The following is a 115343-nucleotide window of genomic DNA, read 5'->3' on the forward strand; positions in this document are numbered from 1 at the left end:
TCGACGATGATCTCCTTGTCCATGGACGCGGAGTGCACGTACAGGCGAAGATTGCGATCGTCCTTGTACTCGGCCTTGACGATCCGCGACCCGTTGGGCGAGGTGGGGTCGGCGAGCAGAGTCTTGGACTCGATGATCGGATCGGCCGCTGCCGCGGTACCGCCACCGAGCCCTGTCATCACGCCCGCGAACACCGCTGTGGCCGCGACCATCGCCGCAGCGCGTCTGCCGCCACGCCGGCTGAGTCGACGTATCAATTTCGCACCTTCGCTTCGTATCGAATGTTCATTCGGGCTCACTCCACACACCGGCACCGGCCGGGTCCCGGACCCGAACGCCTCACAGTAACCGGGCACGAGTCTGCCGCCCCGGAGTTTCCGCCTGTGTAGTCGGTCGGTGTGGACATATCGTTACCGTAGCGTTGTCCGAATGTCTCGATTCGGTCGCGCATACTGTGCCGATTCAGCACGGCGGGCCCCGGCCGTACCCACCGGGCACCAGCGCCCCGCGCTGACGCTGCAGGCACCGACACGCCCCGGCCGCGACAACACGCTGCGCCGATCGCGCTAATCATGCCCGCCGCGCCGCGAACCGACCGGCAACGACCCACCGTTTCGCTCCACCCGGCCAAGATATTCCAGCACACCGTCGCGCCGCCGCACGATATCGCCGGTGCGGTACAGCCGGCCACCGCCGGCCGCCGCGACGAACCGCACGGCGGTCTCGCCGGGAACTGCGTAGAACCCGCGCGCCAACTGCGGCCCGCCGATGTACATCTCCCCGGCGGTGCCCGGCGGCACCGGACGCATCCGGTCGTCCAGCAGATACACCCGGTCGTTGGTGACCGGCCGCCCGCCGACCGACCCGACGGTGATCACACCCGTCTCGTCGTGCCCGTACCAGATGACCAGCTCGGCACCGGGTAGCAGGTTCATGAACCGTTCCACCCCGCCCGACGGCAAGGCGGCACCGTCCACGACCAGCCGCCGCAGACTCGGATGCGTGGCCCGGCCACCGCCGTCGGTGACCGAATCGAGGAACCGGTCCAGCAAGGCGGGCACGACATGCACGATCGTCACCCGGTTGGCGGCGATCGACCGCGACAGATCGGCGGCCCGGCCGGGATGATCGGGCATCAGGATCTGCGCGCCGCTGTGCAGCGGCCGGAACAGCTCCCAGAGGGTGATATCGCCGACCGTGGGCGCCGCATGCAGAACCAGATCCGCCGAATCGTAGGGATGGCTACGCTGCGCCCGGCGCAACCGTTCGACCATCTGCCGGTGCGTGCCCGCGACCCCGATCGCCGTATCCGGCCGGTAGCGGATATCGGCGATATCGTCCGCGGCCACCACCGGGTCCGCGGCGGGATCCGTCGGCAGGTCCAGGTAGAGCAGATCGATCGCGACGACCGGAATACCGGTACCGGTGGTCACACCGTCGTCGGAAATACTCAGCACGCAGATCGGCTCCGCAGCAGCCAGCACCCGGTCGAGGCCGTCGGCGGAACCACCCGGATCCACCGGCACATAGGCGCCACCGGCACGCAACACCGCGCAGACCGCGACCACCAGATCGATTCCCGGGCGCATGGCCACCGCGACCGGAGTCTGCGCACCGACACCGAACCGGATCAGCTCCACCGACAGAGCCCGCGATTTACGGTCCAGTTCGGCATAGCTGAGCAACCGCGCCCCCTGCCGGACCGCCGGGTCGGCGGGCGTGCGCGCCACCTGCTCGTCGAACAGCGACAGCAGCGTGTTGTCGTCGTCGCGGGAACCGAGATCGCGGATCGGCGACAGGTACGCGGTGGTCTCCACATCGGCGACCGGCCGCAGGAATGTCGTCGGCTCCGGGTCGGCCGTGGATTCCCCGCCGACATCCCCGGGCGCCGGGTCACCGCCCTCCCCCGCAGGTTCGTCCGCCACCGCGGCGCGTCCCCGCTCCGGCAGCGACGCGGAGTTTTCGGCATACGACTCGCGAGAGACGGGTCGTCGCTGCGGTAGGCCGGAGCCGGTCGGCGGCTCCGAGGCAAGCGAGTCGTCCGGTGACCGGCGCTGCGGCAAACCCGGTTGCGCGGCCGGCTCCGGCCCGATCCCGGCATCCTGGGCCAGCGGCTGCTGCCGCGCCAGGCCCCTCGAACCCGGCAGGGCCGAGTTCTCCGCGCGGTCATCGAGGCCCGCGGGCGTAGGCGACCGCTGCGGAAGTGCCTCGCCGGCGGGTTCGGCGGCTACGTCGGTAAACCGTGGCCGCTCGGGCGGCAGACCGTTCGGGCTCGGCCGGGAGACGTCCCCGTCCTGATTCGCGAAGTCTCCGGCTGTTTCGTCGAGCGGGGGTCGCCCGGTCGGATCGAGTGAGGAGGCTCCCGCGCCTTGCCCTTCTCTCCCCTGGGCCTGACCACCACCTCGGGGCCGGCGCTGCGGCAGACCCGAGCCCCCGGTCGGCTCCGACTGGGTCAGAGCATCCTGCGACATCGGACGCTGCGGCGATCCGTTCGACCCCGACCGGGTCACGTTCCCCACGTGGTCATCGACGTCGCCGGGCGCGGGCTGCCGCTGCGGAAGCGCAGCGGCGGCAGATTCGGCAACTGCACCGGTGGACAGTGGCCGCCGCTGCGGCAAGCCGCTCGAGTCCGAACCGGCGGTGCCATCGAGATCAACGGGCGCCGGGTGCCGCTGCGGAAGCACCCCGGCAGCAGACTCGGCAGCTGCACCGGTGGACCGTGGCCGCCGCTGCGGCAGACCGCTCGGGCTCGGCCCGGCTGGGCTCCCGGCCGGGCCGCCGTCGACGTCTGCCAGCGCGGGTGGGCGCTGTGGGAGTTCCTCCGCGGCGGGGCCGGGAGTGTCTGGAGCCGAGTCGGTGCTCCGTGCCCGGCGCTGCGGCACACCCGGTCCGGCGGCGAGGGGCTGCGGTCCGGTGATCGGGCGCAGGAGGGAGGTGATCTCCGCATCCGGGACCGGCTGGGATCGCGGTGTGTGTGGATCGTGGTCCGGGAGCGGATCCCGGTCTGCCGGTACCTGCGACGATATCTCGCCGTACTGCCCCGCTCGGTCCCGCGAAAGCTCCTCGCCGACGGGAGGAACGAGATCGGAAGACGGCTGACCATGCGACGGTATGCCCGGACCGGCCGCAGAATCGGCGGTCTCGGAGTCGGCCGGTGCGGACGAATCCGGACCAGCCGCCGAGTATGGAGCGGCCGCCGACGACGCAAACGGGTCCGAACCCGCCACAGCATCAGAAACCGCCGCACCGGGCCCGAACGAATCCGAACCGGACGCTCCGTAAGAACCGGCCGCCGACGACGCAAGCGAGTCCGAACCCGCCACAGCATCAGAAACGGGTGCCGGCGGCTCGTACGGCTCCGGGGCGGGCGGCACCTGAGGTGCGGGGGCGGGGGCCGTCGGGCGGAGACCGTGTTCGGCGAGCCCGCCCAGGGCACGCACCCAGTGCTCGGCAAAAGTTTTCACGTCTTCGCCGACGAAAACCTCGGTGGCGTAATCGAAGCGGCACAGCAGGCCCTCGTCGGTGACGTCGACCGTCAGCACCAGCGGTACACCGTCCGCCGGGCCGTCGGTGTGCACGCGGGCGGGCCGCAGGTCGCGGTAGCGCAGTGTGAACCGCCCCGAATCGGCGGCGGCGAATTCGGCGGTGGTCTCGGCGTTCAGATAGCGCAGCAGTGCGTATCCGGCACCGCCGCCGGGTACCGAGCGGACGAGGTCGCGGATCTGGGTGAGGGCGGCGCCCGCGGCGGGGCCACCGACCAGAGCGTCGGCGGTATCGATATCGGCCACCTGCACCGACAGCGGGAATTCGGTGGCGAACCCGCCGACCAGGTCCGCACTGCGGCTCACCAGTGAGCGGGCATCGGCGTCGCAGCGCACCAGTGAACCCAGTGTCCGGACCACCGCTCCCTGTTCACCGGTGCGTAGCGCGATCGCGACCGCGGTCAGCAGTACCTCGGGCACGGTGGCCTGATAGGCGTCGGCGGCGGCGGTTACGGCGGCGGTGCCTTCAGCGGTGATGGCCAGCGATACTCGGCGCCGGGCCCGGAGATCGACGGTCCCCAAAGGTGCCGCGGTCCGGGCGCCCGCCAGATTCCGGCGCCACCAACCGGCCTCGTCGAGGAGATCGATCGACCGGGCGCGCTGATCGAGAGCCTGTACGAGTTGCGGCAGCCGTGATTCCGCGATCGCGGGCGCAGTCTCGCCGGCGATCAGTTCATCGACGATCACCCGCCAGGACCGGTCGTCGACAACGAGACCGTTGGCCACGACCACCAGTCGCCGCGCCGATTCGGCGCCGGTGACCACGAAATGGATATTGCGGCCGGTTGCCGGATCGAGGGCGTCCGCGGCCGCTTGCACGACATCGTCGGTTGCGACCGTGTTCTCGCCGGATTCGGGATCGAGCCACCAGTACGGCCGGTCGCCACGCTGGTCACGCGGGGGAATCCACAGGGCCGGTGTCCGATCGTTGCTGTCGAGCCGGGCCGACAGCATCGGATGACGGGTTACCAGCGCGCGAACCACTGCTTCGGTGTGGTCGAGTGACCGGCCGGCGGGCAGGTCCAGCACGATCGACCGGACTTCGACCCCCGGTAGTGGATTGCCGAGCAGGCGGAGCGCCGTGGGAGTCACGGGCAGTTCACCGGAAACGTGGAGGCCGCCGGAATGCTCGCCTTCGTCCTCGGGACCACGCTGGGGTTCGGGAACCGTGGCGGTGGCCGCGCCAGGCGTGTTCGAGGTTCCCGCGGCGATCCGGTTCGCGCTGTCTGCGCCGCCGGAACGCGCACCCGCACCGCCGACGCCCCCGGTCTCCGCGGCCTCGAACTCGGCGCCGGTACCGGCTTCCGGCGGAATATCCGCACCGCCGGCCGCCGCGGTATCCGTACCGCCGGCCGGTCCGGTGTTGCGGCGACCGGCCGCCCCGATCCCCGAGGCCGCGGCGCGTGCACCGCCTACCTCCGCCGGAGCCTCGAAGTCGCCCGCAGAGCCGCCGGCTACGTCTCCCACTGCAGAACGGCGACCCGCCCCGCGGACGAGTTCGGCATCTGCAGGGTTCGCGACCCCACCGACGACATCGGCAGCCGCTGCCCCGCCGTGAGCGGGATCGGCCAGATCCGAGTACGCGGCATCCGCACCCACATCGCCGGCGACGTCGGCAGCCGACGTCCCAACACCTGCACCACCGACGACATCGGCATCGGTGCCCGCCGCCCCTGTATCACCGGCCACACCGGATTCCGCCGCCCCGCGATCACCGCGACCGGTCATATCCGAATGCGCGGTACCGGCACCTCCATCGCGAACGAGGTCGGCGGCCGGTATCCGAACACCCGGACCACCGAGCACACCGGCATCCGCGGCACCTGGATCCGCACCGCCGGTCAGATCCGCAGTAGCACGAGTTTCCGCACCACCGATCGCAGCGGCATCCGCAGTTCCGGCTCCTACACCACCGGGTATGGCCGCGAGACCGGCATCACTGGGGTCTTCCACGGCGGTAGCCCGGGTATCGGCACCACCGGACAGACGTGTGTTCACGGTTCCCGGACCCGCATCACCAGGCGTGGCCGAGGCACCGGAATCTCCGGCTGGGTCCGCGGACCCGACCACGGAACCGGCATCGGGCAGGTAGGGGGCGGTATCGCGAACGACGTGCGCGGCTCCGGTGCGGGCACCTGCCGGACTCGCAGGTCCTGTGGGCGCGTCAGCGGCGCGGTAAGTGTCGGCGGGCCGGGCCTCCGCGATTGCGGCAACACGGTCCGCTGCGCGACCGTCCGGCTGCGCGACGGGGTCTGCCGGGGCCGGCTCGAGGGCGCTGGGGAGCATCGGCACGTCGTCGGGGTTCGGCAGCCGGTCGGTGTCGGGTTCGCCGGCGGGGTTCAGCGCAATCCGCTCGACCGTCTGGAACGCCACGGGCAGCAGCGCGGCCGGTAGCAGCCGGGCGAGCCCGGCCCGGACCTGTTCGAGGTCCGCGCCGGCGCCGTGTTCGGACACCACATAGGCGGCCAACCGGCTGCCCGGGGCGGTCGGGTCGCTACCCGCGGCGGCGGTGCGCGCCAGGACCGCGGCGTCGGCGATCCCGGGCAGTGTGCGGAGGGCGTCCGCGATAACGTGCGGGCGGATGCGGTGGCCACGGAACCGGATCTGATGGTCGGTGCGGCCGAGCAGGTCCAGGCGCTGCGGTGTGGTGTGGGTGGCGTCACGCCACAGCACCAGATCGCCCGTGCGGTACATCCGCTGGCCGTATCCGAACGGGTTGGCCACGAAGCGGGCTGCGGTGAGGCCCGCCCGGTCCGCGTAGCCGCGGGCCAGCTGGTCACCGGCGAGATACAGTTCGCCGGGCACTCCCGGCGGTACCGGGCGCAATCGCGAATCCAGGACGTACACCCGGGTGTTCCATTGCGGCAGGCCGATGGGCACCGACCGTTCGATCGATCCGGCGGCCGGCCAGGAAGTGGCCGATACCGCCGTTTCGCAGGTTCCGTACAGGTTGTGCACCTGTGCGGCGGAGCGGGCGCGCAGCGCCGAGACGATCTCCGGTGACAACGGTTCGCCGGTCACGAAGACCTCGCGCAGGCTGCCCACTCGATCGGGGTCGATGAGTCCGGCGAATTCGGCGAGTTCGGCCGGTCCGAAATCGGTGACCGTCACCCCGTAGGCGGTAATGGTTTCGGCGATCCGGCGGGCATCCGCGGGCCGGGTCAGCACCAGTTCGGCACCGGCGCGCAGCGGCAGGAAGAAACCCCACAGGGAGGTGGCCGCCGTGGCCGCATTGCGCTGCAGGTAGACGTCGGTGAAACCCAGCGGGGTCTGGGCGAGGCGCAAAGTGATCTGGTTGTTGAGAGCGGTATGCGTGAGGACCGCGAGTTCTGGACCGTCCGCAGCGGTCGATACGCACATCACGCAGGCCGCGTTACCGGGCCGCGCCGGCCGGGTCAGTTCCGCGGGGCGCAGCGGTTCGGTGGCGTACTGCCCGAGTTCGCCGGAATCGACGAGCAGGACCGGCGCGGATCGCCGGCTCGCGTGCAGGGCTTGCGCGACCCGGGATTCGCTCGCACGGTCGGCCAGGACGAGAGCCGGTGTGGCGGCATCGATGACCTGCGCGGTCCAGCGCGCCGGATCGCGCGGATCCAGGGGCAGGTAGGCGCCGCCTGCGGTGAGCACGGCGTAGATGGCGACCACGAGATCGGGGGTGTACCGGGTGGCGATACCCACCACGGTTTCCGCGCCGACCCCGGCCTCGATCAACCGGCGCGCCAGCCGGTTGACCCGTCCGTCGAATTCCTGGTAGCTCAGCTCGGTTTCCGCATCGGCGACGGCCACCGTATCGGGCCGGATGGCGACGGTGCGGCGGTAGCCGTCGAGCAGGAGTTCCGGTGCGACCGGATAGCGGGTGTCGTTCCATACCACGAGCAGCCGGTCGAGGTCGGCACGCGAAAGCAGATCGATATCGCCGACCGGGCCGTCCGGGTCGCCGCCGGCGACGGTGAGTACCCGCTGGAAACGCCGCGCGACCTCGGCGACGGCGGTGTGCCCGATCCGGTCCGCCGCGAAGCGGAATGCGGCCGCGATACCGTCCGGGGAGCCGTCGGGTGCTCGGTGCGGGTCGATGACCAGCCGTAATGCCGCGCCGACCGAGGTAGCAGGCACCTCGACGGGTTCGGTGGCCAGGCTCGGCATTTCCAGCCGTGGAATATCGTTGTGCCGCAGGGAGATCGCCACATCGAACAGGGGACCGTCCAGGCCCAGTGCCGCGGTGAGCAGTTCGAACGGCAGATCCGCGTTCGCGAAGGTCCGGCGATCCGATTCCGCGATCCGTTGGACCAGGTCGAGGAAGGATTCGGCGGGGTCGATACGGGTGCGCAGCACGACGGTGTTGGCGTAGGGGCCGATCGCGTCGTCGAGTTCGCGTTCGTCACTTCCGCGCACGGAACTGCCCAGCACGATATCGGCGACCGCCGCCGACCGGGCCAGCAGCACGGTGAACGCCGCGCGCAGCACGATGAATTCGGAGGTGCCGGCCCGCTGGGCGATATCGGCGATGCGGCGATGGGTGCGGGTGCCGATATCGAAGGCGTGCACGCCTTCACCGGTGGCGCCGGCTGCGGTGCCGGCCGGGAATTCGAGCCGTGCAGGCAGTTCGGCCAGGTACTCGCGCCAGTACGCGAGCCGGCGGGCGGCGAGTGAATCCCGGTTGTCGATATCGCCGAGTTCGGCCCGGCGGCCGAGGAAGTAGTCGAGATATTGGATCGACAGCGGCTGCCACAGCGGCCGAGACCGGTTGCGCCGGCCGAGGAACGCCCGCAGCAGGTCTCGTAGCAGCAGTCCGGCCGAAACGTCGTCGGCGAGGATCCGGTGCACCACCACTGCGACCACGTGTTCCCGCGGGCCCAGTTCGGCCAGCGCGAACCGGACCGGGACCTGCTCGGCGTCGGCGGCGTCGAAATCCGTATGCGCCAGCACGTCCAGCCATTCGGCCAGCTCGGCGGCGGGTACCGGTTCGGCGACCACTTCGGGGACGGCCTGTTCGCGCGGCAGAACGACCTGCTGCGGCTCCCCGCCGACCTCCGGGTAGACGGTGCGCAGGGTTTCGTGCCGGTCGACCACATCGGCGACCGCGGCCTGCATCGCCGTGGCGTCCAGGTTGCCGGTCAAGCGCATCGCCGCGGTGATCGTTTCGACGGCGGTATCGGGCGCGGTCCGGTTGCGGTCCCACCACTGCCGCTGCCCGGGTGAGAGCGGAATGATCGCGGGACGTTCCACCACGCTCGGCGGGCCGGCCGGGCGGGTGTCGTCCGTGGCGGTATCCGGGTCGGACGGAGCCGCCGGTCCGGCACCGGAGTTGTCCGGCAGCTCCGATTCCGCGGACCAGGCCGGGGGAACTGCCCAGTCCGGCCGGCTCGACAGTGGCTGCGCTGGACGGGCGGCCGCGGTATCCCGCTCGGCCGGGTGGTCCGCCTCGTGTACGGCGGACAGCGGGTTCTCGTAGAACGCGGTGGCGTCAGTGGGTATCGGCGCATAACCTCCCCGGCCGTCCGGAGGTCCGGGGAGCTGCCGACCGCTACGCAGCCAATCGTCGGTCGAGGCCCCGAGCGGGTGCCGGCGGTCGGGTATCTCCAGGTAGCCGCGCCCCCGTAACTCCATATCCCGTTGTTCGGACGCCAGCCGACTGCCCGTCTCGGGTAACGACTCCGGGGAATGGCGGTCGAGGTTACCGCCGGAGCTGCGATCCGGCGACACCGGCTCCGGCGAACTGCCCGGCGCGAGGTCCGAAACCGCCGGCTCGGACGTACCGGGGCTGCCGGAACCCGGATCGGAAGGCCCGGATCCATACGCCACCGAATCGGCACCGATTACTCGCCCGCCCGGGCTTGCGGCGTCCCGGATCGGCAGACTCTGTGCGTAATCGGGTAGTTCGTCGGCGGGCAACGCAGCCGGCTCGGCCGTGACTTCCCGCGGCCCCGCCGGATCGGCGGCCGTTTCCGCGCGACCCGGCCGCGATATCGCGGCGGATCCGTCGTGGGCCGGTAACTCGATCCGTCCCACATATTCCATGGCGCCGCCCGGTCCGCGACGCACCAGGTCACCGGTGCGGTAGAGCCGGGAGCCGTCCCCGGCGAACGGGTCGGCCACCAGCAGTTGCGCCGTCTGTCCCGGCCGGCGGTGGTAGCCGCGCGCCAATTGCGGGCCACCCAGGTACAACTCACCTACCGCGCCATCGGGAACCGCGGCGAGCCGCTCGTCCAGGATATGCGCCGCGACCCCGCGGATCGGGGTGCCGAGGGTGCGTGGGCCGCCCGGAGTCAGCGGTGAGCTGATACTGGTCATAATGGTGGCCTCGGCCGGCCCGTACCCCTGGTAGAGGGCCCGGGGCGAACCGCCGGTGACCGGAATCGCCCAGCGCTGCACCGTCTCGGGCGGGCACGGCCGCCGGCCCGTGATCACCACGCCCAGTTCGTCCAGTCCGGTGGGGTCGATCAGTTCCAGCGCGTCCGCGGGCAGGTAGGCGTGGGTCACGCCGGTGCGCTGTAGCAGGGCCGCCAGTTCATCGGCCCGCGATACCAGCGGGGACACCACGACCATGGTCGCCGCGCCGCCCAGTGCCAGCAGTAGTTCCAGGACCGAGGAATCGGAGGGCAGCGGCGCGAAGTTCAGGGTGCGGTCCTCGGGTTCCACCCGGTAGCGGCCCTGCTGTTCGCTGCAGAGACCGGATAATCCGGCCTGGGTCACCACGATCCCGTCCGGCAAAGTCTCGCCGTCGGCGGCATAGGTTACGTACGCGGGATGTTCGGCGCGCAGCGGGCGGATCCGGTCGGCGTAGGTGACCGCTTCGGCGGAGAACTGTTCCAGCGAACGGGCCGTATCGACCGTGTCGACCTGCAACCATTCGATTTCTTCCGGCAGTTCGGTGCGCACCCAGGACACCGCCAGGCCGTAGACGGCACCGGCGTCGACGAGCAGGTGCGCGACCCAGCCCGGCGGATAGGCCGGATCGATCGGGACGAATCCGGCGCCGGTTTTGGCCACGGCCCATATCGCGAGAACCGCGTCCAGCGAACGCGGAATGGCCACGGCAACCAGATCCTCCGGCCCGATACCGCGGGCTATCAGTGCCCGGGCCAGCCGGCTGGACCAGGCGTCCAGATCGGCGTAGGTGACCTGTTCCAGCGGCCCGGTACCGTCGGCGAGGACGAGGGCGACACCATCGGGATCGGTTTCGACGGCGTTGGCGATCAGTTGCGGCAGTGTGATCACGCGGGGCCGCCGGGTTCGCTGCGGTCTGGCCCGGACCGGCCGCGTCATGCTGCGCTCCGGAGGAAGTCATACCGCTGACCGACTACCGCATCCATCTGTCCGCCTCGCCTGCCTATCGCACTTCACCGCCGCGCCGACCGTGGCCGCGGCATGGTGGCAGCCTGCCACAACGCGCCGATCCCCGGTATGGCACCCGGCAGGTTACCGCCCCGGCCACGGTTCGACCATCCGGTGACCGTATCCGGATCGGGAGTCTGTCAGCCGAACAGATCCGGTAGGTCCAGCACGCACGGGACCCCGGCCCAGGCTGGTCCGGGCCGGTCCTCGGCTGCCAGGATCACAGCGGTGAGTCCGGGCAGCGATCCTGGATCGAGGACCGTGAGTCCTTCGGCGTCGGACCACAGGTGGGTGATCCATTCCGCGGTGGGAGCCGGTCCCCGGTCGTGGTCCGGGAGCAGTGCCACCGCCGCACCCGCGGCGCCCGCCGCCACGATCTCGGTCACCGCCGCGAGGCCGTCGCCACGCCCGTACCCGAACGTCGCGGCCTCGTAGGACAGTGCGGTGCCGGTGTGCAGCCGCGCCACCGCCGCCGCCATCCGGTCGTAGGTCACCTGCCGGCCGGCGGCGTCCACCGTCACGAGATCACCGCCGCGCAGCGGCCGGACCCGGTGCACGTGGGTGACCGGCCGCGGCGACTGCCGGCCGATCTCGGACTGTACTGCCGGATCGTCCAGCAACAGCCACACCACCTCCGGCTGCCGTGGGGCCGTGGCAACCGCCAGCCCGAACTCCACCGTCAGTCCCGCGGCCGCGGCCACCGCTACGGCGTCGGCGGGTACGAGTGCCGCCCCGGCCGCGAGTACGGCCCAGGTGGCGACCACCGCGTCCATACCTCGCGGCAGGGCGGTCACCACCCCGGACCCCGGTCCGCAACCCCGCGCGATCAGCAGCCGAGCCAACCGAGACGATCGGGTATCCAGTTCCTGGTAGGTCATGATCTCGTCCCCGCGGATCACCGCGGGCCCGGCCGGGTCGTCTTCCACCGAGACAGCGAGGGCCCGGGCAAGCGCGACTCCGGCGGTCGCCACCGAGACGACCGGTCCGGCGGCGAATACAGCGCCGGTCGTATCCGGCGGACCGAAACCACCGTGGGTGGGCACGTTTTCCGGTGACCACGCCGGAGCACCCCGGCCCGCGGAAACTGCTGGGCCGACCGCACTCATCGAACCGGCCCGGCCGGGGGTGTGCACCACATCTCCCATCCCCGCCGCAATATCCGTTCCGGCGGCTGCCGCCGTCCGCGGCGGGTCCGTTTCACGCGCCGATCCGACGGCGGTGGCAGTGTCGACCGCGCGTTTCGAACCGACAGCGGCCACAGCAACCCCTGTCCCCGCAGCACCGACGTCGGACGCGGCTCCCGCAGAACCCGAATCGACAACGCGCTCGGCGGCGGAACCGGCCTTCCCGATCGGGTCGATCCCATCGGCAGCGAAGCCGGTCGCTCTCACTCCGACCCCATCGGCAACAACGCCGGTCGGGCCCATCAGCTCGACCCTATCGGCAACAAGGCCGGTCGGCCCCCTCAGATCGGCCCTATCAGCGACAAAGCCCGACGGCTCCATCAGTTCGACCCCATCGGCAACAAAGCCCGACGGCTCCATCAGTTCGACCCCATCGGCAACCAAACCCGACGGCTCCCTCAGCTCGACCCCATCGCCAACAAAGCCCGACGGCTCCATCGGTACGGACCCGTCGGCGGCAGGCAGGACGCTGCCCGTATCCGCGGCGTCGTCCGTGTCGATCGACGCGCTGGTACTCGGAACCGACGGATCAGCTGTCCCACTACCGGGCGTACCGACCGGCATACCCGCCGGAGTATTCGATTCGGTGCCGAGAGCTACGTGCGCTGTTTCGACCGGTTCGAGAGGCGCATGTTCGGAATCGCCGGTGAGATCGAATTCCCCCACCCGCGTCCGCGGTTCGGCAGCGACGGTGGTGAGGATTCGGACCAGCTGATCGCCGAAGGACAGCACTGTCTGCTCGTCGAACAGATCGGTGCGGTATGCCATTCCTAGCCGCAGCTCGCCGGGGGCCCCGCCGCTGTCGTGGCGCGCAGCCAGAGCTATTCGCAGATCGGCTTCCGCGTCCGAGATGCCATGGTCCGTTCCGCGGACCGCGAGTCCGGGCAGGTTCACGGCCGCCGGCTCGGCGAACGGCGACAGCAATACGCCGAACAGCGGTTCCTGTCCGGGTGATACGGCGTCCACGACGTGGTCGAAGGGAATATCGGCGTTGGCGGCAGCGGCCAGATTCGTTTCCCGGGTGCGATCCAGGAGTTCGATGAAGGTCTGCGTGGCCCGGACCCGCGTCCGCACGGTGACGGTATTCGCGAACCGGCCGACCAGATCGGCCAGCGCCGGTTCGTCGCGACCGGTGAGCCGGCGGCCGACCGCGATATCGCCGGCCCCGGTCAGCCGGTGCAGCAGCATGGTCACCGCCGCGTGCACGACCAGGAAAACAGTGGCACCGCGGTTGTCGGCGAGTTCGTCCAGCGACCGATGCACCTGCGGGGGCAGGACGAAATCGGTTGCGGCGTCGGGTAGCGATATCCGCTCCGGACGGGGCCGGTCCGCGGGCAGTCGGCCGCCCACCGAAACCCGCAACTGTTGGCGCCAATAGTCCAGTTGTTGTGCCGCGACCGATGTCTCGTCGCTCTCGTCACCGAGTAGGGTGCGCTGCCATATCGCGTAATCCGCGTACTGCACCGGCAGCGGCGACCAGCGCGGCGATTCCCCGCTCACCCGCGCCAGGTACGCGGTCATCAGGTCCCGCATCATCGGCGCCGGCGACGCACCGTCCGCAGCGATCCGGTGCGCCACCAGTGCGAGGACGTGTTCGTCGCTGTCGGTGGCGAGCAGAAGTCCACGGATCGGCGCCGCCGCGGTGATATCGAATGCGGTGGCCTGTAGTTCGGCGATCCGGCCGGTTATATCGTCGGTGTCCTCGATCTCCAAGCCGCCGCGCAGTACCTGCGCCACCGGCAGAATCTCCTGATAGGGCAGCCCGTCCGGGCCCGCGGGATAGCGGGTGCGCAACGGTTCGTGTCGTTCCAGGACATCGGAGAGCGCGTGTCGCAGCGCCGAGGTGTCGAGGGCACCGGTGAGCTCTACGGCCAGCACGATATTGTGCGCGGCCGGATCCGACCGGTCCCGCAGCCATATACGGTATTGGCTGGGCGCGAGCGGAATCCGCTCCGGCCACTCGGCCCGGTCCAGGGCCGGCCGTTGAGCCGCCCGGCCCGCGCCGGGCACCACGCGGGCAGCCAGCGCGGCGACCACGGGCGCCTCGAACATCGTGCGCAGGCCGAGATCGGCACCGAGTATCTCGTTGATCCGCGCCACTGCCCGGCTGGCCAGCAGCGAATTACCGCCGAGGGCGAAGAAATCGTCGTCCGCGCCGATCCGGTCGTCGCCGAGCAGGTCGGCGAATACCGCGGCGACAACGGTTTCGGTACGGCCGGCCGGTTCCGTATAGGGCGCACGATCCCCGGCCGGCTCAGGGCGCACCGTATCGACCGCCTCGGGTTCGGTCCGCGACGGGCGCGTCGGCCGCCTACCTGTGTACTCGAGATTCGCACGGCCGGCGAACCCGGCCCACCGTCCGAAATCCCCGGACCGGTACATCCGCGACCCCGGCGCGCCGAAGGGGTCGGCCACGAATCGGCTCGCGGTGAGTCCGGGCCGGTCCAGGTACCCGCGGGCCAATTGGGCGCCCGCCACGTAGATTTCGCCGGGTACGCCCACCGGTACGGGCTGTAACCGATCGTCCAGGACGAACGCGTCCAGGCCCGGCAGTGCCCGGCCGATCACACTGGCGGAGTTGTCCACCAGGTGTTGGTCCAATGGCAGGAAGGAGGCGTGCACGGTGGTTTCGGTGGTGCCGTACATGTTCACCACCCACGGCGCATTCCCTTCGCCGCCCGCGGACGCACCGTGCCGCTCGTACCAGGCGCGCAGCCGGCGCAGATCGAGCGCTTCACCGCCCAGCACCACATACCGCAAGGCGGATGGCGCGCTGTCCCCGGCGGCGTACGCGTCCCGGTCGGCCTCGGCGAACCGGTAGAACGCCGACGGCGTCTGGCCGATCACCGTGACCCGCTCGCGTACCAGAAGTTCACGGAAACGTTGCGGCGAATCAGCGGTCTCCGCGTCGACCACCACCACGCAACCACCACCGGCAAGGGCGCACCACAGCTCCCATATCGAGAAGCCGGAGGTGAGGGGATGGAACAGCGCCCACACATCCGCGTCGTCGAAATCGAACAGCAACTGGGTATTGGCGAACAACTCCACCACATTGCGGTGCGTTACGCCGGCGCTGCCGGTAGGTCCGGAAGTGGGTGCGGTACACATCAGGTTGCCGGGCCGCAGTGGCGCACGGCGGTCGGCGTCGGTGATCGGATCCGGGGCGTGGTGGGCGGTTTCCTCCAGAGTCACGATCGGCAGGTCCGCGGGCACCGCGGACTGCGTCGCCGCGGTGGTGAGTACAGCGACCGGCGGCGTTGCGGCCGGGACGAGTTGCGGCCAGGGTCGCACCGTGTCGATCGGCAGGTACGCAGCACCGGCCAGCAGGACGCCCAGCAGCGCGACCGGCAGTTCCTCGGTACGCGGTACGGCCACCGCCACCAGCGTTTCCGGACCGGCCCCCGCATCGATCAGACCGCGCGCCACCCGGTGGGCGCGGCCGAGCAGTTCGCCGAAACTCAGGACCGATTCCCCGCACCGCACTGCCGGGGCCGACTGGTTCAGGCGGCCGCGGGCTTCGATCAGGTCGACCAGCGTCACCGGGGGCACCGCGGCGCCGGCACTGTTCCATTCCCGCAGTACCAGCTCACGTTCCCCGGGAAAGAGCAGATCGATATCGCCCACGACCACGCCGGGATCGGCGGCCACGGCGGTCAGGATGCGAAGCAGCCGGTCGGCGTGATCTTCGACGGTCGGCGCGTCGAACAGGTCGCGGGCGTAGGTGAAGGTGAGGGTGGCGCCGGCGCCGTCGGCCACCAGGTCGACCCGCAGGTCGAGTTTCCCCGGTAGTTCGGCGGGTTCGTTGTGGGGCGAGAGCAATACGCGAAACGGTGGGCGCCCGCCTACTGTGCGGAGGGTGTCGATCAGATGGCCGAGACGTTCGCTGCCCCGGACCGCCGTGCCCAGGGCCGCGGCACCGGCTTCCCGGGCCTCGGCCAGTAACGCATCGAAACCGCTCGCCGGATTCACGTCGGTGTGCAGGACCGACAGGCCCGCCGCCGAGCCCTTGGTCACGAACGCGCCCACCGCGGTTTCCCGCTGTCCCGACAGCCTCGCCAGCAGTACGGCCAGGGCGGCCTGTACCACGGTGAAATCGTTCGTATCGTATTGCTCGGCGGCGCTGTTCAGTGCGTCGTGTAACCCGCCGTCCAATTCCCGGCGCAGCATTGCGCTGCGCCGGGACGGGGTGGCGGGTCGCGGCCGGTCGGCCGGTAGCTCACCGTGGGCAACGAGCGTGGCGGGCGGGCGCCACCAGCCCGCAGCGGGTGTCGCGGCCTCTGCGGGTACGGCCAGCAGTTGTCCCACGAGCGCCCGCAGCACGCCCGAAAGCGCCTGTGCGACCGGTTCGGCGACACGGTCGCGGCGATAGCACAACCGCAGCAGCAGCCGGTCGGCCGATTCCACCACCAGCATCACCGGGTGGTGGCTCCCGATCCGGGTGGTGAGATCCACGATCTCCAAACCGTCGAGCGCACCGGCCGCGGCGCATAACCCGGCCGCGTCCACGGGGTCGGGATCGAAGGCCAGCACGGTATCGAAGAGGTCGGCGGTTCCGGGGGCGATACCGGCCGGCGCCAGATAGTGGTGTTCGAGCAGGGTGGCTTGTTCGGACTCGATCCGGGTGAGCAGTTCCCGTACGGGCCGTCCGGGTTCCAGCTGTACCCGCACCGGAATCGTATCGGCCAGCAGACCGGCCATCTGGTCCGCGCCGCTCAGCTCCGGCGGCCGGCCCGGTACAACGGCGCCGAAGACGATATCCGTGCGGCCGGTCAGACTCGTCAGGACCAGCGCCCACAGCGCCCGCACCACGGTTTCGACCGTGACACCGCAGGCCACCGCGTAGGCGGCCATCGCGTCGGTCTCCGCTTCGCCGAGCGTGTGCACCGATTCCCCGTACCCGCTGTCCGGCTCCGCGGGCACGGCGAGTACCGCGGCGAGTTCGGTCGGCCGGGCCCCGTGCAAGACCTGCGACCACCGGACCCCGGCGGCCGCGGCATCGCCGTGCGCGCGCCAGCGGAGGTATTCGCGGTAAGCCGGTGGCCCGGGTAACGCCGCCCCGTCACCGTGCCGCGCATACAGAGTCAGCAGATCCCGCAGCAGAATCGCCGCCGATCCGCTGTCGAACAGCAGCGGGTGCGCGACCAGGACGCAATGCGTACGCCCGGAAACGGTGCGATAAACCGTGAACCGCAGGGGTGGCGCGCTGTCCACCGCGAACCCGGTGCGCTGCTCGGTGGCCAGCAACTCGGCCATCTCGTAGTCGCCGACATCCTCGACCACCCGCCACCCCACCTCGGCGGTCTCGACGACCAACTGCACGGGGATACCGTCTGCGCCGGTGGTGAAAACCGAACGCAACGCCGGGTACCGGTCGACGAGCGCCTGGGCGGCACTGTGCAAGCGGTCGAGATCGATAACGCCGCCCAGTTCCAGCGCGAACAGCATCGCGTCGGCGTCCGAACCGTCCGCGGTGAGCTGGGAACGGAAGAACAGTCCGGTGCCCTGCGGCCCCAGCGGCAATACCTCCACCAGGCGCGGATGAACTGCCCGCCAGGCTGCCAGTTCCGCATCCGCCGCCTGGACGGACGGCGAATCGAAACCGTTCGCGGCGGGGTCCCCGGCGTGCCGGGCCAGTGCGCGCAGGACCGCCAGCCAGTCACCGGCCAGCTCACGGGCCGCGGATTCGTCGAGGATATCCGCGAGATAACCGAATACCACGGTCATCGCGCCGTCGGCCCGCACGACGGCGTCGATATCGACGACCAGGTCCACCGGCATACCGGGATCCGGATCGGCTGTGAAATCGCCCAGTTCATCGGTCGGTGACCAGGCCGGGTCCGCTCGCTCGGCCATTCCTCCGGCGCGGCAGACGAAGCCGATCTGGGCGGGTGCCGCACCGGGTCGGCCGGGCGTCGTCGGGTGCAGCAACCCGTACCCGATTCCCGCGTCCGCGACCGCGCCGAGCTGCTCGGATACGGCCTGCACCAGCGCGGCCGTTTCGGCGCCACCACGCAATGCCGCGTCGACGGCGATCCCCGACAGGTCCAGCGCCACCGGGTATTCGGTGCTGAATCGTCCGACGGTCCGAGCGGTGTCGGCGTCGCGCAGAACGGACGACGAGCGGGCATCCCCGATCAGCCGCATCCGCGTGACCGCACAGTCCACACCGCGCCGCAACCGCCAATTCCGCACCGCCAGCGCGAGCGCGGCGACCAGTGGATCGTCGGCACCGGTGCCGTACCGGTCCGGTAGGTCGGTGCGTACCTTACCGGCGATCTCGGCCGGCACCTCGACCGCGAACCGGCACACCGCCGCTTGGATATCGGTGGCCGAGTCCACTGGGCGAGAACCGAGAAGCGGGTCCGGGGTGGCCAGAACGCCGCGCCAGTAGGGTCGTTCGCGTTCCCGGTCCGCCGTGATCAGCGTCTGCGCGCAGTTCCGGAACGGTAGCCCGACGGGCGGTAGTTCGATATCGCGCCCGGAAGCTATTCGCGCCCACGCCCGGGCCAGATCGCCGACGACGATATGCCAGGACGCCGCGTCCACGACATAGCGGTGCACAGCCAGCAGCAGCGCGTCCCGCGCATCGGGCCGGCGCAGCCAGGTGGCGGCGACCATCCGACCACCCAGCGGGTCCAGTTGCGCCACAGTCGAATTGATTGCCGCCCGGACGATGCCGGCGGGCCCGGCACCGCCGCTGCCCGCGCACACCTCGACCTCGGAGATCAGCACCCCCGCCCCCGGCGGGTGGTCCGGCACCTCGAAACGGTACCGGTCGTCTTCGGCGACCACCCGGGCGCGCAACATATCGTGCCGGGCCAGTACCGCCCCGACGGTCGCGGCCAGGCCGGCACGATCGATACCCGCCGGCAGCGACAGCACCACGGTCTGCGCGAACCCCGGGAACACGCCGCCGGCCAGATACCGCTCGAGCAGCGGGGTCGACGGAACCTCGTTCGTGCCGTCCAGGCCGATATCCGGACCGCCCGAGGGCAGTTCGCTCTCCCCCGGCACTGCGGTGTGGCGGGCGAGCGCGTCGTCCATCTCCCGGGAATCGGGTTCGTGCGGCCGCACCTGGGAATCGGCGGGGTCCAGGAACTCTATTTCCGGACCGTACGGTGTTTCGATGTGCCGGGCCAGGTCACCGGTGCGGTACATCCGGGCGCCCGGCCGGCCGTTGCCGTCGGGTACGGCGACGAAACGGGCGGCGGTGAGCGCGGGCCGATTCGCGTAGCCCTGCGCCAGAACCGGTCCCGCCAGATAGAGTTCGCCTGTTTCGCCCGGGGAGACCGGCCGTAACCGGGCGTCGAGCACCAGCATCCCGGCCCCGTTCGCCACGGTGCCGAGGGTGCGCGGCCCGCGCGGAACCGCCGGCCGGGTATTCGTGGCGACGATCCCGGCTTCGGAACACCCGTAGGAACTGACCACACGACATTCGCCCGCCCAGCGCTCGGCCTGTGCGACTCCCCTTCGGTCGCCCACGACGGCGATGAAATCGAGTTCGCCGAACCCGGCCGGGTCCACCGATCCCGCGACGGCCGCGGTGGCGACCAGGTGGGTCGCCCCCTCCCGGCGGATCAGATCACCCAGTTCGCGCCCGCCGGACACCCCGGCCGGGGCGATCACCAGGGTCGCGCCCGCGGTGCAGGCGAGCAGCAATTCGAGGACCGCGATATCGACGGTCGGGGGGCAGCTGTGCACGACGCGGGAATCGCTGGATATCCCGTAGCTGTCGCCGACCGCCGCGACCACCGCGCCGAGCCCGGCATGCGGCACCACAATGCCTACGGGTTCGCCGGTGGAACCGCAGGTGTAGGTGATGTATGCCGGATGCCGCTCGTCGAGCGCCCGGATCCGGTCGGCGTAGGAGAGAGGATGCCGCGGTCGCCGGGCGATACGGTCGGCCTGGACCGGATCGTCGAGTTCGATCCAATACAGGGCACGGCCCAGGCGCCACCGGTATTTCGAGGTGGTCAGGCCGAAGGCAGTCCCGGAATCGGCGGCGATATACGCGATCCGGTCGGCCGGGTCGGTTGGGTCGATGACGACATGGGCCGCGCCGGTTTTGGCGACGGCCCATACCGCCAACACCGATTCCGGGCTGCGCGCTATTCCGATCGCCACCACATCGCCCGGCCCGATTCCGCGTTCGATCAGTTCCCGCGCGACCTGCGAGGACCGCTCATCGAGTTGCCGGTAGGTCAGTTCGCACTGATCGGCGGGTGCACCCGTCGGGTTGTAGCGCAGCGCCACTTCGTCCGCGGCGGATTCCACCGCCGCCGTCAGCAACTGACCGAGAGGAGGGGTGCCCGCACGACGCCGGCGACTGCCACGAGAAGAACGACGGGCAGTTTCCATTCGAGTGCATTCACCCTCTCGCATCGAACCAGGATCCGGCCCCCGCGTGCCCGTACGGCGGCGAACCGGTATACCCGGGGCGAGCGCGGTCCGGCCATCATATCGGCCGAACGCGTCTTGCGATCAGTTCACAGCCAGCCGCGGCGAATGGCCTGTACACCGGCCTGGAACCGGGTGCTCGCACCGAGCCGTTCGAGCAGCCGGGCCGTCCGCCGGACCACCGTGCGCCGCGACATCCCGAGCCGGCGCGCGATCGTATCGTCGGTGGCGCCCATGCTCATCATCGTGAGAATGGCCCGGTCGCGTTCGTCGAGTTCATCGGCGGCCGGCTGCACCGAGATGGGTGCGGACAGCGTCCACAGCACATCGAAACTGCGGACCAGCAGATCCAGCAGCGGTGACCCACTGATCCGCAACGCCATCGGATCGGGCCGCCGTTCGTCGGCGTGCAAGACGAGGCTGGCGCGCTCGTCGTCGGCGACGATGAGCTTGAACGGCGGATCGGGCAGGGTGCGGGCCTGCGCTCCGCGGGCGTTGGTGGTCAGCGTATGCCGCAACCGGTCCGCGTCCTGATAGATCGTGTCCTGGTAGAGGATGCGATAGCGGACGCCTTCGGCCATCCGGGACTGTTTGAGATCGGTGATCCGGCTGTCGCGTTCCGCATCGCTGAGATGCGGGCTGCGCTCCACCATTTTCACGCTGTATGCCGCGTTCGCGTGCAGGGCCTCGAAATCGGCCAGTAGTTCGGCCCGTTCGAATACCGGCACCACCGCACCGTTCCAGCCCTGGGCGCGACGCACCGACCGGAAGGTTTCGCTGAGCCGGGCCGCGGCGGCGTGCATGGTGCTGATCTGCTGCCGGCGCCGCCGGGCTTCGGCCTCCGAGAGAGATTCCGGGGCATGCGCGTCCCAGCGCGGCGTGCCGTCGGTATCGACCACCCGGAGCACCGCGCGCAGCTCGGTCAATTCGTCCAGGGCCGTTTCGACGGCGGAGTCGGACAGGCCGGTATGCCGCGCGATATCGGCGATACCGGACCGAGGACGCTGCACCAGGGTCGCGTAGACGCGCCCGTGGATCGAGTCGGGTTCGAAGATTTCCGCCAGTTCGGTCACGCCGGAGGTTCGCAGGTCTGCTTGCAGCCCCGTAGGACCGGTAAGAATCGGACGGTCGAGAGAGCTCGAAGTACTCAGTGCGAGGGTCCCCACTCCAGCGGCACCCCCTTGGCAGCCATCCAGCTCATCGGATCGATTTTGCTCCCACCCTGGTCCCAGATCTCGAGGTGCAGATGCGGGCCGGTGGATTGGCCGCGGTTGCCGACGGTGGCGATCACATCGCCCGCCCGCACCCGCTGCCCCTGTGCGACATAGATATCGTTCACGTGCCCGTATACGCCGGTGGTGCCGTCGTCGTGCAGTACCCGGACCCACATACCGAAGCCGGAGGCCGGCCCGGCCTCGATCACCGTGCCGTCGGCGACCGATTTGATCGGTGCGCCCAGCGCATCGGCGAAATCGATGCCGTAGTGCATGGTGCCCCAGCGGCTGCCGTAACTGGAACTCACCATCCCGGCCACCGGCCGGACGACCTGCGCGGGGGCGAACTGCTGGTGCAGCTGTTTGAGAGTCTGCTCGGCATGGGCCAGCGGCGCGGCGACCTCGGGCGGCAGGTTGCTCAACCCGAAGGGCGCGGCGACCGGCGCGGGTGCCGCGATCTCGGCGGCCTGAACGGGCGCGGGCGCCGGGGCCGGCGAAGCCACCGGGGCCGCCGCGGCCTGCTGCTCGGCCGGTTGCGCGATCTCCTCGGCGACCGGGGGCGCGGGTTCGGCCTCGGCGGCCTCCCGTTCACCGCCCCCCGGAAGCAGCGGAGCGGCGTAGGCCAGAGCCGGTGCGACCTGCGAGGCGGTACCGATGATCGCACCCGCCGCGACGGCGGCGCCGGCAACCGCCCGGACCTTTTCCACGGCGGAGGCTTCGGCCCGGTGACGATGCGGCCGTACACGGACCTCGTCGCCGATGAGGCTCATAACGGTGATGGAACCGGTGCCCGTTCGATGATGCGCCAATGTCCGTCCTCGCTATCCGGTCAACACGTTCACGAATGCGGCACGTACGAATCCAGACCCGAGCCCGGTAAACGTAACGTTTAGGCATCCGTTGTGACGGTAACTCTACCGCCCCGTGACCATATCGCAACCTTTCGAACAAATGGCCTGCTCAGACGCCTGATCGAGTGGTGTGAAACGGTTACGATCGCACGCGATCTCCGTGACATTACCGGCCGAGAACACTGAACCCCACGAGACCCACACCGGATCCCAACACCCGGCGGACCCATTGCCGATCACCCGCCCCGCCGACCAGCACCTCCGCCCAAAACAATCGCACCAGAACGGCTTTCATTCCGGATCCATTGTTATTGACAACGGATTTCGATTAGACTCGGCCCGGCAGATCTGCCGCGGGTTTCCGCATCACCTGTCACAGACCAGTTGACCTCAGGAGGTCGCCGTGTCCTTAGATGTCCCCACCGCCCTACTGGAACGCGCCGAAAGCGGCGAGATCACCGACGCCGAGTTCGTCGAATGCGTCCGCACCTCGCTGCCCTACGCCTGGGAGGTCGTCAGCCGCGTCGCCGGTGAACTGCAGACCGGCACCATGGAATTCGCCGACAACGAGGTCGCCCCGCCGGACGAGGCAGCCCGCGGCCAGTTGCTGCGCGCCCTGGCCTCCGATGCCATCCGGGGCGGGCTGGAACGGCATTTCGGTGTGAAACTGGCATTCCAGAACTGCCACCGCGTCGCGGCGTTCCCGCTCGCGTCTGTCGGCGGCGAGACATACAACCGGTTCATCAGCCCGCGCAACCAGTTGCTCAACCAGAGCCCCGAGCTGCGTAACTGCTGAAAACACCGGTCCCCGGCGCGGTTTCGCGCCGGGGACCGCGTTTCCGGTGCTCAGCGCACCGTGGTCACTTCCAGTTCGCCATCGGCGTGCCGCGCCCGCAGCCGCTTCTTGTCGAATTTGCCGACGCTGGTCTTGGGCACCTCCTCGATGAAGGTCCAGTACTCGGGCAGCTGCCATTTCGCGAACCGCGACGACAGGAATTCACGCAATTCCGCCGGCTCCACCGAGGCCCCCTCGGCCACCACGATCGCCGCCAGCGGCCGCTCGTCCCATTTCTCGTCCGGAATTCCGATAACGGCCGCCTCGGCCACGGCCGGATGGCCCATCACCGCGTTCTCCAAGTCCACCGAGGAGATCCATTCGCCACCGGACTTGATCACATCCTTGGACCGATCCACCAGCGTCAGATAGCCGTTCGGGGTGATCTTGCCGACATCACCCGTACGCAGCCAGCCGTCGTCGAATTTGCCCGGATCCACCGCCGTCCCGTCCGGTGAGTAGTAGGAGCCGGTGATCCATGGTCCCCGAACCTCGAGCTCCCCCAGCGATTTCCCGTCGTTGGGTACCACCGACCCGTCGTCTCCGACCAACCGCGCCTGCACGGCCGCCGGGAAACGCCCCTGGGTGACCCGGTAGGTCCAGGCCTCCTCCTCACTCACCCCGTGCGGCGGATGAGCCAAGCTGCCCAGCGGCGAGGTTTCGGTCATCCCCCAGGCGTGCACCACCCGCACCCCGTGCTTCTCCTCGAACGCCTTCATCATCGACGGCGGTGCGGCCGAACCGCCCACCACCACCGCACGCAGATGAGTGATGTCCTGCGGTTGCGCCGCCAGTGCGGCGAGTACCCCGCCCCAGATGGTCGGCACCGCCGCGGCGAAGGTCGGCTTCACCGCCGCCATCATCTCCAGCAGCGGGCCCGGCTGGAGGAAGCGGTCGGGCATCAATACGTTCGCGCCGGTCATCAGCGCCGCGTAGGGCAGTCCCCAGGCGTTGGCGTGGAACATCGGCACGATGCCGAGCACGGTGTCGTCGATCCGCAACCCCATAGCCGAGGGGGTAGTGGCCTGCATGGAGTGCAGCCAGTTGGAGCGATGCGAATACACCACGCCTTTGGGGTCGCCGGTGGTGCCGGAGGTGTAGCACATCGCCGCCGCCGAACGTTCGTCGACGACCGGGAAATCGAAGGTGTCGGGGTATTTCGCGAGGAGTTCGGCGTAGTCGTGCACGGTGACCCCGTCGACCGCGGGAACGGCCGCGACATCCCCGTTCACCACGATCACGTGCCGGACGGTTTTCAGCTGCGGCAGGTACTGCCCGAACATCGGCACCAGGCTGCCGTCGACCAGGACCACCTGATCTTCGGCATGGTTGGCGACATAGATCAGCTGTTCGGGCGAGAGCCGGATGTTGAGGGCGTGCAGTACCGACCCCATCGCGGGGATGGCGATATAGGCGACCAGGTGTTCGTTGTTGTTCCACATGAAGGTGCCGACCCGGTCGCCCCGCCCGATACCGAGATCGGTGAGCGCGTTGGCCAGCCGAGCCGAATCCGCGCCGACCTCGCGGTAGGTCATGGTGCGCACTCCGTCTCCGGTCCAGGTGGAAACCGTGGAATCGCCGACGAAGGTGGACGCGTAGCGCAGCAGCGTCGCCAGCGAGAGCTGGTCGTCCATCATGGTGCTCAACATCGGAAATACCCCTTACTGATCTGGGTGGCTGACGGCTGGTGACGCGCTCCGAACCCACTCGGTGAGACACAGAAGTAGGCATGACTCACATCACACCGCCGGACACTACCGTGGAGTAGCCACGCGTGGGGAGGCTAGAGCGAAACCGGCAGAAATAGACGACGCCGCTGGTCAACGCGACGGTAAGCTCCGGCGTGAGAGGCGGAGGCCGGACGGGATGAGACGCAGCGCCCGCGACGCCCCCTGCGGGCCACCGGCACTGCGCCATCGCCGCCGAGCACCCATTTGTGATAGCCGGGTTTTCGGTCCGCTGCCAAGCCGGATAACGAAACGACATCCAAACGAGACACGCCCCGCACCCGTGTACCGACTGGTGGGATGAATCCGCACAACACTCGACCGCACGACCACCGCTTATGGACGACGTGAGCCAGCGCGGCGTCGAAATCGAGAATCACTTACAGATGCACGCGCAGTACTGACCGACACCCGATCTCTGGCCGAAAATATCGATTCACTGACCTTCGTTCCGTTCCGGAGCGGGCGGTCCCCGGCATACCCTCGAACCATGACAACGCCGTCGATCATCATCATCGGGGCCGGGTTCGGTGGGCTCGGTATGGGACTCGAACTCCTGCGGGCCGGAATAGACGATTTCGCCATCGTCGAACGCGCCCAGGATCTCGGCGGCGTATGGCGGGAGAACACCTACCCCGGCGCGGCCTGCGACGTACCCAGCCCCCTGTACTCGTGGTCCTTCGAACCCCGCTCCGATTGGCCCCGGCGTTTCTCCGAACAGGCCGATATCCACGAATACATGCGCCGCGTCGTCGGCAAATACGATCTCGAACGCCATATCCGCTTCGGCACCGAGATCAGCGACGCCGAATACGACGAATCCACCGCGAAATGGCATATCCGCACCCGCGACGGCGATCCGCTCACCGCCGATGTGCTGATCTCCGCCGTCGGCCAGCTCTCCCGCCCGGCCATGCCGAACATCCCCGGAATCGACACCTTCACCGGACCCGCCTTCCATTCCGCCGAATGGGACCATTCCGTCGACCTCTCCGGCAAGCGGATCGCCTGTATCGGCACCGGCGCCAGCGCGATCCAGTACATCCCCCGCCTGCAGCCGATCGCCGAACATCTCACGCTGTTCCAGCGTTCCGCCGCCTGGGTCCTGCCCAAGGCCGACGCCGCATACGCGGCCCGCCACCACGCCGTCTTCAAATACCTTCCTCCGGTCCGGTGGGCCGAACGCTTCGGCTGGTGGATGTTCTTCGAAGTGATGGCATTGGCCCTCACCGATCTGCAGGGCATCCAGGCCCCGGTCCTGAAAGTGGCCGAAGCCCACCGCGCCAGGCAGATTCCCGACCCGATCCTGCGCGAAAAACTCACTCCCGACTACGCCGCCGGCTGTAAACGCGCCCTGTTCTCCAACGACTACTTCCCCGCCCTCGGCCGGCCCAACGTCACCGTGGAGACCAACGCCATCACCGAGATCACCTCCACGGGCGTGCGCACCGCCGACGGGATCGACCACGAAGTCGACGTCATCATCTACGGCACCGGTTTCAAGGGCACCGAATTCCTCGCCCCCATGAACATCTACGGCACCGACGGCCGCAAACTCGCCGACACCTGGGCCGCCGAAGGCGCCCGCGCCTACCTCGGCATCTCGGTCCCGAAATTCCCCAACCTGTTCATGATGTACGGCCCGAACACGAACGTCGGCTCGGGCTCCATCGTCTACATGCTCGAATCCCAGGCCCGCTACATCCGCCAAGCCGTCGAATACCTCCGCCACCACCCCCGCCGCGGCCTGGCCGCCCGCGTAGAAACAGAACAGCGCTGGGACGCCTGGCTCCAGAAACGCCTGAAGGACACCCCCTGGAACTTCTGCTCCAGCTGGTACCGCAACGCCTCGGGCCGCATCACCAACAACTGGCCCGGAGCCACGGTCCTCTACCGCTGGAAAACCCGCCGCTTCGACCCCGCCGACTACGAAACCACGGTCGCATCCTGATATCCCCGGGCCGCCGGACCTACGATGCGGCCCCACCGGGGGTCACCCGGTAGACTCTCGCCCACCGGCCCCCGGCCCGGCCCTCGTAGCTCAGGGGATAGAGCACCGCTCTCCTAAAGCGGGTGTCGCAGGTTCGAATCCTGCCGAGGGCACAAACCTGCCCAGCATTTGCGCAGTTCAGCGCATTTTCTTAGTTGAGCCCAAGCCCCCTGTTCGCGAAAACCCAGGCAGGCACTCTTTCCCCTACGTGCCCTACAGGGCACATCGAACATGGGAACGGACACTGACCGATGCTTCCGGCCCCGTCAGCCAGTTGGAACCCGCATGCTCGTCCAGCCGCTCGATAAGGATTACTCGTCGCGTAGCGCGGGCAGCACAGTGGCAGCCGAAAACCTGATCAGTCGGCTGCACCCCGATACCGGGTCGAGTAGCTAATCCTCGGCGTATGTCCCGGAAGTCGGAGGTTCGTGCAACGGCGGGCGGCTGGTCCCTGAACTGCTCCGCGCCGGGCACCGGGCGCGGGTGGTGGCTCGGACCCCGGCGAAGCTGGCCGAGGTCCCGTAGCGCGAACGGGTGGAGGTGGTGCGCGCAGACCTCACCATCGACGACGACGTGCGTGCGGCGGTCGCCGGCCAGGGGGTCCTCTACTACCTGGTGCATTAGCTGACCCGCCACGACTTCACCGATATCGATTAGCGCGCCGCACGTACCGTCGCCGCCGCGCAGACTGCCGGCGACGCCGGGGGCCACGGGCGGGGCTCGATATCGACCGGCCTGCGCTCGGAATCGGGCCCGTCGAACGACGGTGGCCCAGCAGAAACAGGCGGTCCTGCGGTTGGTCGAGCAGTTCGTACTGTTGCTCGCGGACTCGGGCACACCGCGGTGACCCGGGCCGTCGTCTACGTCCTGGCAGACGATGCTCTGAGTGCGGTGCGACCGGATTGCCGCGGCCCGTGCGTAGGGTCGTGGGATGAGCATCGAGTGTTCGGCCGTTGTCGCGGTTCCTCGATCCGAAGTGTTCGCGTGGTTCGCGCGTCCGGGGGCATTCGCGCGGCTCGCACCACCGTGGCAGCCGGTGTCGTTGCTCGAGGAAGCCGATTCGCTCGCCGATGGGCGCGCGGTGCTCGGTTTGCCGGCGCGCTTGCGCTGGTGGCCCGGCACGAGGCCGGTGAATACGACCCGCCGCACCGGTTCGTCGACCGGATCACCACTCGAGGCCTGGCGTCCGTGCCCGCGTCCGCTGTGCTGTCGTGGCGGCATATTCATGAATTCGAGGAGGTGGACTCCGCTCACACTCGGATCGTGGACCGGGTTCAGACCTGGGTGCCTGCCGCAATGCTGCGTCCGATGTTCACCTATCGGCACCGGCAACTTGCAGCGGATCTGGGGGACCGGGTTCCTGGCCGATGTCGTCTCCGACTGGGAGGACGCGGCCGCTGCCGCCACCTCCGGCGCCACCCCGGGTCGTGTCGGTCCGCACCGGGATCGTGCAATCGCCGCGAGGCGGGACACTGCGGTTACTGCGCCCACTGGTCGGTGCCGGAATCGGTGGCCGCATCGGTTCCGGGCACCAGTGGATGTCCTGGATAGGCATCGACGATCTTCGTCGATATTTATCATCGGACGCTGTGGGACGCCGGGTTGCGTGGTCCGATCAACGCTGTGGCACCGCATCCGGTGCGCAATATCGAGTACACGCGCACATTGGGGCAAGTCATGCGTCGGCCCACGATCGTTGCCGTGCCAGAGCTCGGCCCCGCCGTGCTGCTCGGTCGTTCGGGTGCCCGCGAACTTGCCACCGCCAGTCAGCGGGTGGTGCCGGATCGGCTTGTCGGCGCCGGCCACGAATTCCGCGCCCCTGAGCTGGAATCCGCGCTGCGACATGTCCTGGGCCGCATCGCAGAATCGTAACGACTGCGAAGAGTGCTGGTCGATGTCGATAGCGGCATTGCGGCGAGCCCGTGGCTGTCGGAGCGATCTCGTGGTGTCCGACTCGCCATGGAACCTCGAATTCGTAGAACGGCTGCACCCCGATCCACATCCGCCGCTAGCGCATCATTATTGCGTCGCTTACCGGGACGGATTCCGGCCGCTCTCGATAGAGAAAGCCCTCGTCAGTTGGGCCTGGTAATTCGATCGATCGTTTCGCCGAGTCCGTCGAGGCGGTGCGCGAACTCCGGCAGGATCACCGAATCCCAGCCCGGCCCGCCGACCAGAACTCGGGAGCCAACGGCGTGGCAGGCGCGTATTGCAGACGTCAGCGCGGTGGACTCCTGCTGTGACCAGAGCACAGCATCAGGTCGGCGATCGTCGCGGGTGAGCGCGGCCGCGACGGCGTCGGTGGGTACGTCGGCGCCCAGCATCAACGCGCCGACGCCACGCTCGGCGAGGCCGGCACGCAGGGCTTCCAAGGGTAGCGTGTGGGTTTCGCCGCTGGTGCACGCCAATACGACTGCGCGGTCGGTCGCGGAAACAGGTGCAGGCGTGTGGCGATGTAGCGCAACGGTGATCGACCAGGACAACAAGTGCTCCACATCGATGCAGCTTTCGCCGCCGAGCTGCCGGGCGACGACCGCCGCGAAGGCAGGGCGGCACAGGAGATCCCACGTATCGACCACCCCGTATGCCTGCAGATGCGCGGCGAGCAGCGCGGAGGTCGTTCGCATGTCCAGAGCGAACGCGGCGTCCAGCAGCGGCTCCCACTCCCCGAGTGCGGGGGTCGGCAATGCGCCGGACACCGCAGCAGCTGCCCCGGCCGGACTCGAACCCGCGCGGATCAGGGTGAGCATCTGTTCGAGCACTGCAATATCGGCTGCACTGTAGAGGCGGTGCCGGCCCGGTCGGTGCTGGGTCGGGCCGATGGAGTAGCGGCGATTCCAGCTGCGCAACGTCGCGGTCGGAATACCGAGTCGGTCAGCTACCGCGCGAACCGTATATCCGGCCGGGTCCGGGAGGGGGGCTGGACCGGCGGGCATGAGCCTATTGTGCCCTCTGAAGGCGCCGACATCCCAAGCGCCCCGGGCCTCCGCCGGTTTGTTGTCGGTCGGTCCGCGTGTGAGGCGACAAAGACACATCTCGGGACACTGGCGCGAATGTGGGTCAGCCTTCCCGCCACGCGACCAAGAGAATTTATGCGTCGGTTGTGCATCGTTTTTCTGTTAGGGTGACTTCCCGACAGAGGTAGCCGAGATTCGAGGAGCGCCGGATGTTCTCGCGTACAAGATCTGCCGTCGACACCCCGAGCCGCCGATGGGGGCTGCGGTTGGCCGCGTTCGGTGCGGCCTCGGCCGCTGTCGCGGTCACTGTCGGGACAGCTGGGAATGCGGGCGCGGTACCCGATCGCGTTTCCGTCGCTAGTCCGGCCCCGGTGGAGAAATTGGAGTTGACCCGCTATCTGGGGACCTGGCAGCAACTCGCCGCCGTCCCACAGCCGTTCAATTTGCCCTGCGCCCGCGACACCCGAGCGGATTACCAACTCGATGAGCAAGGCGATATCGCAGTGCGAAACACGTGCGTCACCTGGACCGGATCGCTGAACCAGATCGAGGGGACGGCTACGGTCAACGACCTGGTCACCGGCGCGCAGCTGCACGTCAGCTTCCCCAGCGTGCCCGGCCAGGACCAGCGCACCGGGCCGACCAATTACATCGTCACCGCACTCGGACCCGACTACTCCTGGGCCCTGGTGACCGACCCCAGCCGCTTGTCCGGGTTCGTCCTGTCCCGAACACCGGCATTGGATGCCCCGACCTGGGATCGAGTGAAGGCGGCGATCGAGGGCACGGGCCAGAGCCCGTGCATGTATCTGACATCGCCCACAACGGGCGGAATGACCGATATCGCACCCCTGTGCACCCGTTGAGCATGACAAACTATGCCCGCGCCCTCCGGCATCGTCCGGTCCCGCTGCTGTGATCAGGCAGGCATCGCGGTGACGGCGAGCATCGCCCTGTTCACGCGCGATCTACGGGTACACGACAATCCGGTGTTGACCGCCGCACATCAGGCGGGCAAACCCGTCATCCCGCTGTTCGTGCTCGACGACGGCATCCTGGCCGGGTTCGCTACACCGAACCGCGTTCGGTTCCTGCTCGCGGCGCTCGCCGAGCTGGACGCCGACCTACGCACCCTCGGGAGTCACCTGGTTGTCCGGCGTGGCGACACGGTGACCGAGACCGCTCGGATCGCCGAGGAGACCGGTGCCCGCGATGTTCATATAGCCGCGGATGTCAGCGGCTATAGCATCCGCCGCGCTGATCGTCTGCATGCGAGGCTTTCCGAGCTCGATTGCGCGCTGCTGATTCACGGCGGCTCGGTGACCGCCATCGAACCGGGGGCCCTGCGGCCATCCAGCGGTGGCGATCATTTCGCCGTTTTCACCCCCTATTTCCGCCGGTGGGCCGAGGCGAACCAGCGCACGCCCCTCAGTGCCCCGCGGCGACTGACCACGCCGCCGGTGACCGGTACCCCGCTACCGGAACCGGCCGATCTATGCCCGGGGCCGAGTTCGCCGCAGCTGGTTGTCGGGGGTTCGACTTCCGGTCGGAAGGTGCTGCACGAGTGGATTTCCGGGCCAATCAACGACTATGCCGAACGCGCGGACCGGCTGGATTTCGACGCCACCTCGCACCTGTCTCCGTACCTGCATTTCGGTTGCCTTTCCACTGTGCAGATACTCGCGGCTGCCGAATCCGCAAGCGAAGGCGGACAAGCATTCGTGCGCCAGCTGGCGTGGCGCGATTTCCATCACCAAGTGCTGGCCGCACGACCGGATGCGGCCCGGTCGGACTACCGCAGCCGGCCGAACAACACCTGGCGTGACGACCCGCAGGCCGTGCGGGCCTGGCAGGCGGGTGAAACCGGATTCCCGGTGGTCGACGCCGGGATGCGGCAACTGCGTGCCCAAGGCTGGATGCCCGGACGTGCCCGGTTGATCGTTGCCGGTTTTCTCACCAAATCCCTGGGTGTGGACTGGCGTATCGGTGCGCGGCACTTCCTGGATTGGCTGGTCGACGCCGACCTGGCCAACAATCAGCTCAACTGGCAGTGGGCAGCGGGCACCGGCACCGACACCCGGCCGACCCGGAAACTCAACCCCCTACGCCAAGCCGACCGCTTCGACCCGGACGGCACCTACGTGCGCCGGTGGCTACCCGAACTGGCCGATCTTCCGGGCAGCGGTATTCACCGGCCGTGGCGCGAGAACATCGACCACGCCACCTACCCGGCACCGATTGTCGAGTGCGCGGGCATGTGACGGTGGCCGACAGCGTTCGCTAGCTGGTGGGCGGCGTCAGAACGCCGTCGATCAGGTAAACGGTGGCATTCGCGGTTTCGACACCGCCACAGACCACAGCCGCCTCGTTGACGGTGAGCTGGTCACCGGATCCGGTCACCGTAACCTCGGATCCTTCGACGGTCGGGTGTGTGCCGACGACGGCGTCAGGTGCCATCCGCCCCTCCACGACGTGGTAGGTAAGGATACTGGTCAGCATCGCCGAATCCGTTTTCAACGTTTCGAGTGTGGCGGGGTCGAGCGCGGCGAAAGCATCGTCCACCGGCGCGAAAACGGTGAATTCACCACTGTTGAGGGTATCGACGAGATTCACCTGCGGGTTGAGCTGACCGGATACCGCAGAGGTGAGTGTGGTCAACAGCGGATTGTTCGACGCGGCTGTCGCCACGGGTTCCTGCGCCATCGAATCGATCGAGCCGGGCCCACTCGGTACTTGCTCCGCGTAATCTGCGCACCCAGCGCCGACCGGCCCGGCCATAGCGCCGTCATCCTGCGCCGGCATCGTGGGCGCGGACGTGGTCATCGCGGGTGAGGGCTCGGCATTGTCCGATTCTTCGGTGTCGGTACATGCCGATCCGGCGATCGCAATCGCCGACAGTGCGGCGATCAGTGCCGCGGGGTGCTTCCGGATCTTCATATCGTGCCTTCCTGTCCAGGGGCTAGATGCCCGTACTTGCCGTCGGCGCATGATCTGGTGCTGCAGGAATGCGGTCAGAGCCCGTAGCTCCGCCATACGTCGTGGGCCACGCAAGAAATTTTCCTGATGCGTCGATTCTGCATCATTTGGCGCGTAGTGTGAAGCCTCACAGAAAGATATTTCAATCGGCCGACGGCGCTGCAGGCGTCGCAATGGCCATGGACAAAATCGGAAACGAGGAGGAGATCGTCATGTTTCATTTCACTGCTGCGCGCTCGCTCGGGTTGCTCGTGAGTGTGGGAACGGCGTCACTGTTTGCGTTGGCCGCCGGCCCGACCGCCAACGCTGCACCGACTGCGTCATGTCCGGCGCCCGGTGCTGCGTCCGTGCAGGCCGGGACCGGTGATGCGTCTTGCTCGGCGACCAGCACCTCCGGCGGTGCGGCGGCCGCCTATGGGATCGATGGCACCGCGGCTGCCGATGCGGCCGCGACGAGCCTGTCGCTGGCCATCGGGCAGAACGGCGGCACGGCGACATCGAGCTCGGAGTTCTTGTCGGGTCCGGCCGCTATCGCGCTGGGGCCGGGCGCGCAAGCAACTACGGTCGGTGTGCGCCCCGGGCTGTCCATCGGCATCGCCGGCCCCGGAGCTGTAGTGACCGTAACCGGGGTATCGACCCCCACCTGCACCGGCGGTCCCGGATTCGCCGGGGACTTCCAAACTTTGCAGGGCTGCGTGTCGCTGCACTGAGAATCATGCTCGGGTAGGAAGCCGACTGCTTGTCGACACCAGGACGGCGAGCGATAGGCACATCGTCCTCTCTGCCAGGGATTTGCGGCCGTTCGCAGTGGTGCGGCTTCAGCAGGTTCGTCGAAAGGTGGTCGAGCGTGGTCGAGGGTGGTGCAGGAGGTGACTCGGTAACCGGGTACACGGTCGGAGCCGTCGCGGCAATGTTGAATATTCCCGTCGCGACACTGCGCAGCTGGAACCAGCGCTACGGCCTGGGCCCCGCACACCACCGCCCAGGCAGGCACCGGCACTACACGCCCGGTGACGTGGCGATCCTGAGTCGGATGGCCGATCTGGTCCGCGCCGGGGCGAGCCCGGCCAAAGCGGCCGAAGCCGCCCGCCTCCAGACGGATTCGCCACCCACGCTGGGAGATGTGGCGCCGGTATCGGCCGCGGCCGAGCAGCTTCGAGTCGCCGAGCTTTTGACCGAGATCACCGCACATCTCACGCATTTCGGTGTGATAACAACATGGCAGCGGTTGTGCAGGCCTGCCTTCGCCGACATCGTGAGCCGCCAGGATCGAGGCATCGACTTGATCGACGTGGAGCATGTTCTGTCCTGGGCGATCACCATCGGCTTGCATCGTGCGGTACCGCCGGTACGCAACGTGGCGGGGCTTACTCCAGTACTGCTGGCTTGCACCGAGGACGAGGGGCACGTACTTCCCCTGGAGGTCCTGCGCGCCGCGCTGGCCGAAGCCGGGATACCGGCCTTGCTACTCGGCGCCGTACCCGATAACGCACTCGCCGATGCGGTAGCCAAACAGCCGCGCAGCCCCGTGGTCGTGCTGTGGTCCCAAACGGATCGGACAGCGATCGCGGACGCAGTTGACACCGGACGCGTACGTGCCCGGCTACTTCTGGCCGGGCCTGGCTGGTCCGCATCCCATACGCTGCCCACCGGCGGGCAGCGTATCGGCACGCTCGAGGAGGCGGTCACCGAGATCGGCCGGCTGGCGCGGACCGATGAGTAGCCATCTCTTCATATAACGATGCGTAAACGATGCAATTTTGGTGGAAAGGTGCCACAATCGGTGAGGTGAACGCACGACAAGCGGCACCCCTATTCCGCACGTCGGACATCGACGGTGACGGTTCCGCATGGATCGAGTCGTGGACTGCGCGAGTCCGGGCGGTGGTGCGCTCCCACGTCGAGAATTTCGTCCGCGCGCGGTGTGCAGAAGAGTTGCAGGCAAACGGGTTCGAATTTCCGAGCCGGGTACTTCTCGATTTCTTATCGGGTGGCAAGTCTGTGCGTCCGACATTCATGTACCTCGGCTGGTTGTGCGGTGCCGACGAATCCGAAGCCGCATTGCGAGCCGCGGCCAGCATCGAGCTGCTCCACGGGTTCGCCTTGCTGCAGGACGACGTGATGGACGAATCCGGCGCGCGCCGGGGACGTCCGACCGCGCACGTGCGGCTGGCACGCTGGCACGAGGAACAGGGTCTGTCCGGATCGCCGGCCCGATTCGGTGAATCCGCGGCAGTGCTGCTGGGTGATCTGTGCCTGGTATGGGCTGAACGCATGCTGCGTGAAAGCGGTGTCGAGGCGGCTGCATTGAGCCGGGTATGGCCGCGTTACGACGCGATGCGCGCCGAACTGGCAGTGGGTCAGCTCGCCGATCTGATCAACGACGCCGCGGGGATGCCGACGCTGGAACAGGTTCTCGATATCGCACGACGCAAATCCGGCAACTATACGGTGCGCAGACCACTGGAGCTCGGCGCCGCGATGGCGGGCTGCGCGGAACCGACCATGGAAGTACTGGGTGAATACGGCGTGCTGATCGGCGAGGCATTCCAGCTGCGCGATGATCTGCTGGGTATCTTCGGTGAGCCCTCGGTCACCGGCAAGCCGGCGAACGCGGACCTGCGGGAACGCAAAGCCACCACGGTCGTCGCATTGGCCGAACATCTGGCCGGGCCGCCCGGCCGCACTCGGCTGCACGACCTGTGGCGGCGCAACACCTTCGATAACAATGCGGTGGAGACGGCCCGGGAGTTGATCGTGGACAGCGGTGCACCTCAGCGCGCCGAGCAGATGATCGCCGAGCGTGTCGAGGGCGCCCGAATACTGCTTTCGCACAGTGTTCTCGACCCGACGGTGACCACTGCGTTGCAGCAGATGGCGATGCTGTGCACCCGACGTAGCACCTGAATCCGCATCATCACGCGAAACAGTCAGACGGCCGAGCACAGGGAGAGAAGGATCCATGCGGACCGTAACCGGGAGTACCGACCATGTCGTCGTGGTAGGCGCCGGTCTTGCCGGGCTCGCCACCGCGCTGCACTTGGCCGGCCGAGGTCGCGCTGTCACGGTGGTCGAACGCGAGCATGTTCCGGGTGGACGGGCAGGGCGGCTCGATGTCGGTGGGTATCGCCTCGATACCGGCCCGTCGGTGCTCACCATGCCCGGGATCGTTGCGGATACGCTCGCGGCGGTAGGGGAGGACCTCGGAGCCCGGCTCGATCTGCAACCCGTGGTTCCGGCCTACCGGGCATGTTTCGCCGACGGCAGCGCACTGGACGTACACAGCGACCGCGACGCCATGGAGCACTCGATCGCCGAATTCGCCGGACCGGGTGAGGTCGCCGGCTATCGAAAACTGCGGGATTGGCTGAGCGCGCTGTATCACGTCGAGTTCGACCGGTTCGTCGCCGCCAATTTCGACTCACCGTTGTCGCTGGTCACCCCAGCGCTGGCCCGGCTGATCGCGTTGGGCGGTTTCCGCCGGCTGGACCGGGTCATCGGCGGGTTTCTGACCGATGCGCGATTGCGCCGGGTATTCACTTTTCAATCCCTGTACGCGGGCGTCTCACCGCAACGGGCCCTGGCCCTGTACGCGGTGATCGCCTATATGGACACCATCGGCGGCGTGTACTTCCCGCGCGGCGGGATGCGCGCCCTGCCCACTGCGCTGGCAGCAGCCGCCACCGACGCCGGCGTGCAGTTCCACTACAGCGAAGCGGTGACCGCCCTGGAACGACGCGGCACCCGCATCAGCGCCGTACACACCGACAAACAGCAGCGCATCACCTGCGACGCGGTGGTACTGGCCACCGAACTGCACACCGCCTACCAGCTGCTACACCGATCACCGCGGCGGCCCGTGCGGGTGCGGCCCGCGCCGTCGGCGGTCGTCGCACATATCGGTGTACCGGCAGGTGCGCCGACCGCGCATCACACACTGCTTTTCGGTGACGCTTGGGAGCAGACGTTCGATGAGCTGATCGGCCAGGGTGTGCCGATGAGTGACCCCTCGCTGCTGGTCACCCGCCCCACCGCGACCGATTCGACCCTCGCCCCGCCAGGTCACGACCTGTTCTCGGTGTTGGCGCCGGTGCCGAACCTCGACCGCGGTGCACACCTGGAGTGGGGGCTCCGCGCCCATGATTACGGTGCGGACCTGGCCGAGGTTGTCGAACGGCGACTGCTGCCGGGATTCTCCGCGGACGCCGAGATCGTGCATCTGGACAGCCCCGAGGACTGGGCTCGCCGAGGCATGCTGGCGGGAACGCCGTTCTCGCTGGCGCACACCTTCAGCCAGACCGGGCCGTTCCGGCCGGCGAACCTCCCGCGCGGCGTACCGAATGCGGTGCTCGCCGGCTGCGGCACGGTACCCGGCGTCGGAGTGCCGACGGCGCTGTTATCGGGACGGCTCGCGGCCGACCGCATCACCGGTGCCGCGGCGGGCCGCGACCACGGGGCGCCGATCGCCGATATCAGTGGGGTGCGGCCGTGATTCGTTCCGAACTCGACGCCGCCGGCATCGGTGAACCGCGACTACGCGACGCCTACCGGCAATGCCGCGACCTCAACTCCACCCATGGGCGCACATTCTTCCTCGCCACCCAACTGCTCGCGCCGGCGCAACGCCCGCCGATCCACGCCCTCTACGGATTCGCCCGGTGGGCCGACGATATCGTCGACCTCCCCGACGGGCACACCACCACACCCGCGGCCCGCTTGGAGGCTCTGGCGCAGCGTCTGTTCGACGGTATCGACAACAGTGTGAGCGCGGATCCGATCGTGGCCGCGGTCGGTGACACCGTCGCACGCTTCGATATCGACCGCGCCTTGTTCGAGGACTTCCTGGCCTCGATGCGGATGGACCTGACGGTGACCGACTACCCGGACCGGGCCGCGCTGGATCGCTACATGCGCGGTTCCGCCGAAGTGATCGGCCTGCAAGTGCTACCGGTGCTCGGCACCATCGGCCCCGCCGAGAACGCGGCACCCTACGCAGCCGCGCTCGGCAAGGCATTTCAGCTCACCAATTTTCTGCGGGACATCGCCGAGGATCTCGACCGCGGCCGGGTATATCTTCCGGCCGACGAATTGGCCGCTTTCGGCGTAGACCGTGACCGGCTGCAATGGTGCCGCGACCAACGGCGCACCGACATCCGGGTGCGCTCGGCGCTGGCGGCCCAACACGCGATCACCCGCGACTGGTACCGAACCGCCCGCACCGGAATCGACCTACTGCATCCGGTGTCACGGCCCTGCGTCACGACAGCGGCCAGGTTGTACGGAGAGATACTGGACCGCATCGAGGCAACCGATTTCGCGGTGTTCTCCCAGCGAGCAACCGTCAGCCGCGCCCGCCGCGCCGCCGTCGCAGGGCCCGCGCTGGCCCGCGCCTTGTGGGCCCGTCGTGGCGGCCGGGCCGACACTCTCACCACGACGATGCCGTCATGAACGGGCGACGCGAGGAGCACGTGGTGCTGCTCGACGACGGCGGCAAACCCGCCGGATCGATGCCGAAAACACTCTTACACCATGCGAATACGCCACTACATCTCGGGTTCTCCTGCTACCTGTTCGATAGGACCGGTCGCCTGCTGGTCACGCGCCGGGCAATGAGCAAACGGACGTGGCCGGGAGTGTGGACGAACTCATGCTGCGGGCATCCGGCACCCGACGAATCAGCAGGCGGCGCCGTACGGCGCCGGGTGCGCGAAGAACTGGCGCTGGGCATCGACACACCGACATGCCTATTGCCGCGGTTCCGGTATGCGGCCACCGCACCTGACGGGACCATGGAGAACGAACTCTGCCCGGTATTCTGCGCCCGCGCCGATGGACCGGCGCAGGCCGACGCCACCGAGGTCATGGACTGGTGCTGGGTGCCGTGGTCCGACTTCGTCGCCGCCGCCGCATTGCGCTGGCCGATCAGCCCGTGGGCAGCCGACCAGGTACCGCAGCTGGCCGCGGCGCCCGGGTTCAGCCGGTGGACGGAAGGAGGCTGAGTGTGGACCGCTGGCAGTACTTGATCGTGATGGGGTTGTGTCTCGCGGTGACCGCACCGCTGGAATTCTTCGGAGACGGGGTCTACCGACGCCCGGCGCGTGTTGCCCGCAGTGTGCTTCCGGTCGCAGGCATACTGCTGGTGTGGGATGCGATCGCGATCGCCGCCGATGTGTGGAGCTACAGTCCGCGTTATCTCACCGGGTGGCTTCTGCCGGGGAATATACCGGTCGAGGAGCTGGTGTTCTTTCTGGTTATCCCGCTGTGCGCGTTGCTCACCTACGGCGCGGTCGAGGCGATCCTGGACCGTGTGCGGCGCCGCCGCGTGAGCTCGAACGCCCAGCAGGAGTCGACATGATAACCGGTATCGGATACACCCTCCCCGCGGTCGTCGCCGCGGCGGCGGTATGCGGGTGGGAACTGGCAGTTCTGCACACCGGCCTGTTCCGGCGGCTCGAATACTGGCTGACCATGACGATCGTGCTGGGCTTCCAGATTCCGGTTGACGGCTGGCTCACCAAACTCGACGCGCCGCTGGTGCTCTACAACGACGCACATTTCACCGGGATCCGGTTTCCGTGGGATATCCCGGTCGAAGACTTCCTGTTCGGTTTCGCGATGGTGACCGCGGTGCTGTTGTGCTGGGAGCGCCGCCGCCGAATAGAACACCGCACCGGCCGGAAGGTAGCGCCGTGAGCGGCGGACGACTCGGCCCGAACGGGCTCCCACGCGATGAGGTGCCGACTACCTTTGATCACGGTGCCGCCGAATACGACCGGCTCGTCGGATTCAACCCCGGCTATCACAAGCACTTACGTCTGTCGGCACAGCGTATGCAGCTACCCGCCGGCGGCGCGGGGCTGCGGCTGCTCGACGCGGGCTGCGGTACCGGCGCCTCTACCGCGGCACTGCTGTCGGTCGCCCCGGACGCCGAGATCGTCGCGGTCGATGCATCGGAACAGATGCTTGCCCGCGCCCGCGCGAAGTCCTGGCCCTCGACAGTGCGGTTCCACCACACCCGCATCGAAGACCTGGACACGACGGGCTCCGGCGGCCGTTTCGACGGGATCTTCGCCGCGTATCTGCTGCGCAACCTCGCCGACCCCGACGCTCAGCTGCGCGCGTTCGCGGCGCTGCTGCGTCCTGGTGCCCCGCTCGCATTGCACGAGTATTCGGTGCGCGGATCACTGCCGGCCCGCCTGGTCTGGAATATCGTGTGCGGCGCAGTGATCATTCCATTGGGCGCGCTGCTCACCGGCGACGCCACCCTGTATCGGCACCTGCGTCGCAGCGTGACCGCGTTCGACAGCGTGCCCCAGCTCCGGGCACGGCTGCATGTAAACGGCTTCACCGGGATCCGGGCGGCCACCGTGCCCGGTTGGCAGCACGGCATCGTGCACACCCTCACCGCGACCGTGCCGCGGCCCGGCTCCGAATCAGGAAGGACACCGTAATGCGTGCCGACTTCGGCCGCGACCGCCGCGTCGTACACCATCGCGCCCCACAGGCCCGCAAGAGCAGACGCCTCGACCACCGCCCACGCGTCGTGATCGTCGGCGCCGGTATCGCCGGGCTCACCGCGGCCACAGGACTCGCCGAACGAGGCATCGCGGTGGAAATCATCGAACGCCGAGCGCACCTCGGCGGCCGGGTCGGCGGCTGGACCGACAACCTGCCCGACGGCACACCCATCACGGTCAACCGTGGATTTCACGCCTTCTTCCGCCAGTACTACAACCTGCGCGCACTGCTACGCCGCACCGATCCACGACTGCACCGACTGCGGGCGATCGACGACTACCCCCTCGTCGACGGGCACGGACGGCACGACACCTTCCGACGCCTGCCCCACACTCCACCATGGAACGCCCTCGCATTCGCCGCCCGCAGCCCCACCTTCCCGCTACACGACCTGCGCCGCATCGACGCGCGCGCCGCGGCGCCGCTGGCGGCGGTGTCCGTGCCGGGCATCTACGACCAGCTCGACCACCTCGATGCCGAAACCTTTCTGCAGCAAATCAACTTCCCCGCGACCGCGCGCCATCTCGCCTTCGATGTGTTCTCCCGCAGCTTCTTCGCCCCACCCACCCAGCTCTCGGCTGCCGAGCTGGCGACCATGTTCCACATCTACTTCCTCGGCTCCAGCGAAGGCCTGCTGTTCGACGTCCCCACCTCGAACTACGACACCGCCCTGTGGTCGCCGCTGCACGACTACCTCAGCTCACACGACGTCCGGATTCGCACCCGCGCCACGGTCACCACCGTAGAAACCGGTGGCGACCGCGCCTTCCGGGTGCGCGAGCAAGACGGCCGCGCCAGCGCCGCGGACGCCGTCGTACTCGCCACCGACGTCACCGGACTCCGGGCCATCGTCGAACAATCACCCCAACTCGGCGACCGCGCATGGCGGGAATCGATCGGGCAGTTACGCAGCGCGCCACCGTTTCTGGTGTACCGGATCTGGCTGAACAAGCCGGTCGCACCGTATCGCCCGGCCTTCCTGGCCACCGGCGGCCTCGCCCCGCTCGACAACGTCAGCGTGGTCAACCACTACGAACACCAAGCCCGCACATGGGCCGACCGCCACGGCGGCGCCGTACTGGAACTCCACGCCTACGCCCTACCCCAGCTGCGCACACCGGACCAAGAACACGATATCCGCGCTCGGCTACGCGCCCGGTTGCACGACCTGTACCCGGAAACCGCCGACGCCCAGATCCTCGGCGAACACCTGCAATGGAACCAGGACTGTCCACTGTTCGGCGTGGGCGACCACGCGCACCGTCCCACTGTCTGCACACCACACGACGGGCTCGTGCTGGCCGGCGACGGCATCCGCATCGACCTTCCCGTAGCGTTGATGGAACGCGCAGCCACCACGGGATGGGCGGCGGCGAATGCTTTGCTCACCGAATGGGGGCTACCCGGCCACGACCTGTATACCGTGCCGACCAGCGGTCGCAACGCCCTGCTGCGCCGACTCGCTACCCGCTACGCAGCGGCAACCAACCCTGCCGAGGACCTGCGATGAACAACCTCCTGTTTCGGCGATGGCCCGATCGATGGCCACTGCAACCCCTCGACCCCGGGGAGTGGATCGACCAGCAACCCACCTATCACGCCGCGAAACCCGTCCTCATCGCCGCCATACTCCGACGCGCACAGCAACGCCCGTCCGGGAACTGGTACGTCTTCGCCGCCAGCCGAGACATTCGTACCGACCGCCCGTTCGGATTCACCGTCGCCGGGGTCGAACTCGTGGCATGGCGCGACCGACGCCAACGACTCGCCGTAGGTCCGGGAGCGTGCCCGCACATGGGCGCACCGATGGCGCAGGCACACATCGACTGCGGTGCCCTCGTATGCCGATGGCACGGGCTGCGGCTGGACAGCAGCGGGGTGCCCGGCTGGACACCACTACCGTGCCACGATGATGGCGTCCTGGTGTGGGTCCGCCTCGACCATATCGGCGGTGTCAGCCCGCTCGGGACACCTGTTCTCGGCGCCCGCCCGCCCGCGCATCGCGCCATCGCCGCAGTCGCGACCCTCAGCGGAGTGTGCGAACCGGCCGATGTCGTCGCCAACCGACTCGACCCCTGGCACGGCGCCTGGTTCCATCCGTACTCGTTCACTCACCTCGAAGTACTCGAATCTCCGCCGCTTCACCGTGACTCAACCGGTTTCGACGACCGGTTTCTGGTGGCGGTCACTTTCCGGGTCGGCCGCCGGCTCGGCGTTCCCGTCACCGCCGAGTTCACCAGTCCGGAACCCCGGACCGTCACGATGCGTATCATCGACGGCGAAGGAGTGGGCAGCGTTGTCGAAACCCACGCCACACCACTCGGTCCCGGTCCCGACGGACTGCCACGCACTGCTGTGATCGAAGCAGTCATCGCCGACTCCACCCGCCCCGGCTTCGCCCGCGCCCGCCGCCTCACCCGCCTTCTACGTCCGATAATGGCGCACACCGCGGCCCGGCTCTGGGACGACGACCTCGCCTACGCCGAACGCCGCTACCACCAGCGCACACAAGAACCGCGACCGCTCGACCGCACCAAACGGCCAACCGCAGCGCTCAGCAAGGACCGGTCGCACAAGGCCGAATAGTAATGCCCTCTGCGGTAAGGAGAGCCGACTATGAGCACCGTGATCGAAACCGTGGACGTGGATGTTCCTGTCGACGACAGCATCCCGAGGAGCGGATTGCCTGAAAGTCCGATGAGGGGCCGCAGCACGCCGGAGTAATCACCTTCCACCGGCTCGACAATTCGTGCGTGGTTCAGCTCGCTCACGGGTTCACGATCCATTCACCAAATTGTGCGGCAGCCCCGCGTCGATATTGTCTATGGCCACGATGGGAATCCTTGTTATTCGGCATCGGCCAGTGGGATGGGGTTGGCGGTGAGGTCAGCGAGTGCCTCGGCGATTGTGTCCAGTGGTGTTGCAGCGACGAGGTCGCGGCGTAGCCGGTGCGCTGCGGTGCGATAACTCGGGTCGGCCAGGATCCGATCGACCGCGCAGTGAATGGCCGCGGGTGTCGGATAGGTTGTGCCGAGGTCGATCCCGGTGTGGGTGTAGGCGACCCGAGCTGCGACTTCGGCCTTATCCGCGGTCTCTCCGGCGACGATGAGAGGTATGCCGTAGCGCAGGGCGTGTTGCACGCCGCCGTATCCACCGTTGGTGATCATGAGGTCCACGGTGGGTAGCAGTTGCTCGTAGGGCACATAGTCGGTGAGGTACACGTTGTCCGGGATCGGGAGGCTCAGTGTGTGGGTCGGGCCGCCGCCGGTGGTGGCGATGACAAGACAGTCGTTGCGATCGGACAACGCGCGCAGGGTGGGTCCGATCAGCTGGCCGAGATCGGTGTTGTCCCAGGTTCCTTGGGTGACATGGATGATCGTTCGAGCGCTGCGCAGCTGATCCGACCAGGGTGCGGCAACGGGTTCGTCGGGTGCGTCCGGGAAGACCGGGCCGGTGAATGTGACGGTCTCGGGCAGGTCGCCGCGGGGGTATTCGAAGGCGGGCACGGTCAGCTGCAGTACTCGGTCGGCCAGTCGCGGCCAGTCGGTGAGGAACACCGGCGATCGGCGGACGCCGACCTGGCGCAGGGCGCGATTGAGTCGCCGTTGTGTGGCGGCGAACAGAATGTGATGCACGACCCAGTTCATGGTGGTGTGGTCCCTCGATGGCCGCGGTGGCCATCCCATTCCGAACGGTGGGGTCTCGGTACTCGATAAGGTCAGCGGGCCGACGCCACACACCAGGATCGGGGGGCGGGAGGGCCCCGCGAGCAGGTGTGCGAGTGTGCCGGTCAAGGCTATATCGACCAGGACAGCGTCTGCCTGCTCGCGGCGCAGGGCTGTATGCAGTGCCTCGGTTTGCGCCGCCAGTGGTGCGATGAATATCGACCGCAGTTCGGCGCGTCCACGCAGGTAGCGGCGGATGAGAGGCGGAAGCCTGCTCGGGTGCGCCGAGGGTGGCGGTTGGATGTGCGCGTCGGGTGGCAGCAGCGCGAACTGCATTCCGGCCCGGCGGACCTGATCGCGGTAGCCGCAACCGGTCATTATGCACACATCGTGGCCACGGCGATGTAGGTCGGCGCCGATACGGAGCATCGGCATGACATGTCCGGCGATCGTGCTGGCGGCCAGCATATAGCGAGCCAAAGCTCCTCCAAATAGTTGAACGCTCAACTAGGCGATGACGGGGTGTCGGAAAGGCCGCGTTCGGCAGTTCCGGTGATGTTGCGGACCATGCCGCCGAACACCGCATTGTGAAACGGTGTGATCGCCTTCCAATAGAGGTGCCCGGCAAGCCCGTGCGGTTGAAAGATGGCGCGTTGGCGGTAACAGGAGCCCCCGTCGGGACCGGGTTCGACGCCCAGCTCCAGCCATGCCAGTCCGGGCAGCTGCATCTCGGCGCGAAGCCGCAGCAACCGAGGCCGGTCGATGTGTTCGACCCGCCACCAGTCCAACGCTTCACCGGCGTGTAGACGATGCGGATGTTTACGGCCCCGACGCAACCCGACCCCGCCGGCGACCCGGTCGACCCACCCACGTGCTGACCAGGCGAGCGGAAACGAGTACCAGCCATTTTCGCCACCGATGGATTCGACCACCGCCCACAAAGTGTCGGGATCGGCGTCGGTGTGGAGTTCGCGCAGGTCCTCATAGAGGGAACCGCCCGACCAGGCCGGATCGGTGGGCAGCGGATCAGAAGGCGCGCCGTAGGTGCTCGCGTCGGACCAGCGGGTCGGCACCTCGGCGTGCCGAATCCGGGTCAACGCCAGTTCCACGGCACGCTCGTAACGGGTCAGGCCCTCGGTGGGTTCGGGGATGTGAGAGGAGATGTCGTGTTCGCCGCAGACGACTTCGTGGACGAGCGATTCGATGAGAGGCACTGCCAAGGCGCGCGGAACCGGGGTCACCAGGTTGACCCATTGCGCCGATAGCCATGGGGTGAGGACCGGGACCGGCAGGACCACGCGACGAGTCAATCCGGCAACAGCGGCGTATTTGCGCATCATGGTCAAATAGGTCAGGACGTCGGGACCGCCGATATCGAACGCGCGATTGACCTCCACGGGTAACGCGGCAGCACGCACCAGGTAGTACAGGACATCTCGGATGGCGATCGGCTGGATCCGGTTGTGCACCCATCGGGGGGTGACCATGGCGGGAAGACGTTCGGACAGGTAGCGCAGCATCTCGAAACTGGCCGAGCCGGATCCGATGATCACCGCCGCCCGCAACTCCACCGTGGGGACACCGGATTGTCTAAGGATCTCTCCTACCTCGGCGCGGGAGGCGAGGTGCCGCGAGAGGGTGGTGTGTTGCGGAACGATGCCGCCGAGATAGACGATGCGCCGAACTCCGGCTGAGCTCGCCGCGGCGGCCACGACGCGCGCGGCCTCCCGGTCGACATCGGAAAAGTCGCTACGAGTCAGCGAATGCACCAGGTAGTAGACGACCTCTTGGTCGGCGACCGACGCACGCACCTCGTCGTCCACGGTGACATCGCCACGGACCACCTCGACCCGATCCCGCCAGGGGACCTCCGCCAATTTGGCCGGCGTCCGGGCCACCACCCGGACCTGATGACCTGCCTCGATCAGCTCGGGCACCACACGGCCACCGATATACCCGGTCGCCCCGAATACCACACAACGCATCCGCAATCAGCCCCTTTCCCTCGCGTGGACGCCGAGATCGGTCAGCACAGCAGTCGCCGCCCGGCGCCCGACACCAACACCCCTGAATCGAGCTGGTATCGCGGTGATCGCCACACACATAACGCCCGGAACCCAGCCGGACAGCCCGACACAGTCGATGACCCGGTCGCATCACCGGCAATGCCCGAGTAATCGTATAGCTGGCAAGCAATCGCCAACCAGCTGTGTCGATGCCGTAGAGCTGGGCGAGCCGACGCCGCACGACCGGTTCGAGTGCGTCATCGGCGCGCCCGGGAACCGATGCGGCGATCGAGCCCTGTCCGGGGGGCGCGTACTGCTCCGCGACAACGCTGAGGTCGACGGTGTTGAGCAAGAGGTCGCTGTGTCCATCAACAAGCAGCGTGGGCGAGCGCAGAGGTGAGCGCGGCGCAGCGTAGCAGAAGGTGGTGACAGCGTGCCAGCTCGGTGAGTCGACCTCGGGCAACAGTCGCGCGGCCGTGCTGCCGTCGGTGGCGACGACCCCCGCGCGTGCGGAGATCATTTCACCTCCGAGTAGACGAACCCGGGTACCCTCGATTGCGCACGCCTCGGCGGCCGTACGGATCGTTGCATCGGCGAGGTTGCCGGCCAGCTGCTGCGGCGGAGCCTGCATACCCTCGGCAACAGAGCGCGTGGGTATTTGCGTGCCAGGGCGACCGGGCCCAGCCCGACCCTCAACGCAAGCGCTGCCAGCGCCGCGACGGCGACAAGGCGGTGCCCGAACAGGTCCGCTGCTCCGGCGAACGCGGCCCGACCGTGCCAGGGACCGCACACCACCACATCCAAACCGTGACGATGCAGATGTATCGCAGCGGCCAGACCCGCCAGCCCCGCACCCACCACCACAATATCGATCGGCATCTCCGCATCCCTCTGACTCGAAGCGCTCACACGCGTACCGTGCCTGGCCATGCTCGATGCATAAATGATTCACTATTTCGCTCGATTGTGCAGCCCAGGGCATCGAATCGCGCCTCGGGGCGGCGTTTGCATGGTTCAGCGGCCCGGCAGGACGGAACTTGCCGTAAAATCACCGTGGACGACTGATCCCGGCACGATCGCGTGAGCATTACCTCGGGAATCGAAGCACTGACTACACTGGCCTGAACCCGCCATGATTTAGGCGACACTCGGTGCGGCTGGTCTCAGCGCTCAACGATCCTTGTCAGCGGTCAGGTGGAAATCCCACTGCGGCCACCTGAAAAGGAGCTATCACCGTTGCGGCGCGACCGTACACCACGAGCGTGGCACGTCGAGCGCGCCGCGCCGACCAACCCCGCCAACGCGGGGGCGCAGTCCCCCCGACTGACATATACGGTCGCCATCCACCGACACAGATTGTCGTATTGCCGTATTGTTCACTGACATTCCCGTGTCGCCTCGCACCCCGGACCGGAAATCTCCGCCTCCATTTCTATGTCGATCAAGCACTCGGTCGGACATCCAATAATCGGCATTACCGAGAGTTCGAGCGTGTCCTTCCTCGCAAACCAACTGAGACGAGATACTCCCCCGCATGCCGCCCCGTGCAACCGAACCCGTCGAGCCACACCTCGCCGACCGCCGGCCTCGACGGACAAACGGACCAGAAGCAGACTTCGAAATCATCCTTGCCGAGGGAGCCGAGTCAGAGACACTCACACGACTTCAGGCCAACACCTTCCGCACGATCGCACGATGGCAAGCGGTACAGCAAGACAGCAGCACCACCCACCTATAACTCATAATCAGCTTCGACCACCAACCGCCCACCAGAAAACCGCAGGTCGTCCCCGTTCCCATGTTCGACGTGCCCCGCCGAGGGCACCACCGGAAAAAGCAGCTTGACCGCTGCTCATAGCCGTTGAACATCACAGCAAGCAGCGGTCTAGCTTGCTTCAGTGACACTCGTTGACACAACTTCCCCCAAAGTCTTCGCGGCCTCCCGCAACGCTTCCGCCTGCGAATGGGTGTAGATCCTCGCTGTAACGCTGACATCGGCATGCCCCAGCCATGCAGCGATCACCGCGAGCGGCACGTTCCGAAGGTGCATCGTGGTCCCGCAGGTGTGACGAGCATCATGCAGTCGAATGTGCCGAACGCCAGCCTTCTTGACCGCCTTCGCCCACTTGTGGGTCAGCATGTCCGGGTGGTACGGCGTACCGTCTTTTTTGCAGGCGACATACCCGCCATCCTGATACGCCTTGCCGAGCTGAATCTTGTCCGCAGCCTGACGCCGCCGGGCGCGACGCAGAACCTCCACCATCTCGTCATCCATCGGAAGTTCCCGAGTACCAGCTTCCGTCTTCGGATCATCTTCGACCGCCTCCCCTCCGGCCGACGACCTACTGATGTGCACGACAGCGATCGATCCGGGACGATTCCCCGTTCCGGCGCGGTCCGCTGGACCGGCTCGCCGACGTCGAACTCCTCACCGCCGACTGGACCGGCTGGTACAACCAGTCCCGGATCATGCACCGACTCGGCCGCCGACCACCGACCGAACACGAAGCCGACTACTATGCACTCCACGCCGAGCAACCGGCTGGAGACAGATAAACCGGTGCGCATCAAACCCGGGGTGGTTCATCTTGTGCGAAATCGCCCGATGACACGCGGCCCACCAAGACGGCGGCACCACCCACGCATAGCCCAGATCCAGTCACCAGCCGACCAATCGTCGCGACCGAAGCCCGCGGCATGCGATCTACGCACCCTGGCCGCCGCCGATGACTGTAGGACCTCGCCGGGGTGCGACGGGACCACAAGCTCGTGCAGAGCGCCCCAGCGTCCGTATTTTACGGCCTCATCAGCGGCTTCGCCGGTGCCGGCCTCGGAGCCACGCGCCGATTTCGGTTCCCGCCCTGTCATCTCGGATCGAGCGGTGCCGTGCCGTATTCGTTGCGGCGCCGGCCACCGGGGTGATGAGCCGGAGGGTCAGAGTCGCGCCGACACCGATGACATCGACAGTACGCGCGGGCATATGCCGGTATCCCTCGAGCCGAGTCCGCAGCCCGCCGCTGATCATGCCCCGCGGTGCGGTGGTCCACTCGTCCCGGCGAAAGGCCACGCGACGAACCGGGCCGAACCCGGGTCGCAGAACCGGCAACAGACCCGCGAGTTCCGTGACGAGGTCACGACTGTGCGGCCACCAGAAGCCATCGGCATTTCCGATGCCGGCGGGATCCACTTCGAGCCGCACCTGCCAGGCGGGCCAGTCCTGCCGATAAGTCTTGATCTGGTTCGATCGTGACGTCATTTCTGTACTCCTGTTCGTCCGCGGTCAGGCCGACTGCGGTGATTAGGTTCGGGAACCGATGGTTGTCCGAGCGTCGAATCGACCGACTGAAGTGAGTGCCGAGTCGCCTTTTTCCTACAACGGTTCCCGCGTCAGGCGCCGGGCCTGTTGCTGAGTGGAGATCAGTGCCAGCGTCGACTCCGCGCCCTGGTTTTCATTGCGGCCGGTGGCTTCCAGCCCGTTGGAACAGCCGAAGCTGTCCGGATCGAGCAGGGGGACGCCGATATCGTTGCTGCCGCGGAACCAGGCTTCGCACAGCATGACCGCATCCTTCCAGTGCCGGTCGCCGGTCGCGTCGTAGGCGCAGGCGTCGGCCAGGCACGCGACTTCGACAGGCTGCTGATCGAAACCCGGCCGGGGTTCCCCGATCGCCCAGCCGTCGACCGGGGGCACGGAAAGGCGATCACCGGCTGTCTCGGTCGCGAGCAGCCAGCGCAGCATCGCCAATCCATTGGCCAGGATGCGTTCCTTGCCGGGTATCGAGCCGACAGCGAGCAACGCCTCGGCCAGCACGGCGTTGGCGTAGGAGATGGTTTGCGTACTCATGGGCAGGTACTCACCTCGCTTTTCGCTGACGGTGATCTGCCGCCACGGGGCTTCGACGCGGTAATCGGCCGGCTGCGGGCTCGAACCTGCACATTATTTACCTTTCTTCGTAGTCCGATATAGACCACCGAGATCGTCAGCGCTGCAGGGCCGTTCGGCCCCGTCGAGGTGCCGGGGCTCACGGTGACGAGTTCCGGGAGTCGCCGGCACAGCTGTTGGGCGCGGCGCCATCGCGTGCAGTGTCGAGCGCAAGCTTCGTCGGCGGACCGATCCCGCGGGTGCGCTGCACTGAGCGTCATCGGGCCCGGATTCATGGCATCCGTTGAACTTTCGCTCCAAGGCCGTTTCGGGTGCGCGTCGGCGGGGGTCAGCGGTCGGCGGCGGCGCCCATCGCTGCGTGGTTGGTGACGGGTCGGGGTTGGTGATTCTGGTTCGCCGTTTGCGGTGCTGGAATTCGGGTGGGTGCACCGGTCGCTGTGGGCGCCGGGTCGGTCTCGGTGCTCGGGTGGACGACCTGCAGCACGATCACGCTGCTGGTTCCGTACACGTACATCGTGTCGAACAGCTCGAATGGGTACGGGTCGAGTTGTATGGCGCGGTCGACCATGAGTAGGTGCCGGCCGGTGGCGTCCCAAGCGGTTGGGTCGTAGACCACACGCGATATCGGCCCTGTCCGTAGCTGGAGTGCGGTGATCAGGTCGGGGAGCTCGGTGGCGAGGTTGCTCGTTCGTGGCCGCCAGGTGGCGTCGATGTAGTCGCCGGGGTTCGAATGGAGATGCAATCGAGGGTTCGGGGCCGCCCGCGGTGGTGTGGAAGGTGTGGATATCGGTAACGGCGTCATGAGACGCTCCCGTCATGGCCGGGTGGGAGGCCGGATTGCCGGATCCGGTGACGACGCAACCTCGGCTGGTCAGCGCACGTGATACCGCCGGATACTGTCGAGCCTACGCCCATGGGCGGCCCGCCCGGCGGTAACACCGGGAAGCGGTCCGGTTCGAGTGCGCACATCAGTGGTGTGGGTTGTTACGCGCCTGCTCACCGGTGCGGTGGTCGGTGGTCCATACCGGTTGCAGCATGTGCCAGTCGGCCGGGTGCGCGGCGATACCGGCGGCGAACCGGTCGGCCAGGGCTTGGGTGGTGGGCTGCACACCACCGGTGGTGTCGATCGGCGCGCCGACATGGAAACCCCAGCCGTCGATGGTGAACCAGCAGTGCACCGGCAGCAGAGGTGCACCGGTGTCGATCGCCAGCCGGGCCGGACCCGACGGCATACAGGCCGGTTCACCGAAGAAGGTGACCGGTACCCCCGCACCGGTCAAATCACGTTCACCGAGCAACCCCACTATCCGCCCCTGCCGCAGCCGCGCGGTCAGCTGCTCGAACGGTGGTGCCGTGCCACCGGTGAGCGGGATGATCTCGAAACCCAGGCTTTCCCGGAACCGGACGAAGCGGTGGAACAGCGATTCCGGCTGCAGCCGTTCGGCGACGACGGTCGGTGTGCCGATCCGCCGGACCAGCCACACTCCTGCCAGGTCCCAGTTGCCGCTGTGCGGTAGCGCCAGCACAACCCCGCCGCCGCGCTTCACCGCGTCGTGGATGTGTTCGAGCCCGGTGGCCGCCGAGTCGATGATCTCGGCCAGCCGGACCGGATCCATCGACGGCAGCCGGAACGCTTCACACCAGTAGCGTGCATAGGAGCGCAGGCTCGCGCGCACGAGCTCGTCGGGCACCTGCTCCGGGGTCGTGGAAAGTACCCGGGCCAGGTTACGTCGCAGCTGAACCGGCCCACCATCGCGGGCCGCGTGCTCGCCGGCCATCTCGAACAGTCGCATCGACGCCCGCTGCGGCAAGGCGCGAACCAGCTGCCAGCCGGCCGCGTACCCGAGATCCCAGGCTCGGTCCTTTATGGTCATTGGTCACCGTCGGCCGATAACGTCATAGTCCTAGTTTGCCGCGGCCGCCGGGATGCGTGCAGCAACCGGCCATGTTCGCAAAAGCGCGTGTCCTGTTCAGCGTGGGGCGGTGGTCGTGCCGGTGGCCTGATGGCCTCCGAATGGGTGCCGCCATGTGTGAGGGCTGTCGGCAGTTGTCGTGACCGTACGGATATCGTCCGGCCCTGCGATGGGCTCGCGGGTTCGCTTCAGTTCACGACGGGCGAGGCGGCCGCGGCGTGAGGTCCGTCGTGCACCGGCGAGCAGCACGCCGAGCCCGGCCGCGGCGACGCGCCGACAATGATGCCGTAGAGGAACAATGTCCCGGTCGATCCGGTGACGTGGTATCCGAACACGGAGAAGTTATCGGTCAGCATGTGAGCGCTCCCGGCGTTGCCGAGCACCCCAGCCACCGCGACGATCACCGCGGCGAGCAGAACGACGAGCCCAAAGATGATGATCATGACGCCTCCCAAGCCTGGAGTAGTGCGTACCTCCCCCAGTCAACGCCGGGTTCATGCACGGTGTCCAGGCCCGACGGGCCGATACGCACGGAGTGTTTCCTGCGATGCTTCGAACGTCGGCACGGGCGTAGGCCGCTATCGGCCCGGTGTCCGCCGCACGGACACCGGGTAGGATTGGGAAATGCCGGGGGATTTTCGTACGAGACTACCCGTGGCCTCGTCGTCACCCGGCCGATGAACAGGGCCCGCCACGCGGACCCGGTCAGGAGCGTCGTGATGACGCCACAACACGAGCCGATCCTACTGGACCGCTCTGCACGCTTTTCCCTCCGTGACCGACTACCTGTATCACGCCGGTTACCGACACCACGCCGCTCCCGTCCCGGGGTGGTCGGCGGGGCCTGGTGGCCCCACACGAACAACTTGGTCGCCGAAATAGCCGATCTGCAGACGCTACTGGGCAGCCGAGCCGGCACCGTCGACCGCATCATGTACAACCTGGACACCTGGCAGCCGGCCCCGAGGCACACGATGCTCGGCGGGCAGTCGGTTCGCCTGGACGGGTACCGGCACCTGCCTGCCCACACACTCTGTGTCCTGGGCCTCGACCGCACCCGCCTCGTCCTCCTGGTTATCCCGGCGGCCACCGCCACCGACACCGCGCAGGCGTTGCTGTCGGCTGCATCCCGGCCGGACAACGAACTCACCGCCGGCGAACTCGTGGCCGCCGACACCCGGCACCGTCTCGAACGCAACCAGAACGCCGCCGCGTTGTACCGCTGGGACGACGAGGGCGGACACCTCGCACAGCTGAACCCGGCAGACCGGCGCAGTTCATTCCTGTGATCCCCGACCCTTACTGGAGGCCGGATATGACAAAGAACCCACCGTCGAACAGCGGCGACGCTGCCGCAGACCGCGGCCTGGGACGATTCCAGGCCGCTGCCGGTGGAGGGCAACCGTTCGACACACCGACCCGCACACCGCGGCTACTGCTGCGCGACCGGGACGAGGAATCCGGCGGCGTCGACGGTGTCTGGTGGCCCAGGACCGACAACCTCACCACCGAACTGCACGACCTGGTCACCACCCTCACCCCACGACTGGGCGCGACAGCCCGCATCAGCTTCGACTGGAATTCGCTGAGTCTGTCCCAACGCCGCATCGACGCCCCCGACGGAATACAGGTCACCGGGCCGCTCCCAGACCAGCCGCCCCACGTGATGTATGCCTTCGGCCCCCACGAACAGCGCCTCCGCTTACTGGTGATCGACCCCGCCACCAACGCAGACCTCGCCGACGCGCAGATGCGCAACGCCATCAGCGCCACTACAGATCGGCCGCAATCCTGACCCGGCGCATGGCCACCTCCTCAGACGGAAGTGATCCCGACCACCCGGTACCGCCACATCGACACTGGGCGGGCCAGTGAGTCGTCAAAGTCGACACTGGGATCGGTAGGGGGTCGCCGTCGGCCGACCACAACATGTGCATGGCCTTGAAAGTTCGCCCAGGATGCGCGACAGCCTGCCCCGATATAGCGCGATCCCCTGCTTCAACTTGAAATAAAGAGCAAATACTCTCCAACTCTCTTGGTGGAGCCAAGAAGCCTCGAAGCCCTGACCCCTACTCAGCAGTTCGGGTATCTCATAATCACCTCTCGGCCAACCTACAGTTGGTAGTCAGCTTCGATTTTCAACTGACCGCGCGAAAATCGCAGGTCGTCCCCGTTCCCATGTTCGACGTGCCCCGCCGAGGGCACAGACATCTGTGCAGGTCAAGCGGGCTTCTTCTCGGAGCCTCCCTGTCCGGCCACTCCCCCAGTCCGCAGCCAGTCCGCAGCGTGCCAACCGCGCAGCTTTGGCGGCAGCAACGAACCAATCCCGCCGCATATTCCGTACCCGCAGGACCGCCCCCTGTGACGTGGTGAAGACGTCCGCGTCATCACTTCGGCCGGCACTCTGCCCGGTCAACCGGCTGTGGTCCGGTCGCAGGAAGTTCGACACCGATCCGACCTGCGCGAATAGATTGCCGAACAAATTTCATGGCGACATCCGTACGTGGGGACTGAGCTGGTTGCGAGTCCCAGCCTCCTCATGGCCCGATTGTCTGACCTCACTCGGCCGAGTCAAGGGAAAGAGCGCCCTTGACACGACCTCCCTCAGCTCAGGATGGCCGGTATGAGGAAGCAAGGGAAGGGAAGTCACCCGGAGATGCCCCAGCTCGACGTGGGATGAACGGTCCGGCGACGAGCAGTCAGTTTGCGTCCAGACCTGTTCGTCGTCGAGCCTCTCTAACCAATGGGCTCACCTCGAACATCTCATCCGGGTCGGACGCTTCCAGGCAAGCCCAGTACTCGAACTGCTGCGCTATCTCAGGTGCTCTGGTCGCCTCCCACACCGTCACCAGGACGTCGACCAGTGGCTCCGTCTGCGCTGGGAGATCATCTCTGGCCGACTCGAGAACCAATTCCAGCAACCAGTAACTCAGTTCCCAGTCCGCTTTGTTCGTGGTCAACAGATCGACGAACTCATCGAGTCGGTCCGGGTCGGACACTTCGATCGGCCAATCCTGCATCCAATCCTCGTAAGCGATGCCCGCCATTCGCGCTACACGCAGCTTCGAATCTCCGCCCGGATACATCACGTCACGCACGCAGCCGAGGGTAGCCATAAGCGAAGTCGCGGGTAGGGAAGGGCGGTACCCGCACATGCGAAATCGGCGGGGGAACATCGTCCACCGCCGGTCCGCAACTGGTCGCAGAGCCGCCGTCTACGACCGACCGCCACCAACGAACCCAACGAACAATGCCCAGGCCACGCCATCGCGGCCAACGATGCCAACCCGTGGTGAGCACGGTCCAGCGCCCGCAGTCGGTTGCCCAAAGCTTGCGTCGGTCACGATGAGCGTCACTCCGATGGGGCATTTCGGCGGCGCGGTTGGCGGGTGGGGGCCAGTAGTCGGTGCAGGGCGGTGGGGGTGTGGCCCAGGTGTTCGCGAACGGTGCGGGTCAGGTGGGCCTGGTCGGCGAAGCCGAGGTGGGCGGCGAGGTCGGCGAGGCCGGTTTCTCCGTCGGTGATCCGGTCGAGGGCCTGTCCGACCCGTATCCGGTTGCGGTAGCGGGTCAGCGACACTCCCATGTGCTGTGAGAACACCCGGCTGAGCCGATACGGCGAAACCTGCAGAAGTGCGGCCAGAGCCCTCAGCCCGCCCGATTCCGGTGCCCCGTTGATGATCGCGTCGCGGGCCGCGGTGACCAGCATTCGGTCGGCGGGCCGCGGCCGAGGGATCGGCTGTTCGGCGGCGAGCGCGACGAGCCGGACCAGTTCCTCGGTCACCGCGTAGTCGATATCGCCGCCCGCGGCGGCGGTGAGCATTCGGCGGTGTGCGAGTTCGATACGCGCATCGACGTAGACAGCCCGCGGGCTCACCTTTTCTTCCAGGAGGCCGGGCTCGATCGTTACCGCGGTGCAGACGTCACCGCCGGCGGGGTGGGAGAACCCTTCCTCCTCACCCGGTATGCCGATGTAGCCGACAGTGCGGTCCAGGTCGGCGAGTTCACCGTCGGCTTGCCGCCGGAACCGGCCTCGGCACACGAGCACGAGACGATGGTCGTCGCGGGCTTCCGGAGCCGAGAAGTGGGTGTGGTCGGAGCGGCAGTTCACGGTGGTCACGCTGAACTCGGGGCGGGTGGCAAGGGTCGTGGCGGACAGCACTCACCGACCGTATGGCCGGGGTACGACAAGAAACTGCCCGCAAAAATCTTCAAGACCTGCGCGGGCTCGGGCACGGATGCTGAGACGGCAACACCGGCTACACAAGGGAGATATCCGAAACATGACCGTCCACGCGAACCTCGCCGCAATCACCATCGACTGTGCCTCACCGACGGTGATGGCGGAGTTCTACCGCGAGGTCACCGGCTGGAAGATCACCCATGCCGACGAGGATTCGGCCTACCTGGGGGAGGGATCGATCCAGCTCGCGTTCCAGCGGATCGCGGACTATGCAGGGCCGAGTTGGCCTGATACCGGTAAGCACGCCCACCTCGACTTCACAGTCGCCGACGTGAAAACCGAAACCGAGCGGCTGCGCACGCTGGGCGCGACGGTCCCCGAGTTCCAGCCGGGGCAGGGTCAGTGGACGGTTCTCGCCGATCCCGAAGGTCATCTGTTCTGTCTCGCCGCGGCCTGATCAGGAGGATTCCATGGCATCCATTCACAAAGAATTCGTTGTCGACGCCACCCCGGAGCAGGTCTGGGATGTTCTCGCCGATTTCGGCGCGGTGCATGAGCGTCTCGCCCCGGGTTTCGTCACCGATACTCGTCTCGACGCCGACACCCGCACAGTAACCTTCGCCGACGGCACCATAGTCACCGAACGGCTGGTCGGCCTCGACCCGGCGAGCAGGCGAGTGGCCTACTCGATCGTCGGCGGGCACCTGCATCCCGCCCACCACCACGCCTCGATGCAGGCCCTGCCCGCCGAGAACGGCAAACCCTGTTCGTCTGGCACACCGATGTCCTGCCCGAGGATCTCGCCACATCGATAGCCGAATCCGTCGACCAGGGATCGACCGTCATACAACGGGCACTGGAGACCGCAGCAACCGCAGACACATCGATGTCACCGGAGACGCTCAGCTCGGCATCGCCTCGGCGGGACTGCTACCCCAGCGGTTCCAGCTAGGAGTCGCGGCGGTGCAGCGCCGTCCAGCCCACTCCGATGGCCGCCGCTGCCCAGCATGCGGTGACCGCGAGACCTGTCCAAGGACCGAGGACGCCGGTGGGGTCGTATACCAGGGCCTGGCGGCCCGCACGGTCCGGCAGGAACTCCGCGACGCTCCCACCGCGGGTGACATCGCCGAGCATGAACGACAGCATCAGGACGAGTGGGATCAGCACGCCCATGGTGGCGGCCGAACTGCGTAGCAGGGTGGCGATCCCTGCAGCCATCAGCGCCATCAGCGTCAGGTGCACCGCGCAGCCGAGCATGGCGCGCCAGCCGACCGGATCGTCCAGTCCGATCGCGCCGTCACCGATGAGTGGCCCGCCGGCGAGGAAGCAGATCACACCTGTGACGAGCCCGACACCGAAAGTCAGTGCACCGATCACGGTCAGATTGGCCGAGTACAGCAGGCCCCGCCGTGGAACGGCCGTGAGCCATACTCGCATGCCGTTGTCGCGGTACGATCCCGCAGCGCAGGCCGCACCGAAGGCGATGGCGATGACCTGCCCGAAATTGATGCCGAAGAACGACAGCAGCACCGGATCGAAATCCGCTGTGCCCTTCGCTTCGTGCGCGAGCGTGGCGCTGCCGAGCAGTGAGAGTCCGACCGTCACCGCGAGCAACAGCACCAGAATGCCGTTCAGCGATGGCAGTGACCGAGCCTTGATCCATTCCGAGTGAAGTACCGGGGTGAACGTCATTGTCATGCCTTCTCGGGTGCGGGGGTGGTGGCCGCGTATTCACGGTCGGCCGAGGTCAATTCGAGGTATGCCTGTTCCAGAGACGCCTGCTCATCGGAGAGTTCGAGGACCGGGACACCCGCGCCCGCGAGCAGCGGGCCGATCCGGTCGAGGCGCTGGCCCTGGATGAACCAGTGCCCGGAGTCTTCGATCGCATCGATTCCGGCACCGGCCAGCACCTGGCGTAACCGCGCTTCGTCGGTCGTGCGCACGCGGACTCGTGGCTGCACGTGATCGCCGATGAAGGTCTGCAAGGCGGTATCGGCAAGCACTCGGCCGCGCCCCAGCACGATCAGCTGGTCGGCGAACGCGGCGGTCTCGCCCATCAGGTGACTGGAGACGAGCACGGTACGGCCCTCGCCCGCCAAACGGCGCAGCGTTTCCCGGATCCAGATGATCCCCTCCGGATCGAGCCCATTGGACGGTTCGTCGAGCATGATGACCGGTGGATCACCCAGTAGCGCGGCCGCGATACCGAGGCGCTGGCGCATGCCGAGCGAATAGGTGCGGACTCGACGCTTTGCCACGGCCCCCAGCCCGACCTCCTCGAGGATCTCGGTGACCCGGCGGACCGGAATACGGTTGCCCACGGCGAGCGCGAGGAGATGGTCGTGCGCGGTGCGGGCCGAATGCGCGGCTGCGGCATCGAGCAAGGCGCCGACCGTGCGCAGTGGCCAGTCGATGTCGCGGAACCGGCGACCGCCGACGGTCGCTGTCCCTGAAGTCGGCCGATCCAGGCCGAGGATCAGCCGCATCGTGGTCGACTTGCCCGCGCCGTTGGGGCCGAGGAATCCGGTGACGCGCCCGGGGCGGACCGAGAAGTCGATCCCGTCGACAGCCCTGGTGCGTCGGTAAACCTTGCTGAGTTCGCGGACTTCGATACTGGTCATGCTCACACCATCGCCTGGCTGCGATGACAAGACTTCCCCACCGAGCGGGTATCACCTCCCCCGCGCGGGGGAATCGTCGGCCATCGAACGCTGGCACGATGGCATTGTGTTCACAGCACTGTTGCGGCCACTGGCACGTTCGGTGACCTATACCCGCGGACTGCATCTGGCCCTGCCGATGGCCGCAGCGGCGTTGTGGATGTTCATCGATATGCACAGTCCCTGGGTGCCGCTCCTGCTGGCCGTACCGATCGGGTTGATCCCAGGAATGCGGCTGGCCGAGGCGATCCAGGCTCAACTGTTTCTCACCCCACACGAACGCGGTGCCACTGATTCCTCGATCGCCGTGGCGCCTGCCGCCAACTGGGCGGATCGCTGGCGGACCGTACTGTGGCTCGAGATCAGATTGTTGTTGAGCACGGCGTTGTTCGGCGTCGGCATACCAGCGATCCTGCTGTGCTCGGATCTCGTGAGAGCGGCGCTGGGCGCCGGGCCCACCGGGGACACACTGCTATCCCTCACCGGTCCGCGGTGGTGGTATGCGCTTATCGCGCCGCTACCGATTCTGGTGCTGCTCGCCCTGCTGGTCGGCCTCGGCGAGTTGGTCACCGCCTGCGCGCGGTGGTTGCTCGGCCCCTCGGCCTCGACGCGTCTGCACGCTCTGGAAGAACGCACCGAACGGCTGCTGGAAAACAACCGTATCGCCCGGGAATTGCACGACTCGATCGGCCACTCGCTCACCGCGATGGTGTTGCAGGCCGGCGCCGCCCGCGCGACCGGTGAGCCGGAGTTCACCGGCACCGCGCTCGCTGCGATCGAAGACACGGGCCGCACCGCGTTGGTGGATCTGGAGCGCGTGCTCGCAGTGCTGCGTGACCCGAGCACGCCCGTGGACCAGCGTCCGATGCTGACCGCGGCATCCGGGCTGTTCGACTCGGCCCGTTCGGCGGGAGCCACCATCGATGTCGACATCACCGGCCCGATAGAGCGGGTTTCCGGCCCGGTTTCGCGCGAGGGTTATCGAATTCTGCAGGAAGCACTCACCAATGCTCTGCGCCATGCGGGCCGTGTCGCCGTCGAAGTTCGTGTGTACGCGGACGCGCAATGGCTCGAATTGGACGTGTCGAATTCCGTCCCTGCCGCCGAATCGGCGGCCGATCGAGCTGTCCCGGCCGATCACGGCAGCGGGCTGCGTGGGATTCGGGAACGTGCCGAACTACTCGGCGGCGATGCTCGTATGGGCCTGGAGGACGGGCAGTGGCGGATATGGGTTCGGCTACCGACCCACGGCCTAGGGTGATGCGGTGACCATCTCGGTGCTGCTGGTAGACGACGAACCGTTGACGCGGGCGGGGCTGCGGACGATTCTCGATGCACAAGAGGGAATTACGGTGGTCGGCGAAGCGGCCGATGGTGTGTCGGTAGTCGGTGAGGTCAAGCGACTGCGCCCGGATGTCATCGCCATGGACGTGCGGATGCCGCTGATGGACGGGATCGAAGCCACCCGGACGGTACTTCGAGTCGTGCCGGAGCCACCGAAGATCCTGATAATCACCACCTTCGAAAACGACGACTACGTCTACGAGGCGCTGCGAGCCGGCGCCGACGGATTCCTGCTCAAACGCGCTCGCCCCACCGAGATCGCGAACGCCGTACGCACCGTCGCACAAGGTGATTCGCTGCTCTATCCGGCCGCGGTCCGGTCGCTGGCGGCCGGCCGCAGAAGCGACAGCGCACGCGCGATATTGGACCGCGCCGACCTCACACAACGAGAAGTGGCGGTCCTGCGCCTGATGACGAAAGGGCTGTCGAACGCGGAGATCGCGGCCGATCTGTACATTGGGTCGGAGACGGTGAAGACCCATGTCAGCTCGATCTTGGCGAAATTCGGCGCCCGGGACCGCACCCAGGCGGTCATCGTGGCCTACGAATCGGGATTCGTGTAGGGGATCCACTACACCGAGCGCATTCTCCCGGATTGTCTGGCTGAAACTCCTGTCTGGACAGGCACCGATCCAAGCAAAGAGCGGCCGCGTCCGGCTGGGGACGGGCGAGGAATCCTCTCCCGAATGCCTCGAGCGTAGCTGCAGCCACGCTGGCTGGGCGCGGCACCTGCTAGAGATCGTCAGGCAACAGACGGAACGCGGCGTGACCGGTGAGCGGGGTGACTGCGCGGAAATCACGCCGGTCGAGCGTCAACACCTCCACAGTTTCGTATCGCTCGGCCAATGAAACATTAGTGGCATCAGTGAGGTCCAAGCGCATGGCCAGGTATCGGTTCTGGACCTTGCGCGCGACCCGCAAAAGATCCGCTGAGACCGTGGGCACTTCGATGCGTCCGGTGCGCTCTTGCGCCAACAACCAATCATTCACCGCATAAGCGGCTCGACGATCGATATTTCGGGTGGTGATGTGTTCGACTTCGAGCAGAACGAGTGGAGAAACGATGGTCAGCGCCGCCTGCTGCAGCGCTGCGCGCGCGGCGGCATGTTCGGGATCCGCGGAGTTGAAAGCGGCGACCAGACCCGAGGTGTCGCCGATCACGATCATCCAGCATCGGGTTCGGTGTTGGTGATCGCTTCTCGCACAGCGCTGTCGATTTCATCCGCCGTCACCGCATGCCCATAGTCGAGAACGGGGATATCCCACTCCTCATCCCATCGGCGAGTACGGATCGCGGCCAGATGAAAAGCTTCACGAAAATACTCGGACTCCGGCCGCCCTTCGCGCGCGGCGGCCCTCTTCACCAGCTCGAGGTCGGCCTCGTCGACCATGACCGTCGTCTTCTTCAAACCCATAAGGTTATGGTACCCGCACCATAACACACCGGTCAGCTTTCTTGAGGGCTGTCCAAGATAGGCTGGTTCACAGGACGCGATGAGTCAGGACTGCTGATGCCGAGAAACAGACGCCCCCGCGATCGGGAGGAGAAGCGCGCCGAGATCGTCGCTGCCGCGCGGCGGTTGTTCACCGAACAGGGGTACGACGCGGTTCCGGTGAGCAGAATCGCCCAGGACGCCGGGGTGGTGTCGAACACGCTGTACTGGTATTTCCGGGACAAGGACGCGGTGTTGACAGCGGTGCTGGAGGAGGTCCTGGCCGACTCGATGGCCCGGTACGGTGAGGTCGTCGACACCGATATCGTCGATCGACTGGTGTGGGTCGTCGCGGAGTTGGAGCACGTGAGCCGCTTGGTGACCACCGTTCACGCTCGCGCGAAAGAGTCGGAGACTGTCCGGGACTGGCACGAGGCGTTCCACGCGTTGACCGAGGGCTTGTTCCGGGTGGACCTGATCGGGATCGGGGTTCCTGAGAACGAGTTGGACGCGATGATCTCGATCGGGGTGTTCGTGGTCGAGGGACTACTGATGCATCCGGTCGACGATGAGCGCAAGCGCGCGGTGATGGAAACGCTGATTCAGAGCGCCCGCGGAATGGCGGTAGCCGCCCGCTGATGCAGTCAGCAGGCGGCTGCACGCTACGCGCCGTGCGGGTTCAGGTCGCGGCGTCGGCGAATTGCTCGGTCAGGAAGTCGATCTGGTCGCCGACGGCGTCTTCGAAGTAGGTGCCGAGGTAGATGTCGAAGTGGTCGCACGGGTAGGTCTCCACGCGGACATGTGCCAGGCCCCGCGCGCGGCGTTTGGTGGTTTCGGCGGGGGCGGCGGCGTCGTTGTCACAGACGCACAGCAGGGTCGGAACGCTGGAGTGGGCCATGGCACGGCCGGGACGGTACAGCGGCAGCCGGAACACCAAGCGGGCGGCCAGCGCATTGGCGGCGTCGAAGTCGTTGTCCGGACCGGATAGCACGCCCCACATCGAGTCGCGGCCCACCGTGGTGACGGGCTCATGTTCGTCGTCGTCGACCGTCAGTTCGATGTTCTTCGACAGCCGCGCACGAACCGAGGGCAACCTCTTCAGGAGGGCGCTGGAGCGCCGGGAAAGCCGGGTACCGGGCGGCAGTAGCGCCGACGCGCCCGCGATGGCGTCGGATGAGGCCACGAATGCGGGCATCCACGAGGTTCCGGCCATCGGCATGAGGATGGGCCTGCTACCGAGCCAAGAGCGTGCGGTGTCGAGGATTCCCACTGCCATCAGCGCGACAGCGCTGAGCGGCCCGGTCCGCAGTCGTGAGATCAGCGAGGCCGGTCCGTCGGTGAAGGGACATTGCGCGACGATGGCTGCTACTTGTGGGTCGCGGCTCCCGACCTGCAGGACGTGTCCGCCACCGAATGATGTGCCCCACAACGCGATCCGTTCGGCATCGACCTCAGGCAGGGTGCGCGCGAAGGCCACTGCGGCATGCCAGTCCGCGAGTTGGCGTCCGATGTCGAGGAGCTGGCGCGGCTCTCCGCCGCTGGCCCCGAGGTGGCGGTAGTCGAAGACCAGCACCGACCAGCCGTTCGCGGCGAACCGTTCGGCGAACGCCGCCAGGCGCATCTCACGCACCGCTCCCAGCCCGTGCCCCATGATCACCATCGGTCGAGGCTCGGACGCGCCGGGTGTGGTGTACAACCACGCCGCGCACGGCACCCCGTCGGAGATGAACTCCACATCGCGCCGCTGGATCGCCGCGGTGGCCTCACCTCGATCGATCGACTCGTCGGCAGCCATACCTTGATCCTTCCGCTCAGCGAATTCAGCACTCTTGAACGTCGCCCAAGAACCGTGTCGCGATCACGGTAGGCACTTCTTGAACGCCAGTCAAGAAGATGTTTCCTCGGCTACGCCGGCTCCTCGCGAAACTGCACTGGCGTGGAAGTCAGCGAACGAACACGTCGCTCGTCAGCCCGCCCCCGCGCCCCACTTCGGCCGCACCCTGACAGCTCATCCCGCACCGAATACGGCCGCGGCCGAGCAGGTCCGCGATCTCTCGGCCGGATGGGGCACCACCGAACAGCCGGCACGGATCACCGGCCGCGCGTCCCGGCGCCGACTACTCGACCGCGCCGATGCCACCGCCGTTCGCCGGCTTCAGCATGGAGAAAACGGCGCCATCCGAGCACCCCGAGCCGTCGGCGGGCCCGGCGGATCGCCGACGGGCGACTGCTTTCTCGTGGCTGCGCGGGACACTCACGTGGAGACCGTGAGGTTCAGACGTGCCAGACGCCGCACGATCAGGCTGGGGACGTAGGCCGGTTCGGGACCCCGCAGTGTCACGTTGCCGGTGGTGTCGAGCAGGGTGTGTACGGCCTGGGCGGTTTCTTTGCGGGCAAGGTGGGCACCGAGACAGAAGTGGATCCCACGGCCGAAGCTGTGGTGCCGTTTCGGCTGGGTGCGGTCGAGGTCGACACGGCCGGGGTGGTCGAAGATCCGCGGGTCGCGGTTGGACGCACCCCACATCAGCATCAGCCGCGCACCGGATTCGAGGTCTACTCCGGCCAGGCGGGTGGGAGCGGTGGTGACGCGGAAGTGGCCGCGGAACGGGCTCTCGATCCGCACAGCTTCCTCCACGAGCGCGTCCACGCAGCCGCGGTCGGCGCGGAGGCGCGCCTGGAGTTCGCGGTCTCCCGCGAGTAGCCGGACCGCCGTGCCCAGCAGGCTCGTGGTGGATTCCGCGCCCGCGGTCACCAACTGCACCAGCAGGATCGCGGCCTGATCGCGGGTTATCGTCCGAGCGGCGACGGCCGCGGCCACACTGCCCAGGACCCCGGCTTCTTCGCCTGGGCGGGCGTGATCGAGTTGTTCGCCGAGGTATTGGACGAAGTCCACGACCTCCAGCGCCGCCTGCCCGGCGCGATCGGGGGTCGCGACACCGGACACCATATCGATCGCGGCATCCGACCAGCGGGCCAGCTGCGCGTGATCGGCGTCCGGCAGCCCGATCAGATGCCCGATCACCTGCACCGGCACTCGATGGGCGACCTCGGCCATCCAGTCACCACCACCGGCGACGACCAACCCGGCCACTGCGGGCCGGACAGCGGCATCGATCATCTCGGTCAGCGCCGCGACCGAGCGTGGGCTGAACCGCGGCATCACCAGCGCCCGGTGCGCGGTGTGGGTGGGTGGATCCGCGGTCGCCAGCACATCCACCGCGCCGGCCGCCTCGGTCACCGACACCGCCGCCGATCCCGAGGCCGCCGACAGCACCGCGACCAGATTGCTCGAGTAGGTCTGCGGATCGGCCAGCACGGTGCGGATCGCGTCGAATCCCAGCACGACATACAACTGCTGTCCAGGCAGGAAATGCACATCGCCGGCGGCACGCAACTGGTCGAGCACCGGGTAGGGGTCCTCCAGCGCGACCGGGGAGAACAAGTCGGGGACAATCATGACGGCACCGCCCTTTCACACGTTGTATAACGTGTTATACAACGTGCTGGGCAATTGCGGTACCCTTCGGTCCGTGGTCGATGACGCTGCCGCCCTACTCCGCGAGTCCCGCGATTCCCTGCGTGTCGTACGCGAATTCGGGCCCGCCGAACGTGAGCGGCGCAGCGAGATCGCTGCCGTCGCACGCGCCATGGCATCCCGTGACGGCTACAAAGGTGTCACCATCCGGCAGGTCGCCGCCGAGGCCGGCACCACTCCGGTGACCGTGTACCGCTACTTCGGCTCCAAGGACGGCCTGATCCAGCACCTGATGGCCGACTGGGCCCTCGACACCCTCGACCGCATCACCCGGCTACACCCCGACCCGGCCGCCGCCCCCGCCGACCGAGTCGCCGACACTTTCGCTCGAGTCATCGACTGGGCAGACGAACAACGCAACCTGCTCCACGCCGGCATGAACTCCGTACACTCCGGCGACGGACCCGGCATCAGGGTCTGGCGGCCGCTGTTCACCGAACTGGTCCGCGCCGCCCTCGCCGACCCGGACTGGACCGACGAACACGACCAGGCCCTGATCCTCGGTCACGTCCTGACCACCTGCCTCCTCGACCTGACCACCAACCCCGCCAACATCACCGATATCCGCCGCACTATCACCCGCGCGGCGCACCTACTCTTCACCGAACCCGACTGACGCGACTGTTCATCAAGATGCAGTGTTGAACTCAGCCCAGCGATCCGGCTCGACGACGTCAACGCCCTCGCCTCTGCCATCGTCCGCGCTGCCCCCGGAAAGCAAGACCGGCCAATCGACCGGGGCAGCGCGCCGGGTTCGATGCGCCCAGGTTTCCCCGACGCGACCGAGCGGGTACGCACGCCGGGTACGGCGTGTCGAGGGTGCCGTCGGCGAACCGGGCAAGTATGGCGGAAACCGCGGCGACGGCCGGACCTGCCGGCGTTTGCTCATCACCGCCGGAGTCCTGGGCAGCGGGGCCCTCGTGGTCGCTGCCGGGAACACGCATATTCCGATAGCCGCTGTATCGAACATACGTTCTATTCATGGAGTAGGGTCGGCAGAGTGAACACACATTCGACTGCACTGGCATCGCATGCGCCGAGGCGGAAATGGTCGGAACTGACTGATGTCGACTTACTGCGCACTCTCGTCGAAACCGAACGCCACCGGCGGCGACTGGGCGCGGCCATGGTGGCCGCAGTCGCCGAGGCCGAGCGTCGCGGTCTCGCCGCCGACACCGGCTACCGGGACACAACGGAGTTGTTGAGTGATCTGCTGCGGATCAGCACCTCCGAGGCGCGCCGGCGAATCGAATGCGCTGCTCCGCGGGCCCGATCGCGTTCCAGAAAGGCGTGGAGGGCGTTGGCGGCGGTGGGCTGAGCCCGGGGCGTAGCCGCGGAGGTTGCCGAGCGAGACGACGGTGCCGCTCACCGTAGCCCCGTGTTTGCGAATCCCGGCCAGGCAGAGCCTTCGGCAATGCGTTTCTGTGGTTCAGCCGAGCCTCCGGGCGGGGTCCGCGGGGCGGAGGAAGCGCTGCAGGGAGGTGCGGAGCGCCTGCCGGTCCGCGGCGTCCGGGTGGGGTGAGGCGGTTGCCCATGCGATGTAGCAGTCCGGGCGCAGGAGCAGTGCGGCGGGCAGTTCGGGATCGGGGTGTGCGGTCACGATGTCGAGTTGGTGATGCCATTCGGGTAGCGATTCCGCCCAGCCCGCATCGCCGGTCAGGTCGAGCAGCAGTGGCCGGGCATTCCTGGTCAGCTCGGCCAGCCGGACGGTTCCGTGCGGAGTGCGTAGTTCCATGTCCGGAGCGAACCGGCCGATGAGTGGGTGGGTGTCGGGTCCGCCCACGTCGTAGCGGATGTCGGAGCCTGCGGTGAGGTCGGCGAGAAGCTGCACGGCGCTTCTGTCACGTAGCAGTTCGGTGAACAGTTCGCGCAGGGCGGTGATGTCGCCACCCGGGCCGATCAGCGCGGATTGCGCTCGGGCGTAGGTGACCATGCGGGCGGCGGCTTGCCGGCGTTCGGTCTCGTAGCTGTCCAGGAGCCCGGCCGGTGCGCCGCCGCGGAGGTCGGCCGCGAGTTTCCAGCCGAGGTTGACCGCATCCTGAAGGCCGAGGTTGAGCCCGGGACCGCCTCCTGCGGTGTAGATGTGGGCGGCGTCGCCGAGCAGGAATACGCGCCGGTCCCGGAATCGGTCGGCGATTCGGGTGTGGCCGCCGCTCAGCCGCCGCAGCACGTGCGGCCCGCCTCCTGCAGGTGGACCGAGTGGCACTTCAGTGGCGAGTACGCGGCGGACGCTGGCCCCTAGTTCGCCGAGGCTCATGGGAGTGCCGGTCTCGGGCTGGTCCCATTCGATCGTGCTGATCAGTGGCGGATGACCGGGGAACGGCGCGTAGGAGAAACCTCCGTGCTCGGTGCGCAGTGGCAGGAACGGCTGAATGGTTCCGTAACCGGGCACGATGAGCGCGCCGGTCGCCGGATCCACCCAGTCGGACGGGACGGTGGCGTGTGCCGCCCGACTGGTCGCGCGGTCGTAGCCGACACCGGGGAATCCGATGCCGGACAGTTTGCGGGTGCGGCTGTGCGCCCCGTCCGCACCGGCCGTATAACGGGTCCGCAGCCGGTAATTTCCGTCCGGGCCCGTAACTTCCACGGTGACCGCGTCGCCGTCTTGCCTCAGGCCGATCAGCTCGTGTCCACGCCGGATCTCCGCACCGAGTTCGACGGCACGCTTTTCCAGAACCTTGGTGATGTGGTGCTGCGGGGCCGGTAGGCCGTAGATCGGACTGTTGTCGAGCAGGCTCAGGTCCAGAGCCATCGCGGCGAACATGAAGTAGGTGGAATTCGGTTGCGGCGGTACCGGGCTGCCACTGAGCTGTTCGTAGAGGCCCCGCCGATCGACCAGTTGCACGACCTGGCCGAGTAGCCCGTTGGCTTTCGGTTCCTCGTCCGGTGTGGCCAGCCGCTCCAGCACGATCGGCCGAACCCCGGCCAGGCCCAGTTCGCAGGCCAGCATCAGCCCGTTCGGGCCACCTCCGCTGATCACAACATCGACGGTCATCGGCGTCTATCTCCTTCTGTTCGCGGCGCGACGCGGTCCGGCAGCCGCGGTGGTAATCGCCGCGTGCGGTGAATGCGGCGTCGAACTTCCCGGTCGAGCCAGACTAGAAGACCAAATTGCGTGCACGCAACTTTGCGTGCACGCAACTAGTACACGCGTCGAGATGGTGGAGACGCCGACAGCAGCCGACGGACCGGCAGCATCACACGGCGACGACGATCTTTACCTGGATGTGGCCGCGCTCGGCGTCCCGATTCAGACCGGCCGGCTCGGCGGGATCACCGCCGGGATCGCGCAATCGCTCGATCCCCGCGCAGCCTGACCGGGTACGCCGCAGCGGTGGCGTCATGGCGCACCTGCCGGCCGGCTTCCCGGCGATCGGCCCGTTCGGACCACTCCGCGGTCCACCGGCCCCGGCGTGGCATGGCACGGAGCACATCACCCACCTCGCGGGGTATTCCTCCGAAGACTCGACACAGGTTCGGAGACGACACATTCCGCACACCAGACGGTTCATCAAGCGGTGGCGGCAGCGCGCCCGCGGTGGTACTCAGGTGGGGCCCTGGACGGTGAACCCGTCGAAGTATCGACCGCCGAAGATGTCCAGCACCTGGGTGACGATCTCGAGAATCGGTTCTGTGTCCCCCCGAGCCACCGCGCGAACACCGTCGGCCAATGTTTTCGCGTATTCCGCACCGGTGTGGCGGTCGAAGTCGGCCAGCTCCCGATGCAACCACTTACCGGTCCCGGTCCAGTGGCGGTGCCCGGTGAGCAGCAGGTCGGCGGTAGCCCGCCACAGGTCGGCGGCGATCAGGAGCCGTTCGTCGTCGTCTGCACAGCCGGCGAGATCGTCGAGCCGGTCGGTGATCCCGTAGCGGGCCGAGCGGAGTTCCGCCGCCGTCAACGGCTCGGGACCGGCGGCCAACTGTGCCGCACACCTTTCGTGCAGGTATTCACCGCTGCCGTCGTTGTCGAGCAGGATCACCGAGCAGCCGATCAGCCGCAGGGTCGCAGGCCGCCGAGCCTTGCGGTCTTCGGCCACGAAATGCCGCATCGCTTCTTCGGTGTGCACGAACAGCTCGACCGGCCATTCCCGATACCGCAGCGATTCCCGATACGGAGCCGGCGGACCGGCCAGGAGCACGCTGACGTCGAGATCCGACGTGGACGTGGCTTTTCCGAGCACGGTGCTGCCACCCAGCCAGGCTGCCCGCGCCTCGGGAAAGCGTTCACCGACCAGACTCCGCGCGATATCGAAACCCTCTACGCTCATCCTCCTATCGGAACCCGCCCGGCAGCGCGGAGCAACAGTCGCGAAGGGCCGGAGCGGGCTCCGCGTCAGCGCGAGTAGTCCCGGAAGGTCATCACGCCGCCGACCAGGAAAACCATCACGGCGAGGATGTAGACGACGACGCGGAACCAGGTCGGCCCGTAGTAGCTGACCGCCATCGCCGCAGCGAGCGCCGCGAGAATCAGTACCACCCCGTAGAACGGTGTGCGCTGCTCCCTGTCAACCATTCCTCCAGTGTCCGCCGGTAGCGGCCGGGTAGCAATGGACACCGCGCAGATCGTGCCCTGACCTGGGAATTCACCCCGGCGCGCATCGTCGGCGGCCGCCCGTCAGTCGTGGTCGTCCGGCCAGTACACCGCCCATAGCAGCACGAGAACCGGCAGGCCGAGAACCACGAACCAGCCCAGGCCGATCACCGGCCGGTGCCCGCCGTCGACCATCGAGCGAAGGACAGCCGGGGCAGTACCGTCTCCACATCGGCGTTATCCATCACCCGGTTGAGCTCCAGCGGACCGAGGTGGGCCGGGGCCGGCATGATCACCACCTCCGCCGCCGCATTGCGTACCTGATCGGCCACGGGCAGCAGCGACCGCATATCGGGCCACACCAGCCGGTAACCGAGCCGTCGCGCCAACCGTGACACCTGCGCCCGGTCCCAGTCCGGTGCGGTACTCACCTCGTCGTCGACCCATCCGAACGCGATCGGCTCCCCGTGCTGCCGCATCATGCCTCCCCTGCTTCCGTTGACGTGGAAAGCACCCACCGCCGGGGAGCTGTCTGGGGCGACAACGGTCGACCCGGCGGCGGGGCCGGAAGAAGCGTGTCAGTGCAGCTACTGCATTTTGCCCCGCCGTGGGGCAACGCCCGTATCGTGTGAGTTGTCAGCACCGTTTCGAGGGAGTACGCATGAGCGACTACCAGCGTGAGGAAGGCCGGTTCGTCGGACAGCGAGTGCGCCAGATTCGTGCCCGGCGGGGTATCTCGCAGCAGGTGCTCGCCGACCGCGCGGGACTGAGCCGCGGGGCCATATCCAAATACGAAATAGGTGAGCGCCCTATCGATTCGCGGCGCACTCTGTTGGCCCTGGCCTCCGCACTCGGCGTGACCATGGGGGAATTGACCGGATACGAACAAGACAGGCTCGATCCGTCTGCCGTCGGTTTCCATGCCTCGGTGCCCGATATAGAAGTGGCCCTGTGGACGCAGGGAAATACCACCCACACCGCGCCGCCGCGCACTCTGGACGAGCTGACGGCCACCGCACGACGTACGGCCGAGCTTCGCATAGCGTGTGATTACGCCGCACTCGGGCCGATGCTCGCGCCACTGCTGACCGACTGCTACCGGCAGATCAACGATGCCCACGGGGCCGAGCGGGACCGGGCGTGGGATGTGCTGGCGATGATCGCGCACACCACGGCGGCCGCTTTGAAAGCCCGCGGATACGGTGCGCTGTCCTGGACGGCCGCGCAGGAAGCAGAGAACGCGGCACGCAATATCGGCGGCACCGCGGCATTGGCCGCAACGGCATTCGCCCGGTCGCAAGTTCTGCTGTCCCAGCCCGGTTCGCTGCCCGCCGCACTTGCGCATGCCGAAAGAACAGCGGAAAAGATCGCCGCGGATGTTCGCACAGTGGGCGAGATCGAAACGTACGGAATGCTTCACTTGCAAGCTTCTCTGGTTACCGCGACGCTCGGCGGCGATCCGGTACCGCATCTGAACGAGGCCGCCGAACAGGCAGACCGGCTGTCGCATGCCGATCCGGGCCGGTCGATACTGCGAAATCCCACATTCGGTCGGGCGAACGTGCAGCTCTGGCGAATGTCGGCGGCCATGGAACGACGCGAACCAGGTGAAGTGCTCGCCCTCGCGCCAACTCTGGTGCCCGAAGATCTTCCCGCGAAGGGCCGGCACGCACAGTACTTCGTGGAGATCGGCCGGGCGCACGCGCAGCAACGCAATTATCGCGATTCGCTTCATGCGTTACTGCGTGCCGAGCACGCGGCCCCACAGCACGTCCGGAACATGGTCCATGTACGAGAACTGGTGGGTCACATGATGCGTAAGGCGCGCCGCGACCTGACTACCGGGGAACTGGGCCGTTTGGCGCAGCGGGTAGGCGTTGTGGTGTAGGGATTCACGAGATCGCTGCTGGTGCCCGGGGTCGAAACCTCCGCCCGTCCCGGGCTCGACTACCCACGCGAGCGGCGCTGGGCCGGGTACCTGCGGGGCGATGCTGCCGGGGCGTCGGTTCCTCTGCCCTGAGGTCCTCGCCCCGAAGCGGCGGCAATACAGCATCCAGCGCAGCTGCTGTCGACCATATCCGCCGGTCCGAGCGCAGCGAGCGCTGCTGCGGGCCGGTCATCGTTCAGGCTCACGCCCTGCCGCGACCGGCCCGACTACCGAAGATGCTCGGGCGACGCCATCCCATGTCGCCCCTCTCACTGGTTATCGAGGCCGACGACATTGTCGAGGAACTGCTGGGTCTCACCGGGCGAGTGCTCGGGCGGACAATTACGGAATACCGATCGGGATGCCGGCAGCCGGCCGGATATGCGGGCCCGGCGGGTGAGTCGAATCGTCGGCGCGCTGCCGTTCACGCCGGGCCCCGTCCGGCGGACAGGCCGGGTCCCCGGTGGGGGCGGCTGCGACGGCCGCTCGTCGCATATTCTCCTGCGCCACACCAGCTACCGCGCCGATCGCGATGGCCGCAACGGCGATGACACCGGACGGGCCGGTCCCGGGTAGATCCTTCGGCTACCGCATGACTCCGGTGTGCCCGGTGGAGTAGCGGCCCGGCTGTGGCCAGACGGTGAGGCCGTGCGGGCCGTCGCCGACCGGGATACGGGCCAACAGCTTCCAGTCGACGATATCGATCGCGTACACCTCGCCGTGTTTGCGGCCCGATACCCAGAAGGTCCGGCCGTCGGCGGAGATATTGCCCATATCCGGGCTGCCGCCGCCCGGCAGGAACCATTTGTGCACGAGTCCGTGTGCCGCGAAATCCCAGACCGAGATGCTGCCTTCGTCGCGGTTGGTGATGAGCATCTGTTTCGAATCCCGGGTCACGTACAGCCCGTGGGTGCCGGCGCCGGTCGGGATGAACCCGGTGTTGTCGAAGGTCAGTGCGTCGAAGGTGTAGATACCGCCGGCGTGCATATCGGCGACGAAGAAGGTGCGGCCGTCCGGGGAGAGTTTGACGTCCTGCGGCATCCCGTGCCGCCCGCCGGGCAGGTCGATGGTGCGTACCAGCGTGCGCGCGGCGATATCGACCACCGACATCCGCCCGGCGAATTCGCAACTGGCCAGGGCGAACCGGCCGTCGGCGGTGAAGTCCATATGATCGACGCCGGCACAGTCCGGGACCGGCAGGGCATGTTTCTTCTCCCAGGTCACCGGGTCGTAGAAATCGAGCGATCGGTCCGCCTCGGCGACTACCAGCGCGTATCGGCCATCCGGTGTGTAGTACATGTTGTACGGGTCGCGCACCGGGAAACTCGTACCCGGTTTTCCGGTGCGCGGGTCGATCGGCAACAGGCTGCCGCCGCCGATCGGCAGATCGTTGGTGACGTAGAGGGTTTGCAGGTCGTAGGACGGCACCACATGCTGCGGTTCCACACCACCGGCAGGGAAGGTATCGATCACCTGAAAGGTGGCGGGGTCGATCACCGAGACATCATGGGATCGGCTGTTCGGCACGTACACGAGCTCACGATGATCGGCGACCGCCGAGCTCAGTTCACGGTTGGCGGCGTAGATATCGTCGGGGCGCAGCGGAGCGGGCATGCCGGGCAGCAGATTCGCCAGATGCGCCGGCGGCGGGCTCGCGGAGGGCACCGGGGTTCCGGTGGATTCGCCGGGCGATACGGCCTCCCCCGACGTACAGCCCGTTACCGCAATGAGAACGGCGGCTGCCGCGGTGAGCCGGACCGAACGGTCGCGCCGCAGGGTGGTCGCTGACACCGGTGTCCTTTCGTCCTGCCGAGTGTTCGCCAGGTCGAAAAGGAGATACCTCGAGCCACGGTCTCGTTCGGGGCACATCGGTGGCAACACTCGAGCGCAATAGGAGACAACAGTTCGTGCACGATTTCCGCATCCGGCACATTAGTGGAGCGACCGCGACGCGCCAAAAGCAACCTTCCGGTTACTCACCGTGTTCCGGACGGGTCTCCCGGCAGGCGGCAGCAGAGCCACCGATCCTGCCGGGCGACGAGCCCGTCGCTTTCACGCCGAGACGACGGAGCGGCCCGAGCGCGGCGAAACACAGTGACCACCCGCGCGTTTCGCCGACGCAGCGGAACCGGAGACGGACTGCGGCGTAGCGGACGCCCGGCCACCGGGCCGGGGACGGGGGCGAGCGCGGCGAGCAGTCGGCCGGTCGCGGCGGGCCGCGGTGAACTGGTTATCGGCCCGGCGGAGTGGTTCGGCCCGGGTCAGGAGGCGTTGTTCGCCGGTTTCGTGGTCGTCGTCGTGCCGGGGCAGGCCCGCGCCGAGCAGTTGGACTTCGTACGACAGGGCCATATCGAACCGGTATTCCGTCACCACTGCGGTTTCGGGCTCCACCGGCCGGTCAGCGGCCGGGCGGTCGGCACGATCGTGGTCGGAAACTCCCGCCGGTACAACGGGCTCACCGGCGCGCGGCCGGACCGACTTGTACATGCTGAGGGCGAGCGCCGCGGTGACCACGGCGGCCGAGGCGCAGAGCAGCGCCTGATTCGTGAGGGCGACGGTGGCCACCTGCTGTGCCGCATCGGCGCCCGCTTCCGGACCGCCCCCGAAGAATGTGCCCAGGAAGTCACCGAGGGCCGACTTCAATTCGTCGTGGTATTCGGTCGTCTCGCGCAATTCCGGGGCCTTGCCCTCGAGGTACAGCAGCGTCGCCGGGACGAGCACGGCATTGGCTGCCCCGGCGCCGATCACGGCCGGCAACCCGATGCCGTACAGCCGATACAGCAGCGCACCGGCCAGGGTGATCACCGCGGCAGCGGCGGCCAGGCCGCCACCCAGCCCGCTGATGGCGACAATGCCTTCGGTCGGGCGTTCACCGACGTTGCGCAGTCCCGGAACGGAGCCCTCGAGGCGACCGAAGGCGTCCGCCTGCACCTCTCCGTGCGGGCCCGAGGCGGTCAGCCAGGGCCGGAAAAGAAGGACGAGGGTGAGCAGGCTCAGCGCCGAAATGAACCAGCATTTCCAATCGGATAGGAATCGTGAAACCGGTCGATGGATATTCCCGGCCGGAGGTTGGGGTGAATATTCCGACGTGTTTATGGTCTCGACCCTGTGGTCCACCGTTTCGCCTTACCGCGCGAATGTCAGGGGTGCGTATCTCGGCGCATCCCCGATGAGCCCTTGCCGCTCATCGACTTCCATCAGCCTAGAACACCACAACCGCAGGTCAAGTGGCATTTGGCGGATAAAGAGAGCTGTGCCACAATACCTTTCGGTAACATTGCCGGGCCGCCGCGGGACCATAGATCGCGCCACTGTTGCGAAACCTGCTGACGGGTGCGGGTTTTCACCGGGATTCACGGCCGGGATGCGCCGGAATTTCCGAGCCAAGGCTGTGACCGGATACACGTACGATTCTCGGCCTCATATTTCGTGAGCGCGGACACCACAATCGGAAACGGTCCGCCGCCACCGCCCGCTCTCCACCCCCACGGAACTGTTCGCGGGTCGGCGATATCCCGCCGGGCCCTTCCGGAAGACGCTGGGCGACAGCACGGCCGACCGCGATCATCGAAAGGGGCGGGTCGCTGCGCGGCCGTGAGAGCGCCGCGTCGAAATCGCGGAAGCGACGGACAGGCCCCGACACCATGCCCCGAGAGCCGCAAGCCGGACGCACCCCGGCACCCGGTAGCGCGCCGGCGACCGGGAAACGCACCGGCGAGTATCGGCACGAGCCCGGCACGGACGGACGAACTGTTATCAACCAATGGGTTGACCATGGCGCGCACGCGTTCTACCTTGTTCATCAACCAAAAAGTTGAGGAAGGTCGGATGGACGGAACCGGGGAGCAGCTCAACCGGGTGTTCGCGGCACTGGCGGACCCGACCAGGCGCGCACTGGTGGCCCGGCTGGCGGCGGCGGACGCGACGGTCAGCGAACTCGCCGAACCCTACGAGATGAGCCTGCAAGCCATCTCCAAGCACGTGAAGGTCCTCCAGGACGCCGGACTGGTGACCCGGAGCAGAGACGCCCAGCGGCGGCCGGTCCATCTGGACGCCGAGGTGTTCGACCTGATGACCAAATGGATCGAGCGTTACCGCCGCACCGCAGAACAGCGCTACCAGCGTCTCGACGCGGTACTGGCCCAACTGTCCGAGGACGACGAACCACCGCGGGTACACCCGCCGAAGGAGGCATCATGACCACAACCGCGTACGAGACCAGAATCGTCGCGGACGAGAACGTCCCGACGATCGAGATAATCCGGGAGTTCGACGCGGAACCGGCCCAGGTGTTCCGCGCGCATACCGACCCCGATCTCTACGCACAGTGGGTCGGGCCGCATTCGGTGAGCACGCGGATCAGCCGCTGGGACGCGCGCACGGGAGGCGCGTGGGCATTCGCCAACGACAGAGACGGCGTGGAGATCGCCACCTTCTACGGCAGTTTCCACGAAGTGCGCCCGGCCGAGCGAATCGTGTGGACGTTCACCTACACCGGCGAACCGGACGGGGTCGCCCTGGAGACGCTGACCTTCGAGAAGGTCGGCGAACGGCGGACGCGGCTGCGGACATTGAGCGTCGTCGCGGACTTCGCGACCCGGGACGGCATGCTGGCGAGCGGGATGGAGACCGGCGTGCGCGAGGGCTACGACAAACTCGACCAACTCCTGGCGCCGGAGTCCGCATCGCCCGCGGTCGCGGGTCCCGCAACCCGGCATTTCGAGGACGCGGCCCGCTTCACCGCGCTCGTCGAATCCGCTTCGGCCGAGGATTTCCGACGCCCCAGCCCGGTCCCGGAGTGGACAGCGCTCGATATCGTGCGGCATCTGGTCGACTGGTCGCGCGGGTTCCTCGGCGGGGCCGGAATCGAACTGCCCGCGCTGGACGTCGCAGCCGATCCGGCGACCGCGTGGAAGAAGCATGTCGCCGATATCCAGGCCGTTCTCGACCATCCCGCCGGACGCGTACTGAGCAACCCGCACACCGGGGATCAGCCGGTGGACCAGGCGATCGATACCTTCTACACACCCGATATCTGGATGCACACCTGGGATCTGGCCAAGGCACTCGGCCACGAACCCGGCCTGGACGAGCAGCGCTGCCGCGCGGCGCTCGAGGGGATGGCACCGATGGACCGGATGCTGCGGGAGAGCGGGCAGTACGGTCCCGCCGTACCGGTCGGCGCGGACGCCTCCGCCCAGGACAAGCTGATGGCCTTCATCGGCCGCGACCCGGCCTGGCAGCCCACGTCCTGAATCGGGCACCCGGTCACCACGCACCGAAGCCCTGGGAGTTCCCAGGGCTCGGCGGACCGGTTTCACCGGCGCGGTAGCAACAACGCGGGTATCACCGCGAGAGCCATCAGAGCCGGAGCGATCAGGTAGGCGTCCCGGAACGCCTCGGCCAGAGCCGGTGCCAGGGCCGCGTGTGCGGCGGGGTCCAATCCGTGCAGCGCCTGCAGGCCGCCCGTGATCGGCAGTAGCGCGGAGAGCACGACCGCGACCACCGCGGTGCCGATCGCCATAACCGTGGTGTTGATCAGGTTCACGGTCGTACTGCCGCCCGCCTGCTGCTCGGGGGTCAGGGCGCGGGTGGCGGTGGTGATGGCGGGCATCATGGTGCCGCCGCCGCCGGCGCCCATCAGGAGCATGGCCGCGCAGAGCCCCCAATAGGACGAATCGGTGTCCAGCTGAGCACGGAAGAGCAGGAAACCCGCTATTCCGACCGCGATCGAGACGGGCAGGTAGCGGCCCGGCGGGAAGCGGTCTATCAGCCGGCCGGCGATCTGCATGGTGGTTCCGGAGGCCAGCGCGAACGGGATACCGAGTGCCCCGGCCATCAGGGCGGATTCCCCCCGCACCACCTGGAAGTACAGGGGCTGCAACAGCATCGCACCGAAATAGCCTGCCGCGAACAAGCCGAGCAGGGCGGCGGCGGCACCGACCTCGCGGCGACGCAGGATCCGCAGGTCCAGCAGTGGCTCCGAGGCGGTGAACCCGCGGTACACGAACACCGTCACCAGGATCGCACCGAGCACCAGCGGCACCGCGACCTGTCCCGGCGGGAAACCGCCGTGCTCGCCCGCGGCGGTGACCCCGTAGATCAGCAGGGCCAAACCGGGCGACATGAGCGCGACCCCGACCATGTCGATCCGCTGCCGCGGTTGCGGATCATCGGCCGGAAAAACCCGCAGGGCCAGGAAAAGCACCACCGCGGCGATCGGGACGTTCACATAGAACATCCAGCGCCAGGACAGCTCGTCGATGAAATAACCGCCGAGCACCGGGCCCGCAAGCGGCCCCACCAGGATCGCCAGCCCCATCGTGCTCATCGCGCGACCCAGCCGTTCCGGGCTCGCCGCGCGCAACAGCACGGTCATACCCACCGGCATGAGCAGTCCGCCACCGAGCCCCTGCAGGACCCGGAAGGCGATCAGCGATTCGATATTCCAGGCCGCACCGGCCAGCAGCGAGCCGATCGCGAATACCGTGACCGCCACCAGGTACAGGCGTTTGGCTCCGAATCGGCCCATAGCCCAGGCAGCGACGGGGACCACGCCGGCGACCGCGAGCGCGTATCCGGTCGACACCCATTGGATGGTGGCCAGTGGTGCCGCGAATTCGGCGGAGAGATGGTTGATCGCCACATTGACGATCGTCTGGTCGAGAGTGGCCATGATCGAGCCGACCACCAGGACCAGGGCGACTGTCATCGGGTTGCTGGCTCCCGGTTCCGGCCGGGTCTCGACTGTCGTCACACTGTGTCGCATCACGGCCCTCACTGTCCGTAGGGGCGGGTGGCCCGCGCCGCACGTAATGCCTCGCCCCACCAGATCAGCTGATCCAGCAGTGTTTTCGCGGCGGTATCGGCCGCTTCGGTGGCGAGCTGCGCCGCGCCCCACGGATTGTGGAAGCTGACGGTATCGCGCACGGTGACCGTGTGGAGTTCGGCGAAAACGCCACGCAGGTGTTCGACCGCGCGGAGACCACCGGATATCCCGCCGTAGCTGACGAACCCGACGGGTTTCGCCTGCCATTCCCGCCCGTGCGCGTCGATGAGGTTTTTCAGCGCGGCCGGATAGCTGTGGTTGTACTCGGGCGTGACGATGACGAAGGCGTCCGCCGCGGCGAGGGCGGCCCGGGTCCCGGCAGCTTCGGGGGCAGGTGCTCCGAAGGTGTGCGGCAGGTCGAGTTCGCCCACGTCGACGATATCGACCGTGAGATCCGGTCGCCTGGTGGCGTGCTCGCGGAACCATTCGGCGACGGTCGGCGCGAAGCGCCCCTGCCTGCTGCTGCCGATCACCAGGGTCAGGCGCAACGGCGCCGCGAGGGTGGTGGTGCCGGTCGATACGGTGGTCATCGGTCTCCCTAACTGCCTTCGGCGGCTCCGTCGGCCGCCCGCAGACCACCTTGCTTCCTCAACTAATGTTGAGGTCAAGAGCGCGGCGCGGAAGAACCCGGGACATGCGGCACCGCCGGGAAACCCACAGGTCCGACAGGCGGACCTCGGTATCCGGCCGCGGTCGAGCGCACCCGCGAACTGCCCGGTCTCGCCCTTCGCACCGGGGCCGGCACCTGTATCGGCGGAGGCACCGCGGCCCTCGCCTGGTGCGCCGGATTTGCTGTTATCGGGTACGTCTGGTCCCGGGCCTGGTTCACCGAACGGGCCGGACGGCCGGCCGTTCTCGTCAGCGCGCGAGCGCGGTGGCGGCCAGTTCCCGCCAATCCGCTGTCGCCCCCTCCCGCATCGCCTCGGTGAATTCCGCGTCACCGAGGCGATCGCGTACTGTCCGTTCGACCCGGGCGGCATCGGGTTGGGAACGATCGGGCACCCCGTGCACCACCCTGCTCACCGCGAGCAGCCGCGCGGCCTCGGCATCGCTGCCCGCACGCAGGACCCAGTCCGCGATCCCGACGAGCACCTGGGCCACCAGCAGCGAATGCCCGGCCTCGGTCGACGCCCGGAAGGCCGCGGCATGATGTTCGCGGGCCCGCGCGAGATCGGTTTCGAGGTAGCCGCGCAACGTGTGGACGGCCGCCACGAACTGCGGCAGCCCGGCTTCGTCACCCGACACGGTTGTCGCGATATCGACCTGTTCGAGGGCCTGTTCGATATCGCCGCTCCAGCGGGCCAGCTCCGCCCTGGCCAGAGCGAGCTCGACCAGCGCGAACGGCCAGGCCACCCGATTCGCGCGGCGCTGCGCCTCGGCCACCGCGGCCGCACTGGCTACAGGGTCGCCTGCCAGCCAATACAACTGGGCCTGGCGCGACAGCAACGCCACAATATCCTCGGCCGAGCCGATCTCGGCGACGACGGCGATGGCCTCCTCGTAGAGTTCGCACGCCGAGACGAAATCGCCGCGGGTGGCGCGCCGGTTCGCCAGCTCGGTCAGCGCGAACGATATCCCCCACCGCTCACCCAGCGCCCGGAACTCGGCCAGCGCCCCCTCGAGATAGGCGTCGACCTCCGGCCCGTCCTGCCCGACCACGACCCGCATCTTGCCCATCTGCAACCGGGACAGCGCGCGCACCCAGGGGTCGTCATCGGTGAGCAGCGGTTCGAAAGCGGTCGGCAGCGCCTCCGGGCCCTGCAACATGGCGTCCAGTGCATCGATGAACGCAAGGGTGGGATGACCGGCCCGGACACCCCGGCTGAACCGGTGCGCTTTGCGAATCCACTCCCCCACCTGGACCGCATCGTTGCGACCCGAGCTCATGAAATGTGTGACCAGGCCGTACACCAGCGCGCGGGTCGCGTCGTCCACCTCGGCGGGTTCGTCGGCGACCGCCGTCAGCAGCTCCTGGCCTTCGGCCTTGTACCCGCCGAGCCACCAGTACCAGCCCGCGGCCGCGGCAAGCCGCCACGCCCCGCTCGTATCGCCCGCCGCGAGTGCGGTGCGCAGCGCCGCCGAAATATTGTCGTGCTCGGCTTCCAGCACCACCAGCCATTCCAGTTGCGCCGCACGCCGTAGATGTGGTTCCGCGGTTTCGGCGAGGCCGGTGAAATAGGCCAGATGCGCCCGGCGCGCGGTCTCCGCTTCCCCCGACTCCGCGAGCCGTTCGCAGGCGTACTGCCGGATCGTCTCGAGCATCCGGAAGCGCGGCTGGCGCTCCCGCGCGCCACCCGGCATATCCGGTCCGACGCCGGTTACGTCGCCCGCTGCCCCGTGTTCCGCCGGGATCAGCAACGATTTCTCGGTCAGCGTAGTGAGCAGATCGAGCACGTCCAACTGCTCGACCACCACCTGCTGCCCGTCGCCGCCGTCCGCGCAGACCTGCTCGGCCGCCTCCAGGCTCGCATCGCCGGCAAACACCGCGAGCCGGCGCAAGACCGCCCGTTCGGGGTCGGTGAGCAATTCCCAGCTCCAATCGACCACCGCGCGCAGTGTCCGATGCTGCGCAATCGCTGTGCGACTGCCGCCGGTGAGCAGCCGGAACCGGTCGTCGAGACGTTCGGCGAGCTGATCCAGCGAGAGTGTGCGCAGCCGGGCGGCGGCCAGTTCGATCGCCAACGGTATTCCGTCCAATGCCCGGCAGACCCGGACCATGGTTTCCAGCGTGCGCGGATCGTTGCCGAGATCCTTGCGCACCACTCGGGCCCGGTCCCGCAGCAACTGCACGGCCGGGGAGGCTTCGATCCCCGCCGGGTCGGCGTCGACGGCGGGCAGAGCCAGCGGCTCGACCTGCCACAGCGCCTCACCGGTGATCCCCAGCGGTTCGCGGCTGGTCGCGAGGATCCGCAGCCGCGGGCACTCACCCAGCACCCGGTGCGCAAACACGGCCACCGATTCGATCACATGCTCGCAGTTGTCCAGGATCAGCAGGGTTTCGCGATCACGCACCGCTGCGATCAACCGGTCCACTGGTTCGGTGTGCGAGGCGCCGCCGAGCAGTGCATCGCGCAGACCGATCGCGGCGAGCGCCGCCTGCGCCACATCACCACTCGTACCGACCGCGGCCAGCTCCACCAGCCAGGCGCCGTCCGGCAGGTCGTCGAGCAAGGTATGCGCCGTCTCCACGGCCAGCCGTGTCTTCCCGGAACCACCCGGCCCGGTCAGCGTGGTGAGGCGGTGGCCGGCGATGAGATCGCGGACGGCGGCGATATCGGCGAACTTGCCGACATATTCGGTGAGTTCGGCCCGCAGGTTCGTCCGGCGCTCGGCGTTGTGCTGCGCACCCACGTCGCCGCGCAACAACGCGACATGCAACGCGGAAAGCTCCGGCGAGGGGTCCACACCCAGCGTGTCGGCAAGAGCTTCGCGGGCGTTCTGGTACACCAGCAGCGCTTCGGAACCGCGCCCAGCCGCGCCGAGCGCGCGCATCAACGCGGCGACCAGCCGCTCCCGCACCGGGTTCCGGGCCACCAGCTCGGTCAGTTCGGGCACCAACTGTGCGCCGCGGCCGAGCCCGATCTCCGCTTCGTACAGATCCTCGAGCGCGGCGGAATGCAGCCCCTCGAACCGGGTGACCACGGCATCGACGGCCTCGCTGTCGCGCACCTCGACCCCCTGCATCGGCGTGCCCCGCCACAGGTCGATCGCCTCGCGCAGCAGCTCGGCGCGCAGTGCGTCGCCACTGCCGCGGGCCCGGTCCACAAGCTGCTCGAATCGGACGGCGTCGACGGCGTTCGGTTCCACCACCAGCCGGTAACCGCCGGCCTCCCCGTCGAGCGCCCCCTCGGGCAACACCCTGCGCAACCGGGAAACCAGTGCCTGCAGGGCATTGGACGCGTCGGCCGGGGGTTGTTCACCCCAGATCCAATCGACCAGTGTCGTTTTCGGCACCACCCGGCCGGGTTCGAGCGCGAGCGCAATCAGCAGCGCCCGCAACCGGGCGCCGGGGACCTCTATCGATCCGCCGTCTTCTGCCCGGATCTCGAGCGGTCCCAGCAACACGATCTGCACCCGGTTATTCTGCCTGCCGGGTGGGTGGGGTTGTGATTTCGGAGCTACTGCGCGGCTCGAACCGGCATGAGCTTCGCGCTTCGGCCATGGTGCGGCGGGGTTGTGGGGCCGGGGGTCCTGTCAGCGGGTGTATCAGGTGGATGTCAGGGCGGTATCAGCGGTGACCGCGACAGTGCTCATATGAACAGCACGGCACCTTCCGAACCGAGGAAGAACTCTTCGCAGAGCGGAGACGCGCCCAGGGAACTCCGGGTCGATCGCGATCGCTGTATCGGCGCCGGGATGTGCGTACTGACCGCCCCCGGTGTTTTCGACCAGGACGACGCGGACGGGCGGGTGATCGCGCTGACCACCGCACCCACGACCGATCAGGAAGCGGACGTCCGCGCGGCCGCCCATATGTGCCCTGCCGGCGCGATAAGCCTCCCGGGCCACTGACCTGATATCCACATCCGACGAACAGGAAGACCTGATGACCCGCACCGCCCCCGTACCGCACGGCCTGCCCACCGAACGCAACGCCGGCCCCTTCGACCCGCCCCGCGAAATCACCGAACTGCGCGAGACCCGGCCGGTGAGCCCACTGATCTTCCCGGACGGGCACGAGGGTTGGCTCGTCACCGGCTACGAGGCAGTCCGGCAGGTGCTGGCCGATACCCGGTTCAGTTCGCGCCAGGACATCGGCGTACTGCACGCACTGGACGCCGACCCCGATATGCCGGTCCAGACCGAACCGTCTCCGCAGATCCCGGGCATGTTCATCGCGATGGACCCGCCGGAGCACACCCGGCTGCGCCGCAAGCTCATCAGCGCTTTCACCGTCAAACGGATGAAACAGCTCGAAGAGCACATCGTCGAAATAGCCGAACAGCAACTGGACGAAATGGCGCGCCTGACCCCACCGGTCGACCTGGTCGCGGAGTTCGCGCTACCGCTGCCGTCGCTGGTGATCTGCGAAATGCTCGGCGTCCCGTACGCCGACCGGGCGACCTTCCAGTCCAACTCCGCCAAATTCATGCTCCGGGAGCAGCCGCTCGCGGAGAAGATGGCCGCCTACGGCGCCATGATGGCGTACCTGGGCGAACTGGTCGCCGGCAAACGTGCCGAACCCGGCGACGATATCCTGTCCGATCTGGCCCGCGACGAGGAGCTGAGCGTCGAGGAACTGACCGGGATCTCGTTCCTGCTGCTGCTCGCCGGCCACGAAACCACCGCCAATATGCTGGGGTTGGGCACGTTCGCGCTGCTGGAACACCCCGATCAGCTGGCCGAACTGCGCGCCGATCCGGATCTGGTCCCCGGTGCCGTCGAGGAGCTCCTGCGATATCTGGCGGTCGCCGATATCTTCTACCGTTACGCCACCGAGGATCTCGAACTCGGCGGCGAAACGATTCCCGCGGGTTCGACCGTTGTCGTTTCACTACTGGCCGCCAATCGCGACCCCTTGCGTTTCGACGACCCCGACACCCTCGATATCCACCGTACGGCCCGCGGGCTGGTGTCCTTCGGCCACGGCGTGCACCAGTGTCTCGGCCAGCAGTTGGCCCGTGTCGAAATGCGCGCCGGTTTCGCGGCGCTGATCCGCCGCTTCCCGGCACTCGCCCTGGCCGTCCCCGCGGGCGAAGTGAAACTGCGGACCGACATGAATATCTACGGCGTTCACGAACTGCCGGTCACCTGGGCCGATACGCCCCGATAGGTACGCCCGAGTCCCGGCAGTACCGACGCCGCGGCCGGCCGGACCCGTTCGGATTTCCGCCGCCCATTCACCGAACCCGATATATATCCACGAGGAGAACCGCAATGCCCACCTACCAGACCCCGGACCCGATCGCCGTCACCGTCGAGGTGCTGTCCGCCGATGTCATCGTGCACGCCGCCGACCGCACCGACACCGTTGTCGTCATCCGGCCCGCCGACGAATCCAAGAAGGGCGATATCCGCGCCGCGGAGCAGACCCGGGTCGATTTCGCCGACGGTGTCCTGACCGTGACAACGCCGAAGGACTGGCGCACGCACACCCCGTTCGGCGGTAATCCGACGATTGCGGTGTCCATCGAGGTGCCGTCCGGTTCCCGGCTGAAGAGCACCGCCGGCGTGGGCCGGATCACGGCGACCGGCGACATCGGCCGGTGCGACCTCGAAGTAGCCGCCGGTGATATCACCGTCGAGCGCGCCGGAGAGGCGGTGACCGCGAAAGTCGCCAAGGGCGATATCCGGATCGTCGAAGCCATCCGCGGCGTGCTGCGGCTGGAAACGTCGATGGGCGAACTGGAGATCGGGATCAGCCCCGGCAGCGGAGTCGAGCTGGAAGTCGCTGCCCTGCAGGGCAGCGTGCACAACCAGATGGGACCGGTCGGTCGCACACCGGCCGACGCGGAAACCGTGCACGTGTACGCCCGGAACTCCCACGGCAACATCGCCATCCGGCACGCCGCGGCCGCCGTCCGATAGAACTCTCGGGCGGGTCGGCCATCGCCTTCGCGTTGCAGCCGATGGCCGGACATTGCCCGGCACCGGTTCCTTCGGCACGCACTGGCGGAGAACCGAGGCACCGATGCCGCTACCGGCCGCGGTGACACCCGCGCAGCTGGTTCTCGGCGCGGTGCGCGCCGGTGACGGCCGCGACGATCTCCTGCTGAAACCGCGGGCATTCGGTGAAGTCCTCGTGCCGGCAGGTCAGCACGTGGGTGATCAGCTGTTTCGAGGTCTGGATCCGCGCGATCTGCTCGTCGAGAGCGTCCAGCTGCGACTGCAGGATCCGGCGGCGACCGCGGCCGTCGCAGGCGTCGAGCAGTTCCCGGATCTGCGCCAGGCTCAATCCGATCTCCTTGCTGCGCAGGATCATCGCGACCCGAGCGAAGTGCGCCCGGGTGTAGCGGCGCCGGCCACCGACCCGGGTGGCCGGGGCGAGCAGGCCCACGGATTCCCAATGCCGCAGCACATGTGGTGCGAGATCGAAGTAGGCGGCGATCTCACCGATGGAATAGGCCGCGGCGGTGGCATCGCCGGGCGGGCTTGACTTCATGTTCACATTAACTTGCACAGTGGGTCGTGTCGTCAAGACAGCGTCACCGAGGAGGAACAGATGCAGAACCGGTCACCGGCCGAACTGTGGAACGAACGTTATGCCGATGCCTTCGCGTCGTACGGCACCGAACCCAACGACTATCTGCGGGAAGTCGCCGGACGGATCCCCGCCGGCCCCGTGCTGTGCCTGGCCGAAGGCGAGGGACGCAACGCCGTATACCTGGCGAGCCGCGGCCATCCGGTGACGGCGGTGGACCTGTCCGAGGTGGGCCTGGCCAACGCCCGGAAACTGGCGGCCCGCCAGGGCGTCTTTCTGGACACCGTCGTCGCCGATCTCACCGGCTACGACTTAGGCGACGCCCACTGGTCCGGGATCATCTCCATCTGGGCCCATATGCCCTCCGCGGCCCGCCCCGCGCTGCATGCGGCCTGTGCACGAGCCCTGCGGCCCGGCGGTGTTTTCATCCTCGAGGCCTACACCCCGCGCCATTTGGATCGCCCGGGCGTCGGCGGGCCCCCGGTCGCGGACGCACTGCCGACCCCGGGCGAACTCCGCCGCGACCTCCCCGGTCTGCAACTGGAGCACTGCCGTGAAGTGGACCGCGAGATCACCGAGGGGAGATACCATCACGGTCCGAGCACCACGGTCCAAGTGCTGGCGATCAAACCGCCGGCCCACACCCCGCGCGACGGCGACCGATGAAGATCGGCCGGCAGCACCGTTCGGAAGGACGCGGGCGTCAGCTCATCCACCCCTGGGACAGCATCACGTGCGCGGCCAGGTCTTCGATCGTCGTCATTTCCGGATGGCTGTAGTAGACCAGCTCGAACCGGCGCCGGCGCCACTGCACGGGATCCATCCGGCCCTCGTGGCTGGTATCACACAACGCCTCCAGCCGGTCCAGGTCGAACGGTTCCTTGCCGCGGGCGTGTGCGTCGGCTTTGACGGCCGCCAGGCGTTCCGGCGCGGACAGATCAGGGTGCCGCCATATTTCACCCGCGAACCGGCGCGCGCCCTCGAGATCCATTCCGTTCCCCTGCCTGCCCGCGGACTCGTCCGAGCCCACTGCTGTCGAGGATAGAGCCGTACCGCGTCGGACGGAGGTTCAGGTGCTCGGCCTGCCGGGCCGGTCGGTCTGTACGGTGCGACGGACCGCGCGCCGCCATTCGTTCCGGGCCGCAACATCTTCCGGCGCGACGCGATCCGGTGGGGAATTCAGAAGGCAGGTCGCTGGGAAAGGGCGGGAAGGCATTTGCGGCCGGCGACCAGATCGCGTGCGAGTGCTTCGTAGGCGGCGTATTCCCGTACGAGTTGCCGGCGATTCAGCCCTTCGGGGCCGTCCAGGATGAAGCGGTCGAAACTGATGGTGTACAGGTGGGCCATCCGGCCGAATACCGCGCCGAGCCCCTCATGATGCGATACCGAATCGGGTGATGGTGGTCCGAGAATTCGGCGGGCTTCGAGATCTATCGACAGCATCCGGCGCTGCACCTCATCGCAGGCACAGTCGAAAGGGTCGGCGCCGGACCTGTTTTCCGGCCGCCCGGGCAGCGTCGTGGCCTCCTCCCAGGGCAGCACGATATCGTCCCAGGCCGGTCGCGCCGCGGCCATCCGGCGATGCGCCACCACCAACCCCGCCAGCGATTCGAGCATCGCGCAGTCGAATTCCGCGGCGGCGGACCGATCGAATTCGGCCGCGCGGGTGAAGACCGCCGATACGACCCGGCTGCTCGGGAACGGCCCCAATTCGTCGGCGTCGCTCACTCCGATCCCCTTTCGTCCCCCGGGCGATGCCGCTGAGAAATCAGCCCCCCGGACATACTCCGTGGCCGGCGCCCACTCGCCGGCTCCCCTGGCGGATTGCCGGATACAGGTTAGCCAGCTCCGGGTGATCGAGAAGGACAGTTCGCAATATTGCGTTGAGGACGAATCCTTAATTGCGACAATGGTTTCCACAAACAACCGATTGCTTGTGCACCACCGGACCGACGCCTCGGCCGCTCAGGCGGAACCCGGCCCGCCGCAGCCGGCGACATATCGAACCACCCAGCGGCCCTCCCATACCTCCCCCGGCTCCAGGACTCGCAAACCGTCCCCGGAATTCAGCGCGTCGGGAGCCGCTGTCATGGGTTCCAGCGCCACCGCGAGCCCGGTTCCCGCCGGTCGCGGGAATTCCTTCGCGGTGAACACCTGGAGATAGTTCCAGCCGGCGTCGACGAGAAGTTCTACTTGCGCCCCACCCGGCGCGGTGAGCCTGGCAGCGACCCCCGCAGCCACCCCACCGAAAGGCGTATCGAGCGTCCGGCCCGCCAGCGCGACTCCGGCCCGCAGATCGTACGGGGATCCCTCGACGGGATGCTGCGCGACCGGATTCATCCGGGCGTCGAGTTCGTAGTAGGTGGTCGCGGCAACGGTGAGGGCCAACTCCTCGACCGGTACCGCTCCGACCCGGAAATACGGATGCGCACCCACCGCATACGGCGCCGGCCGGCCCGAATGATTGATCACCCCGTGGGTCACCGCCAGTCCGTCGGCGCGCAACTCATAACGCACCCACGTATCCAGCAGGAACGGCCAACCGTGCTGGGGCGGTATCAGCGCGCCCAGAGTCGCCGAATCCGGCGCCTGCGCGCGTACTTCGTAATCGGTGTTGCGGAGCAGCCCGTGGATGGCGTTCGACCGCGCGACCTCGGTGATATCCAGTTGCTGGGGGCGCCCGTCGAGCATCCAGACCGCATCACGGACCCGGTTGGGCCACGGCGCCAGCACGATACCGGCGGCCATCGGCGGGGCAGAACCGGCGGGGAGCGGTTCGGTCACCGCGATACCGTCCACGGTCAGGCCGCGCAGCACGGCGGCCACGGTACCGATTTCGGCACGCACACCGCCGCCGGACAGCACGAGCGAGCGGCCGGTCGGGCTGGGGTCGGATACGGTCACGCCATCAGCGTATGTTCCGGCACCGCCGGTCGGGCCGCGTTCACCCGGGCGAGTCCCGGCGCTGCGGCAGAGACTGCCGGTCCGGTACCGGTTGCGCTTCACCGGCCCGGACCACGCGTATCGCTACAGACCGTTGATGATCACGGCATTGCAGTCGGCCGCCGCCTGCCGCAGCGGAATCGCGGCCTGGTATTCCTCGGATTCGTACCACGCGCGGGCGGCCTCGGGCGATTCGAACTCCAGCACCACGGTCTGCGTAGCAGGCCACTCCCCTTCCAAGACCTGCGGTTTCGTATCGACCGCCAGGACTTTCACACCGTTTGCCATCGCTTTCGCGGCCGCCTTGCCGTATTCGGCCATCCCCGCCGGATCTTTGATCGACTCGGTCACGATGACATAGCCCTTGGCCATCCCGGAACTCCTCACTCATCCACAAGCCGGACACTCTCGACTCCCCGACGACCCTACTCAAAACGTGATTTCCGAATGAGGAAATCTCATATGGTGAAACCGGCCGTCACACTCTCGGCTGTCCGTGGGCTGCGCCGGTCGGCCAACAGCCGGCGCCACCGGGGCGGGGAAGAACGCGGATCGTCCATGCGCTCCGATCGAGCGATCCCTCGACTCGCGGTCAGGCCCTATCGCTACGGCGGAGCAGATGGGGGCGCAACCGGTTGAAACCGCGAACTCGGACGCTGCGCAGATGGCGGATGGCGAATTCCTTTTCCCCTTCCAGTTCCACCGCGGCACCGTCGTCCACCAGGATCGTGCCCGGGCGGGCGACACCGGTGAGCCGGGCGGCGATATTCACCACCGACCCGTACAAGTCGCCGAAGCGCTGCAGCACCGGACCGTAGGCGATGGCCACCCGCAGTTCCGGGGTGGTGCCGACGGTCATGGTGGATTCCTGGATCGCCACGGCGATCCGGGCCGCGGCCAGCGGGGATTCCGCCGCGAACATCACTTCGTCACCGACATTCTTGATCACCCAGCCACCGTTCTCGGTGATCGCGGCGGTGGTCGTGGATTCGAACGCCTCGAGCAGCGTGGACAGCTCGTCGGGATGCAGATGCCGGGTGAGCCGGGTGTAGCCGACCATATCGGCGAACCCGACAGCCAGGGTCCGGGTGGAATCCTGAGTCGGCCCGGTTTCTTCCAGATGCCGGATCAGCGCCGCGTCCAGATGACGCCGCCAGGCGTAGGACAGCAGGCTCTCCAGAAGCTCCACCGTTTCCGCGGTGGCATTGCGGGTGATCGCATCCGGGTCGGTGCCGGGTCCGGCCGCCGCGACCCGCCGGTCGATCTCCTCGAGCACCAGATCGACCTGCCATTCGGCCAGCCGCGCCATGGCCTGCCCGATGGTGCGGGCGGTCGCGGCCTGCTGCCGGGTACCGGCCGCGGCCAGCACCTCCACCTCCCGGAACCGGTGAATGGCCGCGATATCGGAATCGGTGTAATCCGGGGCGCTGTCGTCCTCACTGGCCGGGAAACCCAGCGACACCCACAGCCGGCGCGCCAGCTCCGGTGTCACTCCCGCCTTCTCCGCCACCTCCCGGCGGTTGTACCGGCGACTGCCCGCGAGCAGACTCGTCTCCGCCGCCGACCGAACCAGTTCGGACCTCTCCTGCGATCCCATGCTCGCCACATTACGACCCGCCGGCCGCCACACGGGCAAACCAGACATATAACCGGGTGATCTGCGTCATGCGGCACGTCGATACCGTCCGGACGATGCGGCTCCGGCCGATCCCGGCCCGCCCGTCCGCTGTTGCAGCGCGAGGAGACCGGCGCTATGGCTGCGGCGTCGCGGATCGCGGTGAGGTGTATTGCGGAATCGATGCGGGCGAACTGGTCGGAGGGAGCGGGAGCTGCGTCGATTCCGGCACCGGACCGACAGGCGCGGGCGGTGCGGGATTCCGTGCCGCCGGCTGCGGAGGCTCGGTGGAGCGCGGGACTCCTGCCAACTCGGGAACCTCCAACGGCGGGCCGGCCGGCGGCTGCGAGTCGCCGGGTTCGGTGGCGCCTGGGGCCGGTGCCGGATGTTCGGTAGTGCCGGCAGCGGCGGGCGGAACCGGCGTTCCGGCCGGCTCCGGTGCATGCTTCGGGCGGGTAGTGGGCGCCACCGGCGCGGGCGAAACGGCGGAAGTGCCCGGCGCGGCAGGGGTATCCGGAACCGCTACCGCCTGCCGGCCGGCGGACGGGCGACCCGGGGCGTCGGGCAGCGGCCGGTCGGTCGGGAGGTTGATGAAGCTCGGGGCCGCCGGGTCCAGCGCGAGGTGCTGGGGTTTGAGTTCGGTGTCGTTGAGCATCGGGCGGAACGCCAGTGCCTTGGGGGCGTTGGCGGCGAATACGTCGAGGCGCAGGCGGTGGCCGGGTTCGAGGACGGCCTGGGTCGGAATCACGCCGATGTCCAGCGCGACCGGTTCACCGGGCGGCACCGGCTGCACGCTGTCGAGGGTGATCGGGTTGAACGGGGCGGTGAGGTCGCCGTTGGGTGAGCGGGTGCTGCGGGATTCGTCGATCGCGCGCAGCGAGGCGGTGAGCTGGCCGGTACTCAACACGGTCGAGGTGCCGTCGGGTGCGACATCGTTCACTGTGACGCTCCAGTAGCCGTCGGCGGCGTCGTGCACCGTGTTGAGATGCACGTTGATCGGACCCGAGATCACGGTCCGTTCGGCGACCTCGGCACTGGTGAAGGTGAGCGCACCGCGTTCGGCGATCCGGGAGTCCTTGGCACAGGCGTCGAATACCGCGCCGATTCCGGCCGAACCCTGCGCCATATCCCGCGAGCAGAATGTGGTGATCCCCGGGGCCACGGTGAGCTGGGCCCTGTCCCCCGGCCGACCGATCAGCGATCCATCGTGCACGCTGTCGGCGCTGGTCCCGCTGGGCGTGCCCGACAGATACACCCGCCGATGCGACATTCCGGGCTGCGGGAACTGTTCGAGGAAAACCCAGCCCCCGCCCTGTTCCCAGACGATCACGGGCCCATAGTCGACGATGCCGTTGTCGATATCCTTGAGCCAGTGATCGAACCACGCGCGCTGCAGGACATCCAACCGCGGTGGCGCACCGGGCCGGCCCGTCCCGGCACCGGGGTTGGCGTGATATGTATCGCCGACGACGAGTTGTTTGCGGCCGGGCGGCAGTGGGATTTCGTTGTAGAGCGCGGTGGCGCTGTTGGCGAAGATATCGTGCCACCCGCCGTAGACGAAGGTGGGGACGGTGATCTTCGACGGTTCGCCCATGATGCCCTGCCGGAACGGGCTGTTCTCGTCCAGTGCCGCGGACAGCGTGGGCGGCATCTTGTTCAGTGACGGAGTGAGCAGCGCCTGGGCGAGCAGATCGTAGTTGGTGGCGGGATCGGCCAGCCGGTCGGCGAGCCACTGCCAGTCGAAGGTGCCGTTGAGTATCGACTGCACATCCGGCATGAGTTTGGCCTGGTTCACCTGGTTGAGCCACAGCGGCAGGAAGGTCACGCCCACACCGCCGCCGGGTGCCACCACATCGCGCATGAGATCACTGCCGGGTTCCACCGGGAAGATGGCCTGCAATGGCTTCGGCGCGTTCTCGGCGGCGCGCAATTGATTGATACCGGAGTAGGAACCGCCGCTCATCGCAACCCGTCCGTTCGACCACGGTTGCGCCGCCGACCATTCGATCACCTCGCGGGTGTCGAGTTGTTCACGCGCGCCGAGGGTGTCCCACAGTCCCTGGGACTGTCCGGTGCCGCGCACATCGACCGAGACGATCGTGTATCCGGCGTGCACCAGTTTCCTGTCGAGCCCGAGCACGGTGGCGACGGTGCCGCCGTCGAGCGCATGCAGCAGATCCTCGAAACCGCTGATCGGGGTGCCGGACAGGTTGATCCGGCGCACCAGGTCCATGGTGAACCGCTGCGCCTCGGGATTGTTCATCGCCGAATCGATCAGGGCGGACATCATTTTCGAGTACGGCGTCATGGTGACGATGGTGGGAAGCGGTTCGGTCTCCACCCGGTCACCCGCGTGGGCGGGCCGGTACACATCGGCTTTCAGCACCACACCGTCGCTCATGGTGATGTGGACGTCCTTGTCGATATGCACCTCGGGGTAGCGCTGCGGGCCGTCGTGGGTGGCGGTCCACTGCTGGGCCAGTTCGGCCGGCGAGACGGCCGGGGCCGTATCCCGGCTGACCGGGTGGCGGGCGGCCTGAGCTACCACCAGGCTCACGGCGAGAGCGACGACGGCGATCGCCGCTGCGGCCGCGAACCCGTGGATCCGGTACAGCCGCATGAACAACCCTCCACCTCGTGGTTCCGGTTTCCGCGCACAGGTGCCGCCGACGATAGCAATCAGCTCTCTTCGCAGCTGGTACCGACGCGCGGTATCCGGACAGGGGTGGCGGTGGCGGAATTCCGGGGCCGGCCGCCCGCGGGCTCAGTTCGCGCGCCGCACTCGCAGGACGAGGTCCTTGATCTGGTGAGCGGCCGCGGGGCGGTTACGGTCGCGGCGTTCGTCCACCTCCACGGTCCACTTGTCGTCGAGCAGGCCGCGGATATCGGCGGGCAGATAGTAGGCGTAGGGGTCGAACCGGTGCTGATGGCCTTGCTGCTCGTGCTGATGGGCTTCCTCGCCGTGCGGATGTTCTCCCGGTTCGGGGAATTCGGCCGGATCGTGGGCAACGAACAGCAGTGTTCCGCCCGGGGCCACCGATTCCAGCAGCCCGCGCACGGTGGCGTGGTCCGGTTCGTGCGCGATCGGGAAGTAGTGCGCCGACACCAGATCGAACGACCGGGCAGGCATGGGCGTGACGGCGATATCGGCCTGCTGCCACGAGATCTCCGGATGCCCTGCCGACGCGCGTTCGATCGCCACCTTCGAGATATCCACCGCAGTGACCTGCCAGCCGTGTTCGGCCAGCCAGTAGGCGTCCGCGCCCTCACCGCAGCCGAGGTCGAGCGCCTGGCCGGGTGTCATTCCGGTCACCTCCGCAACCAGAGCGTCATTCGGCAGGCCGCTGAATCTCTGCTCGGTCTCGCCGTACATATCGTCCCAGAACTGCTGGTCCATCTGTTTCTCCTGCTCTCCTCGGGGCTTGTTCTCCAGCATCCGCAGACTGCGCCATCTTGACAAATTAATTTGCCATAACTGCAATATAGGTATGGATCCGGAGTTCGGCGATGTCATCGACGCAATCGGCCCGCGGCTGCGTGAGCTGCGGCGACGTAACGGCACCACGCTGGCCGTACTGTCCGATCTCACCGGTATTCCGGTGAGCACCCTGTCACGGCTGGAATCGGGTCAGCGCAAACCCAGCCTGGAACTGCTGCTCCCGCTGGCCAAGGCGCATCGCGTCCCACTGGACGAACTGGTCGCCGCGCCGGAAACCGGCGACCCCCGGGTGAATATCCGCCCCATCACCCGGCACGGCCAGACCCTGATCCCGCTGACCCGTAAACCCGGCGGCCTGCAGGCCTACAAGCAGATCCTGTCCGGCCGGTCCTGGACCGAACCCGATCTGCACACCCACGAGGGCTACCACTGGCTCTACGTCCTCAACGGCAAGTTGCGGCTGATCCTCGGCGACCGGGATATGGTGCTCACCCCCGGCGAGGTCGCCGAATTCGATACCCATCTCCCGCACTGGTTCGGCAATGCCGACGAACATCCCGTCGAATACCTGAGCCTTTTCGGACCGCAGGGCGAACGGTTCCACATCAAGGCACGGTATCGCCCGTCGTAATTCGGATACACGCCTTACGCTGGGCAGATACGAACCGTTACCGTTCCGTTAGCCAGCTTGTCCGTGTCGTTTCCGAAGTACGCGCGGCGGACGGCGAAACATGACTCCCCGGGTTTGCAGGACCGACATATAGCTGTGGTGTATTTCCAACGCTGTTCGAGCAGTCGGTGAATTCCTCGCCGCGCATTCGGCGGTGAAAGTTTTTGCGATCCACCGGCTCTCGACCTGAGCACGGAGGACCGCAATTATGGAGTCAGTACCGCTAGTCCGAAAACGCATGGCCGTCATGGCCGTTCTCGCCGCGGCAGCAGGATCCGCACTCTGCACCGCCGCCCCCGCCGAAGCCCGGCCGGTCACAGTGCCCGGCCTCGGTGTTTTCGAAGTTCCCGATCATATTCCGCTACCGGCCGGGATCCCCGGCCTCGCCACCCCACAACCGGCGCCGCAGTACACGCCGGCCCCCGGGGAACTCGCAGTCCGGGCGGCACGCAGCAAACTCGGCGCCCCGTACGTCACCGGCGGCACCGGACCGAACACCTTCGACTGCTCCGGACTGGTGAAATGGGCTTACCAGCAGGCGGGCGTGGATGTCCCCCGCACCAGCTGGTCCCAGCTCGCCGCCGGCACACCGGTTCCGCTCGACGAGCTGCACGTCGGTGATGTGATCTCCTACAGCGGCGGTGGACATTCCGCCCTCTATGCCGGTGACGGCAAGGTGATCCACGCCGCGACCACCACCGTGGAAATCTCGCCCATGTCGTATTCGCCCGTGGTCGGCGCACGCCGCTACTGACCCGCGGCCCGCACCGTGGCCGGTGTCCGGCGACCCACCCGAATCCACAGCCCGGCCCACGGCGCGTCCATCCGGCACCGCCCCGCGGCATCACCGCCCGGGGCGGTGCCGGGCCACTATCAGAACCACCTACCGAGCCCCGGACCGATAACGGCACCGCCGGGACATCATCTACCGTCGACCGGTTCCCAGTGCCGCTGTGCCGGCCTCCGCATACCGAGAGGCGTTCTACGGCATCGCACGTTGCACCAGTACCGCGCCGACGAGCAGTACCGCCGCACCGGCCATCTGCGCCGGTCGCAGTGCTTGCCCGAGCAATAGCCAGGCCAGCACACTCGCGACGAGTGGTTCCACCATGGCCAGCACACCGGCGAGGGCCGCGGGCAGATCTCGTAATGCCCACAACCCGGCCAGGTACGGCAGTACGGTGCCGGCCACAGCCAGTACCAGCAGCACCACCCAGACCGGAAAGTGCAAACCACCCAACACGGCAGACAGCGTCAGACGATCGAAAGGCAGCGTCCACGGCGGCGCCACCACGGCCATCACCACAGCGCCGATCACCAACCCGACCGCGGTCATCCCGAACGGATCGTGCCGGCTCGCGCCGTGCTCGCCGAGCAGGAAGAACCCGGCCGAGCAGGCCGCCGCGCCCAGACCCGCCGCGACACCGATCGGATCCACCCGGGCACCATGCCAGACCTGCGCAATCAGGACCAAACCGGCCAGCGCCAGCCCGATTCCCGCCCACACCGGCCCGGGTAGCCGTGTTCCGCGCACGACCCGGATCCACAATGCGACCAGGGCAGGTGCCAGGTTGACCAGCACCATCGCCACACCCACCGGCACTCGGGCAACAGCCACAAAGAACAACAACTGCACACCTGCGACGCCGAGCGCCCCATAGCCGAGCAGCAGCCAGATATCGCCGCGATCGAACCGCAGTGCCCGTGGCCGCCACAACGCGACCACCAGCACCAGCACTACGGCGGCCGACCCGATGCGCACCGAAGTCACCGCCGCCGGTGACCAGCCATCTACCATCACCGCCGCGGCCAGCGGACCGGAACTCGCGAACAACGCCCAGGAGAGCAGGCTCAGCTCGACCGCCCTCGCACGGCCCGGTACTCGTTCCACTTTCACCGACCTGGTCACGCTCGTAGCTTCGCCGAGCGATAGTCGGCATGCCAGCCGATATCCGGCAGAGTTCGCGGGTCTTAGGATCGAAGGTCGTCGGGTAGCAGCCGGAACGCCTGGTGAGATGTCAATGGTGTGAGCGCCCGGAAGTCACGGCGGTCGAGTGTGAGCACCGAGTTCGTTTCGTATTCGGCAGCCAGCGCGACGTTGACAGCGTCGGCGAGGTCGAGACGCAATGCCGGATACAGGGTACGCACAGCGTTTGCCTGATCGAGAACATCCGTTGTCACCGTGGCGATCTCGAACGCTCCCCGACGCGCTTCGGCGGCGATATCCTCGATCATCGAGACAGCGTGCCGCTGCCCGAGAGCGCGACGACCCACATGGTCGAGTTCTGCCAGCACCAGCGGCGAGAGGACAACGAGCCCGGCCGAGTCCAGAGCCGCAAAGGCCCCGTCACTATCTGGCGAGGAAGTATCGAAAGCTGCGATGAGCCCCGACGTGTCCGCGATGACGATGCCCGTCCCGATCGGCATCATAGAGCGGGTCATTCCGTGTCGTCATCGGCGAGAATCTCCTCGACACGAGCCGCCAGAGTGGGATCACCGCTTGCGAATCGACGCAAGCGTAGCGGTTCGGAGCGCCGACGCACTCGCATGGCTGCCAGGTGAATACCTTCTCGAATGATCTCGGCCTCGCTGGTCTGAGTGCGCGCTGCCGCTTCCTTGATCGTCGCCAAGTCCTCGGGATCGGCGTAAACCATAGTACGCTTCAGAGACATATGCGTATGATGTCATATACGGCAGATATCCGGCAAGGACTCAAGGAAACCGCCTACTGAATCCGCTTTCAACCTCGCCGCTCACGCCGGGACCCCAGCTCCGTGTCGCGACTCCGGTAGACGATATAAGGCATGGTCAGATAACCGACCGGCATCGAGAAGACGTGGACCAGACGGGTGAACAGCCAGAAGGCGAACAGGATCCAGGCGGCGATCACGTGGAGCTGGAAGCCGAGGGGGCGGCGAGGAGAGGTCGGTGGCGGGGCGGAAGGAGAGGATGGAGCGGAACCTGGACCGAACCCGATCCGCACACCCACGAGCGCTACCGCTGGCTCTACGTCCTCAACTTCGCCCGTGGTCGGCGCACGCCGCTACTGACCCGCGGCCCGCACCGTGGCCGGTGTCCGGCGACCCACCCGAATCCACAGCCCGGCCCACGGCACCTCCATCCGGCACCGCTCCGCGGCATCACCGCCCGGGGCGGTGCCGGGCCACTATCAGAACCGCCTACCGAGCCCCGGACCGATAACGGCACCCGGGACATCATCTACCGTCGACCGGTTCCCGGCGCCGCTGCCTACGCCACGGATTCCGACCGGCCGCAACCGATCAGAGGCGCTCGATGACGGTGGCGTTCGCCAGACCGCCGGCCTCGCACATGGTTTGCAACGCGTAACGCCCACGAGTCTGTTCCAGATGGTTGACCATGGTCGCCAGGATGCGCACCCCGGAAGCGCCCAGCGGATGGCCGAGCGCGATCGCGCCGCCGCGGGGATTCAGTTTCTCGGGGTCGGCGTGCAGTTCCTGCTGCCATACCAGCGGCACCGGGGCGAATGCCTCGTTCACCTCGTAGGCGTCGATATCGTCGATCGTCAATCCGGCGCGGTCCAGCACCTTCTTCGACGCGGGAACCGGGGCGGTCAGCATGAGCAGCGGATCGTCACCCAGCACCGCGAACGAATGGAAGCGGGCGCGCGGGGTCAGCCCCAGCTTCGCCGCCATCTGCTCACTCATGATCAACGCCGCCGATGCGCCGTCGGTGAGCGGCGAGGAGTTACCCGGGGTGATCGACCAGTCGATCTCCGGGAACCGCTGCGAGTACTGCTCGTCGGCGAACGCCGGCTTCAGGCCCGCCAGCTTCTCCGGGGTGGACCCGGCCCGGATGGTTTCGTCCGCGGTGAGCTCACCGGCCGCCACCAGCTCCCGGTCGAATCCGCCCGCCGCCGCGGTCTCGGCCGCCAGCCGATGCGAACGCGCCGCGAATTCGTCGAGGGCGGACCGATCGAGTTTCCAGCGAGCCGCCAAGATCTCCGCCGCGATCCCCTGCTGCACAAGTCCTTCCGGATACCGATGCGCGATCGGCCCGCGATTGGCATCCTGCCCCTGCGCGTTCGAGAACATAGGCACCCGGCTCATCGATTCCACACCACAGGCGATAGCGATGTCATAAGCACCCGACATCACACCCTGCGCCGCGAAATGCGCCGCCTGCTGGCTGGACCCGCACTGCCGGTCCACCGTGGTCGCGGGCATCGATTCCGGGAACCCGGCCGCGAGCACCGCGGTCCGCGAAATATTGAACGCCTGCTCGCCGCTCTGCGTGACGCACCCGCCCACCACATCGTCGACCAGCACCGGGTCCAGATCGTTGCGCTGGATCAGCTTCTCGAGCACACCGGCCAGCAGAGTCGCCGGATGCACCCCCGACAAACCCCCGCCCATCTTGCCCTTCCCGGACGGCGTGCGAACCACATCGACTATGACGGCGGACTGCATGGGCCCCTCCTGAACTGCTCGTTACGGTCGTCCGAGTTAGCGACCCTTCATCGTTAAGTTAACACGGATTCGCATGGGGTCGCCAGGTCTCCCGACAGTCACACCGGCATATCCACTCGCGCAGCGGAGCCGGCGAGGTCGACTCCGCTGGGATGCACATACCCCTGGAACTCGCCGTAACTCGCGATTCCGCCGCCGGGCGGATCGTGCGGGTCGAACGGGAGCGGTACCCCGTCGACGATGAGCCGGACTTCTCCGTCGGTCACCACGAGCAGCCCGGCCCGGTTCGCCCACTGCGCCACATCACCGGTCTGCACCGAGCCGGCATCGACCGCCGTCCACGGATGTCCCGCCGTCGGTTCGCCGGCCGTTCCCGCATACGCGGCCCGCGCATCGCTTCCTTCCGAATTCCCCAGTTCCCGGTTCACTGCCTGCGCCACCGCGGGCGGCACCTGCTGCGACGATCCATCCGGCAGAGTCACCCGCACTGCCATCCCATTCTCATCGGCCGGGGGCGGCGGTTCCGCCGGCGGTGCCGATACCGCCTGCTCCGGCGCCGGAGCCGGCGCGGACCGCTCCCGTTCTCCGTCCCGGCGGCGCTCGCCGTTCTCGCCACCGCGACCCTCTGTACTCCCCTGGTCACGAGGCACCATCCCGGCCATCATCTGCGGCAGCATCATCATCGGCATCATCATCATCGGGAGCATCGAAGACAGTGCACCCATCCCGTTATCGCCGGAAGACATACCGCCGGTAGGCGGCCCCGGCTCCGCGGCATCCCGGCCACCGCTCGTATCGGAATCCGCAGCGTCCTCGTTCACATCGCCGCCGGATCCGGCACCTGTACCGCCGTCCACCGGAACTTCCTCACCCAGCGCTTCGTCCGGCGGTGCGCCGATATCGTCGGTCACCGCGGGTTCGGCAGCGCCGGCCGGCGGAGCCCCGGCCGAAACCGCCGGCGGAGTCCCGGCTGCACCTCCCGGCGGTGTAGAACCATCCACCGGGGTGTACGACATCACCGGTCGATCCGGGCTCGCCGGGGGCGTGCCCGGATCGCTGGTCTCGTACTCCGGCCCGTCGACGCCAGAGCCTTCATTGGCCGCGGACACCTCCCGGATCTTGTCCTCGACTTTCGTGATCGTCGCCAGAATCTCCTCTTCGAGGAATGCGCGGTACTGCGGATGGACCCGGCGGCGCGTAGTCACCGTCTCCCCCACCGGCGCACCATCAGGTGAATCCATCGGGTTCACCTCTACCCGTTCGACCACATCGTCGGCGTAACCCAAGAATTCGTTCAAACCGGCGATGCGGTCGTCGATATAGGAGACCGCAGCGCCGGATCGTTGTCTGACCTCCGCCACGGTGACAGTCATCTCGTCCTCGAGCCCCTGGAACAACTCCTTATCGATATCCAGTCCGGTGATGTGGGCACTGTAGGAGTCGGTCATCGACGAACTGTTCACCGAGTCCACCAGGCCGTGGTTGTGCAACCAGGCCGAAAAATCCGGAACATCTTCTCCGTTGCCGGACCCGAACAGTTGCAGCGATCGCTGCAGGAAAGCGTCCGCGTTGTCGATCATCCAGGCCAAGGCGGCGTCCTCGTGCTCAGGGTGGATCAACAGATCACCCGGCGCGGGCCCGTCCGCTTCCGCCGCCACTCGGTCGGGCAGGCTGAAAGACCATGCATCCACAGCCGGAGTGGTATCGGGTTCCGGTTCCGGTGCCCGGTCCGGAGCCAATGCCTCGCGGCCACCGTAGGCCAGCGAATCCGGTAGCGGTCCATCGCTTTCCACCCGGTCACCGGCTTCGGCGAAGAAATTCCACACCGGGTCTTTACCCGACCCCGACATGAATCCGTGCAGATCACCGTCCGTCAGAGGATCCCAGTAATCACCGAACCGAACCCTCTCGGAATCACCATCACTCGAACTCATTCCTTGCTCCGGAATGTGTCGGATGCGTTGTCTCTGGGCAAGGTCGGCTCCTCGACGGCAGAGTAGGCGCAGCGCATGATCGACGCTCGAAACGATCATGCGTGGGCGATCACGATGTCGCTTTCTCCCATACGAACGACATTTGTCCCAACGCGCACGCATCCCAGGGATCGAACCGACAGGCCGCACCGTCGCCCGAACGGTGTCGCGTATCGCGTTCACCGCGATCGGTACGGGCGGCCGGAAACCCGGCGCGCGGGCTACCGAATCCGCTCCCAGCCTCGCCGCTCACGCCGTGACCCCAATTCCACATCACGACTCCGATAGACGATATAAGGCCTGGTCAGATAACCGACCGGCATGGAGAAGACGTGGACCAGACGGGTGAACGGCCAGAAGGCGAACAGAACCCACGCGGCGATCACGTGTAACTGGAAACCGAGGGGGGCGGCGAGGATGAGATCGGTGTCGGGACGGAACGACAGGACCGACCGGAACCACGGTGAAACAGTCTGGCGGTAGTCGTGCGGGTGACCGACGGCGTTGCTGATCACCGTGGTGCCGAAGCCGAGTAGCAATGTGCCGATGAGCAGCACGTACATGACCTTGTCGTTGCGGGTGGTCGCGGAGAACACCGGGCCCGTGGTGCGGCGGCGGTAGATCAGGATGGCCGCGCCGACAAGGGTCGCCGCGCCCGTGAGGACACCGATGCCTACGGAGAATGCGTGGTAGACCGGCTCGCTGATACCGACGGCTTCGGTCCAGCCTTCGGGGATGAGCAGCCCCACGATATGGCCGACGATCACCAGCAGGATCCCGAAATGGAACAGGGGGCTGCCGAGGCGGAGCAGGCGGTTCTCGTAGAGCTGGGAGGAGCGAGTGGTCCAGCCGAACTTGTCGTAGCGGTAACGCCAATAGTGGCCGACCAGGAATATCGCGATGGCGGCGTAGGGCAGGGCAACCCACAGGAGGATGTCGACCGTGGTGAGCTGTTCGGCCGCCGCGGCGTGGAAGGTTGCATTCATCGACTTACCTCCGTGAATTCGGCGTCGCCACCGGCGGCGGTGTGGGGTCGAGGTTCGGTCACATGTGCCACGGGGCCGACCGAAAAGCGCCACCGGCATGGGCTGTTCGTCAGGCTGCCGGAGTGGGCTGTTCGCCGGGTGCTGCGGGAGCACCGACCGACAATCGCGAAGTGTGGCGTTGGGTGCGCCTGGTTACCTCTAGGGCGGGGATGCCCGTCCAGGTCAGTGGGCAACATGGTTTCGGGGCTGTTGCGGCATGGATGGGTTGGGCAGGTATTGGGGTGGGGTGAAGGGGGCCAGGCCCACGGATTCTTCCGGGGGGCCCTCGGCTATGAGGCGGGCCAGGGCGTCTTCTTCCCGGCCGGCGAGGGCGGGGAGGGTTGCTATGACCGAATCGAGCACATCGCCCCACGGCGAACCGGTTTCGTGGAGTCCGCGGCGCATCAGTTCCAGACCCGCGCGATGTTCGGTGAGCAATCGCAGACCGGTTTCGGCGTGGCCGGAGGCGGCGAATTCCAGGACCACGGAGAGGTGGTCGGGTAGTTCTTCCTCGCTCAACCTCAGCCCGGCGGCCTGATAGGCCTGTTTGAACCGCAGCAGCGCGACCCCGCGTTTGCGCGTGTCGCCGTAGGCGAAGTAGGTGAGGTAGGGACTGAAACGTTTGCGGTGGTCGAAGGTCGCGACATAGTCGGCGGCCAGTTCGAACAGGGAGCTGCGCTGTACGTGGGCGAGGAACCGGGCCAGGGGATCACCGACCGTTGGCGGGAGGGTCGCGGCGACCGCGCCGAGCAGGTCCAGGTTGCGGTGCAGCGTTTCGTCCGGATAGCCGACGAGCAGCGACTGTGCCTGCCAGGCGGCAGAGCGGACGGCCGGGTCGATTTTCACGGTTTTCTTCACGGCCGCTCCGATCCGGACGGGTTGTCGCCGGTGGGCGGAAACAGGCCGTCGGGCGCTTTCCCGTCCCAGTTGAGCAGGTTCACCCGGCCCTGCCCGCGCACGGTGGTCGTTGCGTCGGCGGTCTGCCGGTTGCGCAGCATATGGAAGTTCTCGACGGCGATCGGCGCCGGCCCGCCGGAGCTTTCCCCGAACGGACCCGACGCGGTCATTCCCGGGCCACCTTCGTAATCGAGGCTGCATTCGGTGGCAAGTTCTTCCAGACCGTGTGCCTGTTCCGCGTGCGCGGGCGGAATCACATAGCGCTCGTCGTATTTGGCCAGCGCCAACAGGCGGAACATATCGTAGACCTGCTCGCCGGTCATTCCGACCGACTCCGCTATCCGCTCCCGGGGTTCGCGCCCGAAATTGATATCGCGCATATAGCTGCGCATGGCGGCCAGCCGGCGCAGGACATCGGTGACCGGGGCGGGATCGCCGGCGGTGAACAATTGGGCGAGATAATCCACCGGGATACGCAGGGCTTCGATGGCGGCGAAGAGATTGTCGTAATCTTCCGCGTCGTGACCGGTATCGCGGACGATATCGACCACCGGTGACAGTGGCGGGATGTACCAGACCATCGGCATGGTCCGGTATTCCGGATGCAGCGGCAGCGCGACCTTGTAGGTATTGATGAGCGCATAGATCGGTGACCTGTCCGCGGCCTCCACCCAGTCGTACGGTATTCCGGCGCGTTCGGCCTCGCGCCGGACCACCGGATCGGCCGGGTCCAGGAACACATCGCGTTGCGCCTGGTAGAGGCCCTGTTCGTCGGGAGTCGCGGCGGCTTCGAGCACCTTGTCCGCGTCGTAGAGCACCAGGCCGATATAGCGCAACCGGCCCACGCAGGTTTCCGCGCAGACAGTCGGCAGCCCGACCTCGACCCGCGGAAAGCAGAAGGTGCATTTCTCCGCTTTCCCGGTGCGGTGGTTGAAGTACACCTTCTTGTAGGGACAGCCGGAAACACACATCCGCCAACCCCGGCAGCGGTCCTGATCGACCAGGACGATCCCGTCCTCGCTGCGTTTGTAGATGGCGCCGGACGGGCACGACGCCGCGCACGACGGGTTCAGGCAGTGTTCACAGATCCGGGGCAGGTAGAACATGAAGGTCTGCTCGAATTCGAACCGGACCTTTTCGGCGAGTTTGCCCAGCATCGGGTCGCGGTCACCGTATTCGGTGGCGCCGCCGAGATCGTCGTCCCAGTTCGCCGACCATTCGATTTTCGTATCCTTACCGGTGATCAGCGATTTCGGCCGGGCCACCGGGGTGTGCCGCTGGGCGGGGGCGGTGGTGAGGTTCTCGTAGTCGTAGGTCCAGGGTTCGTAGTAGTCGCTGAGTTCGGGCAGGATCGGGTTGCTGAAGATGGTGAACAATTTCCGCCACCGGCCGCCGCCTTTGAGCTTCAGGTTCCCGCGCCGGTTCAACTCCCAGCCGCCCCGCCATTTCTCCTGGTCCTCGTAGGTGCGCGGATAACCCTGTCCGGGCCGGGTCTCCACATTGTTGAACCAGACGTATTCGACCCCGGACCGGTTGGTCCAGGCCTGCTTACAGGTGACCGAACAGGTATGGCAGCCGATACATTTGTCGAGATTCATCACCATCGCCATCTGCGCCATGACCCGCATCAGTAACTCACCTCCTGACCGCGACGACGGATCACCGTCACCTCGTCGCGTTGATTTCCGGTGGGGCCGAGATAGTTGAACGCGAAGCTGAGCTGGGCGTAGCCGCCGATGAGATGACTGGGCTTTATCAACAGGCGGGTGAGCGAATTGTGGATACCGCCGCGCTGCCCGGAAGTTTCACTGATCGGTACGTCGATCAGCCGGTCCTGCGCGTGATACATGTACACCGTGCCGGCCGGCATCCGATGCGAGACCACGGCCCGCGCCACGACCACACCATTGCGGTTGACCGCCTCGACCCATTCATTGTCGGCTACCGCGATCGTCGCCGCGTCCTGCGGTGACATCCAGATCGTCGGACCACCCCGCGACAGGCTCAGCATGAACAGGTTGTCCTGGTATTCGGAATGGATGGACCACTTGCTGTGCGGAGTGAGATAGCGGACGGTGACGCCGAGTTCACCCACCGATCCGATACCCGGCTCGCCGAACAGCGCCGCCATGTTCAGCGGGGGACGGTAGACGGGCAGCCCCTCCCCCAGTTCGGCCATCCAGTCGTGGTCGAGATAGAAATGCTGGCGGCCGGTGAGCGTATGCCACGGTTTGCGGCGTTCGACATTGATGGTGAACGGGGAATACCGGCGGCCGCCCGTCTCCGATCCCGACCATTCCGGTGAGGTGATCACCGGTACCGGCGCGGCCTGGGTATCGGCGAAGGTGATGCGTTTGCCCTCGTGTTCGGCGGCCAGATCGGCCAGCGGCATACCGGTGCGCTGCTCCAGAGAACGGAAACCTTCGGTGGCGAGGCGGCCGTTGGTGGTGCCCGACAGCGCCAGAATCGCCTCGGCCGCCTGGATACCGCGCTGCAGCGAGGGCCGGCCGTCGGCGGGGCCGCCGCGGATCATGCCGTTCTTGTGCCGTAGATAGTCGACTTCCGGGCCGAGGTCGAAGGTGACGCCCTTGGTGGTGGCGCCGAGCTTTTCCGCCAGCGGACCCAGCGCACGCATCTTGGCGCCGACAGCGCCGTAATCCCGCTCCACCACGGCGAGTTTCGGCATCGTCACGCCCGGAACCGGTTCGGCTTGCCCGTACTTCCAATCCGCGACCCGGCCGTGCGGAGTCGCGAGTTCGTCCGGGGTGTCGTGCAGCAGCGGAACCGCCACCACATCCTTGCGCACCCCCAGCCGCGGCCCCGCCAGCTCACTGAACTTCTCGGCGATCGCCTGGAAGGCATCCCAGTCGCTGCGGGTCTGCCAGGGCGGCGCGATGGCCGGGTTGAACGAATGCACGAACGGGTGCATATCGGTGGTGTTGAGATCGTGCTTCTCGTACCAGGTGGCGGCGGGCAGCACGATATCGGAGAACAGGGTGGTACTGGTCATCCGGAAATCCAGGGTGAGCAGCAGATCGAGTTTGCCGCGCGGCGCCTCGGGTCGCCACACCACATCGCGGGGCCGGGCACCGGCCGGGGTGGGCGAGGCGCGCAGCGACGATTCGGTGCCGAGCAGATGCTCCAGGAAGTATTCGTTACCCTTCGCCGACGACCCGAGCAGGTTCGCCCGCCATACGCTCAGCACCCGTGGGAAGTTCTGCGGCGCGTCCGGATCCTCGCAGGCGAACCGCATCCGCCCGGCCCGCAGTTCGGAGACCACGTAACCGGACAGCGAGCCGCCGTCGGCCTCGGCGGCCTCGACCAGGTCGAGCGGATTACGGTCGAAGGTCGGGTACGCCGGCATCCAGCCCAGCCGGGACGCCTGTGCGATCACATCGGCGGTGGTCATACCGGACAGGCGCCCATCCCCGTGCGCGGCCGAGAGCGTGTCGGCGCCGAACCAGTCGTAGCGGAATTGATCGGTATGCAGATACCAGTAGGCGGTCTGAATCATCTGCCGCGGTGGGCGCGACCAGTCCAGCGCCGACGCCAGCTGGGTCCACCCGGTCACCGGCCGGCATTTCTCCTGACCCACATAGTGCGCCCACCCACCGCCGTTCACGCCCTGGCAGCCGGTGATCGTGGTCAGCGTGAGGAAGGCCCGGTAGATGGTGTCGGAGTGGAACCAGTGGTTGGTTCCGGCGCCCATCACGATCATCGAACGGCCGTGGCTCTCCTCGGCGTTGGTGGCGAATTCGCGGGCGATCCGCAGCACCGCGGCCGCCGGTACGCCGGTGATCGCTTCCTGCCAGGCCGGGGTGTAGGGCTGAGCGGGGTCGTAATAGTCGACCGGCCACAACCCCGGCAGACCTTCGCGGTGCACTCCGTACTGCGCCAGCAGGAGATCGAAAACTGTGGTGACCAGGTGTCCGTTCACCCGGCGCACCGGGACCCCGCGCTGTATGGTCGCGCCTTCCCCGCCGGCGGTGTCGAAGCGCGGCATCAACACGGTGACTGCGTTGCCGCCCAGCAGGGTGAGCTGCGGCCGGACTCCTTCGAGGTCGAGATTCCAGCGGCCGTTACCGGTTTCGCCGAAGCGGTAACCGAGCGAACCGTTCGGTACCACCGGCCTGCCCTCGGCATCCAGGACCACCGTCTTGAATGCCGCGTTCTCGGTGCCGAGGTACTCGTCGAGATCGGCGGCGGTCAAGAATTTCCCGGGCAGATAACCGCTGTCGCCCTCCTCCAACCGGACCAGGAACGGCAGATCGGTGAACTGGCGGATATAGCCCGCGAAGTAGGGCACCTCCCGCTCGACGAAGAACTCGCGCAGCACCACATGCCCCATCGCCATCGCCAGGGCACCGTCGGTACCGGGATGCGGGGCCAGCCATTCGTCGGCGAATTTGACGTTGTCCGCGTAATCCGGGGAGACCGCGACAACCTTCTGTCCGCGATACCGGGCCTCGGCCATCCAGTGCGCGTCCGGGGTGCGGGTCACCGGCAGATTCGAACCCCACATGATCAGATAACCGGCATCCCACCAGTCCCCCGATTCCGGCACATCGGTCTGATCGCCGAACATCTGCGGTGAGGCGACCGGCAGGTCGGCGTACCAGTCGTAGAACGACAGCATCGCCCCACCGATCAACGAGACGAACCGCGCACCCGAGGCATGCGAAACCATCGACATCGCCGGGATCGGGGAGAAACCCGCGACCCGGTCGGGACCGTACCGTTCGATGGTGTGGATATGCGCGGCGGCGATCATCTCGGTCGCCTCGTCCCAGGTCGCGCGGACCAGACCGCCCTTACCGCGCGCGGCCTTGTAGCGCCGGGCCGATTCGGGATCCTCCACGATGGACGCCCAGGCGCGCACCGGATCGCCGATGGCGTTCTTCGCCGCCCGGTACATCTCCAGCAGGACACCGCGGATATACGGATACCGCACGCGGGTCGGCGAATACGTGTACCAGGAGAACGCGGCACCACGCGGGCAACCGCGCGGTTCGTATTCCGGTTTGTCCGGGCCTGCCGACGGATAGTCGGTCTGCTGGGTTTCCCAGGTGATGATCCCGTCCTTGACGTAGATCTTCCACGAACACGACCCCGTGCAGTTCACCCCGTGGGTGGACCGCACCACCTTGTCGTGACTCCAGCGGTCCCGGTAGAACTCGTCTGCTCCCCGCCCGCCGGTCTCGTACATCGACCGCCGGTCCGGGGACACTTCCGCGCGGGTGAAAAACCGCCGGGTCCCCACCAGCGCATCGGTGAGGTCGCCGTCGAGCCGCGCCCTGCCGGCGTCACGTCGCCCGCCGGTCATCCGACCTCCTTCGAAGGGTGCGGCTGCGATGCACGTCGACCAGTGCGGGGATGACGCGTCACGAGCCCTCCCAAGAACGAGGTACATCGGCGGAGGTTTCGCACAGTCGGTACTCCTTCTGCATCGTCGATCGGGACGCCTCAGCGGTCTTGCCGGCCCGCCTCACGGCGGACGACGGTGAGGGTGAAGACGAGCGCGGCCAGCGCGACCGCGGCCAGCGCGAGCAACCCCGGGCCATAATCGGAGGTCGCTCCGTAGATCGCGCCCATCACCAGCGGCGGGACGAATCCGCCCAGACCGCCCGCGGCGCCTACGAACCCGGTGATGGCCCCGACCTTTCCCGGCGGGGCGATCTGCGCGACCAATCCGAAGGTCGCACCGCTGCCCGCGCCGAGAGCCGCGGCCAGAACCAGGAACTCGACGGTGCCGACGGGCATCAGATCCGGGGTGGCGGCCTGCACTGCCGCGGCGACGACCACGAACCCGAGGGTGACGGCGAGCACGACCGGGCCGTTGAAACGGTCGACCAGCCAGCCGCCGACCGGTCGCATGAGCACCGCGAGCAGCACGAAACCGGCCATCTTGTTGGCCGCATCCGCCTGCGAGAGGTCGTAGGCGGTGCGCAGATACGACGGCAGGTACACCGAGAACGCTACGAAACCACCGAACGCGACCGCGTACAACGCCGACGCCTCCCAGGTGGCGGGCAGACGCATGGTCTGTTTCAGCCGGGTGGTCATCGACTCGGTGGGCGCGGTCCGGCCGGGAGCGTCGCGCAGCAGGAACCAGGCGACGATCGCATATACCGCCAGCGCGGCGGCGCACAGCAGGAACGGGGTCGCGGTATCGCCCATATCCACCAGTTGCACGGTGGTCAGGGCGCTGATGGCGGTACCGCCCATCCCCATCCCGTACACCCCGATCGCCAGCCCCTGCTTCTCCGGCGGGAACCAGCGGCTCACGAACGGCACCCCGACCGCGAACACCGTGCCGCCGACACCGAGAAAGAAACCACCGATCAGCAACGCCGCCAGCGTCGAATGGCCGACCAGCCCCAGGAACAGCACCGGAACAATGGTGATAAGCGAAACCACCGGGAACATCAGCCGACCGCCGTAGCGATCGGCCAGCGCCCCGACGGGTATCCGGCCCAGCGAACCCACGATCACCGGAACCGCCACCACCAGCGACTCCTGGAACGAATTCAGTCCCAGCTCCTCGCGTAACCGCGGCGCCAAGGGGCTGAGCAGTGCCCACGCCCAGAAGTTGAGTGCGAAGCCCACGGTCGCCAGGACCAGCATCAGGGTGCGTCCACCGGTCATGGTGTGGTCGCCGGCCATGGCCCGGCCGGCGTTCAACGGAGTCGAAGAGGCCACCTTTGCTCCCGAGGAGGGTCGGTCCGGCAAACTCTTTACGCCCAGTCCACAACCGCTCGACGGGCGATTCGGTCCATCGCGACCGGGATCTGGTCCCGTGCCGCCGTGTTGCGCTAGCGGTGACTCACAGCCGTTCGGTCGATCCACCTGACGGATACCGGCCGGGCTTCCGCCGCAGGGCTGGACAACAGGCGAAGCATTGCCCCCGGCAACAGCTCAGTGGCTCCCAGCGGGCCGTCCTCGCACGGCCCGGGCAGGACGGCGGCACGCCTTATTCTGCCCGCAACATTGCGAAGTTGTCGGCCCATCCGGGATCCCGGGAGTTTCGTGATCACCCCGCCGTAGGCACCCGCTGCTGCTCAGCGGCGCGGACAGCGCCGACGGCACCGACCCGACGGCGTCGACCGCCGTTGCCCGCCGAGCGCCGTACGTCGGGCGCTCGGCGCACCACCGACGTCGGTACACGCCGATCCGCCACACTCGCGTCCGCCGCGTGCAGTACGGCCGGGATCTCGGTCCTGCCGATACCGGCCGCGCACTCGGCTCCTACGCTCTACCGGTGGATATCGACTGGCCCGAGCTGCGCGCCCGCTGTCTGCTCACCGAGGACGACGCGATTCTGGCATTGAACAAACCCGCCGGTATCTCGGTCACCGGGGAGCGGCACGATACCGATATCGTCGCCGCCGCCGAGGCCACCGGCGAGAAGTTGTATCCGGTGCACCGGATCGACAAGGTCACCTCCGGTCTGGTGCTGCTGGCCCGGCAGCTCCCCGCGCACGGGCAGCTGACCCGCCAGTTCAACAAGCAAACCGCCCGGAAAACTTACCTGGCCGTGATCGCCACCGGGCCGGAGCCACTGCCCGACCACGGCGTCGTCGAACTGCCGCTCAGCGTCGGCCGGAAGAACCGGGTCCGGGTGGCCGCTCCCCGCGAAACCATCCAGCGCACCGGCGACCGCTGGTTCGTCGCCGACGCCGACCTGCTGAACACGAAGAACTACCCTTCCCGCACGGAGTTCACCGTCGTGGCCAGGTACAACGAGCACACGGTCGTCGCGCTGCATCCCATCACCGGCCGCCGGCATCAGCTACGCGTACACCTGGCCTGGATCGGCTACCCGATCACCGGCGATCCCCTGTTCGACCGAACCGGCGCCCACCCCCGCACCCACCTGCATTCCTGGCGGCTGCGCCTCACCGCCGATTGGCGTCCCGACGGCCGGCTCGACCTGGAAGCACCCCCCGAGGAGGGTTTCTGGGCCCCACTACCCCACCCACCCGCGGCTCTACCCGACTGATCGCCGGTCGGCCGGCTGTCTCTGCCGCGGGCCCGGCTCAGCAACTCCTCGGGCCGGCTGTGCATGGACAACAGCCCCGTTTTCGGGCTCGGCCACCGGCACCGCCGTCCGGTCCATCGGATGCCATCGTGATGCCCCGCTGTTCTCCGGCCTACCGGCCGGCCTGCAGCAGCCGGGCCGTCGCCATGGTCGAGCACCGGTGACATGACCGAGGCTGCCGGTGTGCCGCTCCGCGAATCGAGCCGCGGTGGTCCGACGCCGAGCTCGCGGCGCATCGTGGTTGTCGACAGCACCCGAGCGTATGGGCCGCTACCCGGTCACCTGTCTCATGTCCACAGGCCGCCCGATGAGCTATTTCGTCCTGGAACAATACGCAGAAGAACCGGTAGTGGCGTACCTCATAACCCCACCGCCACCGACGGCCGACTGTCCTAAGCTGGTGACGTGACCCCGCCCCACGGGAACCACCGTGGCGCCGAGTTCAGAGGGGCCGAACCCCGCGCGCCGGAGGCGCGCCAATAAGCACAGGAGCACCGATGATCCTGGTGGCGCAGGTCAGCGATACACATTTCGATCTCGGGACCCGCAACACCGAGCGCGCGCAACGGGTGATGGCCTATCTGGCGGATTTGCGGCGGCGGCCCGACGTGATCGTAGTGACCGGCGATATCACCGATTCCGGTAAGCCCGAGCAGTACGCCGAGGCCCGGATGTCGCTACAGGCCGATCTTCCGGTGCTCGTGATCCCCGGAAACCACGACGAGCGCGCGGCGTTCCGGGAGGTGCTGCTATCCGGTACGCCATCGGACGATCCGGTGAATCAGGTGCACCGGATCGGCGAGCTGACCCTGATCCTGCTCGACTCCAGCGACCCCGGGCAGCCGAGTGGCCGGCTGTGCGACGAGACCTACGACTGGCTCGCCGATACGCTCGCCGCGACCCCGCCGGACGCGGCCGTATTGCTGGCCCTGCACCACCCGCCGGTTTTCCTGCACAGCCCCATCGTGGACACGATCGCGCTGGACGATCCGCAACGGCTGGCGGCGGTGATCACCGGGGACCGGCGCATCGTCGGGACCTTGGCGGGCCACGCGCATACCGCCGCGGTGAGCACCTTTGCGGGAAAGCCGCTGCTCATCGGCCCAAGCACGGCATCGGTGCTGGGTGGGGAATGGGAACTCGCGCCGCCCGAACGCGTGATGGACTACGGGCCGGATCCGTCGGTGGCTCTGCACGTGCTCGATGACGACCATCGGCTGATCACGCATTTCCGCAGTGTCCCGATGGGCGGCTGGATCACCAGCCCGTACTGACCCTCAGTAGCGTCCGGCGCGGGCCCGGCGGTAGGCGGCGGGGGTCGCGCCGGTCCAGCGTTTGAAGGCGTAGATGAAGGTGGAGGCCTCGGCGTAGCCGAGCCGGATCGCCACATCGCTCACCGACAGCGGCGTCGTGGTCAGCATTTCCTCGGCCAGCGCCTGACGCACTTCGTCGAGCAGGGCGCGGTAACTGGTACCGGCGGTGTCGAGGTGCCGGCGCAGGGTGCGGGTGCTCATGTTCAGGTCGGCGGCCACGGCATCGATACCGGGCGGCGCGGTGAAACCGTCCAGCCCACCGCGGGGCACCAGCCGGGCCCGGACCTCGGCGGCGATTCCGGTGCGGGCCCGGCGCCGATGGACCAGGTCGCGGCATTGCGCCAGGCAGATGGCCAGGGTGTGCTCGTTGGCCTGCGGAAGCGGCTGGTCCAGGATCGCCGGATCGAGGGCGACCAGGTTCTCCGGGCGGCCGAACCGCGGCGGGGCGACCGTGACCGCGGCGATCCGGTCGGCGTAGGCCGGTTCGGGGAACCGGAATTCGGCCCGGATCAGTTCCAGGTGCCGGCCCAGCAGATCGCTCATCACCTGGTGCATGGCGGTCACATCGCGTTCCACCAGGAACTGCCGGATATCGGCCGGCACGGAATCGTCGAGGATCCGGCCGACGAATTCGCCGTCCTCCCACTGCGTCACCGGCAGGCAGAAGGCGAAGCTCAGTTCCATATAGCGCAGGGCGAAATCGATCGCCTCGGCCAGTGTGGGACTGCTGACACAGGCGAAGCCGAAGATGCCGAAGGTGGTGATGCGGTAGCGGCGGCCCACCTCGATGCCCATCCCGGGCCGGTCGAGTTGGCGCACCAGGTTCCGGACGACCGCGAGTTCGGTATGCGCGTCGATCTGGGCATCGGGGTCACGTAGCCGGGCCTCGGTGAGATCGGTGCCGCGCAGCAGCGCCGCGGGCGCAACTCCGTGTTCGGCGCCGTACCCCACCATCAGCGCGACACTGGCGACACCACGCGGGAAATCCCAGTCCCGGACCGACGGACGCTGCACCATACCGCCATTATGGCCGAATATCTCAATCGACCGACCGGCGGCTACCAGGACAGTTCCGTGCAGCGGCGGGCGGTATCGCTGGTCTCGATCTGCAGCGTGGCGTGCTCTATGTGGAAACGCTCGGCAAGCAGGTGCTGGGCGGCGCGCAGGATTTCGTCACCGGCGTCCGGCCCCGAAGTGGTGATATGCGCCGAGGCGACCTCCATACCGGAAGTCAGCGTCCAGACATGCAGATCGTGCACATCGCACACCCCGGGCACCGCGGCCAGCTCGGCCGCCACCGCCTCGACATCGAGTTCTTCCGGGCTGTGCTGGAACAGGATCCGCAGCGACCGGCGCGCCAGCAGATAGGTGCGGGGCAGCACCCAGACGCCGATCGCCACACCGACGACCATATCGGCGTAGTACCAGCCGGTGGTCAGGGTTATCGCCGCCGAGACGAGCACCCCGAACGACCCGACCATATCGGCGAGCACTTCGAGGTAGGCGCCACGCACATTCAGGCTCTCCGCCGCTCCGCGCCGCAGCAACAGGAAGGACACGATATTGGCGGCGAGGCCGATCACGCCCGCGATGAGCACCGGCCCGCCCGGAACCTCCGGCGGTTCACCGAAGCGGCGGACCGCCTCCACCAGGACATAGCCCGCCACGCCGAACAGGAGTACGGCGTTGGCGAGGGCCGCGATCACCTCGGCGCGGTAGTAGCCGAAGGTGCGGGTGTAGCTGGGCCGGGTGTTGCGCGCCAGCACAATCGCCGAGAGCGCCATCGCGATGCCGACGACATCGGTGAGCATATGCGCGGCGTCGGACAGCAGTGCCAGCGAACCGGTGGCCAGCGCGACCGCCAGTTCGACCAGCATGAATCCGGCGCCGATGGCCAGCGCCAGCGCCAGTCGTCCGACATATTTCCCGGAGGCGCTTTCGGCTGATACCCGATGCGTATGATCATGTCCCACGCAGACAACATATGCGGTGATGCGCATGCTTGCAACACCGTCGATTCGCGCCCGGCCGCCGGACTGGCAGACTTGACTTCGTGAGTGACCAGCCCGCTACCGCCCGGCCCGGCACATCCGACCGGCCCGCCCGCGAGCCCCGAGCCGCACTGCGGCCGATCGAGCTCGCCACCGGAGCGGTTCTGGGCGGCGCGACCGTCGGACTCGTCACGGTCGGCTCGGTGATCCCGTTCGCCGCGGCGCTCCAACTCGTCGCGGCCGTCCCCATGGGATTGCTGGCGCACCGATACCGATTCCGCGCCCTGTTCACGGCCTCGGTATCGGCCGCCCTGGTCACCTTCGTCGCGGCCGGACTCGCGGCCGCCATGGCCATGGTCGCCACCGCGACCATCGGCGGTATCGTCGGCACGGTCAAACGCCGCCGCGGGGGCCTGATCGCGGTCACCGGGCTCTCGGTCGTCGCGGGTCTCGCCTGGGGCGTGTTCTCGATCGGTTTCCTGCTGGTCTTCTCCGCCACCCGCAACCTGGTGTTCGACAACATCCGCAATACCGCCACCGGCTTCGCCGACCTCACCTCCCGCCAGGCCCAGCTGGAACCACTGGGACGCGGTGTACTGAACGTGGCCGAGGTCGTCCTGCAATGGTGGTGGATCTACATCGGCACCACCGTCGCGATCGGCACCGTGGTCACCGCACTCGTTTCCTGGTTCGTGCTCGGATCCGTCCTGGACCGGCTGACCTGGCTCCCCGGCGCCGATCGGCTCGACGCACCCGCCGACGACCGCCCCATCGCGCCGCTGCCGGTCACGCTGCGCGGGGCCGGCTACCGCTATCCGGGCACGGCCGGTACCGCACTGGCCGGGATCGACCTGCGGGTCGCGGTCGGCGAATTCGTCGCCGTCGTCGGGCACAACGGCTCGGGGAAATCCACCCTCACCCGGCTGCTGGCCGGCCTGCCACCGAGCAGCGGCACGGTAGAGCGCCCGGGATCGGCGGGTCTGGGGCATCTCGGCGGCACCGCCCTGGTTCTCCAGCGGCCGGAAAGCCAGACCCTCGGGGTGCTGGTCGCCGACGATGTCGTCTGGGGACTGCCCGCCGAACTGGCGGCCGAGGTGCAGATCGACGATCTGCTGCGCGAGGTCGGGCTGGACGGCATGGGCGCCCGGGAAACCGCGACCCTGTCCGGTGGACAGCAGCAGCGGCTGGCCGTGGCGGCCGCCCTGGCCCGGCGCCCGGCACTGCTCATCGCCGACGAAGCCACCTCCATGATCGACCCGGACGGCCGCCGCGAGTTGGTGGCCCTGTTGTCCGAGCTGCCGAAGCGCCATCCGATGGCGGTGGTGCTGGTGACCCACCACGAAGCCGACGCCGCCGCCGCCGACCGGGTGATACATCTTGCGGACGGCCGGATGGCCGACCGTCTGCCCGCCTGGCCGAAA

General features: G+C 67.6%; 91 protein-coding genes, 1 tRNA gene and 4 pseudogenes (2 of these 96 only partly in view). 41 read left to right on the forward strand and 55 right to left on the reverse strand.

Translation table 11 applies throughout. The annotated features are described in order from the left end of the window. The 5 genes from IU448_RS10495 to IU448_RS10515 all read right to left on the reverse strand — a co-directional run. Window positions 1-212, reverse strand: partial view of an alpha/beta hydrolase gene (locus tag IU448_RS10495; RefSeq protein WP_195055398.1) — the start only. It extends 814 nt beyond the left edge of the window; the window shows 212 of its 1026 coding nt (coding positions 1-212); its start codon is at window positions 210-212; the stop codon falls past the left edge of the window. Between the two features lie 354 nt (window positions 213-566). Beyond that, window positions 567-10757 carry an AMP-binding protein gene (locus IU448_RS10500; RefSeq protein ID WP_195055399.1) on the reverse strand — a complete coding sequence of 3397 codons (10191 nt, stop codon included), beginning with the start codon at window positions 10755-10757 and terminating at the stop codon, window positions 567-569. A gap of 257 nt (window positions 10758-11014) precedes the next feature. Further along, on the reverse strand, window positions 11015-20350 hold the full coding sequence (locus IU448_RS10505; RefSeq protein WP_228812590.1) for a condensation domain-containing protein: 9336 nt from the start codon (window positions 20348-20350) through the stop codon (window positions 11015-11017). Window positions 20351-20547: 197 nt separating this feature from the next. Then, window positions 20548-21531, reverse strand: a complete 984-nt coding sequence (locus tag IU448_RS10510; RefSeq protein ID WP_195055401.1) for a LuxR C-terminal-related transcriptional regulator — start codon at window positions 21529-21531, stop codon at window positions 20548-20550. 74 nt (window positions 21532-21605) lie between these two features. After that, window positions 21606-22442 (reverse strand): M23 family metallopeptidase, encoded by an 837-nt coding sequence (locus IU448_RS10515; RefSeq protein WP_195055402.1) that lies wholly within the window; start codon window positions 22440-22442, stop codon window positions 21606-21608. Between the two features lie 484 nt (window positions 22443-22926). Here IU448_RS10515 and IU448_RS10520 point away from each other — a divergent pair, with 484 nt between their 5' ends. Further along, window positions 22927-23319, forward strand: a complete 393-nt coding sequence (locus IU448_RS10520; RefSeq protein ID WP_195055403.1) for an SCO5389 family protein — start codon at window positions 22927-22929, stop codon at window positions 23317-23319. A gap of 50 nt (window positions 23320-23369) precedes the next feature. Here IU448_RS10520 and IU448_RS10525 read toward each other — a convergent pair whose 3' ends face one another. Next, window positions 23370-25007: a long-chain fatty acid--CoA ligase gene (locus IU448_RS10525; RefSeq protein ID WP_195055404.1), complete on the reverse strand. Its 1638-nt coding sequence runs from the start codon at window positions 25005-25007 to the stop codon at window positions 23370-23372. A 568-nt stretch (window positions 25008-25575) separates the two neighbouring features. Between IU448_RS10525 and IU448_RS10530 the strand changes: the two genes are divergently transcribed. From IU448_RS10530 to IU448_RS10540, 3 genes and pseudogenes are all read left to right on the forward strand, one after another. Then, window positions 25576-27036: a flavin-containing monooxygenase gene (locus tag IU448_RS10530; protein ID WP_195055405.1), complete on the forward strand. Its 1461-nt coding sequence runs from the start codon at window positions 25576-25578 to the stop codon at window positions 27034-27036. Between the two features lie 79 nt (window positions 27037-27115). Next, a tRNA-Arg gene (locus tag IU448_RS10535) sits at window positions 27116-27188 on the forward strand. 818 nt (window positions 27189-28006) lie between these two features. Further along, window positions 28007-28947, forward strand: a pseudogene (locus IU448_RS10540) (DUF1731 domain-containing protein). Between the two features lie 203 nt (window positions 28948-29150). Here the strand turns inward: IU448_RS10540 and IU448_RS10545 are convergent. Beyond that, window positions 29151-30011, reverse strand: a complete 861-nt coding sequence (locus IU448_RS10545) for a MerR family transcriptional regulator (RefSeq protein ID WP_195055406.1) — start codon at window positions 30009-30011, stop codon at window positions 29151-29153. Window positions 30012-30241: 230 nt separating this feature from the next. Here IU448_RS10545 and IU448_RS10550 point away from each other — a divergent pair, with 230 nt between their 5' ends. Continuing rightward, window positions 30242-30898, forward strand: coding sequence for a lipocalin family protein (locus tag IU448_RS10550; RefSeq protein ID WP_195055407.1), 657 nt, complete (start codon window positions 30242-30244; stop codon window positions 30896-30898). 12 nt (window positions 30899-30910) lie between these two features. Further along, window positions 30911-32293 carry a cryptochrome/photolyase family protein gene (locus IU448_RS10555; protein WP_228812592.1) on the forward strand — a complete coding sequence of 461 codons (1383 nt, stop codon included), beginning with the start codon at window positions 30911-30913 and terminating at the stop codon, window positions 32291-32293. A gap of 19 nt (window positions 32294-32312) precedes the next feature. On the opposite strand, the gene IU448_RS10560 is transcribed toward IU448_RS10555, so the two are convergent. Then, complete coding sequence (locus IU448_RS10560) at window positions 32313-32969, reverse strand: fasciclin domain-containing protein (RefSeq protein WP_195055408.1); 657 nt, start codon at window positions 32967-32969, stop codon at window positions 32313-32315. Window positions 32970-33220: 251 nt separating this feature from the next. Here IU448_RS10560 and IU448_RS10565 point away from each other — a divergent pair, with 251 nt between their 5' ends. The 12 genes and pseudogenes from IU448_RS10565 to IU448_RS29555 all read left to right on the forward strand — a co-directional run. After that, window positions 33221-33718 carry a DUF6764 family protein gene (locus IU448_RS10565; protein WP_195056211.1) on the forward strand — a complete coding sequence of 166 codons (498 nt, stop codon included), beginning with the start codon at window positions 33221-33223 and terminating at the stop codon, window positions 33716-33718. A gap of 137 nt (window positions 33719-33855) precedes the next feature. Next, complete coding sequence (locus IU448_RS10570) at window positions 33856-34731, forward strand: MerR family transcriptional regulator (protein ID WP_280458009.1); 876 nt, start codon at window positions 33856-33858, stop codon at window positions 34729-34731. A gap of 29 nt (window positions 34732-34760) precedes the next feature. Next, complete coding sequence (locus IU448_RS10575) at window positions 34761-35915, forward strand: polyprenyl synthetase family protein (protein WP_195055410.1); 1155 nt, start codon at window positions 34761-34763, stop codon at window positions 35913-35915. A gap of 55 nt (window positions 35916-35970) precedes the next feature. Beyond that, a complete protein-coding gene (gene crtI, locus IU448_RS10580) occupies window positions 35971-37500 on the forward strand; it encodes a phytoene desaturase family protein (protein WP_195055411.1) in 1530 nt (509 codons plus the stop codon). Continuing rightward, on the forward strand, window positions 37497-38456 hold the full coding sequence (locus IU448_RS10585) for a phytoene/squalene synthase family protein (protein ID WP_195055412.1): 960 nt from the start codon (window positions 37497-37499) through the stop codon (window positions 38454-38456). Before crtI ends, IU448_RS10585 begins: the two co-directional genes overlap by 4 nt. Then, window positions 38453-39007 (forward strand): isopentenyl-diphosphate Delta-isomerase, encoded by a 555-nt coding sequence (idi, locus tag IU448_RS10590; RefSeq protein ID WP_195055413.1) that lies wholly within the window; start codon window positions 38453-38455, stop codon window positions 39005-39007. Before IU448_RS10585 ends, idi begins: the two co-directional genes overlap by 4 nt. A gap of 2 nt (window positions 39008-39009) precedes the next feature. Next, window positions 39010-39363 (forward strand): lycopene cyclase domain-containing protein, encoded by a 354-nt coding sequence (locus IU448_RS10595; protein ID WP_195055414.1) that lies wholly within the window; start codon window positions 39010-39012, stop codon window positions 39361-39363. Continuing rightward, entirely contained in the window at window positions 39363-39701 is a 339-nt protein-coding gene (locus IU448_RS10600) for a lycopene cyclase domain-containing protein (protein ID WP_280458028.1), read from the forward strand. The genes IU448_RS10595 and IU448_RS10600 overlap by 1 nt, the downstream gene beginning before the upstream one ends. Next, window positions 39698-40459, forward strand: a complete 762-nt coding sequence (locus tag IU448_RS10605) for a class I SAM-dependent methyltransferase (protein ID WP_195055416.1) — start codon at window positions 39698-39700, stop codon at window positions 40457-40459. Before IU448_RS10600 ends, IU448_RS10605 begins: the two co-directional genes overlap by 4 nt. Next, window positions 40459-42036: an NAD(P)/FAD-dependent oxidoreductase gene (locus tag IU448_RS10610; RefSeq protein WP_195055417.1), complete on the forward strand. Its 1578-nt coding sequence runs from the start codon at window positions 40459-40461 to the stop codon at window positions 42034-42036. The genes IU448_RS10605 and IU448_RS10610 overlap by 1 nt, the downstream gene beginning before the upstream one ends. After that, complete coding sequence (locus IU448_RS10615) at window positions 42033-43112, forward strand: DUF5914 domain-containing protein (RefSeq protein ID WP_195055418.1); 1080 nt, start codon at window positions 42033-42035, stop codon at window positions 43110-43112. Before IU448_RS10610 ends, IU448_RS10615 begins: the two co-directional genes overlap by 4 nt. A 77-nt stretch (window positions 43113-43189) precedes the next feature. Further along, window positions 43190-43276 (forward strand): annotated as a pseudogene (locus IU448_RS29555) (cyclase); the annotation flags it as partial. Window positions 43277-43372: 96 nt separating this feature from the next. Here IU448_RS29555 and IU448_RS10620 read toward each other — a convergent pair. From IU448_RS10620 to IU448_RS10635, 4 genes are all read right to left on the reverse strand, one after another. Beyond that, the gene (locus IU448_RS10620) at window positions 43373-44671 is read right to left on the reverse strand and encodes a nucleotide disphospho-sugar-binding domain-containing protein (RefSeq protein ID WP_195055419.1); all 1299 of its coding nucleotides are present in this window, start codon (window positions 44669-44671) and stop codon (window positions 43373-43375) included. 23 nt (window positions 44672-44694) lie between these two features. Next, window positions 44695-46176 carry an SDR family oxidoreductase gene (locus tag IU448_RS10625; RefSeq protein WP_195055420.1) on the reverse strand — a complete coding sequence of 494 codons (1482 nt, stop codon included), beginning with the start codon at window positions 46174-46176 and terminating at the stop codon, window positions 44695-44697. Between the two features lie 537 nt (window positions 46177-46713). Further along, complete coding sequence (locus IU448_RS29710; RefSeq protein ID WP_416382980.1) at window positions 46714-47127, reverse strand: FAD-binding protein; 414 nt, start codon at window positions 47125-47127, stop codon at window positions 46714-46716. A gap of 955 nt (window positions 47128-48082) precedes the next feature. Next, complete coding sequence (locus IU448_RS10635) at window positions 48083-48553, reverse strand: site-specific integrase (protein WP_324188563.1); 471 nt, start codon at window positions 48551-48553, stop codon at window positions 48083-48085. A 14-nt stretch (window positions 48554-48567) separates the two neighbouring features. On the opposite strand from IU448_RS10635, the pseudogene IU448_RS28840 reads away from it, so the two are divergent. Next, window positions 48568-48753: pseudogene (locus IU448_RS28840) on the forward strand (IS3 family transposase); the annotation flags it as partial. A 250-nt stretch (window positions 48754-49003) separates the two neighbouring features. Here IU448_RS28840 and IU448_RS10640 read toward each other — a convergent pair. From IU448_RS10640 to IU448_RS10660, 5 genes and pseudogenes are all read right to left on the reverse strand, one after another. Beyond that, window positions 49004-49453 carry a DUF5994 family protein gene (locus IU448_RS10640; protein ID WP_195055422.1) on the reverse strand — a complete coding sequence of 150 codons (450 nt, stop codon included), beginning with the start codon at window positions 49451-49453 and terminating at the stop codon, window positions 49004-49006. 114 nt (window positions 49454-49567) lie between these two features. Next, window positions 49568-50038: a hypothetical protein gene (locus IU448_RS10645; RefSeq protein WP_195055423.1), complete on the reverse strand. Its 471-nt coding sequence runs from the start codon at window positions 50036-50038 to the stop codon at window positions 49568-49570. A gap of 367 nt (window positions 50039-50405) precedes the next feature. After that, entirely contained in the window at window positions 50406-50819 is a 414-nt protein-coding gene (locus IU448_RS10650) for a DUF5994 family protein (RefSeq protein WP_130919048.1), read from the reverse strand. 226 nt (window positions 50820-51045) lie between these two features. Beyond that, window positions 51046-51951: a phosphatidylinositol mannoside acyltransferase gene (locus IU448_RS10655; protein WP_195055424.1), complete on the reverse strand. Its 906-nt coding sequence runs from the start codon at window positions 51949-51951 to the stop codon at window positions 51046-51048. A 96-nt stretch (window positions 51952-52047) separates the two neighbouring features. Next, window positions 52048-52433: pseudogene (locus tag IU448_RS10660) on the reverse strand (hypothetical protein). A gap of 276 nt (window positions 52434-52709) precedes the next feature. On the opposite strand from IU448_RS10660, the gene IU448_RS10665 reads away from it, so the two are divergent. Both IU448_RS10665 and IU448_RS10670 read left to right on the forward strand, forming a co-directional pair. Then, window positions 52710-53279 carry a DUF5994 family protein gene (locus IU448_RS10665; protein ID WP_228812594.1) on the forward strand — a complete coding sequence of 190 codons (570 nt, stop codon included), beginning with the start codon at window positions 52710-52712 and terminating at the stop codon, window positions 53277-53279. 26 nt (window positions 53280-53305) lie between these two features. Beyond that, window positions 53306-53785: a DUF5994 family protein gene (locus IU448_RS10670; RefSeq protein ID WP_195055426.1), complete on the forward strand. Its 480-nt coding sequence runs from the start codon at window positions 53306-53308 to the stop codon at window positions 53783-53785. Window positions 53786-54689: 904 nt separating this feature from the next. On the opposite strand, the gene IU448_RS10675 is transcribed toward IU448_RS10670, so the two are convergent. Both IU448_RS10675 and IU448_RS10680 read right to left on the reverse strand, forming a co-directional pair. Then, window positions 54690-55088, reverse strand: coding sequence for a hypothetical protein (locus IU448_RS10675; RefSeq protein ID WP_195055427.1), 399 nt, complete (start codon window positions 55086-55088; stop codon window positions 54690-54692). 254 nt (window positions 55089-55342) lie between these two features. Then, on the reverse strand, window positions 55343-56149 hold the full coding sequence (locus tag IU448_RS10680) for a helix-turn-helix transcriptional regulator (protein WP_195055428.1): 807 nt from the start codon (window positions 56147-56149) through the stop codon (window positions 55343-55345). 121 nt (window positions 56150-56270) lie between these two features. Between IU448_RS10680 and IU448_RS10685 the strand changes: the two genes are divergently transcribed. Both IU448_RS10685 and IU448_RS10690 read left to right on the forward strand, forming a co-directional pair. After that, window positions 56271-56627: a VOC family protein gene (locus tag IU448_RS10685; protein ID WP_195055429.1), complete on the forward strand. Its 357-nt coding sequence runs from the start codon at window positions 56271-56273 to the stop codon at window positions 56625-56627. Between the two features lie 13 nt (window positions 56628-56640). Continuing rightward, entirely contained in the window at window positions 56641-56985 is a 345-nt protein-coding gene (locus IU448_RS10690; RefSeq protein WP_228812596.1) for an SRPBCC family protein, read from the forward strand. Window positions 56986-57118: 133 nt separating this feature from the next. Here IU448_RS10690 and IU448_RS10695 read toward each other — a convergent pair whose 3' ends face one another. Continuing rightward, complete coding sequence (locus IU448_RS10695) at window positions 57119-57862, reverse strand: ABC transporter permease (RefSeq protein ID WP_195055430.1); 744 nt, start codon at window positions 57860-57862, stop codon at window positions 57119-57121. A gap of 2 nt (window positions 57863-57864) precedes the next feature. Beyond that, on the reverse strand, window positions 57865-58791 hold the full coding sequence (locus tag IU448_RS10700) for an ATP-binding cassette domain-containing protein (protein ID WP_195055431.1): 927 nt from the start codon (window positions 58789-58791) through the stop codon (window positions 57865-57867). A gap of 106 nt (window positions 58792-58897) precedes the next feature. On the opposite strand from IU448_RS10700, the gene IU448_RS29370 reads away from it, so the two are divergent. Continuing rightward, window positions 58898-60091, forward strand: a complete 1194-nt coding sequence (locus IU448_RS29370) for a sensor histidine kinase (RefSeq protein WP_324188564.1) — start codon at window positions 58898-58900, stop codon at window positions 60089-60091. 4 nt (window positions 60092-60095) lie between these two features. After that, a complete protein-coding gene (locus IU448_RS10710; protein ID WP_195055433.1) occupies window positions 60096-60737 on the forward strand; it encodes a response regulator transcription factor in 642 nt (213 codons plus the stop codon). A 169-nt stretch (window positions 60738-60906) separates the two neighbouring features. On the opposite strand, the gene IU448_RS10715 is transcribed toward IU448_RS10710, so the two are convergent. Both IU448_RS10715 and IU448_RS10720 read right to left on the reverse strand, forming a co-directional pair. Next, window positions 60907-61341: a PIN domain-containing protein gene (locus tag IU448_RS10715; RefSeq protein WP_195055434.1), complete on the reverse strand. Its 435-nt coding sequence runs from the start codon at window positions 61339-61341 to the stop codon at window positions 60907-60909. Then, window positions 61338-61589: a ribbon-helix-helix protein, CopG family gene (locus tag IU448_RS10720; protein WP_195055435.1), complete on the reverse strand. Its 252-nt coding sequence runs from the start codon at window positions 61587-61589 to the stop codon at window positions 61338-61340. The genes IU448_RS10715 and IU448_RS10720 overlap by 4 nt, the downstream gene beginning before the upstream one ends. A 96-nt stretch (window positions 61590-61685) precedes the next feature. On the opposite strand from IU448_RS10720, the gene IU448_RS10725 reads away from it, so the two are divergent. Further along, window positions 61686-62246, forward strand: a complete 561-nt coding sequence (locus IU448_RS10725; RefSeq protein WP_195055436.1) for a TetR/AcrR family transcriptional regulator — start codon at window positions 61686-61688, stop codon at window positions 62244-62246. Between the two features lie 40 nt (window positions 62247-62286). Here IU448_RS10725 and IU448_RS10730 read toward each other — a convergent pair whose 3' ends face one another. Together IU448_RS10730 and IU448_RS10735 are read right to left on the reverse strand one after the other, a co-directional pair. After that, entirely contained in the window at window positions 62287-63402 is a 1116-nt protein-coding gene (locus tag IU448_RS10730; RefSeq protein WP_195055437.1) for an alpha/beta hydrolase, read from the reverse strand. A gap of 459 nt (window positions 63403-63861) precedes the next feature. Beyond that, entirely contained in the window at window positions 63862-65064 is a 1203-nt protein-coding gene (locus IU448_RS10735) for a cytochrome P450 (protein WP_195055438.1), read from the reverse strand. A gap of 73 nt (window positions 65065-65137) precedes the next feature. Here IU448_RS10735 and IU448_RS10740 point away from each other — a divergent pair, with 73 nt between their 5' ends. Then, window positions 65138-65758: a TetR/AcrR family transcriptional regulator gene (locus IU448_RS10740; protein WP_195055439.1), complete on the forward strand. Its 621-nt coding sequence runs from the start codon at window positions 65138-65140 to the stop codon at window positions 65756-65758. Window positions 65759-66142: 384 nt separating this feature from the next. Then, the gene (locus tag IU448_RS28850; protein ID WP_280458023.1) at window positions 66143-66460 is read left to right on the forward strand and encodes a DUF222 domain-containing protein; all 318 of its coding nucleotides are present in this window, start codon (window positions 66143-66145) and stop codon (window positions 66458-66460) included. A 111-nt stretch (window positions 66461-66571) separates the two neighbouring features. Here the strand turns inward: IU448_RS28850 and IU448_RS10750 are convergent, their stop codons facing one another. After that, on the reverse strand, window positions 66572-68137 hold the full coding sequence (locus IU448_RS10750; protein WP_195055441.1) for an FAD-dependent monooxygenase: 1566 nt from the start codon (window positions 68135-68137) through the stop codon (window positions 66572-66574). A gap of 163 nt (window positions 68138-68300) precedes the next feature. On the opposite strand from IU448_RS10750, the gene IU448_RS10755 reads away from it, so the two are divergent. Next, on the forward strand, window positions 68301-68459 hold the full coding sequence (locus IU448_RS10755) for a hypothetical protein (RefSeq protein WP_195055442.1): 159 nt from the start codon (window positions 68301-68303) through the stop codon (window positions 68457-68459). A gap of 228 nt (window positions 68460-68687) precedes the next feature. Here the strand turns inward: IU448_RS10755 and IU448_RS10760 are convergent, their stop codons facing one another. The 3 genes from IU448_RS10760 to IU448_RS10770 form a co-directional block, all read right to left on the reverse strand. Next, window positions 68688-69410: a nucleotidyltransferase domain-containing protein gene (locus tag IU448_RS10760; protein ID WP_195055443.1), complete on the reverse strand. Its 723-nt coding sequence runs from the start codon at window positions 69408-69410 to the stop codon at window positions 68688-68690. Window positions 69411-69475: 65 nt separating this feature from the next. Next, a complete protein-coding gene (locus IU448_RS10765; RefSeq protein ID WP_195055444.1) occupies window positions 69476-69655 on the reverse strand; it encodes a hypothetical protein in 180 nt (59 codons plus the stop codon). A gap of 185 nt (window positions 69656-69840) precedes the next feature. Beyond that, window positions 69841-70155, reverse strand: coding sequence for a hypothetical protein (locus IU448_RS10770; RefSeq protein ID WP_324188565.1), 315 nt, complete (start codon window positions 70153-70155; stop codon window positions 69841-69843). A 179-nt stretch (window positions 70156-70334) separates the two neighbouring features. On the opposite strand from IU448_RS10770, the gene IU448_RS10775 reads away from it, so the two are divergent. Beyond that, window positions 70335-71561 carry a helix-turn-helix domain-containing protein gene (locus IU448_RS10775; protein ID WP_195055445.1) on the forward strand — a complete coding sequence of 409 codons (1227 nt, stop codon included), beginning with the start codon at window positions 70335-70337 and terminating at the stop codon, window positions 71559-71561. A 624-nt stretch (window positions 71562-72185) separates the two neighbouring features. Here the strand turns inward: IU448_RS10775 and IU448_RS10780 are convergent. Continuing rightward, complete coding sequence (locus IU448_RS10780) at window positions 72186-73391, reverse strand: hypothetical protein (RefSeq protein ID WP_324188566.1); 1206 nt, start codon at window positions 73389-73391, stop codon at window positions 72186-72188. Window positions 73392-73652: 261 nt separating this feature from the next. Beyond that, entirely contained in the window at window positions 73653-74531 is an 879-nt protein-coding gene (locus IU448_RS10785) for a hypothetical protein (protein WP_195055447.1), read from the reverse strand. Window positions 74532-75428: 897 nt separating this feature from the next. Between IU448_RS10785 and IU448_RS10790 the strand changes: the two genes are divergently transcribed. After that, window positions 75429-75800: an ArsR/SmtB family transcription factor gene (locus IU448_RS10790; protein ID WP_195055448.1), complete on the forward strand. Its 372-nt coding sequence runs from the start codon at window positions 75429-75431 to the stop codon at window positions 75798-75800. Beyond that, window positions 75797-76855 (forward strand): SRPBCC domain-containing protein, encoded by a 1059-nt coding sequence (locus tag IU448_RS29560; protein WP_195055449.1) that lies wholly within the window; start codon window positions 75797-75799, stop codon window positions 76853-76855. Before IU448_RS10790 ends, IU448_RS29560 begins: the two co-directional genes overlap by 4 nt. Before the next feature lie 62 nt (window positions 76856-76917). Here IU448_RS29560 and IU448_RS10800 read toward each other — a convergent pair whose 3' ends face one another. The 3 genes from IU448_RS10800 to IU448_RS10810 form a co-directional block, all read right to left on the reverse strand. Further along, complete coding sequence (locus IU448_RS10800; protein WP_228812598.1) at window positions 76918-78312, reverse strand: DHA2 family efflux MFS transporter permease subunit; 1395 nt, start codon at window positions 78310-78312, stop codon at window positions 76918-76920. 65 nt (window positions 78313-78377) lie between these two features. Then, window positions 78378-78959, reverse strand: a complete 582-nt coding sequence (locus tag IU448_RS10805) for an NADPH-dependent FMN reductase (protein WP_195055450.1) — start codon at window positions 78957-78959, stop codon at window positions 78378-78380. A gap of 328 nt (window positions 78960-79287) precedes the next feature. Continuing rightward, entirely contained in the window at window positions 79288-82503 is a 3216-nt protein-coding gene (locus IU448_RS10810) for a BTAD domain-containing putative transcriptional regulator (RefSeq protein ID WP_195055451.1), read from the reverse strand. A 180-nt stretch (window positions 82504-82683) separates the two neighbouring features. Between IU448_RS10810 and IU448_RS28865 the strand changes: the two genes are divergently transcribed. From IU448_RS28865 to IU448_RS10825, 3 genes are all read left to right on the forward strand, one after another. Further along, window positions 82684-82941, forward strand: coding sequence for a ferredoxin (locus IU448_RS28865; protein WP_195055452.1), 258 nt, complete (start codon window positions 82684-82686; stop codon window positions 82939-82941). A gap of 34 nt (window positions 82942-82975) precedes the next feature. Further along, window positions 82976-84202, forward strand: a complete 1227-nt coding sequence (locus IU448_RS10820) for a cytochrome P450 (protein WP_195055453.1) — start codon at window positions 82976-82978, stop codon at window positions 84200-84202. Window positions 84203-84306: 104 nt separating this feature from the next. After that, the gene (locus IU448_RS10825; protein ID WP_195055454.1) at window positions 84307-84957 is read left to right on the forward strand and encodes a hypothetical protein; all 651 of its coding nucleotides are present in this window, start codon (window positions 84307-84309) and stop codon (window positions 84955-84957) included. Between the two features lie 109 nt (window positions 84958-85066). On the opposite strand, the gene IU448_RS10830 is transcribed toward IU448_RS10825, so the two are convergent. Beyond that, window positions 85067-85531, reverse strand: coding sequence for a MerR family transcriptional regulator (locus IU448_RS10830; RefSeq protein ID WP_195055455.1), 465 nt, complete (start codon window positions 85529-85531; stop codon window positions 85067-85069). 60 nt (window positions 85532-85591) lie between these two features. Between IU448_RS10830 and IU448_RS10835 the strand changes: the two genes are divergently transcribed. Then, window positions 85592-86236 (forward strand): class I SAM-dependent methyltransferase, encoded by a 645-nt coding sequence (locus IU448_RS10835; protein WP_228812600.1) that lies wholly within the window; start codon window positions 85592-85594, stop codon window positions 86234-86236. Between the two features lie 37 nt (window positions 86237-86273). Here IU448_RS10835 and IU448_RS10840 read toward each other — a convergent pair whose 3' ends face one another. The 7 genes from IU448_RS10840 to IU448_RS10870 form a co-directional block, all read right to left on the reverse strand. After that, window positions 86274-86600 (reverse strand): hypothetical protein, encoded by a 327-nt coding sequence (locus IU448_RS10840; protein ID WP_195055456.1) that lies wholly within the window; start codon window positions 86598-86600, stop codon window positions 86274-86276. A gap of 149 nt (window positions 86601-86749) precedes the next feature. Then, window positions 86750-87298 carry a hypothetical protein gene (locus IU448_RS10845; RefSeq protein ID WP_195055457.1) on the reverse strand — a complete coding sequence of 183 codons (549 nt, stop codon included), beginning with the start codon at window positions 87296-87298 and terminating at the stop codon, window positions 86750-86752. Window positions 87299-87535: 237 nt separating this feature from the next. Next, window positions 87536-88474, reverse strand: coding sequence for an aldose 1-epimerase family protein (locus IU448_RS10850; RefSeq protein WP_195055458.1), 939 nt, complete (start codon window positions 88472-88474; stop codon window positions 87536-87538). A gap of 123 nt (window positions 88475-88597) precedes the next feature. Beyond that, complete coding sequence (locus IU448_RS10855; protein ID WP_033244172.1) at window positions 88598-88885, reverse strand: DUF1330 domain-containing protein; 288 nt, start codon at window positions 88883-88885, stop codon at window positions 88598-88600. Between the two features lie 220 nt (window positions 88886-89105). Further along, entirely contained in the window at window positions 89106-90110 is a 1005-nt protein-coding gene (locus IU448_RS10860) for an adenylate/guanylate cyclase domain-containing protein (RefSeq protein ID WP_195055459.1), read from the reverse strand. 154 nt (window positions 90111-90264) lie between these two features. Then, a complete protein-coding gene (locus IU448_RS10865; protein ID WP_195056215.1) occupies window positions 90265-92748 on the reverse strand; it encodes a CocE/NonD family hydrolase in 2484 nt (827 codons plus the stop codon). Window positions 92749-92892: 144 nt separating this feature from the next. Continuing rightward, window positions 92893-93525: a class I SAM-dependent methyltransferase gene (locus IU448_RS10870; RefSeq protein WP_195055460.1), complete on the reverse strand. Its 633-nt coding sequence runs from the start codon at window positions 93523-93525 to the stop codon at window positions 92893-92895. 91 nt (window positions 93526-93616) lie between these two features. Here IU448_RS10870 and IU448_RS10875 point away from each other — a divergent pair, with 91 nt between their 5' ends. Together IU448_RS10875 and IU448_RS10880 are read left to right on the forward strand one after the other, a co-directional pair. Next, window positions 93617-94198 (forward strand): helix-turn-helix domain-containing protein, encoded by a 582-nt coding sequence (locus IU448_RS10875; protein ID WP_195055461.1) that lies wholly within the window; start codon window positions 93617-93619, stop codon window positions 94196-94198. A 277-nt stretch (window positions 94199-94475) separates the two neighbouring features. Then, window positions 94476-94991, forward strand: a complete 516-nt coding sequence (locus IU448_RS10880) for a C40 family peptidase (protein ID WP_228812602.1) — start codon at window positions 94476-94478, stop codon at window positions 94989-94991. Window positions 94992-95219: 228 nt separating this feature from the next. On the opposite strand, the gene IU448_RS10885 is transcribed toward IU448_RS10880, so the two are convergent. From IU448_RS10885 to IU448_RS10935, 11 genes are all read right to left on the reverse strand, one after another. Beyond that, a complete protein-coding gene (locus IU448_RS10885) occupies window positions 95220-96146 on the reverse strand; it encodes an EamA family transporter (protein WP_195055463.1) in 927 nt (308 codons plus the stop codon). Between the two features lie 62 nt (window positions 96147-96208). Further along, on the reverse strand, window positions 96209-96679 hold the full coding sequence (locus IU448_RS10890; protein ID WP_228812604.1) for a PIN domain-containing protein: 471 nt from the start codon (window positions 96677-96679) through the stop codon (window positions 96209-96211). Further along, entirely contained in the window at window positions 96676-96909 is a 234-nt protein-coding gene (locus IU448_RS28870; protein WP_228812606.1) for a ribbon-helix-helix protein, CopG family, read from the reverse strand. The genes IU448_RS10890 and IU448_RS28870 overlap by 4 nt, the downstream gene beginning before the upstream one ends. 68 nt (window positions 96910-96977) lie before the next feature. Then, window positions 96978-97127 carry a respiratory nitrate reductase subunit gamma gene (locus IU448_RS10900; RefSeq protein WP_416382981.1) on the reverse strand — a complete coding sequence of 50 codons (150 nt, stop codon included), beginning with the start codon at window positions 97125-97127 and terminating at the stop codon, window positions 96978-96980. A 391-nt stretch (window positions 97128-97518) separates the two neighbouring features. After that, window positions 97519-98685, reverse strand: coding sequence for a thiolase family protein (locus IU448_RS10905; protein WP_195055464.1), 1167 nt, complete (start codon window positions 98683-98685; stop codon window positions 97519-97521). Window positions 98686-98783: 98 nt separating this feature from the next. Beyond that, entirely contained in the window at window positions 98784-100619 is a 1836-nt protein-coding gene (locus IU448_RS10910) for a hypothetical protein (RefSeq protein WP_195055465.1), read from the reverse strand. 260 nt (window positions 100620-100879) lie between these two features. Then, window positions 100880-101644 carry a respiratory nitrate reductase subunit gamma gene (gene narI, locus IU448_RS10915; RefSeq protein ID WP_195055466.1) on the reverse strand — a complete coding sequence of 255 codons (765 nt, stop codon included), beginning with the start codon at window positions 101642-101644 and terminating at the stop codon, window positions 100880-100882. Window positions 101645-101866: 222 nt separating this feature from the next. Continuing rightward, complete coding sequence (gene narJ, locus IU448_RS10920) at window positions 101867-102541, reverse strand: nitrate reductase molybdenum cofactor assembly chaperone (RefSeq protein ID WP_280457190.1); 675 nt, start codon at window positions 102539-102541, stop codon at window positions 101867-101869. Next, the gene (gene narH / locus IU448_RS10925) at window positions 102538-104208 is read right to left on the reverse strand and encodes a nitrate reductase subunit beta (RefSeq protein ID WP_195055467.1); all 1671 of its coding nucleotides are present in this window, start codon (window positions 104206-104208) and stop codon (window positions 102538-102540) included. Before narH ends, narJ begins: the two co-directional genes overlap by 4 nt. Further along, window positions 104208-107903 carry a nitrate reductase subunit alpha gene (locus IU448_RS10930; protein WP_195055468.1) on the reverse strand — a complete coding sequence of 1232 codons (3696 nt, stop codon included), beginning with the start codon at window positions 107901-107903 and terminating at the stop codon, window positions 104208-104210. The genes narH and IU448_RS10930 overlap by 1 nt, the downstream gene beginning before the upstream one ends. Window positions 107904-108043: 140 nt before the next feature. Continuing rightward, on the reverse strand, window positions 108044-109279 hold the full coding sequence (locus IU448_RS10935) for a nitrate/nitrite transporter (RefSeq protein WP_280457188.1): 1236 nt from the start codon (window positions 109277-109279) through the stop codon (window positions 108044-108046). 559 nt (window positions 109280-109838) lie between these two features. Between IU448_RS10935 and IU448_RS10940 the strand changes: the two genes are divergently transcribed. After that, entirely contained in the window at window positions 109839-110579 is a 741-nt protein-coding gene (locus IU448_RS10940) for an RluA family pseudouridine synthase (protein ID WP_195055469.1), read from the forward strand. A gap of 536 nt (window positions 110580-111115) precedes the next feature. After that, entirely contained in the window at window positions 111116-111892 is a 777-nt protein-coding gene (locus tag IU448_RS10945) for a metallophosphoesterase (RefSeq protein WP_195055470.1), read from the forward strand. Between the two features lie 3 nt (window positions 111893-111895). Here the strand turns inward: IU448_RS10945 and IU448_RS10950 are convergent, their stop codons facing one another. Continuing rightward, a complete protein-coding gene (locus IU448_RS10950) occupies window positions 111896-112948 on the reverse strand; it encodes an AraC family transcriptional regulator (RefSeq protein ID WP_195055471.1) in 1053 nt (350 codons plus the stop codon). A 41-nt stretch (window positions 112949-112989) separates the two neighbouring features. Beyond that, window positions 112990-113904, reverse strand: a complete 915-nt coding sequence (locus IU448_RS10955; RefSeq protein WP_280457186.1) for a cation diffusion facilitator family transporter — start codon at window positions 113902-113904, stop codon at window positions 112990-112992. An 80-nt stretch (window positions 113905-113984) separates the two neighbouring features. Here IU448_RS10955 and IU448_RS10960 point away from each other — a divergent pair, with 80 nt between their 5' ends. Beyond that, window positions 113985-115343: the 5' portion of an ABC transporter ATP-binding protein gene (locus IU448_RS10960; RefSeq protein ID WP_416382982.1), read on the forward strand. It continues 813 nt past the right edge of the window; 1359 of the gene's 2172 nt are visible here — the first part of the coding sequence; the start codon lies at window positions 113985-113987; its stop codon lies beyond the right edge, outside the window.

It is taken from the genome of Nocardia flavorosea, from assembly GCF_015477805.1.
In the GTDB taxonomy this organism is placed as follows: Bacteria; Actinomycetota; Actinomycetes; order Mycobacteriales; family Mycobacteriaceae; genus Nocardia; species Nocardia flavorosea_A.

What these genes read in the sequence shown, in the direction of transcription:
- IU448_RS10750 (WP_195055441.1), bottom strand. Translation starts at nt 68,137, where the DNA reads ATGACCGTCGATGTTGTGATCAGCGGAGGTGGCCCGAACGGGCTGATG.
- IU448_RS10945 (WP_195055470.1), top strand. Translation starts at nt 111,116, where the DNA reads ATGATCCTGGTGGCGCAGGTCAGCGATACACATTTCGATCTCGGGACC.
- IU448_RS10950 (WP_195055471.1), bottom strand. Translation starts at nt 112,948, where the DNA reads ATGGTGCAGCGTCCGTCGGTCCGGGACTGGGATTTCCCGCGTGGTGTC.
- IU448_RS10640 (WP_195055422.1), bottom strand. Translation starts at nt 49,453, where the DNA reads ATGACGTCACGATCGAACCAGATCAAGACTTATCGGCAGGACTGGCCC.
- IU448_RS10855 (WP_033244172.1), bottom strand. Translation starts at nt 88,885, where the DNA reads ATGGCCAAGGGCTATGTCATCGTGACCGAGTCGATCAAAGATCCGGCG.
- IU448_RS10875 (WP_195055461.1), top strand. Translation starts at nt 93,617, where the DNA reads ATGGATCCGGAGTTCGGCGATGTCATCGACGCAATCGGCCCGCGGCTG.
- IU448_RS10665 (WP_228812594.1), top strand. Translation starts at nt 52,710, where the DNA reads ATGACGCCACAACACGAGCCGATCCTACTGGACCGCTCTGCACGCTTT.
- IU448_RS10690 (WP_228812596.1), top strand. Translation starts at nt 56,641, where the DNA reads ATGGCATCCATTCACAAAGAATTCGTTGTCGACGCCACCCCGGAGCAG.
- IU448_RS10560 (WP_195055408.1), bottom strand. Translation starts at nt 32,969, where the DNA reads ATGAAGATCCGGAAGCACCCCGCGGCACTGATCGCCGCACTGTCGGCG.
- IU448_RS10905 (WP_195055464.1), bottom strand. Translation starts at nt 98,685, where the DNA reads ATGCAGTCCGCCGTCATAGTCGATGTGGTTCGCACGCCGTCCGGGAAG.
- IU448_RS10870 (WP_195055460.1), bottom strand. Translation starts at nt 93,525, where the DNA reads ATGGACCAGCAGTTCTGGGACGATATGTACGGCGAGACCGAGCAGAGA.
- IU448_RS10725 (WP_195055436.1), top strand. Translation starts at nt 61,686, where the DNA reads ATGCCGAGAAACAGACGCCCCCGCGATCGGGAGGAGAAGCGCGCCGAG.
- IU448_RS10555 (WP_228812592.1), top strand. Translation starts at nt 30,911, where the DNA reads ATGCCCGCGCCCTCCGGCATCGTCCGGTCCCGCTGCTGTGATCAGGCA.
- IU448_RS10820 (WP_195055453.1), top strand. Translation starts at nt 82,976, where the DNA reads ATGACCCGCACCGCCCCCGTACCGCACGGCCTGCCCACCGAACGCAAC.
- idi (WP_195055413.1), top strand. Translation starts at nt 38,453, where the DNA reads ATGAACGGGCGACGCGAGGAGCACGTGGTGCTGCTCGACGACGGCGGC.
- IU448_RS10910 (WP_195055465.1), bottom strand. Translation starts at nt 100,619, where the DNA reads ATGAGTTCGAGTGATGGTGATTCCGAGAGGGTTCGGTTCGGTGATTAC.
- IU448_RS10685 (WP_195055429.1), top strand. Translation starts at nt 56,271, where the DNA reads ATGACCGTCCACGCGAACCTCGCCGCAATCACCATCGACTGTGCCTCA.
- IU448_RS10625 (WP_195055420.1), bottom strand. Translation starts at nt 46,176, where the DNA reads ATGCGTTGTGTGGTATTCGGGGCGACCGGGTATATCGGTGGCCGTGTG.
- IU448_RS10720 (WP_195055435.1), bottom strand. Translation starts at nt 61,589, where the DNA reads ATGGGTTTGAAGAAGACGACGGTCATGGTCGACGAGGCCGACCTCGAG.
- IU448_RS10765 (WP_195055444.1), bottom strand. Translation starts at nt 69,655, where the DNA reads ATGGTTGACAGGGAGCAGCGCACACCGTTCTACGGGGTGGTACTGATT.
- IU448_RS10735 (WP_195055438.1), bottom strand. Translation starts at nt 65,064, where the DNA reads ATGATTGTCCCCGACTTGTTCTCCCCGGTCGCGCTGGAGGACCCCTAC.
- IU448_RS10545 (WP_195055406.1), bottom strand. Translation starts at nt 30,011, where the DNA reads ATGCCCGCCGGTCCAGCCCCCCTCCCGGACCCGGCCGGATATACGGTT.
- IU448_RS10695 (WP_195055430.1), bottom strand. Translation starts at nt 57,862, where the DNA reads ATGACGTTCACCCCGGTACTTCACTCGGAATGGATCAAGGCTCGGTCA.
- IU448_RS10770 (WP_324188565.1), bottom strand. Translation starts at nt 70,155, where the DNA reads ATGATGCGGCAGCACGGGGAGCCGATCGCGTTCGGATGGGTCGACGAC.
- IU448_RS10755 (WP_195055442.1), top strand. Translation starts at nt 68,301, where the DNA reads ATGGTGGAGACGCCGACAGCAGCCGACGGACCGGCAGCATCACACGGC.
- IU448_RS29710 (WP_416382980.1), bottom strand. Translation starts at nt 47,127, where the DNA reads ATGGCCAGGCACGGTACGCGTGTGAGCGCTTCGAGTCAGAGGGATGCG.
- IU448_RS10515 (WP_195055402.1), bottom strand. Translation starts at nt 22,442, where the DNA reads ATGAGCCTCATCGGCGACGAGGTCCGTGTACGGCCGCATCGTCACCGG.
- IU448_RS10715 (WP_195055434.1), bottom strand. Translation starts at nt 61,341, where the DNA reads ATGATCGTGATCGGCGACACCTCGGGTCTGGTCGCCGCTTTCAACTCC.
- IU448_RS10835 (WP_228812600.1), top strand. Translation starts at nt 85,592, where the DNA reads ATGCAGAACCGGTCACCGGCCGAACTGTGGAACGAACGTTATGCCGAT.
- IU448_RS10525 (WP_195055404.1), bottom strand. Translation starts at nt 25,007, where the DNA reads ATGTTGAGCACCATGATGGACGACCAGCTCTCGCTGGCGACGCTGCTG.
- IU448_RS29560 (WP_195055449.1), top strand. Translation starts at nt 75,797, where the DNA reads ATGACCACAACCGCGTACGAGACCAGAATCGTCGCGGACGAGAACGTC.
- crtI (WP_195055411.1), top strand. Translation starts at nt 35,971, where the DNA reads ATGCGGACCGTAACCGGGAGTACCGACCATGTCGTCGTGGTAGGCGCC.
- IU448_RS10670 (WP_195055426.1), top strand. Translation starts at nt 53,306, where the DNA reads ATGACAAAGAACCCACCGTCGAACAGCGGCGACGCTGCCGCAGACCGC.
- IU448_RS10790 (WP_195055448.1), top strand. Translation starts at nt 75,429, where the DNA reads ATGGACGGAACCGGGGAGCAGCTCAACCGGGTGTTCGCGGCACTGGCG.
- narH (WP_195055467.1), bottom strand. Translation starts at nt 104,208, where the DNA reads ATGCGGGTCATGGCGCAGATGGCGATGGTGATGAATCTCGACAAATGT.
- IU448_RS10865 (WP_195056215.1), bottom strand. Translation starts at nt 92,748, where the DNA reads ATGCGGCTGTACCGGATCCACGGGTTCGCGGCCGCAGCGGCGATCGCC.
- IU448_RS28870 (WP_228812606.1), bottom strand. Translation starts at nt 96,909, where the DNA reads ATGTCTCTGAAGCGTACTATGGTTTACGCCGATCCCGAGGACTTGGCG.
- IU448_RS10730 (WP_195055437.1), bottom strand. Translation starts at nt 63,402, where the DNA reads ATGGCTGCCGACGAGTCGATCGATCGAGGTGAGGCCACCGCGGCGATC.
- IU448_RS10565 (WP_195056211.1), top strand. Translation starts at nt 33,221, where the DNA reads ATGTTTCATTTCACTGCTGCGCGCTCGCTCGGGTTGCTCGTGAGTGTG.
- IU448_RS10760 (WP_195055443.1), bottom strand. Translation starts at nt 69,410, where the DNA reads ATGAGCGTAGAGGGTTTCGATATCGCGCGGAGTCTGGTCGGTGAACGC.
- IU448_RS10860 (WP_195055459.1), bottom strand. Translation starts at nt 90,110, where the DNA reads ATGGGATCGCAGGAGAGGTCCGAACTGGTTCGGTCGGCGGCGGAGACG.
- IU448_RS10645 (WP_195055423.1), bottom strand. Translation starts at nt 50,038, where the DNA reads ATGAGTACGCAAACCATCTCCTACGCCAACGCCGTGCTGGCCGAGGCG.
- IU448_RS10615 (WP_195055418.1), top strand. Translation starts at nt 42,033, where the DNA reads ATGAACAACCTCCTGTTTCGGCGATGGCCCGATCGATGGCCACTGCAA.
- IU448_RS10825 (WP_195055454.1), top strand. Translation starts at nt 84,307, where the DNA reads ATGCCCACCTACCAGACCCCGGACCCGATCGCCGTCACCGTCGAGGTG.
- IU448_RS10930 (WP_195055468.1), bottom strand. Translation starts at nt 107,903, where the DNA reads ATGACCGGCGGGCGACGTGACGCCGGCAGGGCGCGGCTCGACGGCGAC.
- IU448_RS10805 (WP_195055450.1), bottom strand. Translation starts at nt 78,959, where the DNA reads ATGACCACCGTATCGACCGGCACCACCACCCTCGCGGCGCCGTTGCGC.
- IU448_RS10575 (WP_195055410.1), top strand. Translation starts at nt 34,761, where the DNA reads ATGCAATTTTGGTGGAAAGGTGCCACAATCGGTGAGGTGAACGCACGA.
- IU448_RS10655 (WP_195055424.1), bottom strand. Translation starts at nt 51,951, where the DNA reads ATGACCATAAAGGACCGAGCCTGGGATCTCGGGTACGCGGCCGGCTGG.
- IU448_RS10880 (WP_228812602.1), top strand. Translation starts at nt 94,476, where the DNA reads ATGGCCGTCATGGCCGTTCTCGCCGCGGCAGCAGGATCCGCACTCTGC.
- IU448_RS10610 (WP_195055417.1), top strand. Translation starts at nt 40,459, where the DNA reads ATGCGTGCCGACTTCGGCCGCGACCGCCGCGTCGTACACCATCGCGCC.
- narI (WP_195055466.1), bottom strand. Translation starts at nt 101,644, where the DNA reads ATGAATGCAACCTTCCACGCCGCGGCGGCCGAACAGCTCACCACGGTC.
- IU448_RS10830 (WP_195055455.1), bottom strand. Translation starts at nt 85,531, where the DNA reads ATGAAGTCAAGCCCGCCCGGCGATGCCACCGCCGCGGCCTATTCCATC.
- IU448_RS10775 (WP_195055445.1), top strand. Translation starts at nt 70,335, where the DNA reads ATGAGCGACTACCAGCGTGAGGAAGGCCGGTTCGTCGGACAGCGAGTG.
- IU448_RS10800 (WP_228812598.1), bottom strand. Translation starts at nt 78,312, where the DNA reads ATGACAGTCGCCCTGGTCCTGGTGGTCGGCTCGATCATGGCCACTCTC.
- IU448_RS10530 (WP_195055405.1), top strand. Translation starts at nt 25,576, where the DNA reads ATGACAACGCCGTCGATCATCATCATCGGGGCCGGGTTCGGTGGGCTC.
- IU448_RS10890 (WP_228812604.1), bottom strand. Translation starts at nt 96,679, where the DNA reads ATGACCCGCTCTATGATGCCGATCGGGACGGGCATCGTCATCGCGGAC.
- IU448_RS10550 (WP_195055407.1), top strand. Translation starts at nt 30,242, where the DNA reads ATGTTCTCGCGTACAAGATCTGCCGTCGACACCCCGAGCCGCCGATGG.
- IU448_RS28865 (WP_195055452.1), top strand. Translation starts at nt 82,684, where the DNA reads ATGAACAGCACGGCACCTTCCGAACCGAGGAAGAACTCTTCGCAGAGC.
- IU448_RS10700 (WP_195055431.1), bottom strand. Translation starts at nt 58,791, where the DNA reads ATGACCAGTATCGAAGTCCGCGAACTCAGCAAGGTTTACCGACGCACC.